The sequence below is a fragment of the Lacihabitans sp. CCS-44 genome, from assembly GCF_024343735.1.
Lineage (GTDB): Bacteria > Bacteroidota > Bacteroidia > Cytophagales > Spirosomataceae > Leadbetterella.
Map to the genome: position 1 here is coordinate 1 of NZ_RJUE01000008.1, position 89,473 is coordinate 89,473.

At 38.5% G+C, this 89,473-nt stretch carries 53 protein-coding genes; 37 read left to right on the forward strand and 16 right to left on the reverse strand.

All coding sequences use genetic code 11. The features are described 5' to 3' along the window. Positions 1-11,889: Ig-like domain-containing protein (locus EGI26_RS05700; protein ID WP_255076929.1), on the reverse strand; the 11,889-nt coding region annotated here is incomplete at its 3' end. A 181-nt stretch (positions 11,890-12,070) separates the two neighbouring features. On the opposite strand from EGI26_RS05700, the gene rhaT reads away from it, so the two are divergent. The 7 genes from rhaT (at position 12,071) to EGI26_RS05735 (ending at position 19,571) form a co-directional block, all read left to right on the forward strand. Continuing rightward, the gene (gene rhaT, locus EGI26_RS05705) at positions 12,071-13,123 is read left to right on the forward strand and encodes an L-rhamnose/proton symporter RhaT (protein WP_255076931.1); all 1,053 of its coding nucleotides are present in this window, start codon (positions 12,071-12,073) and stop codon (positions 13,121-13,123) included. A gap of 215 nt (positions 13,124-13,338) precedes the next feature. Further along, positions 13,339-14,631, forward strand: a complete 1,293-nt coding sequence (locus EGI26_RS05710) for a sialidase family protein (protein WP_255076932.1) — start codon at positions 13,339-13,341, stop codon at positions 14,629-14,631. Positions 14,632-14,729: 98 nt separating this feature from the next. Continuing rightward, positions 14,730-15,302 (forward strand): YceI family protein, encoded by a 573-nt coding sequence (locus tag EGI26_RS05715; RefSeq protein WP_255076934.1) that lies wholly within the window; start codon positions 14,730-14,732, stop codon positions 15,300-15,302. 106 nt (positions 15,303-15,408) lie between these two features. Next, a complete protein-coding gene (locus EGI26_RS05720; RefSeq protein ID WP_255076936.1) occupies positions 15,409-15,915 on the forward strand; it encodes a heme-binding domain-containing protein in 507 nt (168 codons plus the stop codon). A gap of 249 nt (positions 15,916-16,164) precedes the next feature. Beyond that, positions 16,165-17,025 (forward strand): dienelactone hydrolase family protein, encoded by an 861-nt coding sequence (locus tag EGI26_RS05725; RefSeq protein ID WP_255076937.1) that lies wholly within the window; start codon positions 16,165-16,167, stop codon positions 17,023-17,025. A 272-nt stretch (positions 17,026-17,297) separates the two neighbouring features. Beyond that, on the forward strand, positions 17,298-17,828 hold the full coding sequence (locus tag EGI26_RS05730; protein WP_255076938.1) for a gluconate 2-dehydrogenase subunit 3 family protein: 531 nt from the start codon (positions 17,298-17,300) through the stop codon (positions 17,826-17,828). Positions 17,829-17,858: 30 nt separating this feature from the next. Then, entirely contained in the window at positions 17,859-19,571 is a 1,713-nt protein-coding gene (locus EGI26_RS05735) for a GMC oxidoreductase (protein WP_255076940.1), read from the forward strand. 78 nt (positions 19,572-19,649) lie between these two features. Here the strand turns inward: EGI26_RS05735 and EGI26_RS05740 are convergent, their stop codons facing one another. Beyond that, positions 19,650-22,241, reverse strand: a complete 2,592-nt coding sequence (locus tag EGI26_RS05740; RefSeq protein WP_255076941.1) for a carbohydrate-binding domain-containing protein — start codon at positions 22,239-22,241, stop codon at positions 19,650-19,652. Between the two features lie 306 nt (positions 22,242-22,547). On the opposite strand from EGI26_RS05740, the gene EGI26_RS05745 reads away from it, so the two are divergent. The 15 genes from EGI26_RS05745 (at position 22,548) to EGI26_RS05815 (ending at position 37,756) form a co-directional block, all read left to right on the forward strand. Continuing rightward, positions 22,548-24,269 carry a GMC oxidoreductase gene (locus tag EGI26_RS05745; protein WP_255076943.1) on the forward strand — a complete coding sequence of 574 codons (1,722 nt, stop codon included), beginning with the start codon at positions 22,548-22,550 and terminating at the stop codon, positions 24,267-24,269. Between the two features lie 191 nt (positions 24,270-24,460). After that, positions 24,461-25,054 (forward strand): gluconate 2-dehydrogenase subunit 3 family protein, encoded by a 594-nt coding sequence (locus tag EGI26_RS05750; protein WP_255076944.1) that lies wholly within the window; start codon positions 24,461-24,463, stop codon positions 25,052-25,054. Between the two features lie 85 nt (positions 25,055-25,139). Continuing rightward, positions 25,140-27,251: a bifunctional aldolase/short-chain dehydrogenase gene (locus tag EGI26_RS05755; RefSeq protein WP_255076945.1), complete on the forward strand. Its 2,112-nt coding sequence runs from the start codon at positions 25,140-25,142 to the stop codon at positions 27,249-27,251. 140 nt (positions 27,252-27,391) lie between these two features. Beyond that, a complete protein-coding gene (locus EGI26_RS05760) occupies positions 27,392-27,778 on the forward strand; it encodes a GxxExxY protein (protein WP_255076946.1) in 387 nt (128 codons plus the stop codon). An 87-nt stretch (positions 27,779-27,865) separates the two neighbouring features. Continuing rightward, the gene (locus EGI26_RS05765; protein ID WP_255076947.1) at positions 27,866-29,146 is read left to right on the forward strand and encodes a sugar isomerase; all 1,281 of its coding nucleotides are present in this window, start codon (positions 27,866-27,868) and stop codon (positions 29,144-29,146) included. Positions 29,147-29,187: 41 nt separating this feature from the next. After that, positions 29,188-29,370: a hypothetical protein gene (locus EGI26_RS05770; RefSeq protein WP_255076949.1), complete on the forward strand. Its 183-nt coding sequence runs from the start codon at positions 29,188-29,190 to the stop codon at positions 29,368-29,370. Next, a complete protein-coding gene (locus EGI26_RS05775) occupies positions 29,348-29,854 on the forward strand; it encodes a DUF6169 family protein (RefSeq protein ID WP_255076950.1) in 507 nt (168 codons plus the stop codon). The genes EGI26_RS05770 and EGI26_RS05775 overlap by 23 nt, the downstream gene beginning before the upstream one ends. Continuing rightward, the gene (locus tag EGI26_RS05780; protein ID WP_255076951.1) at positions 29,851-30,579 is read left to right on the forward strand and encodes a (Fe-S)-binding protein; all 729 of its coding nucleotides are present in this window, start codon (positions 29,851-29,853) and stop codon (positions 30,577-30,579) included. Before EGI26_RS05775 ends, EGI26_RS05780 begins: the two co-directional genes overlap by 4 nt. An 80-nt stretch (positions 30,580-30,659) precedes the next feature. Next, a complete protein-coding gene (locus EGI26_RS05785) occupies positions 30,660-32,087 on the forward strand; it encodes a lactate utilization protein B (protein ID WP_255076952.1) in 1,428 nt (475 codons plus the stop codon). Then, complete coding sequence (locus tag EGI26_RS05790) at positions 32,084-32,659, forward strand: LUD domain-containing protein (RefSeq protein WP_255076955.1); 576 nt, start codon at positions 32,084-32,086, stop codon at positions 32,657-32,659. Before EGI26_RS05785 ends, EGI26_RS05790 begins: the two co-directional genes overlap by 4 nt. 76 nt (positions 32,660-32,735) lie before the next feature. Next, a complete protein-coding gene (locus tag EGI26_RS05795; RefSeq protein WP_255076956.1) occupies positions 32,736-32,963 on the forward strand; it encodes a hypothetical protein in 228 nt (75 codons plus the stop codon). Next, positions 32,944-33,342, forward strand: coding sequence for a putative toxin-antitoxin system toxin component, PIN family (locus tag EGI26_RS05800; RefSeq protein WP_255076958.1), 399 nt, complete (start codon positions 32,944-32,946; stop codon positions 33,340-33,342). The genes EGI26_RS05795 and EGI26_RS05800 overlap by 20 nt, the downstream gene beginning before the upstream one ends. A gap of 15 nt (positions 33,343-33,357) precedes the next feature. Then, positions 33,358-33,984: a TIGR04282 family arsenosugar biosynthesis glycosyltransferase gene (locus EGI26_RS05805; protein WP_255076960.1), complete on the forward strand. Its 627-nt coding sequence runs from the start codon at positions 33,358-33,360 to the stop codon at positions 33,982-33,984. A 173-nt stretch (positions 33,985-34,157) separates the two neighbouring features. Then, positions 34,158-36,995 (forward strand): outer membrane beta-barrel protein, encoded by a 2,838-nt coding sequence (locus EGI26_RS05810; protein ID WP_255076963.1) that lies wholly within the window; start codon positions 34,158-34,160, stop codon positions 36,993-36,995. A 14-nt stretch (positions 36,996-37,009) separates the two neighbouring features. Continuing rightward, entirely contained in the window at positions 37,010-37,756 is a 747-nt protein-coding gene (locus EGI26_RS05815; protein WP_255076964.1) for a GLPGLI family protein, read from the forward strand. A gap of 211 nt (positions 37,757-37,967) precedes the next feature. On the opposite strand, the gene EGI26_RS05820 is transcribed toward EGI26_RS05815, so the two are convergent. The 5 genes from EGI26_RS05820 to EGI26_RS05840 all read right to left on the reverse strand — a co-directional run bounded on the left by EGI26_RS05820 (position 37,968) and on the right by EGI26_RS05840 (position 41,830). After that, positions 37,968-38,270, reverse strand: a complete 303-nt coding sequence (locus tag EGI26_RS05820) for a nucleotidyltransferase domain-containing protein (RefSeq protein ID WP_255076965.1) — start codon at positions 38,268-38,270, stop codon at positions 37,968-37,970. After that, positions 38,267-38,665, reverse strand: coding sequence for a nucleotidyltransferase substrate binding protein (locus tag EGI26_RS05825; protein WP_255076966.1), 399 nt, complete (start codon positions 38,663-38,665; stop codon positions 38,267-38,269). Before EGI26_RS05825 ends, EGI26_RS05820 begins: the two co-directional genes overlap by 4 nt. 64 nt (positions 38,666-38,729) lie before the next feature. Beyond that, entirely contained in the window at positions 38,730-40,277 is a 1,548-nt protein-coding gene (locus EGI26_RS05830; RefSeq protein ID WP_255076967.1) for a hypothetical protein, read from the reverse strand. Then, positions 40,274-41,020 carry an isoprenylcysteine carboxylmethyltransferase family protein gene (locus EGI26_RS05835; RefSeq protein ID WP_255076968.1) on the reverse strand — a complete coding sequence of 249 codons (747 nt, stop codon included), beginning with the start codon at positions 41,018-41,020 and terminating at the stop codon, positions 40,274-40,276. Before EGI26_RS05835 ends, EGI26_RS05830 begins: the two co-directional genes overlap by 4 nt. A gap of 150 nt (positions 41,021-41,170) precedes the next feature. Beyond that, positions 41,171-41,830 carry a DUF4230 domain-containing protein gene (locus EGI26_RS05840; protein ID WP_255076970.1) on the reverse strand — a complete coding sequence of 220 codons (660 nt, stop codon included), beginning with the start codon at positions 41,828-41,830 and terminating at the stop codon, positions 41,171-41,173. A gap of 93 nt (positions 41,831-41,923) precedes the next feature. On the opposite strand from EGI26_RS05840, the gene miaA reads away from it, so the two are divergent. From miaA to EGI26_RS05905, 13 genes are all read left to right on the forward strand, one after another. Further along, positions 41,924-42,814: a tRNA (adenosine(37)-N6)-dimethylallyltransferase MiaA gene (gene miaA, locus EGI26_RS05845; RefSeq protein ID WP_255076971.1), complete on the forward strand. Its 891-nt coding sequence runs from the start codon at positions 41,924-41,926 to the stop codon at positions 42,812-42,814. Between the two features lie 86 nt (positions 42,815-42,900). Continuing rightward, positions 42,901-43,590 (forward strand): (d)CMP kinase, encoded by a 690-nt coding sequence (gene cmk, locus EGI26_RS05850; RefSeq protein ID WP_255076975.1) that lies wholly within the window; start codon positions 42,901-42,903, stop codon positions 43,588-43,590. Beyond that, the gene (locus EGI26_RS05855; RefSeq protein ID WP_255076977.1) at positions 43,578-44,648 is read left to right on the forward strand and encodes an FAD-binding oxidoreductase; all 1,071 of its coding nucleotides are present in this window, start codon (positions 43,578-43,580) and stop codon (positions 44,646-44,648) included. The genes cmk and EGI26_RS05855 overlap by 13 nt, the downstream gene beginning before the upstream one ends. Before the next feature lie 44 nt (positions 44,649-44,692). After that, on the forward strand, positions 44,693-46,990 hold the full coding sequence (locus tag EGI26_RS05860; RefSeq protein WP_255076979.1) for a hypothetical protein: 2,298 nt from the start codon (positions 44,693-44,695) through the stop codon (positions 46,988-46,990). A 368-nt stretch (positions 46,991-47,358) separates the two neighbouring features. Next, positions 47,359-57,123 (forward strand): SdrD B-like domain-containing protein, encoded by a 9,765-nt coding sequence (locus EGI26_RS05865; RefSeq protein WP_255076982.1) that lies wholly within the window; start codon positions 47,359-47,361, stop codon positions 57,121-57,123. 146 nt (positions 57,124-57,269) lie between these two features. Beyond that, the gene (locus EGI26_RS05870) at positions 57,270-58,271 is read left to right on the forward strand and encodes a type IX secretion system membrane protein PorP/SprF (RefSeq protein ID WP_255076983.1); all 1,002 of its coding nucleotides are present in this window, start codon (positions 57,270-57,272) and stop codon (positions 58,269-58,271) included. Between the two features lie 31 nt (positions 58,272-58,302). After that, a complete protein-coding gene (locus tag EGI26_RS05875; RefSeq protein ID WP_255076985.1) occupies positions 58,303-60,840 on the forward strand; it encodes an OmpA family protein in 2,538 nt (845 codons plus the stop codon). Positions 60,841-60,986: 146 nt separating this feature from the next. Next, positions 60,987-61,877, forward strand: coding sequence for a type IX secretion system membrane protein PorP/SprF (locus EGI26_RS05880; RefSeq protein ID WP_255076986.1), 891 nt, complete (start codon positions 60,987-60,989; stop codon positions 61,875-61,877). A 253-nt stretch (positions 61,878-62,130) separates the two neighbouring features. Next, positions 62,131-64,902: a 2-oxoglutarate dehydrogenase E1 component gene (locus EGI26_RS05885; protein ID WP_255076989.1), complete on the forward strand. Its 2,772-nt coding sequence runs from the start codon at positions 62,131-62,133 to the stop codon at positions 64,900-64,902. Positions 64,903-64,904: 2 nt separating this feature from the next. Further along, positions 64,905-66,431 carry a 2-oxoglutarate dehydrogenase complex dihydrolipoyllysine-residue succinyltransferase gene (gene odhB / locus EGI26_RS05890; RefSeq protein ID WP_255076992.1) on the forward strand — a complete coding sequence of 509 codons (1,527 nt, stop codon included), beginning with the start codon at positions 64,905-64,907 and terminating at the stop codon, positions 66,429-66,431. Between the two features lie 401 nt (positions 66,432-66,832). Next, entirely contained in the window at positions 66,833-68,233 is a 1,401-nt protein-coding gene (gene lpdA / locus EGI26_RS05895) for a dihydrolipoyl dehydrogenase (RefSeq protein ID WP_255076996.1), read from the forward strand. A gap of 167 nt (positions 68,234-68,400) precedes the next feature. Further along, positions 68,401-68,997, forward strand: coding sequence for a DUF559 domain-containing protein (locus EGI26_RS05900; protein WP_255076997.1), 597 nt, complete (start codon positions 68,401-68,403; stop codon positions 68,995-68,997). Between the two features lie 168 nt (positions 68,998-69,165). Then, complete coding sequence (locus tag EGI26_RS05905) at positions 69,166-69,888, forward strand: DUF3667 domain-containing protein (protein WP_255076999.1); 723 nt, start codon at positions 69,166-69,168, stop codon at positions 69,886-69,888. Between the two features lie 155 nt (positions 69,889-70,043). Here the strand turns inward: EGI26_RS05905 and EGI26_RS05910 are convergent, their stop codons facing one another. The 3 genes from EGI26_RS05910 to EGI26_RS05920 form a co-directional block, all read right to left on the reverse strand. Then, the gene (locus tag EGI26_RS05910; protein WP_255077000.1) at positions 70,044-70,445 is read right to left on the reverse strand and encodes a Dabb family protein; all 402 of its coding nucleotides are present in this window, start codon (positions 70,443-70,445) and stop codon (positions 70,044-70,046) included. Between the two features lie 452 nt (positions 70,446-70,897). Further along, positions 70,898-71,200 carry a thioredoxin gene (gene trxA / locus EGI26_RS05915; RefSeq protein WP_255036607.1) on the reverse strand — a complete coding sequence of 101 codons (303 nt, stop codon included), beginning with the start codon at positions 71,198-71,200 and terminating at the stop codon, positions 70,898-70,900. Positions 71,201-71,208: 8 nt separating this feature from the next. Further along, complete coding sequence (locus EGI26_RS05920) at positions 71,209-71,592, reverse strand: DUF983 domain-containing protein (RefSeq protein ID WP_255077001.1); 384 nt, start codon at positions 71,590-71,592, stop codon at positions 71,209-71,211. A gap of 466 nt (positions 71,593-72,058) precedes the next feature. On the opposite strand from EGI26_RS05920, the gene EGI26_RS05925 reads away from it, so the two are divergent. Then, entirely contained in the window at positions 72,059-72,745 is a 687-nt protein-coding gene (locus tag EGI26_RS05925) for a molybdopterin-dependent oxidoreductase (RefSeq protein ID WP_255077002.1), read from the forward strand. Here EGI26_RS05925 and EGI26_RS05930 read toward each other — a convergent pair. Beyond that, a complete protein-coding gene (locus EGI26_RS05930) occupies positions 72,736-73,623 on the reverse strand; it encodes an N-acetylglucosamine kinase (RefSeq protein WP_255077004.1) in 888 nt (295 codons plus the stop codon). The two genes, EGI26_RS05925 and EGI26_RS05930, sit on opposite strands and share 10 nt — an antisense overlap. 62 nt (positions 73,624-73,685) lie before the next feature. Between EGI26_RS05930 and EGI26_RS05935 the strand changes: the two genes are divergently transcribed. Next, complete coding sequence (locus tag EGI26_RS05935; RefSeq protein WP_255077005.1) at positions 73,686-74,912, forward strand: pitrilysin family protein; 1,227 nt, start codon at positions 73,686-73,688, stop codon at positions 74,910-74,912. A gap of 391 nt (positions 74,913-75,303) precedes the next feature. Here the strand turns inward: EGI26_RS05935 and EGI26_RS05940 are convergent, their stop codons facing one another. The 5 genes from EGI26_RS05940 to EGI26_RS05960 form a co-directional block, all read right to left on the reverse strand. Beyond that, positions 75,304-76,410: a trypsin-like serine protease gene (locus EGI26_RS05940; protein WP_255077006.1), complete on the reverse strand. Its 1,107-nt coding sequence runs from the start codon at positions 76,408-76,410 to the stop codon at positions 75,304-75,306. Between the two features lie 15 nt (positions 76,411-76,425). Beyond that, the gene (locus tag EGI26_RS05945; RefSeq protein WP_255077008.1) at positions 76,426-78,582 is read right to left on the reverse strand and encodes a fibronectin type III domain-containing protein; all 2,157 of its coding nucleotides are present in this window, start codon (positions 78,580-78,582) and stop codon (positions 76,426-76,428) included. Positions 78,583-78,595: 13 nt separating this feature from the next. Next, entirely contained in the window at positions 78,596-85,555 is a 6,960-nt protein-coding gene (locus tag EGI26_RS05950; protein ID WP_255077009.1) for a fibronectin type III domain-containing protein, read from the reverse strand. Positions 85,556-85,579: 24 nt separating this feature from the next. Beyond that, positions 85,580-87,310 carry a hypothetical protein gene (locus EGI26_RS05955; protein ID WP_255077010.1) on the reverse strand — a complete coding sequence of 577 codons (1,731 nt, stop codon included), beginning with the start codon at positions 87,308-87,310 and terminating at the stop codon, positions 85,580-85,582. A 16-nt stretch (positions 87,311-87,326) separates the two neighbouring features. Next, on the reverse strand, positions 87,327-89,473 hold a 2,147-nt coding region (locus tag EGI26_RS05960; RefSeq protein WP_255077011.1), incomplete at its 5' end, for a hypothetical protein.

The window sequence follows — 89,473 nt, forward strand, 5'->3', positions numbered from 1 at the left end:
TGGAGCCAACACAGTAGCTTGATAAGTAAGTACTTGAGAAGCGGCAGAAGCGATATTAGCGATGCTCCATGTCAAGGTATCGTTCAGCAGACTGCCAGCATTACTGATGTTTCTGATATTGGCATATCCGTTCGGAATGGCGTCTTCAATAACAACAGCAGTAGCAGCATCAGGTCCAGCATTATTCACCGTGATAGTAAAAGTGACGGTATCGCCTACATTAGGAGTAGGATTATTGATGATTTTGGTCAAACTCAAATTGGCCACTTGTGGCACTGCAGTTATCTGACTTTGATCATCTTCAACAGGGTTATCATTACTTGGGGTACTATTTGGGTCATATTGATCCGAATTGGTCACCTGAGCAATGTTTGTAAAGTTTCTACCAAGAATTGGAGCGGAAATTCTTGCTTGATATGTTAGCAATAAGTCTGAGCCATTTGCCAATGAAATGTTTGTCCAATTAATGATAGAGCCATTTAGAATGCCAGAGTTACTAATGTTTGTAATTCCATAATATCCGTTAGGCATAATATCTTCAACACTTACGTTTGTAGCCATATTTGGCCCCGAATTGTGAAGTGTCAGCGTAAAAGTCACCAAGTCACCTACATTTGGTGAAATATCGTTGATAGATTTAACCAAGCTCAGATTTGCTGTGTTTGGTGTTACAGTTACTTCCGACTGGTCATTTTCTCCATTGGTATTATTACCCGGCGTACTATTCGGGTCAAATTGATCAACAGAAAAGACCTGGGCTATATTTGTGAAATTGATACCCGGAGCTGGTGATTCTACAACAGCTTGGTAAGTTAAGACCACTGAAGAGCCACTTGCTAAGCTTAATATTGTCCATTCTAGATTGCTTCCAACAAATGTACCTGAATTGCTAACATTGCTGATGTTGGTGTATCCATTTGGAATTATATCTTGAAGTAGAATATTTGTTGCTAAGTTAGGCCCAGCGTTATGCAATGTGATCGTAAAAGTAACTACCTCACCTGGATTTGGATTAAGGTTATTTACTTGCTTTGTCAAACTTAAATCAGCTTGCTGAGGCACTGCGGTTATCTCGGCTTGATCGTCTTCTGTACCAACATTGTTGTTTGGAATACTATTTGGGTCAAATTGATCCGCACCAACTATTTCTACGATGTTTCGATGACTGATTCCTATTCCTGATTGCTCAACACGAACTTGATAAGTGAAAACGGTATCAGCACCATTGGCTAAACTATCGATAGTCCAACTTATTTCGTTTCCAGTAAGTATTCCACTACCCGAAATGCTCCCAATGTTAGAATATCCATTCGGAATTATGTCTTTCACAGAAATATCTGTTGCTGCATCAGGGCCGGCATTGCTTACTGTTATAGTGAAAGTAACAAGATCACCATTTTGAGGATATAAATCACTTATTTGTTTACTAATACTTAGGTTTGAAATTTGAGGAATGGTAGTAACCTGAGACTGATCATCTTCAAAAGTATTGTTATTGTTTGGGCTACTATTTGGGTCAAATTCCTCTACATCAGAAATCTGTGCAATATTAGTGAAATAGGTACCTAAAAGAGGGGCTTGGACAGTTACATCATAGCTCAAAATCAAATTACTGCCATTTGCTAAAGTAGAGATATTCCACGTAAGAATATTTCCAACCAATACACCAGAATTACTAATATTTGTGATACTTGAATATCCGTTAGGTATCGTGTCTTTAATTATGATGTTGTTAGCTATATCTGGTCCAATATTATTCAAATCTATCGTGAAAGTTATTATTTCACCTACTTGTGGGGTAAGGTTATTAACTTGTTTTAATAGACTCAAATTTGCAACTCTTGGAACTGCCGTGATTTCAGCTTGATCGTTCTCAGTTGCTACATCGTTATTGGGTACGCTATTAGGGTCAAACTGATCTGAAGCAACGATTTGTGCTACATTTTTAAAGTTTATGCCTAAAGCAGGGGCATTTACAGTGGCTTGGTATGTAATAATTAAATTCGCACCATTTGCTATACTAATGCCTGTCCAGTTTATTGTATTTCCAGTAAGACTTCCAGAATTGGTAATATTTATAATATTTCCATATCCATTTGGAACAATATCTTCAATGGCTACATTAGTAGCTTGGTCAGGACCAGCATTGTGCAGAGTAATAGTGAAAGTAACAACGTCTCCCACATTTGGAGTTGCGTCGCTAATTTGCTTGGTTAGACTTAAGTCAGCCCCTTGCAACGTTGCTGTTACCGAAGCTTGATCATCCTCTGTGCTAATGCTATTGTTAGGACTACTGTCTGGGTCAAACTGGTTCGATGCTGAAACTTGGGCTACATTTGTAAAGCTTACGCCTGAGCCTGGAGACAAAACAGAAGCCTGATAGGTAAATGTTTGATTTGTTCCAAAAGCTAAATTGGCTAAATTCCAAGTTATTGTATTTCCCAATAAAACTCCGCCATTGCTTATATTCGTAATCGTTCCAAATCCATTTGCCACAACGTTTGCTACGGCCACATTTGTGGCAGTGTTTGGTCCGTCATTGTTCAAAGTAACGGTAAAAGTAACAACATCACCAACAGTAGGTAATACATTACTTATTTGATTTGCCAAACTCAAATCTGCAATTAATGGAACAGCGGTAGTGCTAGACTGATCGTCTTCAGTAGAAATTCCGTTATTCGGCGTACTATCAACGTCTTGCTCATTTGCTGCTGTAACTTGGGCCACCGTGGCATAATTTGTTCCTACCAATGGTGGTGCTACTGTAGCTTGGTAACTAAGTGTTTGGCTGCTGTTGTTAGTAACATTAGCAAGATTCCAGGTAATAGTATTTCCTGATAAAATTCCACCATTGCTGATATTAATAATATTAGTGAAACCATTTGGTACAATGTTTTTTATTTCAACATTGGTGGCTGAACTGAGGTCTGCATTAGATAAATCTACTGTAAAAGTGACGATTTCACCAACATTAGGACTACTATTGCTTATTTGATTTACAAGTGATAAATCGATAATTGGAACTGGCACTGGGGCAGCACTACTTTCATTATTTGCTAAATTCTGCTCAGGTTGGTCTCCAGAAATTGAGGCTGTGTTTAGATATCCACCGGGTGCTATTACTTTGGCAGTTATGAATAAATCTTCGGAATCACCATTTAACATATTCCCAACATTCCAACTTGCCCCAACCCACGTTCCTTTTGATGTACTCACAGCTACAAGTTCATATCCAGTAGGTAATACATCAGTAACAACCACATTTGTGGCGTTGGTTGGGCCAAAGTTAGTTGCTTTTACATTGAATATTACAGTGTCACCCACAAAAGGATTAGCTATATTCACAGTTTTTAAAACCTCCAAATCGGTCACTGCTAACCCGAAATTGTTTCCACAAGTACCTTGGCCCGCAGCTGTAAAAGAAGCAATGTAATAGCCGGTAGGAGATGGACTTGGATTTGTTAAGGAATATCCAGCCGGTATTGGTTGGGTAAGTTGCACAATATATTGACTTGCAATAGGTTGAGAATAATTTACTCTGATGTTATCAAAGTATACAAGGTCTCCAGGAACCATCAGTGAGCTTCCCGAGCTCACAAATCTGATAGTAGTGGTTGGAGATCTATAATTGGTGATATCAAAGGTCATCGAACCTGTCTGATTACCATCAGCACCCGTGAATCTTTTAAGTAAAGTCCAGCTAGAAGGAGTTGCGGAGGTTGCAATCTGTAAATCAACATAGTCATTAACCTGAAGATCAAGGTTTTGTTCGTTGAAGTCCAAAGATAAACTTGCAGAAACAGCATCGGTAATATTTAATGATCTGTAAGCCCCGCTAACCACATTTGCGTCAGATTGAATCCTTAGACCATTGCTGCTTAATATTTGTACGTTATTTTGACCAAAAGTTCCAAGATCACCAATTTTTGTCCAGCTAGTAGTCCAATTGGTTGTTCCATTACTTTGATTTGGCGTAATACTTGCATTAAATTGGTCAAGATAATACAAACTATTAGTAAGAGGGTTAATGACAAAATTGAAATAACCACTACTATCAGACAATTTAGAATCAATAGTTGGTTCACCAAGGTCAATGATGCCGTTTTTGTTTAAATCTGAAATCAGATTTACAGAAGTGTTTTCAAGTCCAATTTCTCCTACGCTGAAAGAACCATTGTTGTTATTATCGATATAAACAGTTCCGCTAATTTCATTGATCAATGGAGAAGAAGCACACGAAACAGTAATATTTACTAAGGCCACATCACAAATTTGGGGGTCTTCTAAGCTACAAACTCTATATTCGAACTGGTCAGCTCCTGTGAAACCTTGATTTGGCGTATAATTTATTGTTCCGTTTGAGTTTACACTTACTGTTCCATTTGAAGGTAAAATAGTAACACCAGTAAATGATACCTTAGAAGTATCAGGTTTTCCGATTATATCATTTTGAAGAACATTTATCACAACATTTTTGTCAACCGACGTAAATGCGTTGTCATCACTACTAATAAGTTTTGGCAAAACCCCAAGATAGTTGTCTTTGTCACAAACTCCCAATACTACAAAACTTGCGGTTTGAGTATTTAAAGTAGCAGGTATATATGCTCCATTGGTATTGCTGGTGTTTACTTTAGCTACATAACATACGGGCGGATTTTTGTAAAAAGATAACTCTATATTATCAATCCAAAAGTAGTCGTCTGTAGACACTGATCCGTTGGTTATGAACTGCAAAGTATTTACACCGTTAGGATCGTAGGCCGTTATGGGCAAATATACATTTGTGTAATTAACATCAGTACCTACTGCTAATCCATCATTTAAAGTAAAAACTGTAGTACCGTTTATTAATACATTTACACCTTCGCCTTGTCGATCCAAGCTTTGTCTTCGATAGCTGAATTTTAAAACAGCACTTATGGTATTGTTGAACGTAAGTGCTCTGTTTATTCCATTTACTGGTCCAGAAAGTCTAATGGCGTTTCCAAACCCAGATCCGTCTGTCATTATTCTTACATCGCCTGTATTTACCACTCCATCATCGCTTGACTCTGTCCAATTATTGTTCCAATTTAGGCCACCGTCGTTGCCAGAGTAGCTAACAGAAGGGTCAAAATCGTCTCTAGCGTTGTTGCCATCTCTTGTACTGAATGTGTAGTTTCCAGAAATATCTGAAACAGTGGATTCTGTTATCCCTTCTCCAATGTCTACAACACCGTTGCAGTTTGCATCAAGGTACAAATCAACTTTTACACCCACTGCTGGGGCTTCTCCATTATATATACCATCGTCTGGCAATGATTCAACAAACACTTTACCTCGGAAAAGATTCTCATTAGAATTTGCGATACAAGTAGATATTCTTATTTTCACTAAAGCCACGTCACAGATACCAGGATATTCAACAGAACAAAGTCTGTATTCAAACTCATCGGTTCCTTGAAATCCATTATTTGGCGTATATGTTAAAGTTCCATCGGGGTTTATAGTTACAGTTCCATTACTTGGTTGCAACAATCCAAGCGTAGTTATAGAGTTTGGATTAGGGGTACATAAAAACCCATAATCGTTGGTTTGAACATCTATTATTACTGGAATGTTGGGTTCTGTGTCACTAATGTCATCATTAGCAATAATCAATTGTTGTAAACAACGAGGCTCCATAACGTAACCCACATCCATACCTGGAGACCCTGCCGGTGCTCCATTGGGATCTTGTCCCCAAATGGCTGCTATCTTTGTTCCATCACAAGTAAAAACCGAAAGGCCAGTTTGGTCATTGTCTGGATCTAAGATTTTATAAGATTGAAGAGCGGTGATTGGAACAGCGATATCGTAAGGCATACCACATGGACTTGTAGTTGCCGTTTGGGATGCTAAATTACCATCATATTTTATGTAAAGCGTAGTAGCTGTAGGTGCCGTTACCCAAACTGGGTTAAAGTTTCCTGATAAGTTACTACTTCCTGGTGCCCAGGCCACACTAGCAAATGTTGAAAGTCTAGATTCGGGTATCATGTTGAAAGACCAGTCAAAAGATCTTCCATCAGCATCTGCGTCGAAAACTGCAACAGCCGTAAATGCTTCACCATTTCTACTAGCAAACTTATAAGCCGCCGCTTGATTTAGGTCCAGATATCCATAAGATTTTCCTGCTAAAGCAAAAGAACCAGAGGCTCCAGTACCTGAAGACCAATCAATGGTAATTGAGGTAGCCAAGTTATTGGTAAAAAATGCGTAAACTGGTGCTGTACTTAAGGTGGTGTGAGCAGGAGAATAATAGACATCGCCATAAAAATTACCCGGAAGTAAGGCAATGTTTCTTGTTCCATAATTATCTATACTTCCAAAAACCACATCGACACCAAAATTATTAGTTGAGGTAATAATTGCTCCAGATTTAATATCATTCGCATTGTTAATATCCGTGGCTGTGCCTGGTGTAGAGGAAGTGCCATCATAAAACCAAACCTCACCTTCATTTAAGGTTGGAGAAGAAATGTCTACTGTGCCATCAGCATCATAATCTAGGTTTATGATAGTATTGTTTTCAGAAGCTCTTGCAAAAATACCTGTATATTTGAAGGCTGCTGTAGAACCAAGGGTATTATCCTCTCCAAAAGGAATTACGAAAAATTTTCCAAATCTGGTTAAGTCGAAAACGTTAGTCTTAAGGTTTTGGACATCAAAATTGTTGCTTCCTGTAGCAGAACCCGCGTCGCCAGATATCTTTGAAATGGCTATATCATTTGAACTTAAAATTTTGTCCTTACCATCAAAATGAAAGTCACTTGCACTTCTAGGATTATATCTAAAATGATCATCTATTAGGATATATCCACCTGCAGGAATAATATCGGTTGGGTAGCCAGGGGCTCTTCCATTGTTTAATATCCCATCTCCCCATACTTCTGTGGTAACTTGCGATGGTATTGTTATATCGCTTTCATAGCCATCTTCCCAATGGTCAAATGTTATGGTGTTTCCAGGATAAGGGATTTTTATACTGATTACTGTTCTAACAGAGTCTGTCAAAAAGCTTCCACCACCTGCACTCCACAGAGCTTTTCGAAGAAAGCTTGTGCTTTCAGGGAAAGGGAGATAGTAGGTTTTACTTTTTGTAGCTTCAGAACATGGATCATTTAGAGATTCTTCTATTTGAACATTCACCGTAGCTTCAGAACAACATGCTGCCGAACTACTAGAACAAACGCTATAGGTAAATTGGTCAGTTCCATAAAAATTTCCGTTCGGTAGGTAGGTTATTTCTCCATTTGATCCAATCTGAATAAAACCATTACTTGGCTGATTTACAATTGTTATTCTTGAAGGGTCAGTATCACCCAAATCATTGTTTAAAACCTCAATTATCACTGGAGAACCCTGTGAACCAGTAGCGTTGTCGTTGGCTGCAGAGATATAAGTGGTACTGATTGTATGAGAACTAGACCTTGGGCCATTACAGCCATATGCGGTAGCTGTTATAGTAGAGGTTCCAGTCCAGCCAGCCAAGAATGTAACTGCACCTGTCGAAGTATTGATTGTATTGCCAAAGGTCAAACTTGCTCCATCAAGAGCATAAGATATACTTGTTGAATTTGTAGAAGTGGCAGTATATAATATTGTAGATGCTACCTGACATCTTATTGATGCTGTGCCAAGTGAGAATATTGGCAAACCAACTGTAGGCGTAACTGTTACTGTATGAATGGTGCTTTTTGGTCCACTGCATCCTGTGGCAACAGCAGTAATCCTTGTAGTACCACTCCATCCTGCAGAATAAGTTACAACACCTGTATTGGCATCAATGGTATTTCCTCCAGCCAAACTCAAACCATCAAGATTGTACGTAAGGGATGTTTCATTAGTTGAAGTAGCCGTATATTGAACACTTCCGACACCTTGACACCTTATAGATGTGGAACCCATTCCAAAAACAGGATTTGTAACTGAAGGAGTAGTTGTAATTGTGTGGGTTTGCTGAGTTGGGCCATAACAACCAGAGGCAGTTACCGTTACTGTAGAGGTGCCAGTCCAAGATGCCGAAAATGTAACTGCACCAGTACTTGCGTTAATGGTATTGCCACCATTCAAACTTGTAGCGTCTAAACTATAAACTCTGCTTGTAGAATTTGCGGCAGTTGCAGTGTACATTATTGTTCCCAAACCTTGACAACGTATAGAGCTAAGTCCAAGAGCAAAAACTGGAACTTGAACAGCTTGAGCTGTTGTAACAGTATGAGTAGTTGATTTTGGTCCGTTACAGCCAGAAGCAGTTACCGTAATTGTAGATGTACCAAACCAAGCAGGAGCAAATACTACTTCTCCAGTAGCTGTATTTATGGTATTTCCACCAGACAAACTTGTATTGTCTAATGCATAACTTATGCCCGAATTGTTGGTAGCATTGGCCGCATATACAACACTTCCCCCACCTATACATCTGTTTGAACTACTTCCCAATACGAAAACAGGATTACCAACTGTGGGTGTAGTAGTTATAACATGGGTTGAAGTTAAGGGCCCAAAACATCCATAAGCAGTTGCAGTAACTGTAGAATTTCCAGACCAAGTGTTGCTAAATGTTACTGTTCCTGTCGAAGCATTAATTGTATTTCCTGCCCCTATACTGGTGGCATCTAAAGAATAAGAAATGCTGGTAGAATTCAGAGCTGTAGCTGAATAATTAACGCTTCCTGCATTTTGACATCGAACCGAACCACTTCCCAACGAGAAAATCGGAGCTTGTAAAGGTTGAGCTGTGGTAACTGTGTGTGTGGTGCTTTTTGGTCCATTACAACCCGTTGCAGTGGCTGTTACTTGTGAGACTCCAAACCAGGTACTCACAAAAGTTACTTCTCCAGTAGTCGCGTTTATTGTATTTCCAGCATTGACACTGTTAATGTCTAATGTAAAGGCAATTCCAGTATTGTTGGTTGCTGTCGCAGAGTAAACTATACTTGCTGCACTTTGGCATCGTGTAGAGTTCAATCCTAAACTAAATGTTGGTGAACCAACAGTAGGTGTAATCGTTACTGTATGAATGGCAGTTTTAGGTCCATTACAACCGTAAGCTGTAGCTGTAATGGTAGAGGTTCCTGTCCAGCCAGCAACGAAAGTTACTACGCCTGTTGAGGAGTTAATAGTGTTTCCACCAGATAAACTTGCGGCATTTAATGAATAAACTACACTGGTTGAATTTGTGGCGGTTGCTGAATAAGATATTGACTCAGCCCCTTGGCATCTTGTTGAACTAGCTCCAGAGTCAAATATTGGTGTTTCTACACTTGCAGTGCTAGAAGCTGTATGTGATGCTGAAGCGGAACTATTACATCCAGATGCGGTGGCTGTGATAATTGCATCACCGATCCAACCTGATAAATAATTTACTCTTCCGTTAGAGGCATTTATTGTATTCCCAGCCAATAGGCTTGCAGCATCTAGTGAATAGGTTATGCTGGTACTATTCGAAGCTGTTGCGGTGTATATAATGTTTCCATTTGCTTGGCATCTAAAAGAATTGCTTCCCAACGCAAAAGTAGGTGTTCCGACACTTGCAGTAGTGGTTACTGTATGTGTTGCGGTTTTAGGGCCATTACAGCCAGTAGCAGTAGCGGTTATTGTTGAAGTTCCACTCCAAGTGGAGGTAAAATTAACCTCTCCAGTAGCTGCATTTATCGTGTTTCCGGCTAATGTACTTGTGGCATCCAGCGTATAAGTCAAACTTGTTGCGTTTGATGCAGTTGCAGTATAGCTTGTATTTCCTGCTGCTTGACAGCGAGTAGAGGAGCTACCCAAGGCAAAAACAGGAGTAGTAACTGATGGGGTAACTGTAACAGTATGACTGGCACTAGTTGGGCCATTACAACCAGTGGCTGTAGCAGTTATTGTTGAAGTTCCAGCCCAAGTGGATACATATGTCACTGCTCCAGTACTTGCGTTTATGGTGTTACCTGCTAGTGTACTAACCAAATTTAATGCGTATGTAATGCCTGTTGAATTGCTTGCAGATGCATTATAAACAACAGTTGCCGCTCCTTGACATCTTGTTGAACTAACCCCAGAAGTGAAGGTTGGTGTGCCTACGCTTGGTGTAATAGTTACTGTATGACTAGCACTACTTGGTCCATTACAACCATTTGCTGTCGCAGTAATAATTGCAGATCCATTATATCCATTTAAAAAAGTAACTGCACCGGTACTTGCATTAATAGTATTGCCCGCTGTGCTGCTTGTAGCATCCAATGTGTATGTAATACTCGTAGAATTACTGGCTGTTGCCGAATACGTTACCGTTCCTGCACCTTGGCACCTGGTAGAACTTGAACCTGTACCAAAAATCGGAGTGCCAACAGTCGGAGTTATGGTCACCGTATGGTTAGCCGTCTTTGGTCCATTACAACCTGTAGCAGTTGCAGTTATAGTAGAAGTTCCAGACCATCCAGCTACGTAGTTTACCTCTCCAGTGAGGTTATTAATAGTATTGCCAGCGGTTAAACTTGCAGTATTTAAGGAATAAGAAATGCCCGTTGCGTTGATAGCTGTGGCGGTATAAGTAATATTGCCTAGGCCTTGACATCTAATAGAACTAGCCCCTATACCAAATATAGGAGTCTCAACAGATGGCGTTATGGTGACAGTATGGGTTGAACTTGTAGGTCCATTACAGCCTTGTGCTGTGGCAGTAATAATGGCCGTTCCAGTATATCCAGCAGTAAATGTCACCGCTCCTGTTGCGGAGTTTATACTGTTTCCGGCAGATAAGCTAGTTGCGTCTAAGCTGAAGGTAATACTAGTAGAGTTTGATGCAGTTGCTCCAAAATTCACAACAGCTGCATTTTGGCATCGGGTAGAGCTTGCTCCTAATCCAAATGTCGGAACTCCTACTGATGGAGTCGTAGTTACTGTATGTGTAGCATTGGTAGGCCCATTACACCCAATAGCTGTGGCAGTAATTACGGTAGTTCCACTCCAGTTAGCCGCATAGCTAACCTCACCAGTCAAAGTATTTATGGTATTTCCTGCATTCTGACTTGTTATGTCGATAGAATAAGTTACGCTTGTAGAATTAGAGGCAGCGGCTGAATAAGTCACACTTCCTGCAGCTTGACATCTGATAGAACTATTTCCCATTCCAAAAGACGGTGTTCCTACTGATGCCACAATAGTAACATTAGTAGTTGCTGTGGCACTACATGCTGTGCCGTCAGTTACAGTTAGGGTATAGATTCCTCCATTCGAAGTGCCTACATTATTCAATGATGGATTTTGTAAGCTTGAAGAAAACCCATTGGGTCCAGACCATGAAAATATTGTGCCCCCTGAAGAACTTCCCGTCAGATTAAGGATGCCATTCACACATACTGGGGAATCACTAGCAGCGATGGCTGTGATTGGGGTATAGCATGGGTGATGAAAACCTTGATCTAGAAAATATTCCAGAGTGGTACTGCTTACATGAAAAATATTGGTAATGCCAACTTTTTCGGCTCCAATTAGACCATCATTTCCATCAGAATCTAACTGGTTGGATGAAAGAGGATTGCTTTTTGGTGAGACAAGAAAATCTCCACCTGGGTTTCTGAAAACCAAGTAATAGTCTGATTCTGAAAGATTTGAAAATTCAAAAAAACCAGGATTTCCCAGCGAATCGTCAATGGTAACAACAAACGATGACATTACATCGGTTGATGGGTCAGGAGAAGAGCCGGATGGAATATATAACTCCACACGTACATTGTTTATTCCAGATAAAACAGATTCATCTTGAATACCGTTTGCATTGATATCCTCCCAGACATAATTGCCAACTTTGTTTTGAGAAAAAACACTCGAACTTATAATTATTAGGTAGCACGTAATAAGAATGAAATAAATCTTTTTCATAATCCTATTATTTATAGTGCTTGTAGTAGTGGAATTCGTACAAAAATGATGCCACCTAATAACTTATTTCAGGTAAAAAAAACTGTGATTTTAAAAAAAAAGCTAAAAGGTGAGTAAAGGAGAGTGAATTTCAAAAAGTCATTTATATTTGTAAATTAATAAAAAACAACCCTAAAATACAATGGAATCAATACTAGGAATCATTTTTCACTCTATAGGAGGCTTCTCTTCAGGCAGTTTCTACATGCCATTCAAAAAAGTTAAAGGCTGGGCTTGGGAAAGTTATTGGATAGTGGGTGGATTATTTTCTTGGTTGATTGTTCCTCCCATTGCTGCCTACTTAACTATTCCAAATTTTGGAGAAATAATTTCTGGCATGGACTCTTCTGTACTAAATTTTACATTTTTAATGGGATTGTTGTGGGGAATCGGTGGACTTACCTATGGTTTGGGTGTACGATATTTGGGTATGTCGCTCGGCAACTCTGTAGTTTTGGGTTTTTGTTCAGCCTTTGGTGCCTTGGTTCCAGCTATTTATTACGATTTTAACCCTACTGACGGCAAAACTACCTTTACTGACATGCTTCATAGCAGTGGAGGCCAAATGGTTCTTACAGGCGTGTTGGTTTGTATTGTCGGTATTGCAGTTTTAGGAAGAGCCGGCCTTTTGAAGGAAAAAAGTCTTACAAAAGAACAAAAAGTAGCCAGTGTAAAAGAATTTAGTTTGGTAAAAGGACTCATAATAGCCATCATTTCAGGTATTTTAAGCTCGTTTTTTAACTTTGGAATTGAAGCAGGAAAACCAATGGCTGATGCCGCTGTGGCTTCGGGTAACAATCCTCTATTTCAGAACAACGTTACTTATATTATCATTATGTGGGGTGGGCTCACTACCAATTTTTTGTGGTGTATGTATCTTAATTTCAAGAACAAAACCTTTGGCGACTATACAAATGCCAAAACACCAATAGTGAGTAACGTGCTTTTTTCAGGTATAGCAGGCACCATGTGGTTTTTGCAGTTTTTCTTCTATGGCATGGGCGAAAGCAAACTCGGCAACGGTGCCAGTTCATGGATACTTCACATGGCTACCATCATACTTACGGCCAATCTTTGGGGGCTTTGGCTTAAAGAGTGGAAAGGCGTATCGGCCAAAGCCTTCCGCACTTTTGTGATTGGAATAGCCATCATGATGTTGTCAATTTTCTTGGTGGGTATTGGCAATTCGATGTAAGATTCTATTTTTTGTAAAAAAAATATTTAACCAAGCTGCTCTATTATTGAGTGGCTTGGTTTTTTGTTTTATTAAGTATTAATTTATACCTCATTTGTTCCAATCTGTCGAATATTTCTCCCGCTTTATATATTTAATAAAACTCTAATTTTAGCGTTTGCTATATTTGATTTGCATTTTTATTAATCGATTTTTTTTATAACAAAACACAAAATATGATACGTTTGATTTTCACTATTCCTCTGGTTTTTCTTGGCCTTTTGGTTTCAATGTTTTCTACTGATACCAATCAAGATTCGGAAATGACCATTTGTGCTTATATGCCTCAAAATAAGTCTAGTATAAATTCTGCAACGGAAAATAATGCGTCCATAAAAACAACAGATATTCCCTTTGAAAACGATCCAAATAAAGCCTACAGCATGCCATTGTTGGCTAAAACTGCCTCTGGCGATGTGATGCTTTCTTGGACCGAGAAAGACGACCAAGGTTTGGTATCGTTTTGTGTGGCTTTTTCTAAAGACCAAGGCAAGACATTTTCTGACAAAAAGGTGATTTTTTCTGGAAATGGCATCGGTAATAGCCGTATGATGAGAGCTAAAGTGTTGAGCAAGAAAAACGGAACTTTGGTGGCCATATTTACCAATCGTGGTGAAAGTGTTCCCAATGCTTCTGGCCGAGGAGGTCGTTCGGGCAACATCGTTTTTTGTGAATCAAAAGACGGTGGAAATACTTGGACAAAACCAGCAAATGTAGATTCTGACCCCAAGCAAGGAATAGTAAGAGGTTTTTTTGATGCCATTGTGATGAGCAACGACGAAATTGCAGTTGCTTACCTGAAAGACGTGGCCAATAGCACCAAACACGAAGAAAGAGACTTGAGATTGGTAACTTCAAAAGATGGTGTTTTTCAACCTGAGCGATTGATTGATCCTGTTGTTTGTGACTGTTGTCCTATTAATTTTTTGATTGATGCAGATGGAGCTTTAAATGTTTTTTACAGAGATAATAATGACAACATCAGAGATATAGCCCGCATGACTTCTAAAGACAATGGCCAAACTTTCTCTAAACCCGAAATAGTTTTCAACGACAAATGGGAAATAAATGGTTGCCCTCACAGCGGTGCGGTTTCTAGCATCAATGGCAAGGGAGGCTTGGTTTCGTGGTTTTCAGGTACTGACAAAGAAATGGGTATCAGAGTAGCTACTACCGAAGGTAAAAGGCTTTTTGTATTGGACGATGCTTCTGCCAAAAATCAATATTTGGTAAAAATACCTTCGGCTTCAGTACTTTTTTGGGAGCAAAACAAAGATGAAAACAACCCATCTCAAATTGCTTTCAGGAAAATCGCAGACAACAAAGTATCGGAGATTACATGGATAGAAGGCTCAGCAAACTCAACCAACGTAACTGGCTTAACAGTCGGAAATACCGTCATTGTCGCCAACGAAATTATTCAATCTAATAAAAAGAATAAGCTAAAAATAAGCACAGTAAGTATTTGATATTTTGTGTAAGATTAAGATATCACTTTGTGAACCTTCGTGGCTCCTTAGTGTACCTTTGTGTAATAGTCTCAGATAGTATAATTAAACCTAAAGCAATGAAAAAATCAGTTTTGTCAATCGCATTTTTGCTAGTTTCTACCTTTACTTTTGCCCAATGGAGCATAGACAAAGGTCATACCAAATTTACTTTTATAGCCGAGCACCACGGTTTGTCTGAAGTGGATGGTTACTTTAAGAAATTTGATGGAAAAATTACTGCCGCCAAAGATGATTTGTCCGATGCAGTTTTTGAGATTTCGATAGAGTCGGCCAGTATCAACACCGACTTAGAAATGCGTGACAATCACCTCAAAAGCGAGGATATGTTTAATGTCGAGAAGTTTCCTGCGATAACTTTTAAAAGTACCAAACTCACCAAAGTATCAGGCAATAAATATAAAATGGCTGGAAATATAACTATTAAAGGTATCACAAAACCAATCACATTAGATGTTACTATGAACGGACCAATGGCTCATCCAAATCCAAACAACAAAATACCACAGTTGGGCATAAAAGCTACTGGAACAATTAAAAGAAGCGAATTCGGCATTGGAGGAAAACTGGAAAACGTGATGGTGGGTGACGAAATCGCTATCAGAGCAACAGGTGAGTTTCAGAAAAAATAAGAAATTAGCGATTAAGGATTACGATAATCTTAAATATGTTTTGTAAATTAAGATTTCAATTATTCCAAACGCAAATTTTTATACATCACCTAAAATAAACAGTACAATGCTTAAAAAAATCTTTATCGGTCTGGCAGTCGTTTTGATTGCTATCCAGTTTGTAAAACCAGAAAAAAACATTTCTGACGACAATACTTACGCCATTACCACCAAATATGATATGCCAGACGATGTCAAAAAGACGTTTGAAGTGGCTTGTAACGATTGCCACTCAAATAAGACTGTCTACCCGTGGTACTCTAATATTCAGCCCATTGCGTGGTTTTTAGATCATCATGTGGTAGATGGAAAGAAACATTTCAATATCTCTACTTTTACAAAATTACCTATAGCTGTTCAAAACCACAAGCTGGAAGAGACAATAGAAATGGTCAAAGAAAAAGAGATGCCATTGGAGTCATACACCTATTTTGGTTTGCACAAAGAAGCCAATCTTACAGACACTCAAAGAGAAGCAATAGTAAGCTGGGCCAGTGCTCAAATGGATTCTTTGAAAGCACATTATCCTGCTGATAGCCTGAAAATGAAGCCAAGACCCAAACCAGCAAAGTAAAGAACATTCACCTACCAAATAAGCCGTCGAAACATATTGACGGTTTTTTTGTTAGAAAATTTACGGAGTCTTGAATATCTAAGATATTACAAAACTTGAAATGGTTAAAATTGTGCAATATAAAAACTTTGTGAAACTCAAAAACGCCCAGCGAATACTTTGAAGTACTCTGTGGTAAAAAAATTGCGTTAGTTCTAACCTTTTGAATTAAATATCCGTAGTAAATAAAATTAAAACCTTAACAAAACTATGTTTAAACTAAGCTTTATCCTTCCTATTATTTTTTCGTTTGTCCTGTTTGTTCCGAGTTTTGATAATTTAGACACAAAATCAGAACCTATGACCATTTGTCATACTTTTCCGAGTGATGACATGCGTCAGTTTGCACTTGATCCTGAGTTTCAGGCCTTGCATTTTGCACCAGCTCCACTTCAATATACTGGAGTAGGAACCAATGTAACTTTCAAAACAACGGATGGAACAGATAGCAAAGGTTATTTGGTAAAAGCCAAAAAGAAATCAAATAAGTGGCTATTTGTGTATCAAGAATGGTGGGGATTGAACGATTATATCAGACGTGAATCAGATACATTCTACAAAGATTTGGGTGAAAATGTAAACGTTTTGGCGGTAGATATGTACGATGGACAATCCACTTCTAATCCTCAAGAAGCGGGTAAATTGATGTCAGGTACAAAGGAGGCTCGTTTGGTAGCTATAGTAAATGGTGCCACTACTTTCGCAGGCAAAAAAGCAAAAATAGCCAATGTTGGCTGGTGTTTTGGTGGTGCTTGGTCGCTTCGTTCGGCTATTTTGGGAGGTAAGCAAACTGTTGGTTCGGTTATGTATTATGGCATGCCAGTAAGTGATGTAAATGAACTCAAAAAACTCAATTCTGACGTACTCGGTCTTTTCGCTACAGAAACGAGAATTTCGAAAGAAGTAATTGAGAAATTTGCTGAAAACATGAAAGCCGCAGGCAAAAAGCTGGACTACAAAATATTTGATGGTGTCCACGGATTTGCCAATCCAAGCAATACTAAACATGACCCAGCCCTTACCAAAGAAGCCTACGATATGGCTTTGGGCTATTTGAAGGGTAAGTTTTGAGGTGAATTTATTTTTACATTTAAGCCACATTGAATTTTATTCTTTGTGGCTTTTTGTTTTATAGATTATTCGATTCATCGGCACATATCTTCATTTTGACTCGTTAATTTTTAAATATATTTATTGTGGTTTTATATTCTATATTTCCCCTTTTAGTCCAATCCTTATTTTCAGTAGATGAAAAAACATTTCTATGGTTATTTTTTGAAAAAATATAAAATATCTTTGTTGTGATTCTTGGGCTTATATAATTATCTTAAAATCTATCTAAAATGAACAGAAGAGAACTCATACAGAGGGTTACGTTTATGCTTGGGGGCGTTATGGCCGCACCTTTGATGGCCGGTGCCATGGGAGAGGTGCTGAATTCCGAGCCAGGTTTGGTGGCCGACGATTTGCAGGAAAAACTATTGGCTGAAGTAGCTGATATTATTATTCCTGCTACATCTACACCAGGTGCCAAAGAGGCTGGAGCCCATAATTTTATCATCAGAGTGGTGCGTGATTGTTTCACAAAAGACGAACAAAAGAAGTTTTATGATGGTCTGGCTAAGCTGAACGACGACAGCAAATCAAAATTTGGAAAAGGTTTTGTGGATTTGACACTCCCACAAAAAAACGAAATGATAGAAGACGCTACGGTGTACAACAAAGACTTTTTCAGAGAAATGAAAAATCTAACCATTACCGGATATTTTACTTCTGAAATCGGTGCTACGCAGGCTTTGGCTTATGATCCAATTCCGGGTAAATTTGATGGCTGTACAACTTTGGAAAAAGGCCAAAAAGCCTGGGCTTTATAATTTCAACCTCTTAAATACAAAAGAACAATCATGAATTTAAATATAGATGCAGTAAAAGCTCAGACTTTCGATGCCATCGTCATTGGCTCTGGTATTTCAGGAGGATGGGCCTCTAAAGAACTCACTGAAAAGGGCTTAAAAGTTTTAATGCTCGACAAAGGCAAGCAGTTGGAACACGTAAGTGGCTACGAAAACGCCATGAAGAATCCTTGGGACACGATGTATAATGGACGTTTAACAGTAGCCCAGAAAGAATCACATCCGAAGTTAGCAAGAGATTATCCTTACAACGAAAACACGGAAAAATATTGGATGAACGACTCGCATTCGATGTATCAGGAAGAAAAGCGTTTCGACTGGTTCAGACCTGATATAGTGGGCGGAAAATCAATTATGTGGGGTCGTCAGTCCTATAGATTAAGTGATATCGATTTCGAAGCCAACCTAAAAGAAGGTATAGCTGTGGACTGGCCGATCAGATACAAAGACGTGGCTCCATGGTATTCTTATGTTGAGAAATTTGCAGGTATTTCGGGCGAGAAATTGGGATTACCTCAATTGCCCGATTCTGATTTCTTACCAGCCATGGATATGTATTGTGTAGAAAAAGAAGTTAAGAAAAAAATTGCTGAGCATTTTCCTGGGAGAATAATGACGATTGGGCGTGTGGCAAACCTTTCTGAGGCTCAAAAAGCACAAACAGGTGTGGGGCGTTCAGGGTGTCAATATCGCAACAAATGCTCTCTGGGTTGTCCTTATGGTGCATATTTTAGTACGCAGTCGGCCACATTGCCTGCTGCTATGAAAACGGGTAGATTGACAGTAAGGCCTGATTCTGTTGTAAAAGAAATTATGTACGATGAAAATAAAAATCGTGCAACTGGGGTAAGAGTAATCGACACAAACACTTTAGAGGTAGTAGAATTTTATGCCAAAATAGTATTTGTAAATGGCAGTACGCTGGGTTCAACATCAGTATTATTGAATTCAACTTCCAACAGATTTCCGAATGGAATGGGGAATGACTCTGGCGAATTGGGACACAATTTGATGGATCACCACTTTAAAATAGGAGCTAGTGGCGAGTGGGAAGGTGGCAAAGATAATTATTATTTGGGTAGAAGAGCCAATGGTATTTATGTGCCTCGTTATAGAAATATTGGTAACGACAAACGCGATTATGTGCGTGGTTTCGGTTATCAAGGTGGAGGCTCAAGAGCGGGCTTTAACCAAGGCTCGGAACCAAAGGCCTTCGGGGCTGAGATGAAAGAGGCTCTAACCAAACCAGGTCCATGGAGAATGGGCTTGAGTGGTTTTGGAGAATGCTTACCTTATCACGAAAACCGTATGTATCTTCACAAAACCGAAAAAGACAAATGGGGATTACCGATAGCCGTTTTTGATGCTGAATTTAAAGAAAATGAAGCCAAAATGCGTATAGATATGCAGAACGATGCTCAGGAAATGCTTGAGAAAGCAGGAATGAAAAACGTGCGTTCGTACGACAATAAATCTTACCCAGGCATGGCCATCCATGAAATGGGAACTGCTCGTATGGGTCGAGATCCTAAAACATCAGTTTTGAATGGCAATAACCAACTTCACGCAGTACCAAATGTTTTCGTAACTGATGGTGCGGCCATGACCTCAGCGTCGTGTGTGAATCCATCTTTGACTTACATGGCACTTACAGCTCGTGCAGCCGATTTTGTGGTGAAAGAAATGAAGAAAAGGAATATTTGATTCAAGTCCTTGTAAAACAAAAAAGACTCTTTAGGTTATCCTGAAGAGCCTTTTTTTTGATATATATAATAATGACTATTAGAAAGTTAAAGCATTAACGGCAGCTGAGTTTGATGTAGTAGGAGAAGATTTTAAGGTTGCTCCTGTGTTTGAATACGTACCCCCCGAGTACAATCCCCATCCCGAAGAATTTCCTGTGAAGTTTCCTCCAGTGTAAGTACCGCCATAATATATTTTGTAGGCAGCATTTTTTGCAAGATTTGGACTAGAAAAATGGAAAATCGCAGCAGCACTTTTAGGCTTGTAGGTTACTAAATCTTTTCCAGCGGCATCTTCAATATGGATCATAGATGTAGCGGCCAATGAAGCACTTGACTTAATGAACATACTTACTTGCGTAGATGAGGTGCTCATCGACTTGGTCATGTTGGAGTTTGGCCCTGAGGCTATAATTGTTCCACCACTTATGATGAAGTTACCGTTAATATCAATGCCTTCGTTTCCACTGACTATGGTCGTGCCACCCTTGATAAAGAAATTGCCGTTGACATCAACACCATCTGAGCCTGTCACTATCAATACTCCTCCGCTCACCGTCAGGCTACTTCCATCGTTTGACTCTGTTCCGCCAGAAACCGTTCCGTAAGAGGTATTTATGCCATCATTTGAGGCTGTAAGGTTGGTTACTCCACCGTTTATGTTGATGAAAATTGACTCCATGCCTTCATAAGATTTTGTTACGTTTATAGTTCCGTTGTTTACCGTTATGGAGGCTGCCGATTTTAAACCGTCGTCAGTTGCAGATATATTTAGCTCTCCGTTGTTCATCACAAATGCTCCATCGCTTTTGAAACCTTTGGCCTCGCTGGTGAGCGAGCTGCTGTAGGTGAATTTAGCTCCAGAGGCGGTAATGTTTGTGGTACCTCCTCCTACGGTAGCCGTGCCGTCCACATTTATTCCTTTGCCACCTTGGCCAGTACAGGTGATGGTTAAATCTCCGCCGTTTATTTTCAGGTTTTTATCACAATTTATTCCGGCTGGGGCGGCTATGTCAGCATCTGTGGTATTGTAGTAAGCCGCACCCGTATTTGTGATTTTTACTGTGCCTGCATTAATTGTAAAATCTCCACCTGTTTTTATTCCTTTTGACCCTTTGCCCGACACGGCCAAGGTAATGGCGTCTATGGTACTGATGGTGGTATAGCTTTGGCTTTTTAGAGCATTTCCTTTTTCGCCAGAAGTGTTCACGGTTATTTTCCCACCTTTTATCAAAACGTAAGGTGTTATGGTTGCATCTGTTCCAGAATAGGGAGCCGAAATACCATCATCCACACTATTAACTGTTATTGTGCCACCATTCAGGGCCACATAGCCTTCTTCGGCCACTATGCCGTCGCCAGATGATGTAACGGTCACCGTTCCATTGTCCATCAAGAAGTAATCGTTGGCATGAATTCCGTCTTTTACGGCAGATTTTATGTTGATGTTTGACTCGCTTATGGCTATATAATCATCGGCTACAATACCGTGCTTGTTGTTTCCAGTCACATTTAAGGTTCCTGTTCCCATAAAACTCAATTGACCTTCGCTAAAAAACGCACCTTTTTGGTCTTCGATATTGGTGGCATAAGTGACGCCGTCTACAAGGTTGTTAGTTGTTCCAGCCAAAATGTTGATTGTTCCTTTTTTTGCTGATTGAATGTTGATTGCTGGCCCAATGCTATTGGTAATACTGGCACCTTTTAAAGTAATATTATAACGATATTCGCTGTATATTTTAAAACTTCCCTTCGTCGCATTTCCTGACAATAGATAAACAATTTCTTTGGAAACATTAGTCGATTTTACGGTCACATCGGCTCCACTTAAAGTTATGGCTACACCATCGTTTTGGTAAGGATTACTAATGGCGGCACTTGTGCCAGCGTAGTTTATTACCACAGTGTCTTTAGCAGGAGTGGCTGTTCCAGAAGTTCCAGCGGCTATAACAAGCGAAACTGTACAACTTTGCCCACCTAAACTTAAATTAAAAATTGCGTTTCCGGCTGAGCTGGGTGTTCCCGAAATACTATAAACCAAGCTACCGGCTCCGCTGCTTAATGTTCCGGCTGCTACGGTGGCGGTCAGTCCTTCAACACCAATTGATGATGCCGTCGATACATCGTAAGCACCGCCATTTCCACCCGTATAATTCATGGTTACTGTGCCCGTGTAGGCAGTTCCACTTGTTCCATTCGCCGGAGCGGCTACACAAACTAGGGTAGAAATACTAGATTTTGAGACGGCCACTGGTAAAGCCAAAGTGCAAGTTTGGCCACCTAAAGAAATGGTAAAATTTGCAGTGCCAGATGAAGCAGGCGTACCTGTGATTAGGAAATTGGCGGTGCCACTTCCTTCAGCCAAAGTACCTGCTTGTAAAGTTCCTGTAAGACCAGTAACGCCTGAAGAAGCCACTCCATCTCCGGCAGTATAAGCAACTCCGTTGCCACCTGTATAAGGAACACTCGCAGTGGCTGTGTATGATGCTCCACTCGTGGCAGCGACTGAAAATGTGGCGTTTGAGCAGGTAAGTGCGGTGATTGTGGCTCCTTCGGCGTCAATGGAGGCATTTTCATTACAAGAGATTGTTCCTAGCAAAGCTAAAAGAAAGAGTACTTTAGAGAATTTCATTGTTAAATGCGTTGTAATTATTTTTCTGAATTGCTAAAACGGTCATTTTAAATACCGCTGGGCTTTGGTCAGATTTTTTTAAACTTTTGTATTTTAGAACTTTAAAATCTATTACGCTTTATTTTTTTGGTTTGTTATTCTAAATCTCAATTTGGCACATAAAAATACATTTTGTCTAAAATATTATAGGCAGAATACAATATTGAAGCTTAAAATCAGATTTTTGTTGATTAATTATTTCTAAGTTTTGTCGGTTTTATATAAACAAAAGCATAATTTCGCAGTCGTTCAACCAAAAAATATTTAATGGCCAATCTGAATACAAAACTCAATAAAACAAACACCTATGACGCCATAGTGGTGGGCTCAGGGATGAGTGGGAGCTGGGCAGCAAAAGAACTTTCAGAAAAAGGTCTAAAGACACTTGTTTTAGAAAAAGGACGGATGGTTAACCATTTGGAAGATTATCCGACCATGAACCAAGACCCATGGGATAAGGAACACAGAGGTGCCCTCACTGCTGAAGACAGAAAAAAACATCATATTCAGATCAGAAGCGGTTTTGTGGGTGAAGATACCAAACATTTCTGGACCAATGACTTAGATAATCCTTATCAAGAAATTCAACCTTTCGACTGGATTCGTGGTCATCACACGGGAGGTAGAAGTTTGCTTTGGGGCAAACATACCTATCGTTGGAGCGAGCATGACTTTGAAGCCAATGCCCGCGAAGGAATAGCCATAGATTGGCCTATTCGATATAAAGATATAGCTCCATGGTATAGTTATGTAGAGAAATTCGTTGGCATAAGTGGCGAAAAACTTGGCTTAAGCCATTTTCCTGATGGAGAGTTTCAGCCACCGTTTCCTCTAAATTGCCTGGAGGATTATTTTAAGTCTCAAATTCAAAGCAAATTTAAAGGTAGATACGTTACCTCTGGTCGTGTAGCTCACTTGACAGAACCCACTGAGGAGCAGCTTAAATTGGGCCGAGGGAAATGCCAGAACAGAAACCGCTGCTCTCGAGGTTGTCCTTTTGGGGCTTACTTTAGTGCGAATTCTTCAACTTTACCTGCTGCAAACAATACGGGTAATTTTGTTATTAGACCGCATTCAGTGGTGAAAGAGGTGTTATTTGATAACCAAACACAAAAAGCAACTGGCGTGGTAGTGATAGACGCCGAAACCATGGAGGAGCACACTTTCAAAGCAAAAATTATATTTTTGAATGCCTCGGCTATGTCCACAGCTCAGATTTTGCTGAACTCCAAATCCGACCGTTTTCCGAATGGAATGGGAAATGATTCGGGCGAATTGGGGCACAATATTATGGATCATCATTATCATGTGGGAGCCATGGGCGATTTTGACGGTATGGAGGAAGATTATTACAAAGGGCGTAAGCCTGTGGGTATTTTTATTCCAAAATATGTAAACATTGATGCTCAAACACAGAATAAGAGCTTTTTGCGTGGTTATGATTTTCAAGGAGCTTCGGGAAGGAGCAGTTGGGGTAGAGGAGGTGATGCAGTAGGTATTGGTGCTGATTTCAAAGAATCCCTGTACAAACCTGGCGGCTGGAGCATGTCATTGATGGGATTTGGCGAGGTTTTGCCTTATCATGAAAATAAAATGCACTTAGACTTTTCGAAAACTGATAAATGGGGAATTCCACAGATAGTTTTCGATGCCGGATTTAAGAAAAATGAGTTGGAGATGCGGAAGCAAATAAAAGCGGATGCTGTTGAAATGTTGGAAGCATCAGGGTTTAAAAATATAAAATCTTTTGATAATTCGGGTGGAATGGGTGTAGGTGTGCATGAAATGGGAACTGCCCGAATGGGCCACGATCCCAAGACATCGGTGTTGAATGGAAATAATCAGTTGCACGCTGTAAAAAATGTGTTCATTACTGACGGAGCGTGTATGACAAGCTCAAACTGCGTGAATCCATCGATAACCTACATGGCCTTATCAGCTCGTGCAGCCAACTATGCAGTAGAACAACTCAATAAGCATAACCTATGAGTCTGGAGTGGGTAAAGACGCAATGCATTGCGTCTCAAGGAGTGGGTAAAGACGCAATGCATTGCGTCTAGGCAGAATAAGACGTATTGCGTCTAGGCAGAATAAGACGCATTGCGTCTAGGTAGAATAAGACGCAATGCGTCTAAGCAAAGCAAGACGCATTGCGTCTCAATAAGTAAAAGAAACAAACAATGAACAGAAGAGATTATATAAAAAATACAGCCGCAGCACTTGGATTAACCTTGACAGGCATTTCAATGTCTGAAATGCTACTTTCGTGTCAGACTCAGGCCAACCTAGATTGGAAGCCAGCCTTTTTTACAAACAATCAAGCGGCATTGATAGCAGATATAGCTGAATCCATTCTTCCAAAAACCAAAACTCCTGGAGCAAAAGAAATGGCAGTTCCGCAGTTTATTGACAAAATGGTAAAAGAAACAATGGATGAGGCCTCTCAGAAAAGTTTGGTAGAAGGATTGGAATCCTTTGAAGATGAGGTAAAAGCAAAGTATGATACCAATTTTATATTATTGAAAGCAGACCAAAAGAAAGAGTTTTTGGAAAAGCTCGACAAAGAAAAACCTCGCTCGGGATTAAGTATGTGGGGCATAGCTCTTGAAAAAGATGCTCCCCAGCCTACTTTCTTCAAGATAATCAAGGGCTTAACATTATTTGGATTTTATACTTCCGAAGAAATCGGTCGAAACGTTTTGGTTTACGACCCAGTTCCAGGAGAATATATTGGCTGTATGCCTCTAAAAGGTCAAAATTCTTGGACAGAATAGTGATTTATCAGTACAGTAAAGGACAGTTATAGTAAACCTTTACCATTCTTTTGTGTTAGATTTTATAAAAAAAATACATTTAAATATGTCATTTAACAAAGACAGTTTCAAACACGCAAGTTACCTATGGGACGACGCCAAAGCTGCAGAAATGGCTGGCGACGAAGTTGCGTTATTTATATATCGTTCAAATCTTCTTGGGGCCGATTTGCGGTTGACCAATTATGGCGGTGGAAACACCTCAGTAAAAATCACTGATAAAGACCCACTTACAGGTCAAGAAACAGAAGTGATGTGGATCAAAGGCTCGGGCGGCGACATAGGCACTTTGAAAAAGTCGGGTTGTGCGGCCTTGTATATGGACAGGCTACTAAACCTTGAAAATGTATATAAAGGCATCGACCATGAAGACGAAATGGTGGAGCTTTTCAATCATTGTATTTTTGACTTGGCTTCAAAAGCCCCTTCTATAGATACTCCGCTTCATGGATTTTTACCGTTCAAGCACATAGACCACCTTCATCCAGATGCGGCTATTGCAATTGCAGCTGCAAAAGACGGAAAGAAAATAACTGATGAGTTATTCAACGGCGAAATCGGTTGGGTGGGCTGGCAAAGGCCAGGCTTTGATTTGGGATTAAAACTCAGAGCTTGCTTAAATGAGGCCGCAGCCAAAGGCATCACACTAAAAGGAATAATGTTGGGCTCTCACGGTTTGTTTACTTGGGGCGATACCGCATATTCTAGCTATATCAATACCCTCGAAGTTATCGAAAAATGTGCTCAATATTTGGAGGATAATTTCGGAAAAACGAGACCAGTTTTTGGTGGAAAGAAAATTGATAGCCTTTCAGAAACTGATAGAAAGGCCAAAGCATCGGCCTTGGCTCCAACATTGAGAGGTTATTGCTCTTCAGAACGTAAAATGGTGGGTCATTTTACAGATGACAGCCGTGTCTTAGAATTTATCAACTCTAATGATTTGGCAAAGTTGGCTCCTTTGGGCACTTCATGTCCTGACCACTTCTTGCGAACTAAAATCGCTCCATTGGTTTTAGAACCAGCCAAAATAGAAGACAAAACCTATTTGGATACAGTTTTTGAAGAATACAGAACAGGTTACAAAGCCTATTATGATGCTTGTAAACATCCCAATTCACCAGCCATGCGTGACCCAAATCCTGTGGTAATTCTTTATCCGGGTGTAGGAATGTTCACATTTGCTAAAGACAAAACCATGGCTCGTTTGGCTTCAGAATACTATACCAACGCCATAAATGTAATGAAAGGTGCGGAGGCAGTTTCGGAATATACTGCCCTTCCACATCAGGAAGCCTTTGATATTGAATATTGGTTGTTAGAAGAAGCTAAGCTACAAAGGATGCCAAAACCCAAGGCTCTTTCTGGCCGTATAGCTCTGATAACAGGCAGTGCAGGCGGAATAGGAAAAGCAATTGCCAAAAAATTTGCAGAAGAAGGTGCTTGTGTGATTTTGAACGATATTAATCAGGAAAGATTAGATACTGCAACTGAAGAGTTTTTAAAGCTTTACGGTAAAGACGCCGTTGCATCTACCTTATTAAATGTAACCGACAAGGATTCTACATTTACAGCCTTTGAAAACGCGGCTTTGGCATTTGGAGGCGTAGATATTGTTGTAAATAACGCAGGAATCAGTATTTCTAAATCAATAGCCGAGCATAGCCTTGAAGAGTGGGATAGACTGTATGATATTTTAGTAAAAGGCCAATTTATAGTATCTCAAGCGGGCGTAGCTATTATGCGTAAGCAAGGAATTGGAGGAGATATCGTAAATATTGTCTCTAAAAATGCTGTGGTAGCAGGACCAAATAATCCGGGATATGGATCTGCCAAAGCAGCTCAAGCTCACATGACCAGATTGATGGCGGCAGAGTTGGGTGCTGACAAGATCAGAGTAAATACAGTGAACCCTGATGCCGTAATTTCTGACTCAAATATTTGGGCGGGAGGATGGGCCGAAGGCCGTGCCAAAGCCTACGGAATTACGGTTGCAGAATTGCCCGCTTATTATGCCAAAAGAACGCTTCTGAATGAAATTATCTTGCCAGATGATATTGCCAACGCATGTTTCGCATTTGTGGGTGGATTGCTAAATAAGTCAACAGGAAACGCTATAAATGTTGATGGCGGAGTAGCTATGGGCTTTTATAGGTGATTTTAGGGCACACGGATTTTATGGATTTGACACGGATAAAAATTTATAATCATTTATTTTTTTTAAGAAATTAATGATAAAGTAGGTTCTTAATCTGCATTAATGCACATATTGATAAGAAATCTAAATCTAATCTAAAAATGAAGCACGATGAACTAACAAAAAGAATCATAAAAGTCTATTATCAAGTATATAATGAACTGGGTTATGGTTTTTTAGAAAGAGTATATCAAAATGCTATGTTTGTGGCTTTAAAGCAAGAAGAACTAGAAGTAGTTGCCCAAAAGAAAATTGATGTCTGGTTTAGAGGCTATAAAGTGGGAGAGTATTTTGCTGATTTAGTGGTTGAGGGTTTAGTGATTATTGAATTAAAAGCCGCTGACTATTTAGTTGAAGAGAATGAAGCCCAATTACTTAATTATCTTAGAGGAACGAATATCGAAGTAGGCTTACTTTTCAATTTTGGGAAAAAAGCAGATTTTAAAAGAAAAGTGTATGATAATAATTTGAAATTTATACCCATTTAAATAATATTTTAGCAGGTTTGTACATAATCTATCAAAAAAATATCCGTGTCTAATCTGTGTTAACCCGTGTTCAATAAACAACAAAAGATGATAATTTCTCAAAATATAATTGACGACCATAACGCCAAGCAATTGGCTAAACATAAGGTACTTTTTGATTTCGCCAAAAACGAAACAGAAGGTGTTGAAAAAATAATTCAACGATTAATAGACTTCCAAGTCGCCATTCCATCTTGGGCATTGGGTACTGGTGGTACTCGTTTTGGACGTTTTCCAGGTGGCGGTGAACCAAGAAGTTTGGAAGAAAAAATTGAAGACGTAGGACTTTTGCATAAGTTAAACAAAACTTCTGGAGCCATTTCATTGCACATTCCTTGGGATATTCCAACATCTCCAAAAGACATTCAGACACTTGCTGCACAGCACGGTCTCGCTTTTGATGCAGTAAACTCGAACACTTTTCAAGATCAAGCAGGCCAAGCATTAAGCTACAAGTTTGGTTCTTTGCAAAATGTTAATAAGGCCATTCGCAAGCAAGCAATTGACCATAACATTGAGGTTATTAAACATGGTGTTGATTTAGGTTCTAAATCTTTAACGGTTTGGTTATCAGATGGTTCGTGTTTTCCTGGTCAATTAAATTTCAGAAAAGCTTTCGAAAATACACTTGAAAGTTTGCAAGAAATATATGCAGCACTACCAGCTGATTGGAAAATGTTTGTAGAGTACAAAGCCTTCGAACCGAACTTTTATTCGATGACAGTTGGGGATTGGGGACAATCACATTTGTATGCTTCAAAATTGGGAGAAAAGGCATTCACTTTGGTGGATTTGGGTCATCATTTGCCAAACGCCAACATTGAGCAAATAGTAAGTCTCTTAATGATGGAAGGTAAATTGGGTGGTTTTCACTTCAACGATTCAAAATATGGCGACGACGACCTAACTGTTGGAAGTATCAATCCTTATCAGTTGTTTTTGATATTCAATGAATTGACTCAAGGTGATCAGCCAAATAATTCCCCTTTTGAGTTGGGCTCTGGTTTTGGATGGATGATAGATGCTTCGCATAACATCAAAGATCCATTGGAGGATTTATTGCAATCGGTAGAAGCCATTATGGTTGCTTATGCTCAGTCTCTTTTAGTTGATGCAAAAGCATTAGAAGCCGCTCGTGATTCCAACGATGTGGTAAAAGCTCAAGAAATAATCCAAGCTGCCTATCGCACAGACGTAAGACCAATCGTGGCCGAAGCAAGGTTGAGAGCAGGAGCGGCTATTTCACCTATCGGTATTTTCCGTGATTTACAAGTTCGTAAGGCTTTGATAGGTGAACGCGGACTGAAAACCGTTGCAACTGGATTGTGATATTAATTGTTAGTATATTTGAAACATAATATTAAATCGAAATGATTACGATAACAATAAAAAGTAACGGGCCGAGTAACCCTAGAGCTATAGAAATTGCAAAGAAATTATTAGAGTCCAAAAAGCAAATGCAAGAAGAGTCCAAGGCTTTTGCCAAAACTAGTGAATTTCAAGAAATCAAGAAGAGACTCCAAGAGAAAAATGGAAGGAAGCAACCAGTTTGAAAATTATTATGATTTTGAATTTGCCGGAGGAGTCAGCCATTCCTATATATTCAAAACAATAAATGAAGTTGTTTTTGAAATCAAGTTTAAACCTTCAGATTATATTTTCGGTTACTCTGAGGTTATAAGTAATAATGCTTTTGAGTTAGGTATTGTTATTTTGGAAGGGAAAATAGGTGTTGGAAAGGATGATAAAATCCCTTCTACAATTGCTGAAATAGTTTTTGATTTTTTCTCAAAAAAATCCGATGATGTTATAATTTATATTTGTGATTCATCGGACTCAAGACAGCTTGCAAGAAAAAGAAAATTTGATTCTTGGGCAGAATATTTTAAAGGTTCCGATTATTTTAAAGTGGATGCTGAAATTATTGATATAGAAAAAAATAAAATTTATAGCTCGCTAATACTCAAGTCTGATAATCCCAACTTTAGAGAAATAATAAAATATTTTGGCTCCTTATCTTCAAAATATTCCAAATGAAAGTAGCCCTATTTATACCCTGTTACATAGACCAATTCTACCCTAAAGTTGGCATTGCCACACTGCAATTATTGGAGAAATTGGGTTGTGAAGTGCATTTTCCAGCAAATCAAACTTGTTGCGGGCAGCCCATGGCCAATTCTGGCTATGAGCATATTACAGGTGATTGCACAAAACTTTTTCAAGATAATTTTAACGAATACGACTACGTAGTTTCTCCCTCAGGAAGTTGTACTTTACACGTAAAAGAACACATTCCTCTGAAAGGCAGAATTTATGAATTAATAGAGTTTATTACGGACATATTAAAAATCGAAAGCCTCGAAGGTGAGTTTAAACATAAAGTAGGGCTTCACCAAAGTTGCCACGGGCAACGAGGTTTACATTTGAGCCAAATGTCAGAACTTAATGCTCCTTTTTTCTCAAAACCAGAGCAATTTCTCAAAAACCTTAAAGGCTTGGAATTAGTTACTTTGGATAGAAAAGACGAGTGTTGTGGCTTTGGCGGTACCTTTTGCGTGGCCGAGGAGGCCGTTTCTGTAAGAATGGGTCAAGATCGTCTTTCGGATCACCTAAAAAACGGAACCGAAATATTGACAGGAGGCGATACTTCTTGCCTAATGCATATGGAAGGTATAATTCGTAGAGAAAAACACGATATCAAAGTCATGCATATTGCAGAAATTCTTAATCAAGCAATGATAGTTCCGGGTTTAGAGAGCTGAGTATGAGTATTGTAATTAAGTAAACTAATATTTAGGTTAAAATAATTAGCAATTGAGAGTTGGTAAATCATTTGAAAATCATGTTAAAAAGTAGTTCTTCACTCACCGCTCACAACTCACAACTCGGAACACACAGTGAACGAGCCGAAATATTCAACAAAGACTTTGATCGTACCACTTGGCACGATGAAACTCTCTATTTCGTTCGTCAAAAACGAGACAAAGCGGCTTTTCAAATAAATGATTGGGAACTTTTGAGGGAAACGGCATCTCAAATCAAGAATAACGTACTCTCCAATATGCACGATTATTTGGTGCAATTTGAGGAAAATGCCATTAAAAACAACATAAAAGTACATTGGGCAGCTGATGCCAAAGAACATAACGCGATAGTTTACGGAATAATTTCTGAATATTACAAAGGAGACATTCCTGCTGATACTTTTAAAGGTATGGTAAAGTCTAAGTCGATGCTGACGGAGGAATGCCATATGAACGAGTTTTTGGCAGAAAAAGGCATTGAAGTTATCGATACCGATTTGGGTGAGCGGATAGTGCAATTGGCAGAGGAGCCACCCTCGCATATTGTGATGCCTTGTATTCATTGGAAAAAAGAAGAAATAGGAGAGTTGTTTCATAAACATTTGGGCACTGAAAAAGGCAACAAAGACCCTCAATATCTAACAGAAGCCGCACGTCAGCACCTGAGAGACAAGTTTTTGACTCGTCCGATTGCTCTTACGGGAGTCAATTTTGCAGTAGCCGAAACGGGCGAATTTGTAGTTTGTACCAATGAAGGCAATGCCGACATGGGAGCTCATTTGGCTGATGTTCATATAGCCAGTATGGGATTTGAGAAAATTATTCCTCAAAAAAAGCATTTAGGGGTATTTTTGAGATTGTTGGCTAGGAGTGCTACTGGTCAGCCTATTACCACATATTCGAGTCATTTCAAAAAGCCACGTGAAGGCCAACAAATGCACATCGTGATTGTGGACAACGGTCGTTCAACGCAGTTGGGCCGTGAAGATTTTCGAAATTCTTTGAAATGTATAAGATGTGCGGCATGTTTCAACACTTGTCCGGTTTACCGTAGAAGTGGAGGCCATAGTTATCACAATGCCGTAGCTGGGCCTATTGGGTCTATTTTAGCTCCGAATCTAGATATGCGAGCCAACGCCGATTTGCCATTTGCAAGTACACTTTGTGGTTCTTGTACCAATGTTTGTCCAGTTAAAATCGACATTCACCTACAGTTGTACAAATGGCGACAAGTTTTAGTGCAAGAAGGTTATACACCAGCGTCTAAAACCTTGGCCATGAAAGGCATGTCAACAGTTTTATCAAACCCGAGTATATTTAAATTTTCAGGAAAAGTGGGTAGAATGTTGATGGATAAATTGCCTTTTTTGGTGAATAACAGCATGAATCCTTGGTACAAGCAACGTGAAATGCCTGAGCCACCAGAGGAGAGTTTTAGAGAATGGTATAAAAAAAATAGGAAATGAGTAGTAGAGAAAACATACTTTCCAGAATAAAGCAGAATCAGCCAGAGCTGTTGCCTTTGCCAGATTTGTTGGTTTTGGGTACTGAACAGTATGATTTGGTGCAAAAATTCACCGAAATTTTGGAAGGCATAGGAGGGAAGGTTTTGCAAGTTTCGGATTACGAAGAAATTAAAAAATACATTATAGCGAATTATCCCGTCAATGCAAGAGTGATTTCTACTTTGACAGAATTTTCAGAAAACAAAGACTGGCAAACGGCAGATCCCCATTCGCTCAAGGATGCTGACTTTTTAATAATTAAAGGGCAATTTGCGGTGGCAGAAAATGGAGCAATATGGCTGACAGAGTCGGAAATGGGACAACGTGTAGCTCCATTTATTACTCAATATTTAGCCATAGTTATCGATAAATCCACTATTCTGCCCACCATGCATCAGGCTTATGGACAAATAGGTATGGCGGATTATGGCTTTGGAGTATTTTTGGCTGGCCCATCCAAAACTGCGGATATTGAACAATCATTGGTTCTTGGGGCTCATGGAGCTCGTGGCTTGGTGGTGTTTTTGGTTTAAAGTTCTAATTCTTTGATAAAATCTTTTATTTTCTAAAATCCGTTTATAATTCTATATTTGTTGAAAATATTTGGTTATGAATGCATTTAGAGAATATTATGAGGGTACAGACGATACATTAGTTATCAAAATTCCAAAAGAATATCAAAAAAAACGACTTGAGGTGATTATTCTTCCAGCTGAGGATACAGATTATAAGTTGCAATTATTGGCCATTATGGATAAAATCTCAACAGATGCCCAAAAAAGTGGCCTTACTGAAGAGAAACTTCAAGAATTACTTGATGAAAAAGATAGTATTTGACACCAATGTATTGGTAAGTGCTTTACTTTTTAAAACATCAACCTCAAGATTAGCGTACGAGAAAGCTCTACTAAACCACCAAATAATTAGTTCTTTAGAATGTTATATAGAACTTGTAGAAGTTTTGAGTCGATCCAAATTTTCTAAATATTTTTCTGAAATAGACAAATCGATTTTTTTAATTAATTATTATCGCTCCACCGAATTTGTAAAAGTAAATATTATAGTTGAAGATTGTAGAGACAAAAAAGATAATAAATTTCTGGCTTTAGCACTTGAGCATTCTTCTGATTTTATAGTTTCTGGAGATAGTGATTTGCTTGTCCTAAATCCTTATAAAAATATCCCCATCATTACCCCAAATCAATTTTTGAAATAAAATCCTCCAACAAGAATGAACCATGCTCTCATAATTTTCATCAAAAACCCCGAACTCGGCAAGGTAAAAACCCGATTGGCAGCCACTATTGGTAATGAAAAAGCACTTGAGGTGTTTAAAAAACTGCTTGTCAATATTCATGACAAATCTTTGGATGTCAGGGCTGATAAGCTCTTGTTTTATTCATTCTTTGTGGATAAAAATGACATTTGGGAAAATGATGTTTTCAAGAAGTATGTTCAGAATCAATCCCCAGATTTGGGTCAAAGAATGCTTTCGGCATTTGAGGAGGCCAAAGACTTGGGTTACGTTAAAGTATTAATTGTTGGTAGCGATATCTACGAAGTTTCTACCGAAATTCTTCAAAAAGGTTTTGAACTTTTGGAAGACGCTGAAACTGTCTTAGGACCATCTCATGACGGCGGTTATTATGCTATTGGCTTTAATTTCGAAAAAATAAATTCAGATACTTTTCTACAAGATATTTTCCTCAATAAAACATGGAGCCATGAACACGTGGCTCAGGAAGCTTTAGACGTCATAAATTCATTTTCTTATACTTGCAACTTACTCCCCTCCCTCAGCGACATTGATACAGAAGAAGATTTAAAAAATTTTCCTGACTTATACAATATTCTATAAAAACTAATGTTTTAGTTTTGTAACTATTTTTTATTTATAAGTATAAAGCCCTGGTTTTCAATAATTAGTTTGGTAACTATTTGTTAAAAAATGTAAAATAGGTGCTTTACATTTTTTTTGTAAAAGAACCCAGCCCAAATTGCAATCCAATATTCACTAATAAACTATTAATTATGAAATTAAGACTATTACTCTTGATCTTTTTCATGTCCGCACTCAAGATATTTTCACAAAGTGGCTACAGTATCAAAGGTTCACTTATCGACAATGAAAACGCTCCGCTCTCCTTTACCTCTGTGTTTCTACTAATTCCATCCGATTCATCTTTGGTCACATTTGTAAGAGCAGATGCCGACGGGAATTTCATTTTTAAAAATGTAAAAAAGCAAGATTATCTGATAAAAGCCACGTTTTTGGGCTATGTGCCCATGCAAGAGCTTATCAAGTTTGACGCTGCGAATCTTAGCAAGGATTTAGGTAAAATCACTTTGAAACCTATCCAAAAAGAACTTTTTGAAGTGGTTGTAAGAACTGCAAAAGCACCCATCAACATCAAAGGCGACACAGTAGAATACGACGCCAGTAAGTTTAAAGTACCGCCAGGCTCTACTGTGGAGGATTTACTTAGAAAATTGCCGGGTGTACAAATCGATGCCGACGGTAATATAAAAGCCCAGGGCGAGGAAGTAAAAAAAGTTACGGTAGATGGTAAGAGGTTTTTTGGAGATGACCCAAAGCTTGCCACTAAGAATTTACCGGCAGAGGCTATAACCAAAGTACAGGTTTTTAATGATAAATCTGAGCAGTCAAAACTGACTGGTATAGATGACGGTAAGAAAGAAAAAACTGTCAATCTTGAACTGAAAGAAGAGTTTAAGAAGGGTGGTTTTGGTAAAGGCACAGTTGGAGCTGGAACAGACGAACGTGTAATGGCTAAGGCCAACTATAACAAATTTGACTCTAAAAATCAGTTTAATGTGGTGGGTTTTGGTAATAATATTAATCAATCGGGTTTGTCGAATAATGATTATCAGGATTTCCGTGGTAGCCAATCTTATAACTGGAACGATAACGCCGACTTTGGGTTTTCGCAAGGTGGCATGCGGTTTATTTATTGGGACGACAACCAAGAAGAGGGCTTAGAATTGCCGCGTTCTTGGGGGCCAGGCCAAGGTTTGTCTAAAAACTTTGCGGGTGGAATAAACTATAATTATGATACCAAAAAAACGAAAGTGAGCTCAAATTACTTTTTTAACCAAACTACCCAAAACCTTGATCAAACTATAAATTCGCAGACTTTTCTGCCTACTTCCAATTATTTCAACAATGAGATAAGCCAAAATCGCAATTTTTCAGAAAACCATCGACTGAGTTTTAGGTTTGAAAAACAAATTGATTCCTTGAATACATTGGTTTTGAATGTAAATGGAAAATTGGGCACACGTTCACAACAATCCAACAGTTCCAGAGAATTCTTGAACACGAGCAGTGAAAAATTCAGAAACCAAGTTTCAGAAAATGGTTTTGAAGGAGATAACTTTATACTTTCGAGTGCTTTGATTTACCGTCACAAATTCAAGAAAAAAGGCCGTAATTTTGCATTATCAGGTACTTATAATATCAATAACAACGACCAAGAGGGTATTCAAAAATCAAATATTGAGGAGTTTAAAGTTACGGGCGAAAGCTTCCCACTTTTTGGAAGAATACCAAATATCAATCAGAATGTTGGGGCATTTACAAACACGGAGGAAATCAAATCGAGTGTTTTGTTTATTGAACCACTGAGCAAGAAATTTTTCCTAGAGACCTTCTATAACTTTGGCAATACCAATCAGTTGGTGGATAGAGACGTTTTTGATTTGTTCAGCGATACAAAGCCGAGGGTGGATTCTCTAAGTAGATATTTCGACAACACCATCAACAATAACAGATTGGGTTCGTCGCTCCGATACTCAAACAAAGGCTTCAATATTGCCTTTGGAATGGCTGCCCAACGTATATCTTTGGATGGGATTCTTGCTAATGACCAAGGAAAACCAACAATTGGCCAGATTTCAAATTCATATGATGCTCTATTGCCCAATATTAGTGTGAATTTTGATCTAAAAAACAACAAGTATCTTTACGGAAGTTACGAAGTAGGTATGGAAGCACCGAAAATTCGTGATTTACAGCCGTTTACAGATAATTCTAATCCACTATTCATAAGAGTGGGTAATCCAGGGCTCAAACCTACTACCAATCAAGGAGGTTCATTGGGTTTTGGAATGTACAATCCGGTTTCCTTTATCAATATCTGGACAAACGTAGGTTATAACTATTACAAAAATCAAGTTATTTATAATCAGCAAATTAACAGCAGTTTAATTACTACGCTGACACCTGAGAATATAACTGGTGGAGACAACTTCAATTATTCGGTAAACTTTGGTTTTCCGATAAAGAAAACAAAAGCTTCGGCGTCTGTAGGGACTTACAGCAACATCGGTAAAAACTTGATATACATAAACAATCAGCTCAACGAAAACACCAATAACAACATGAACTTTAACGCCAGGCTAGATCTAACGCCTGTAGATTGGTTCTCTTTGTTTTTGTCTGGCTCTACCGGAATAAACAATGCGAAGTATTCTTTGAGTAGTACACAAAATCAGAAATTCTTTAATAATACTGCAAGAGCTAACATGGTATTGCAAATGCCTAAATCTGTGTTTTTAACTGCAGATTTCAATTATAATCAATACAAAAATGCAAAATTGGGTTTTGATCAAAAACTCCCTATATTGAACCTCAGTACTTATAAAGTTGTAGGAAAAGCCAAAAAGTCGGAGATAAGGTTGAGCATGTACGATGTGTTTAAGAAGAACGTGGGCGTTAGACAAAGTGCCTTCCAAAACATTATTCAAAGTACAGTTTCACAAACATTGTCTCGCTATTTTATGGTGTCTTATACCTACAATATGCGTGGTGTAGCAGCAAGTGTTAAAAAATCAAGATGGGAAAACTAAACAACAACAATCAAATGAGAATAATATTATTAGCGATACTTCTACTAAATACTATACAGCTTTCTTTCGGACAAAATTCTGCTGGGAAGATTACTTTTGAAAAGAAGAGAGATTGGGTGAAAATACAGAGTAAAGCCACGTATCTATCTAAAGAACAGAAAGATAGGATGGCTCAAACTTGGAAAAATGAAACAGAGTATAAGCAAAAAATGGTTTTGAGTTTTAACGAAAAACAAAGTCATTATACGTTTGAAAATCAAGAGGAGCAGTCAGAAGATGGCACGTATTCTTGGAGAAATGACCTGATGGTGATTACGAGAGATTTTGAAAATGGAAAGATTTTGGAATTGTACGAGACTTTGGGAAAATCCTATGTGGTGGAGGATTCATTGAAGTTTAGTAAATGGAAAATCTTGAATGAGATAAAAGAAGTGAGTGGGTATATTTGTATGAAAGCATCTACTTATGAACCCGTAAAGAGGCAAAATGTAGTAGCGTGGTTTACAACGGATATCCCTGTTTCATCTGGTCCAGAGCGGTTTGGAGGATTGCCTGGCATGATTCTCGAAATCAACATCGACGATGACGCCATAGTGTACACATCGAGTGTAATAGCATTAGCTCCAATCCAAGAAATTCCGAAATTACCCAAGAAATTGAAGGGGAAAAAAGTAACCATTGATTTTCTAAATAAAGAGACTGAGGAATACATCAAGCAACAAGAGGCCATGCACAATTTTCCTTGGGCTATTCGGTATTAAAAGCGATTATTTTTGATTCTGAAACCTCGTTTGTGATGGCATGAACGAGGTTTTTTGTTGGCCCAAGTTTGTGTCCGCAAAAACTTTCTGAATTGAACACGGATTCTATGGATGTGACACGGATAAAATTCTTATTCCGTCGAAGTTCCTTTGGTTAGATTAGAGAATTTTTTCTAGATAAGTTTATTAAACGTACGTTTATACTCAGTTTTCAAAGCAAAGATTTTCCTACTCTATTAATGTGAGATATTAAATCCGAATTTTCCAAATCATAATAACTTAAAACATCCACATGGTAAGGAATTGGGAGCCTTTCATTCAATATGCCTGCTATATCCATCGCCATTTTTAGGCAGTTTCCAGAGCCTTTAATGGCCAAATCTATGTCTGAACCATTTCTGAAAGTACCCTTAGCTCTACTTCCAAATACGATAACCTCTTTTATTTCTGGATAACTCTCAAAAGTTTGCTTGATGTATTCAAAAGATTTATCACTTATTCCAAAGTCGTTCATAGTTTTTTAGAAAGGTACGCTTCTAATGTTTTTAGCTTTTCGAAATATTCGTTTTTTATCAGGGAGTAAGCCAGTTCAGCATTTTTTTTGTCATAAGTATGGCTCATGAGATTTCTCTTTTCGAGCATATCAATCCATGTATCACCATCTTCTATTAATTCATAAGAAAAAGCAGTTTTTATAACCTCTCTAGGATAATTTACTTCAACTTCCATTTCTTTGAGATAGTCTTTCATGGTTTTCCACGCCAACTCAAAAGTGTATTCAAAAATCTGTATTATTCCTGATTTTTCAAGATCTGACGGCTTCGATATTTCAATGCCTTCAGTAAGATTTGCCAAAGCAAGCCTATAATTCGCAAATCGCTGTTTCCACCTAATATCTTGATTGTCCATAGACTTCAATTTTTAAAATCTAAAAATAGTAAATTTTGGCTATAATCTAAATTTTCACAAACATTCACCTCTTCTTCGCAAACCACCTGTAAAACCTCGACTCTTCAATATCCGCCATATAGTTCCAGATGACGTTATTGTTGGGGTTTACTATGGTTTTGTGGTCTTGAATGAGAATATCTTTGCCTTCTAGGTTTTTAAGTATTTTACCTATTTTTTGAAGTTTTGGATTCTCAGCGGCCATGAGTTTATCATCCCAGTCGGTTTTGTGGCTGATGTTTTCGGCACTTGTCCAGATAATGGGCTTGCCTACTTCAAAACCTATATGCCATACGGCACTTACGGCCATGTAAGCCAACACTGCCCATTTTCTCCAATCCGATTTTTCTTCAATCAAAAACTGCCCAACCAATAGCATTAGGAAAAACAACGCAGGTATAGAAAGCCTTCCAGGGAAATCAATGCCAAAACCCTGCTGAAAGAAGGGTAGGGGAACAAGGACAATTAGAATTAGCCAGAAAAGTGCATTTTTTTTGAATTTTGAACTAATTAGAAAAGCAATAATAGCCCAAGAAAGCAGATAAAAAACAATTAGAATTTTTGGTCTGTGGTGTAGCACTTGGAAGAACTTACCAGCTTTGTTGGAGTCGATATAGATGAAGTTGAGACCTACCACTAGAGCAGCTCCAATAATATTTTGAAAGCTAAGATAATGTTTGATGTTTTTCCATAAATCATCTTTAAGTGTGCCCTCATAGTTTTTCCAAATACTAAAAATGACAAATGGGAACATACCCACAAATGCGAAAGGACTCAAAAAAAATGTAAGGCTATAGAGGTAGAAAATGTTCTCTTTCGGACCTTTGTTGAATATCAAAAGTAGAATCAGCCAAGCTGTAAGTGATTGATTAAAAGTCCAATATATTAATCCAAGGTTACTGTCGGCGTAGAGTATCATTCCTGCCCAAAGCGGATTGGCTGTTTCGGTATAAATATCAATGAAGGAGTTTTTGTACAAAGCTCCAATAAAAAAGAGCGTTCCCCAGCCAAAGAAAAGTAAAAGCAGTTTATAATTGAATTTTCTGAGATATTTACCCGTTTGAAAAACCACCAGAACTGTTCCGACGAATGTCCAGAAAAATAGAGCAAATCTGCCAAATTCTAAACCAAAAGCTTTGCCGATAGCTGCCGTGGGAAGATAAAAGCCAAGATAATACGTCATCATGGTAGTTTTTCCTTCAAGAAAATGCCCCGGGAAACCAGAAACTTTGTACATCACGGGCCAGTCGTATTTTACCAAATCGGCAAAAAGGGCTCCGCGGTATAAGTGATCATTGTTTTGGTAAGTATAGTGCCCAATTCCTGAAAAAAAAATGATGAGTAAAATAATGACTAACGAGACCCAAATGGTTCTAGGATTTTTACTTACTAAATAGTTTACAGAGAAATCGGGATGGACGTTTTTCAGGCATAAAAAAATAGAAATCAATGTAACACTCGAAAAAACTATAGTGGAAGCTAAATTGAGCCATCCCAGGCAAAAAATCAAGAATGGAAGGCTCAAATATAAGTATCCTGCCTTTGTCAATATGCCGTCCCAGTTTGGTTTCATCGGCCTTCTTCTTCAAGTATGTTGGTTGAACGCTTAATAACTTTGAGTATTAAATATACGACAGTGCTGACTGCAAAGCCCCAAAACCAGAAAGTTGGTTTAAAACTGTATTCGCCCCATTTGATGTATTCACCGACTACTTCGAAGATATAAAACAAACCAAACATGGCTGCAACACCGTTTTTCTCTTTTTTCAATATTTTTTTTATCGAGAAAGGGTATTTTGGGGTAATCGGAGATTTTAGTTTTGGTATAAATGCCGGTTTGTCCTCTGCCCATTTGAGGTAAGGCTCGCCGAATTTTCTCCTTAAAAATGCTTCTTCGGCAAACATAATACGTTCATAATAAACCCAGTATGTAAATGTGAATGCAACGAGATACCACAAGTCAGCAGTTAGCATAGCCACTCCCAACCACATCAAGAAATTTCCCAAATAAAGAGGATGACGCACAATAGAATAGATGCCTGTTTGGTTAAGTTCGGCAGCTACTTGCCCCTCGGCTGTGTTTCTTCCAGAGGTATTTGCGGGTGTGTGGCCAACGGCGTAAATTCTAACCAAAAGCCCCAAAAGACCAACTGTCAAGCATATTAGCCAATAGTTAAAACCAAGATCTGGGTAGCTCATATCGTATATTTTGTAGGCATAGACGCCCAAGCCTGAAGCCAGAAAGACAATGGGGATATAACTTCTGTACCTAAACAACAGATTTCCTTGATCTTCCAGTTCTTCTATTAATGCCATAAATGTTTTTGGTTATTCGTCGCAAAGGTAATCATAAAAGATTTTTTGACCGAAAAATCTTTAGTATTGACTCATATTTGAACTTTAAGTAATAAGTCTATATTTTAAATATATTTTTTTAAATAGAAAGTCTGAGATGCAATCTTATTTTCAGACATCTTTAAAAGTTGCTTTTTCGAGTATTTTTGGCAGAATCTCATGGTCTTCGAGCAATATGGCTGTTTTATTTCCTTTTTCTTTTATCTCCAGCTCCCAGTTCATAGACGCCGCCAGCTGCTTCATCATTACTTTTACCTGATTGGCGGCTATCAGCGGCAAATCGCTCTCCTGGGCCTTTTCTTGCATCATTTTTTTTGCTTCTGCCAGTATCGAGGTGTAGTCTTCATTGTTGAATTTACTCAAAAGCCCTTGGTTGAGGTCATAGAACTTATAATCTGTATCTACAGAAAGTATTTCGGCTGGGGCAAATTCTTCTATAACCAGTTTGCGTTCGGAATTTTCTTTACTAAACTTCATTTTGCTAAAATCATACCCTACTGAAACCTTGGCCTTGGCCACCACCAAAGCTTTATTGCTAGATTTGAACAGTCCCCAAAACTCCTTCTTGGAGTTGTGGTCGTATATTTCGGTAAAATAGCCTTCGGCCAACACCACCTTAAAAACCTTCTCTATTCTTTCCAAAAGGACGTTGGATTCTACCCGAATACTCTCTGAGTTGTCCTTGATTTTTTTGCCATATATCCAGTTGAATATTTGCCAAGAAGCCAAGCTTCCAACCGCCAAGGCTATAATAAACAGTAGAAATTCCATGTTGTATTTTCTGATTTGAATTCGAATTTAGGAACATTATCATAAATTTGTTCAAAATTTATCGAATTCCTTATCGAAGCACCGTATCCTACCTTGATAATTATAGTTGGCCCCACGGCAGTTGGCAAAACAGACCTTTGCGTAAAACTTGCTCAGTGGCTAGGCTGTGATATAATTTCGTGCGATTCGCGGCAGTTTTACCGAGAGCTAAACATTGGTACAGCCAAACCAAGGCCTGAAGAAATGCAAGACGTAAAGCATCATTTTATAGATTCTCACAGCGTGGAGGTGCTTTACAGTGCCGGTGATTTTGAACGAGAGGTGGAGGTGTTTTTGAAATCTTATTTCTTGCAAAAAAATGTTGTAATCATGACCGGTGGCTCAGGGTTATTTGTAGATGCCGTTGTTAATGGTCTCGACGACATGCCCGAGGCACCGATCCAACTACGTGCCGAACTGATGCAAAGGCTCGAAAACGGCGAAAAAGAGAAAATGCAAAGTGAGCTTAAAGAATTGGATCCCTCGGCTTATGAGAGCATAGATATCCAGAACAGCCAGCGGCTGGTACGGGCTTTGGAGGTGTGTTTGAGTACGGGAGGCTTGTTTTCTTCATTTCAGAAAAAAACAGAAAAGGAGCATTTCTATAAAATAATAAAAATTGGGATCGAAAGGCCAAGAGAGGAGTTGTACCAAAGAATAAACACACGTGTAGATTTGATGCTTCAACAAGGACTGCTTGATGAAGTGAAAGATCTGGAGGCTTTTAAAGATAAAAACGCTTTGAAAACTGTCGGATACAAAGAAGTATTTGGGCATTTGTCAGGAGAAACAGACTACCAAACCATGGTGGATTTGATCAAACGAAATACCAGAAGATATGCCAAACGGCAGCTGACTTGGTTTAAAAACAAAGATACTTTTGAATGGTTTGATGCTCAGGCTTTTGAGGATATTAAAAGCTTTGTTGCCAATCAAATGGCATAAAAAACGCAGATTTTTCTATCAGAATTGGGTAGTTTCATTTATTTTTAAAAAAGCATCTTACAACAGGCTTTCAAAAGAACAGAATTATGTCAAAAATTATAATAGCTATAGACGGACACTCGTCGTGTGGAAAAAGCTCTACCGCCAAAAAAGCCGCAGCTAATATTGCCTACAGTTACATAGATACAGGAGCCATGTACAGGGCCGTTACACTCTATTTTCTTCAAAATCACATTTCGATTTCTAATCAAAAGGAAATAGAAACTGCTCTGGAGAACATATCTATAGAGTTTAGAATTAATGCTGCCGGACAAAACCAGACCTATCTCAACGGCCTAAACGTAGAGGACGAAATACGTAAACTCTATGTGGCCAACAAAGTGAGTGAGGTGAGTGCCATAGCTGCCGTAAGACACGCCATGGTAGACCAGCAACGCAAAATGGGCAAAAAGAAAGGTTTGGTAATGGATGGCAGAGACATTGGCACGGTGGTGTTTCCAGAAGCCGAACTCAAGATTTTTATGACAGCCGACCCGCTTGTGAGAGCCCAAAGACGGCAAATAGAACTCATGACCAAAGGCGATGTGCTGGACATTGAGGAGATTTTGGAAAATATCAAAAAACGTGATATCATAGACAGCACTCGTGCCGAAAGCCCACTTAAACAGGCCGATGATGCAGTGGTGATTGATACCACTTACATGACTCTTGACGAGCAGGTTGACCAAGTGATTCTTTTGGCCGACATGGTGGTGCTTAAAAAATGGAAAGCTTGAAAAAATACGACTTCATAATAGTAGGAAACGGACTAGCGGGGTCTTTATTGGCTAATGAACTAGTGGATAAAGCACTTAAAGTATTGGTTTTTGGAGATTCAAGCATGAAATCCTCCAGTATGGTGGCTGGAGGCATGGTGAACCCTGTCACGGGCAAGTATCTGGCAAAAACTTGGTTGATCGACGAGCTTTTTGGCTTGTTGTTTGATTATTACCGAGGTCTAGAGGCCGATTTTAAGGCTAGTTTTTTTCACCAAACTGGTCTGTTTAGGCCCTTTGTAAACCAAGAAAGTAAGACTAATTTTCTTAATCAAATAGAAAAACATCAACTACAGGATTATCTCGAAGTGCTGGAAAACGTAGAAGACTATGCTCCAGATTTTAATGTCCCATTAGGCGGCATGTACACCAGCAAGGCAGGTTGGTTAGATGTGCCAACAATGCTTTCAAAAATCAAAGAAAAGCTTTTAGAAAAGGGGGCTTTTGTGGAGTCAAAATTCGTTTATGAAGATTTGATTGTTGAGAAGGCAGGTTTTAGATACAAAGATATTTTTACCGAAAAAATCATTTTTTGTGAAGGTTTTTATGCCACCCAGAACCCGTTCTTCCATTGGTTACCGTTTAATCCTGTAAAAGGAGAGAGTATTTTGGCCAAAATAAAGGATTATAAAATAAAGTCGATAGTGAATCAGGGCAAATGGATAATGCCTTTGGGTAGCGACAAAATACGCATTGGAGCTACATATAGCTGGCATGAACTCGACTTTGAAACCACCGAACGCGGTAAAGAAGAGTTGATATCAGCAGCAAATAAGATTCTGAACACTGAGTTTGAGATACTCGGCCAACAGGCAGGCGTAAGGCCTTCTACCAAAGACCGCCGACCTATTTTGGGAGTTCATCCTGAGCATAAAAGCATGTTTGTGTTTAATGGGCTAGGCACAAAAGGAGTTTCATTGGCTCCATATTTTGTAAAACAACTGTTGGATTTCATATTTCTTCAGAAAGATATTAATCCCGAAGCAAACATTGAACGCCATTATGCGTTATATTCGTAATTATTAACAGGTTTTGTACGATTTTTTGACCTTTTCTTAAACTAATGAAGTCTATAAAAACATTACTTTTTACTGGAGTATTATCTGTTTTTCTTTGCTCGGAGGCCTTTTCGCAGCGTTATTATGGCGTTACAGGGGAAGATTTTGGAAAAAGTAAGATTCAAAAGAAAAGATTCGATTGGAAAACAATCAAAAGCAATAACTTCGAATTTAATTTCTACAGAGGTGGCCAGGATTTAGCTAGGAAAGCCGCAAAAAAAGCGGAAGAAGAATATGAAAAAGTGACCGAAACGCTGGGTTACACGCCTTTTTCTGTGATGAAAGTATTTATCTACAACTCCCCGGAAGATCAAAAACAAAGCAACATAGGCAATACTGCTCCGCTAGATTTGGATGGCGGCATTTTAAACCTTTCTAAAGCTAGAGTACAACTTCCGTACAATAAAAGTGATTCTTTATTTTATAACCAATTGATAAAAGAGATAGCCAATTTATTCGTTTACGACATGCTTTACGGAGGTAGTTTGAAGGAAGCTGTTCAGAGTCAGTTGTTACTAATGGTGCCAGATTGGTATATAAGCGGTATTTCGGCCTATATAGCGGAATCCGACAATTCCTCAAAGTATGAGCAGTTTAAAGCCGTAATTGCCGAAAATAAAGACAATAAATTATCACAGCTGCGAGGAAAAGAAGCCGAATTAATAGGTCAATCTATATGGCATTATATAGCCATAAAATATGGGAAAGACAACATATCAAATATTCTTAATCTAACACGAATTATTAGAAATGAACAGTCGAGTATAACCAGTACTTTGGGATTGTCTTTCGCCAAGTTTCAAAGAGAGTGGCGGGCGTTTTATTTGGAAGGTAGTTTAACAAAAGAACCACAAAAAGAACGTGTAAAGCCTGAAGAAACTCTTCCTGTGTTGGGAACAACTATTTCGGATTTAAAAAATGGTGAAATTGATACAGATAATTATGTTTTTGATGAAATAAATGTTCAAAAATATAAGCTCTTGAAGAAGTCAGAAGATACTCCAAATATTTTGATTGGAGAAAGTAAAAGCGACGGATTAAAGAAATCAAACGATGAGTTTAGATTGAGTCAAGTGAAATCTTACAATAATTTGTTGGTTTCTGGTGGAAACAATATTGATATCCTTATTGATCCTGCACGTAGGTTTGGTGTTGGTTATAAATTGATGTTTAATGATTTGCTCGAGAACAATGTTTTTATTTTGAAAACCTTTGTGCGTCCTTCCGCACCATTCTTTAAAAACTATGACTACACACTTTCCTACGGAAATTTTTCAAAAAAGATAGATTACATATTCAAATTTGAGAAGCGGTCCATAAACTTTGAAGGAATTGACGAGGACAATAATTATTTGTTTAGACCATTAAAAATATACCCTCAATCTGACAAAACAATATTGCTATCTCGTAGAATTATTTCTCAGAAATTTTCCACGAGTATTATATATCCCTTTTCTGAAAACTTAAAGTTTGAGTTTGTACCGTCATTTTTAAAAGCCACAGACATAGATTATGAGTTACCTGGAAGAGAAAGTCTAAATAATCTGTACATTTCTGGGGGGCTGCATTTGGTGTATGACAATACCAAAACTAACTCTAATGGGATTGATTTAGGAACGAAGGGAAGGTTCTCATTAGAAAAAAATATTAACTTTAAAGAGAATAAGCAAAACTTTGAAAGCTTGAACCTTGACGTTAGACACTATCAGAAGGTGGTGAAGGGTTTGGTGATTGCAGGAAGATTTAATTTGGGTAAGTCTATGGGTAATTCTCCTAAATTCTCGTATTTGGGAGGAGCTGAAAATACCGTTAACAGAACCATATACGACGCTCAAGGTCTTTTGCCTGGCCCGGCAGGAGACTTTAGAGATATATTATTTTATAATTTCCCCGGTCAATTGAGAGGTTTTGACTTTGCTCGATTGTTTGGCAATAATTTTATCCTATCCAATTTTGAACTTAGAGGGCACTTAGCTGAATATTTTCCAAGAAGTTCTATGTCAAGTACTTTTTTGAGGAGCCTCCAGATGGTAGCTTTTTATGATATAGGCACAGCTTGGAATGGAAACAAAGGGCCTTTTAGTAGGCAAAATAGCCTCAACACAATATTGATCGGAACAGACGGCATTAGCCCGTTTTTTGCGGAAGTCACAAATTTTAAAAATCCATTTTTGATGGGAACTGGTTTTGGTTTAAGGACAACTATTTTAGGGCTTTTTGTGAAGGCTGACTACGCAGTAGGAAAAGAGGACAAAGAGTTTTCAAAACCTAAATTTTATATCTCCATCGGCAAGGATTTTTGATTTTTTTTGGAAAGAATCTCCACTGTTTTTAACTCTTCAAAATCTTTTTGGCATCGCTTACTAAATTTTATTGGATGGCTTTGGCATAGTTTTAGCAGCTATGCTATGTAGTATTTTATCCTTTCATTTCTCAAAAATATTATTAAAAGGTGTTATTCATTAGATAAAACATCATTTCTGCAAGATTCACATTATCAGCGTATTGCGTATAAATTCTTCGACGCCGCTAAATAAGTAATTATTTTTTTTCGATTGGCATAGTTTTGGATACACTAAAGTTACGAATAGGGCTTATTGGCTCTAATCGGTTCTTGGATTATTATTTTTTATAAGGATTTTAGTTTTCTTGAATGAAAAAAATATACGTAATGAAGACATCATTTTACACCAACGCAAGCCATCCGCAGAACGCTGCAGATGGAGATAATTCAATATTGAATATCCCCTTGCTTCAAGGGTTATTTTGTAAAGGTGAGGATTCTTTATTGGTAGAACAGGGGCTAAATTATTCTGTTGGAATCTCTAAGCATGAATGCATGATTAACATTGACTCACAAGGCAAAATACCAAAAAGTAAAAATTACAATTTTATTTATCCGAAATTAATGAAACACCTCTTCACACTTAATAAATCTATGAGTTTCTTACTTCACTGGTTAATAAACTTTTTCAAACAACCATCCGACGTAAAGCGGATCTCTATATTTAGTTCATTGAAAAACGGGTATAAAGTTAGCTTAGCTGCGTTAGTGATTTTAGTTATTTCGATGAGTTCTGCATTTGCTGCGGAGGTTGATTTAGCTATTCGACAGTCCGTGAATAATTCTACACCGACCATTGGTGCTCCTGTGCGATACACCATTTTTTTGGTAAATGAGGGAAATACCACAGCAACCAATATAGTTGTTGAGGATATAGTTCCAATTGGAGGGATGGGCTCAATTTCGGCTACGCAAACAAGCGGTTCTTGGTCTTACGTTACTTCCACGGGAGTAGGTACTTGGACTGTTCCTAGCTTGGCAGGTGGAGATTCGGTAAGATTAGAAATAAATGGTTTAACATTAAGCCCGGGCGTGTTTTTTAATTTGGCTGAGGTTAAGACAAGTCCTGATTCTGACGTTGACTCAGTTCCTGGTGATACTGATTTGACAGAAGACGACATTGCCACCTCGTGCTTTTCAGTGCCTATCCAGTGGTACGCTGGAGACGAATATACAGTGGAAGTCCCTGCTCCCTTTTCCTATGGAACTGGGATTACTTGGTTTAGAAACAATCTTCCAATTGGGCCAAGTACCCCTGAAGCTACTGTTAATCTTGACAATTCATTGACAATTAGAGGAGTAGGTAGTTATACTTTTACAACTTCGCTTACGCAATGTTCAGCTACTGGATGTTGTCCTATCATTTTGCAACAAGGACCCATATTTGACTTGGCTTTTCGCAAGACACCGAGTTCGAGCTCAATAACTGCCGGTGGCCAGGTTACGTATACATTTAAGGCTTACAACCAAGGCAATATTGGTGCTACTACAATTCAGATTTCAGATTATATTCCCACTGGTTTAACACTTGCAGATGCAAACTGGACACAAGCAGGAAATGTAGCAACTCTTAATACTCCTATTGCAGCTATTGCAGCCGGTGATTCGGCCACAAGAACTATTACCTTTAACGTTTCTCCAGCTTACACGGGTTCGTTGAGCAATTCTGCTGAACTTTCTTCAGCGAGAGGGCCTGTAGGGGAAGTTGTTGCTGATATTGACTCAGATTTAGACAACAATCCCAATAATAATGGTATCGCTGTTGATAATGCTATAAATGAAAATGGTAAAACTGGAGGAGATAATGATAACTCAGATGTTGGTGTAATCAACGTTACCCCCCCTCCTGTTTTTGATTTAGCTTTGAGAAAAACCTCTATAGCCTCTAGCGTAGTCGCTGGTGGACAAGTAACTTATGATTTTGAGATAATAAATCAAGGAAACCAAAATGCAACTAACATACAGATATCTGATTATATACCATCAGGTTTAACGTTGGCAGATGCCAACTGGATTCAAGCGGGTTCTGTAGCCACTTTGGTAACTCCGTTTAGTTTATTAACGGCTGGAAGTACTTCTAATTTGAGTATCACATTCAATGTGTCACCATCAGCTACGGGTTCATTAACAAACTCTGCAGAGATTTCATCAGCAAGAGGGCCAGTAGGAGAGGTTGTAACGGATTTCGACTCTACTCCTGATGCCAATAGCACAAATGACGGTGTTTCACAAGATGATGTGATAACTGGCAACGGCAAAACTGGCGGCGACGAAGATGATTTTGACATAAGTACGATAAACATTAGTTCAATACCTGTTTATGACTTAGCCTTGCAAAAAACACTACTAAACCCTGGTCCTTATTATCCCGGTTCGACAGTAACATATAAAATAGATGTTTATAACCAAGGTACTGTAATGGCTACCGAAGTTGAGATTACAGACTATATTCCTACAGGATTGGTATTAGCTGATCCGGATTGGACACAGGTTGGGTCAAGAGCCATATATAACAATCCTAACTTGGTTATTCTTGCTGGCCAAATGGTGCCGTTGACAATAGATTTTGTAGTTAGTCCAAGTTTTTCTGGAGGTACTATAAGAAACTCGGCTGAAATAAGTAGGTCGAGAGGTCCTGTTGGTGAAGCGATAGTTGATGTAGACTCTAGCCCAGACAACAACCAAAGTAACGACGGTACATCGGTAGATGATGTCATAAATCAAAACGGAAAAACTGGAGGAGACGAAGATGACTTTGACTTTGGCGACATGTCTGTTACCCCGTTTGCTTCAATTGGTAATTTTGTTTGGCAAGATACTAATCAAAACGGTGTCCAAGATCTTGGTGAGCCGGGTATATCAGGAGTTACAGTTACTCTAGAAAGTCCAAGCGGAACATTTATATCGAACACCACCACGGCATCAAATGGCCAATACTCATTCACAGGGATAATTCCTGGAGATTATGTAGTAGCATTCGATAGACCTTCTGGTTATATTTCTAGTTCATCAAATTCTGGAGCAAACGACAGTATTGATAGTGACGCAAATGCCACGACAGGTAAAACAGGGACATATTCACTTGTTGCTGGACAATCAAATCAAACAATTGATGCTGGCTTTTATGTTCAAAGTTGTGCTGATATAAGCACTATTGCAGTATTGGATGGCGATATTTGTTCTGGAGATTCAACATATTTAACGGCAACTTCGTCAAACGGTATTGCAATTAATTGGTATTTAGTTCCTTCTGGTGGGACGCCTTTGTTTACATCAAACAGTGGTCAAAATCAATTGGTTTATCCAACCACTACCACAGTTTATTATGCCCAGTTGAGCACCGTTTCTCCTGGATGTCCAACTGACCGTACGCCTATTGCATTGGTAGTGAATCAAAGACCTTTGAGTCCAGTTGCCACTCCATCGGTAGAAATATGTATTGGTGAAACATCTGATTTGAATACACATATAATAAATGGAACTACCTCGTCAGGTGGAGTTTTTGAATGGCATGTTGGTAATTTATCAACATCAGCATTAGTTGCAAATCCTTCAGCGGTAGGAGCAGGAACTTATTATTTGTTTGAAAAATCTCTTGTTGGTTGTTACAGTAATCCTGCTATAATTGTTGTTACTGAAAAGAATTGTGCTCAAGTAATAGACTTGTCACTGCTTAAAACTGCAGATAAACGTACAGTAAATCAGAACGATAACATCATATTTACTTTGCAAATAAACAATGCAGGCCCTGATCCAGCTACAAATGTAAGAATTGAAGATAGATTACCATCTGGTTTACAGTTTGTTTCGAGCTCAGGTTTGACAAATTCGAGTGGTTTGTTATCAACTGTGATACCAACTATAGCTTCTGGTCAAACAGTTTATTTGACCTACACAGCAAGAGCAATAAATGGCGGAACGATTATTAACGTCGCCGAGGTTGCTTCAGCAGATCAGTTGGATAGCGACTCAACTCCAGGAAATGGAGCCACTGTAAATGAAGATGATGATGACGATGAGGTTTTAAATGTAATCGTTCCAAATCCAATTGCTGACTTAAGTCTACAAAAATTGGCAAATAACTCAACCCCATCTGTAGGAGATAATGTAATCTACACGATTAGAATATCTAACCTAGGGCCAAATAATGCTACAAATGTAGAAATTACAGATATACTACCAGCTGGTCTTACATTGGTTTCTGCCACGGGAGCTGATCAGAACCTAGTAGTGGGAAGCACGGTGACTGCTAGCTTTGCAACAATACTTGCAAATTCTTCTGAGGAATTCTATGTAACAGCTACTGTTACTGGTTCTGGAAGTATTATGAACAGAGCCGAGGTGACAAAATCAGACCAACAAGATCCTGACTCAACTCCAAACAATGGAGGAAACGAGGATGATGATGATACAAATACTATTACAGTTCAAGAGCCATGTAACCCAACAACCCCATTGATTTCTTGTGCAAATCCTTATATATGTCCAGGAGAGAATGTGTCTATATCGGCTATTGGATGCAACGGAACAGTGGTTTGGTCAAATGGAATGACGGGTAATATAATTACAGTAAACCCAACTATTACGACTACTTACAATGCACGTTGTCAGGTAGGAAGCTGTTTTAGTCCAAATTCGAATAATGTTCAAATAATTGTGAGTTCTATAGTGCCTCCAGTTGTTGCTACTTCTTCTACTACTGTTTGTGCGGGAGGTTCAGTAACATTGACGGCATCCGGCTGTACCGGAACAGTAACCTGGTCTAACGGCATGTTAGGGTCTTCTATAGTGGTTAATCCTACGGGTTCTGTAACAAACTATTCAGCTACTTGTAGTGTCCTTACTTGTATAAGTAACACATCAAATATAGTTTCTGTTACTATTACTGGAAGTCCTGTAGCCCCTCAATTGGCGGCTACGAATTCTAATATTTGTTCAGGACAGAGTACTACTTTGTCAGCAACACTATGTTCAGGAACTGTAACTTGGTCTAATGGCCAAACAGGGGCTAGCATCACTGTGTCTCCTCTAGTTACAACTAATTACACCGCTACTTGTTCTTTAGGCTCATGTATTAGTCCGGTCTCAACACCATTAGTGATTAATGTAGGTACTTCTCAAACACCATCGATTTTAGCTTCAAAAGATAACACTTGTGGAGGAGAGCCAGTTACGTTAACAGTAAGTAATTGTACAGGCGGAACACTTTGGTCAAATGGTGAAACAACGCTTTCTATTTCGGTTACTCCTTCTGCTACAACTGTATACTCTGTAACATGCGGTACTGGAACATGTGCTGCAACTGTACAAAAAACTATCAATGTTGGTGGTTTGGGTATGACACCAACTATTACCGCTTCGGCAAATAATGTTTGTGCCAACACCCCAGTAATCTTAACAGCCACAAGTTGTACTGGTACAATAACTTGGTCACTAACCTCAAATACAGCTATTACACTAGGAACTGGTAGTACGCTAGAAGTTAGCCCAATTACTTCAGTATCCTATACTGCTACTTGTGCAACAGGTACAGGGTGTAGTGGATATGCTTCTTTAAATATTAATGTCGTTTCTAATTCTACTCCACCAATCGTTACATGTGGAGCAGAAAGGATATGTGCTGGAGACAGTCTAGTATTTACTGCTCATAATTGTTCTGGAACTGTTAACTGGTCAAATGGAGCTACTGGAAACATAATGGTAGTAAGGCCTGTGGTAAATACTACATATTCAGCTACTTGTACTCTTAATAGTTGTGTTAGTCCAGCCTCAACACCAGTCTTGATTACTGTTTTGACACAAACTCCAACAATTACAGCTTCTTCAGAAACTGTTTGTTCAGGTGGAAATACAACTCTTACAGCATCTGGCTGTACTGGTACGCTTAGATGGAATACAGGAGACTCAACAGTTTCTATAACTGTTTCTCCAACAGTACAGACAACATACTCTGCAACTTGTACAGTAGAAGGATGCGTTGGAGTAGCGTCTAAAATTATCACCATAGGAACGATTCAAACACCTACGCTTACAGCATCGTCAAATTCTGTATGTGCAGGGACTTCGGTGGTACTTACAGCCACAAACTGCTCATCAACACTTACATGGAATACGGGCCAAGTAGGAAATACAATTACGGTAACTCCTGCTAACTCAACAAGCTACTCAGCATCGTGCGGGTCGGCATCTTGTTCGGGTTTTGCAAGTATAAATATTACGGTTTCTCCAGCTGAAGTACCAGTTATTACTACCACTAACGCATTTATATGTGTAGGCCAAAGCACAACACTAACAGCCTCGGGATGTTTAGGAGCTTTGACTTGGAGTACTGGAGCCACAACATCATCGATTACTGTTAACCCAATAGCAAATACAACATATACAGCTACCTGTGGTACGGGCAGCTGCTTGAGATCTGTGAGTCAGGAAATTACAGTTGGTACTAAAACAGTTCCAGTTGTGTCAGCTTCTCAAGGTACTGTTTGTGCAAATACTCCTGTGGTTTTAACAGCTACCAATTGCTCTAATGGATTGATATGGAATACCGGTGCTACTACTGGCAGCATTACAGTTACCCCGGCAATCACAACAATTTATTCAGCTACTTGTGGAACGGGTACTTGTGCTGCTGCTGATAGCGTTACAGTTACGGTTTCAGGAACTTCTATAACAGAAATGCCTACAATAACCACTAACAAAGCACCTACTATTTGCCTTGGCGATTCTGTAATTCTTACCGCTAGTACAAGTGGAAGCTACACCCATATATGGAGCAATGGAGCTACAACAAGAAGCATAACAGTTAAGGCCTCCGGTTCATACAGTGTTCAGTACATTAACGCTGGCGGATGTCGCTCTGCTAACTCTGCTGCGGTGGCAGTTATAGCAAACAATTGTGATACAACTCAGGCAGTTGCAGACATTGGAGTAACTATATCAGGAAATAAGACAAGTGTTGTAATTGGTGATACTGTTATTTACACCATTCAAGTTAAAAACAATGGACCTTCTAATGCAACTAATGTAGTAGTACTGAACGAGGTTCCAGAAGGTTTGACGATTCTTGGAGGTACTCCAGGGTTATTAACAGAAGGTTCTAATCTAAAGGTTACAATATCTGCTTTGGCTGTTGGAGAATCTAAAACATACACTTATTCTACTAAACTTACAAAAGCTGGTAGTATCACAAATGTTGTTAAAAAGATTTCTGCTGATCAAACAGATCCAGTTGTAATCAACAATATGGACGAGTTTACGATTGAGTGTGTCACTTGTCAGGAAAGTTGTGTTTCTACTGCTTTCAAAGCAGATACAATCAGACAAACCAACGGAAGCTATAATATTAAGTTTACGGCATTGATTAAAAACTGTGGCAATGTGGCTCTGGATTCACTAGAGTTAGTGGAAAATCTAAGTGCTATGTTCCCAAGCCCTACTCAGTTTACTATAGTTCAAAAACCTACTCCAAACACAGGAAGTACACTTGCTGGAAATGATAGCTTTAATGGGTCTACTAATACAGCTGTATTGAACAGACTAACAAGTAAGCTGCCAGTTGGAAAAACTGACACTGTAGTGTTTATTATAAACTTGTTGCCAATGGGTACTGAAGGTCCTTATTCTACCAATACGATAGTCAAGGCAGTGGGCAAAACCGTATTTGCTGGTATTAATGTCAATCAAGAGGTTTCAGATGTTTCAAATGATGGAGGTGTAATAGTAAAGGCTTTATCTGATCCTACTGTTGTGAGATTGTTCAAATCTCCAAGCATAGCTATAGTATTGTCAGTGAAGGACACTGTGAAACAAGGTAATGGAAGCTACAATGTTACTTTCCAAGCAATTGTTAAAAATAATGGATCAGTTGATTTGAATAATGTCTTAGTGACTGATACATTATCGAAATATTTTGGTGACCCAGCCTCTTACACTATGGTAGGAACCCCTGGTTTAAATTTAACAAGTACTTTGGTTTCAAATCCTGCCTACAATGGTAGCTCGGATCCAAGACTAACCTTGCCAAGCAGCAATTTGCCAATTGGAAAACAGGACACTATAATATTCGTGATGAACTTAGTGACTGGAGATAAAAAAGAATTCCAAGATCAGGCAATAGCCACAGGAATTGGCAATTTGTCAAATGGAACCACCTCAACAGTTGTAGATGTTTCAAATTCAGGTGTTAATCCAGATACACCAGGAAGCGTACCTACTCAATTGATTTTCAATACAGAAAATCAAGGGTCTGAGATAACAGCTTGTGTAGGCTTGGCCCTTACTACAATAAATAAAACAAAACTAGACGACGGCACATATAATGTTACTTTTCAAGCCATTGTTCAAAATTGTGGTAATTTAACACTTACAAATGTCTCGATTTGTGATACATTAAGTAACACATTCTCGTCTCCAACCGAAGTAAGAGTTATTGTCAAGCCATTTACAAGTGCAGGAAGTAGCTTGGCAGTAGATACTAGCTTTAACGGAGTAACGAATACTTGTTTGTTGAAATCTGCTAGCAGTAGTTTGATTCCTGGAAAAATAGATACATTGAAATGGACCATAAATATAAAGTTGAATAGCAACAATGGGCCTTTCAGAAACAATGTTACTGTAAACTCAACAAGTCCTAGTGGTCAAATTGTATCAGACATATCAAATGATGGAATTAACCCTGCTCCAGCTGGATCAAATCCTACAATATTGAACTTCAACGACAATATTCCTGATGAATTAATAGGCTTGGCTAAAAATCTAGTTGGAATTACAAAAGTTCCAAACAGAACTAAAGTCTTCGATGTTGAGTTTAGTTTCGTGATGAAAAATTATGGTATTGTTCCATTCTCGAAAGTTCAATTACAAGATAATTTAGCATATACTTTCGGAGATAAAGTAATCATAGATTCGGTTTATGTTAAAGACCCAGAGACTGGATTAGTTGCAAATACTAACTATACAGGAAAAGGCGAACTAACCAATGTGTTGGCAGATTCGTTGAGTTCATTGCCTCTTAATACAACCAAAACCATTGGAATGGTAGTGAGAGTGGACATGAGCCAAGCGGATACATTAAGATATGAAAATATAGCACTTGGAATCGGTTACTTTACGGGAGGTTCTACGTCTGATCCTTCGGCTGATGGCACAAATCCTGATGCAAACTTATCGGGCGACCCATCTGATGATTCCGACCCAACAGTTATTGACTTTACAGGACTTTTAGACCTTACGCCTATAACGCCACTCGGAATTGCAAAATCGGTGGATACCCTAGGAAGTGCGGACGGTAGCTATTTGTTGACTTATAAAGTTATTGTCAAAAACTACGGAACCACTAGGTTAGATAGTGTTCAGCTTACTGATGATCTGGCAGATGTGTTTAGTAACAAAACTCAATTTGTATTAATGGGTACGCCTACACTTAGCGATAGTAGCACATTGAAAATCAATGCAAGCTTTGATGGTGATACCGTTAAGACTTTGCTAGTAGCAGCTCAAAGTACATTACCAGCTGGTGCATCAGATACCATTACATTCAAAGTGAAGGTTATAAATAATGACCTAGAGGCACAGACCTACTTGAATACTATAAATGGCACTGCACTTTCTGATACAGTTCTTGTTTCTGATAAGTCTTCTGTGGGCTTAGTTCCTGATAAGAATAACGACGGAAACCCTGGGAATGATAATGAGCCAACAGGTATAACTATTGAGCCGGCAAGTGAAGATACATCAGCAGTAAATGTGATAGTTTATGGAGGGGTTTCGCCAAACGGAGACGGTCTGAATGATGTCTTAGTAATTAAAGATAAAGACAATACTGTAAACTTGACAGAAGACGATAATATCTCTATATACATCTATAATAGATGGGGACATCTAGTGTACAAGTCAGAGAATTACTTCAAAGATTTCCCTCAAGATGTAGATTCTAGTGAACCAAATGGATGGGATGGAAGCTCAAATACTGGAATTAGGGTTGAAAAAGATAAATACGTTCCTGATGGCACCTACTATTACGTAGTAGCTAGTACTAATCCTAGGCTATTCGGAGGAAAACCTTTTGTGAACTTTATAACAGTTAAACGATAAATTAAATGAATGGGGAAATATTTTTTTCTCCATTCAATACAAAAACTAAAATATTTTATATTTTTGCTAATCTGTTGAGTGTCAATCTCTTTGGGTTGCATCAAAAGAAAACAAAAATCAGGAAAAAAACTATAAATAATCAGACAATGAAACATTTACACTTTGTAAGGAATAAGGCTGTAATATTTGCCACGTTATGCCTTATTGTATCCACAAAAATTTATGCTCAACAAGAGGTCATGTATTCGCAATACATGTTCAATACGTTGGCCATTAATCCTGCTTATGCTGGTAGTAGGGATGTATTGAGTCTTACAGCCCTTGGCAGATACCAGTGGCTAGAAAGGAACATTCCAGGCTCGCCAACTACACATTCATTCTCATTAGATATGCCCATCAAAAACGAAAAAATGGGTATCGGACTAGTGGCTTATAATGATGCTTTGGGAGTGGCCAACAACACAGGCTTAAATCTCGCTTATGCCTACAGATTTAAAATTGGGGCTAAGACTACCATGTCTTTGGGACTCCAGCCCACCGTTACTAACGTGAGTTTGGCGTTGTCTCAAGTTCCTGTAGGAGTTACAGACTATATTTTTGAGGATGACAGAAGTCGTTTTATGTTTAATGCAGGCCTTGGCTTATTTGTGAGTAACGATAAATCGTATTTTGGGTTTTCTGTTCCACAAATGATAGAGCAAAAAATTACTCCAGATGTAGCCAGCAGCATCGGAAAAATCAAAAGGCATTATTTTGCAATGATGGGTTTTGTGATAGGCAAAGGCAATTTTAAAATCAAGCCGTCTACGATGCTTAGATATGCTTTTGGTTCACCGCTAGGGATAGATGGGAATGTCAATTTCTGGTATAAAGACAAAATATCTTTTGGAGTTTCTGGAAGAAAATCTCAAACTGTTCTCTCAGGTCAGGACAACATAGATGCCGTAGTAGGTATGTTTGAACTTCAACTTACCCCACAGCTGAGATTAGGATATGCTTATGACTATAACAACAACAGACTGAATACTAAAGACACTGGAAATTCTCCTTTGTACAATAAGCTCATTGGAACTCCCACGCACGAATGGTTGCTAAGATATGAGTTTGGTTATGGAAAATCTAAGATTCTCACTCCAAGGTATTTCTGATAAGAAGTCCCCCATATAAAATAATAAAATTATGTTTGTCAGGATTAAAAGAAAAATTACATTATTGGCTTGTGCTGGATTGATGTCTTATATGGCTATTGGTCAGAACGCACTTATTAAAACAGGTGATCACCACTTTGAGAACCTAAGTTATATCAAAGCCATCGATGCGTACGAGCAAGCTCTAAAGAAAAAGGGCATTTCAGAAGGTGAGAAGTTTTCAGCAATGAGAAACCTTGCAGAAAGTTATCTTAAAGTAAAAGATGCTGTAAATGCTGAGAGAGTTTTGCGTGATCTTGTGGGTTCGTCAAGTGATTTCACTGGTGACAAGGCAAAAATACTAATGGATTATGCCCAGGCTTTGGCTAGTAATGCAAAATACAAAGAATCTCAAGAGCAATACCAAAAGTACCTTTCTATTGTAGATAACGACACTAGGGCTAAAGGTTTCTCTAAACTTTATAATGATGTAAGTGTATTATCTAAGAACGCAGCTTGCTACAAGGTGGATTATCTGTCTATAAATACAAATGCCGCGGATTTTAGCCCGACCAATTATCAAAACGGCCTCATTTTTGTTTCAAATAGAAGAAATACATCAGGTGTAAGGAGAGTGTTTACTTGGAACAACACCCCATTCTTAGATCTGTATCACCTAGAGGATATAGCCTATCTCTCTGCTGCTGAAGCGGGCTTAGGTGGAGGTGGTACTAACTCAAAAAAGGCGAAAGCGGCTCCAACTGGAAGTGTAGGCTCAGATGAGTATACCATGCCAACTGCCAACGACTCCCGCACTATTGGTAGCTATGGAGGTAAAAACATCTCTCAAGGATATGGTTATGCAGACAAACCTATTACTGAAAGTGATAGAATGGGCGGCTCAATTAACTCTAAATACCATGAAGGCCCTGCAGCTTTTTTCAAAGACGGCTCAAAAGTAATATTTACTAGAAATAATATTTCCTCAGGTGGAGTAGCCAAGAAAAGCTCAGACGGCATCATAAAGTTAAAACTCTATATAGGTGAAGCCAAAAAAGATAGTTGGGGTAATATCGCCGAGTTACCATTCAATTCAAATGAATACTCTACAGGTCATCCAGCTCTCTCTCCAGATGAAAAACTGTTGTTTTTTGCTTCAGATATGCCTGGTGGTTTTGGTGGAACAGATATATATGTAACACGTTATGATGGTGTTAACTGGTCTGCTCCTGTAAACTTGGGTGCAAATATAAATACAAAAGGAAATGAAATGTTCCCTTATGTTGACGAGAAAGGAAATCTTTACTTCTCATCTGAAGGCCTACCTGGTTTAGGAGAATTGGACATTTTCTTTACACAATTAGACGGAGTTGCTCAAAAAGGCAGAGTCATAAATTTGGGAGCTCCAATAAACTCAAGTAAAGATGATTTTGGAATAATAACTGACGGACTAAGACAAAGCGGGTATTTTAGCTCTAACCGCAAAAGAGGAGGAAACGATGACGATATTTATAAATTCGATAGAGAATGCGAAATCAAAGAAGGTTGCGAACTGTTAATAGCGGTTTATGATGCCGACACCAAAATGCCTCTTGACAACACTGCAATAAACTACACAGACGAGTCCGGTAACAATATAGAGTTAGTGACGAATGCAGAAGGATTAATAGCAATAGATAATATTGCTGTAGAGCACGAGTATTCTTTTAAAACTAAGCGAGAAGGCTATAGCAATAATACCGTTAGTTACAGTACTGACGAATGCGACAATGAGCCCTCAAGATTGGAGATTCCATTGGAGAGGCCTAAACTTGCAGATTCAACAGAAAATATAACCGCTATAACGCCTGAGACTACTAAATTGGCAGAAGATGGGAGAGATGTGGTTTCAGATCCATCTGGAACAAATAGTAAAAATCCAAACGGGAGTTTACCCAATGGTGGAGGGAAAGCCAGTAAAACTTGCATAATTAAAGGTAAAGTTTCATTACAATCTAGCAAACAGACCATAGAAGGAGTGTTAGTAACTTTGAAGAATGGTTGTGACGGTTCCACGGTGACAGCATATTCTGACAAAAACGGTAATTTCCAGTTTACCGCAGTTGAAGGCTGTGATTATACCATTGAAGGTAAAAAAGAAACCATGGCTTCAAAGTCAAAAACTTTGAGAAAGCTTAATTGCAAAACCAACGAAAATGTAAGCTCGGATATCTTTATGTTTACCAAAGGCGATGTTGTAGAAATAGACAATATCTACTTTGATTATGGAAAATGTAATATCCGTTCAGATGCAAGAGTAGAATTAGATAAATTGGTGAAGCTGATGCGTGAATATCCAAAAATGAAAATTGAGTTGGGTTCTCATACAGATAGCAGAAGCCCGTCTGATTTTAATCAGAAACTCTCAGAAGGTAGAGCTAAAGCATCAGCAGATTATTTGTTTAAAAGAGGCATAAGCCGCTCAAGAGTAGAGTACAAAGGTTATGGAGAGACTCAGCTCGTAAACAATTGTGCAGACGGTGTACAATGTTCAGAAGCCGAACATCAGCGAAATAGACGTACAGAAATAAAAATCCTTCAAATGGATTAAGTTTATAACAAGATTTTATAATTTGACCGTTTAGAAATAGACGGTCATTTTTTTTGGATAGAAAGTGCTAAAACCAATATCCGCAATCAAGTCTTTGGAGGTTAGAATTAGAACTTCTGAGAGGCCTAACAGTAAAATATAAAAATATGAAGAAAGCTTTCTTAATTTCTCTATTCTTGTTTTCAAAAATTGGATTTGCTCAAATAGGCCTCTTGAAACAATACCACCTAAACTACCTGGCCATTAACCCTGCCTTAGCTGGTGAAAATAGCCCATTCACTTTAAAGGGTATTTTGGGAAATCAGTTCAATGGCTCCATCAGGTTTAACCAAGTCAATCAAGTGTTGGTTCTCGACGGCCAATTGTACAACAAAAGCGGCTTGGCTTTTCAAGGCTACAGAAACAATTCAGGCAATATCATAAGCACTGGCCTGGGTTTTAGTTATGCCAAAGGCTATGAAATCGGTGAATTGAAACTTAAAATGGGTGCAAATGGAGGTATATTTATTCAACCCAATAATGCCTCGGTGAATTTATCCCAAAGCGTGTTGCCACACGGCGGACTTGGTGTTTTTAGTAGTTACAAGGGTGTGTTTTTAGGTGTTTCTAATCCCATGCTTTTAGCCTCAAAGCAGATCGGCGAGCAAAAGGCGATTTTAGTCAATGCGGGTTATATTTTTGACAATGAATCTATCTTTGGTTTCAATGCCAATGTACTCTATTATTATGATATTCACAGTAAAAGAAAGAGCTATGATTTTAACTTAAAAGCTTCTGTAAACAACCGTTTGGGAATTGGTGCATCCTACAGGTCCAATAACCTCATGGCCTATGGTGAATCCAAGGCTACACTCATACCTTTTGCAGAATACAAAGCAACCAAAACCATGAGTTTTGCTCTTTCTTATGATTCCAAACCTACCATGGAGAGTAACCCTAACACTCCAAATTTGCCCGTAGGAGGAGTATTTCAATTTATGTTAAAATACAATAGCGATGATTCTGGAGGGGATAGTTGGTTTTTTGGAAAGTTTTAATATGATAATTTGTATATTTAGTTAATTATCAAAATAAATTTTCAAAAAAAGCTCAAAATCTCTACTGTTTTTCTTTAAATAGTTCAATAAATTGAAATATTTAGTACATTTTTTATAAAAAAAACACAAATTTTTGCTTATTAAAAATAAAAATATTTAGTTCGCATAAAAATATTTTTATTATCGTTTAAGTATTAAGAAATCATAGGTTTTTTTCGAATTAAACAACGCTTTAAGAGTACAAAAAATAATAATGGATCAGTTTTCATATATAGCCAATGGTGATGTAGCCGCCATAGAATCACTTTACCAGCAGTATCTTCAGAATCCTGAGTCAGTAGATGCCAGTTGGCAATATTTTTTCAAGGGTTTTGAGTTTTCTAAATCATGGAACGCCGAGACCCCTGTAGCTTCGCATGTATCCACGGACTCTGAAAAAGAGAGAATTTCCAAAGAGCGTGAAGTTGTGCATTTGATACGTGGCTACAGGTCTCGTGGGCACATGATGTCAAAAATAGACCCACTATATTCCATCAGAAAATATAACGCCAACCTCGATCTGTCTTTTTTTCACCTTTCGGAAAAAGATTTAGATACGGTTTTTGAAGCTGGGGTCGAGGTTTTTGGAAGACCAGCTACTTTGAGAGAAATCGAATCTTCACTTAAAACCATTTATGGGGGTAAAATTGGTTTCGAATATCTTTTTATAAGAGATAGCAATATAAAAAATTGGTTCAGAAAAAAAATCGAGAAAGATTATTTGACTTACAACCCGTCATTTGACCAAAAGAAAAGAATACTTAAGAAAATAAATCAGGCCGTAGCTTTTGAGAACTTTTTGCATACCAAATTTTTGGGTAAAAAGAGATTTTCATTAGAAGGTGGTGAGTCGGCTATAGCTGGTCTTGACGCAGCTATATTGAAAGGAGCTGAGTTAGGAGTAGAAGAGGTAGTGATAGGAATGGCACACAGAGGCAGGTTGAATGTGTTGACGAATATCATGCAGAAGCCTTACGATCAAGTTTTTAACGAGTTTGAAGAAAATGTTCCTACGCTTGAGTTTAGCGACGGCGATGTGAAATATCACATGGGTTACTCTAGCCAAATAGAAGCTCCGGGCGGCAAGAGAGTTTCAATGAAACTGATGGCCAACCCTTCACATTTAGAAACCGTCGATCCTGTGGTTTTGGGATATGCTAGAGCCAGAGCTGATGCTCACTTTGAAAGCCAAGGTCTAAAGCCAAACGAATTTGCCGATATTTATGACAAAATCCTTCCGATAATTATACACGGCGATGCTTCTTTGGCTGGCCAAGGTATAGTATATGAAATAGCCCAGATGTCTAATCTGCCAGGATATTATGTGGGTGGGGCTATTCATTTTATCATAAATAACCAAATAGGTTTTACAACCGATAATGCAGACGCCCGCTCAACTCTATATTGCTCAGATGTAGCCAAAATGTTGGACACGCCAATCTTTCACGTGAATGGCGATGATCCTGAGGCTGTAGTTTATGCCATGGAGTTGGCCATAGAATTCAGAAAGGAATTCAATAAGGACGTTTTTGTGGATATGATTTGTTATCGTAAGCATGGCCACAACGAGGCAGATGAGCCGCGTTTTACCCAGCCGGGCATGTACGAGCTCATCAGTAAGCACCAAACACCGCGTGAAATTTACATAGAAAAACTCAAAGCCGACGGAACCATAAACGAGGAAGATGCAAAGAAAATCAAAGCTCAATTTGATGACAACTTGCAAGATATTCTTTCTAAAGTAAAACAAAACCAGCTGCCTTATCAACTTCCGAAGTTGGAGAGAGATTGGGCTGCCTTGAGGAGATCGACAGTAGAAGACTTTGAAGAATCTCCCAAAACAGGTATTTCTAAAGAATTATTGGCAAAGGTAGGATCGGTGCTTTCAAATGTACCTGATGGTTTTACGCCTATCAAGCAGATAGAGAAAGTTTTAGAAGAAAGAAAAGAGATTTTTGCTGGTAAAAAGCCTTTTAATTGGGCTGCGGCAGAGTTGCTTGCATTTGGGTCATTGCTACAGCAAGGCAACTGGGTGCGTATGACGGGCCAGGATGTGCAAAGGGGTACGTTTTCGCACAGACATGCCATTCTTCACGACATTAAAAACTACAACAGGTACAATAATCTTGCTCATATAAGTGCCGAGCAAGGGAAATTCGAAATTTATAACTCGTTCCTTTCTGAGTACGCAGTCATGGGTTTTGAATATGGCTACGCCATGGCAAATCCAAACGCCTTGGTTATTTGGGAAGCACAATTTGGGGACTTTGCCAACGGAGCCCAGATTATGATAGATCAATTTTTGGTGGCTGCTGAATCAAAATGGAATTCGATGAATGGTTTGGTTCTACTTCTGCCTCATGGCTATGAAGGTCAAGGCCCAGAACACTCCAATGCCCGTCCAGAGAGATTCCTTCAGTTAGCAGCCGAATACAATATTTATGTTTGTAATTGTACTTCACCAGCCAACTTCTTCCATATGTTAAGGAGGCAAGTTTCGCTTCCTTTTCGTAAGCCTTGTGTACACATGTCTCCAAAGTCTATGTTGAGACATCCAATGGCCGTATCAGAAATGAGCGAGTTTCTTGAAAATACGAGTTTCAGAGAAGTTATTTCTGACGAAACCAAGGATCCTAAAAAAGTGAGAAGAGTGCTGCTATGCAGCGGAAAGGTTTTCTATGATTTGCAAAAGAGAAAACTAGACGAAAATAGAGAAGACATAGCTATTCTAAGAGTTGAGCAGCTCTACCCATTCCCGAAAACACAAATCGAGAATGAGCTTGCGAAATATCCAAATGCTGAAAAAGTGTGGGTTCAAGAAGAACCATTAAATATGGGATATTGGTCATTTATTATCAGAGAATTCCCTGGTGGTATAGACGACGTGATTTCAAGGAAATTAAGTGCTTCTCCAGCAACAGGGTATACTAAAAATCACAACGATATTCAAAGTAAAATTTTAGATAAAGCATTTCAATTGAATTAATTATGGCTATTGACATGAAGGTGCCTTCAGTGGGCGAATCGGTAACTGAGGTTACAATTGCTGCTTGGGTAAAAAAAGATGGTGATTTTGTGAAAATGGATGAGGTAATCTGTGAGTTGGAGTCTGACAAGGCGACTTTCGAGCTCCCAGCCGAAGCAGACGGTATCCTCAGAATTATAGGTAAAGAAGGAGAAACTCTCCAAATAGGTGCAGCAATTTGCTCTATCGAACCGCAAGGTGCAACAACCCCCAAAGTTGAGACTAAAGTTGTTGAAGCAGCTCCAGTTATTGAAACTGTTTCAGCTCCAGTATCTGACCAGAAGGTGGAGACATTGGATATAAAAGTGCCAACAGTTGGAGAATCTATCACAGAAGTGACCATCGCAAGTTGGTTGAAAAAGACGGGCGATACCGTTGGTTTGGATGAGATTATATGTGAGCTAGAGTCTGACAAAGCTACCTTCGAGCTACCATCACCTTTTGCTGGAGTGTTAACCATAAAAGCAGAGGAAGGAAGCGTGGTTCCGATCGGAGGTGTTTTAGCAGCTGTTACGATAGGAGGTGCGGCGGCGAGTTCCGCTCCTGCACCAGCAGCCGTTGTAAATAGTGCTCCTGAGGCAGTAGCTTCGGTTGGAGGTACTTATGCCGACGGGCATCCTTCGCCAGCAGCGGCAAAAGTAATGTCTGAAAAAGGCTTAACTGCTGAGCAAATACAAGGTTCGGGAGTTGGTGGTAGAATAACAAAAGACGATGCATTAAAGGCTACATCAGTACCAGTAGCGGCTGCACCAGTAATTAAAGCAGAGGTTGTGAGTTCAGTTAAAGCTGAAAGAGGCATCAGAAGAGAGAAAATGAGTTCGCTTCGCAAAACCATTGCCAGAAGATTGGTAGCGGTGAAAAACGAAACGGCTATGCTGACTACTTTTAACGAGGTAGATATGAAGCCAATCATGGATCTCAGAAAACAATACAAAGATAAATTCAAAGATACGCACGGAGTAGGACTTGGTTTTATGTCATTCTTTACAAAAGCTTGCTCTATCGCCTTGCTAGAATTTCCTAATGTAAATGCTTTCATAGATGGCGAAGAAATAGTTTTCAATGAATTTACAGATATATCGATAGCGGTTTCTGCACCGAGAGGTTTGGTGGTACCAGTTATTAGAAATGCAGAGAAAATGTCTTTTGCTCAAATAGAAAGTGAGGTTATGAGATTGGCCTTGAAAGCCAGAGATAATAAGTTGACAGTAGACGAGATGACCGGCGGAACTTTCACTATCACCAATGGTGGTATCTTCGGTTCTATGCTTTCTACACCTATTATCAATGCTCCGCAGTCGGCTATATTGGGTATGCACAACATCGTTGAGCGTCCCGTAGCTATCAATGGTGCGGTTGAAATCAGGCCAATTATGTACGTGGCTCTTTCTTACGATCACCGTACGATTGATGGCAAAGATTCAGTAGGATTTTTGGTTAGAGTAAAACAACTTCTAGAAGATCCAATGAGAATGCTTCTTCAGGTTTAGAATAATGAATAGGCATCTTAGTGATGCCTTTTTTTTAATTTTACTGAGTTTTTGGACTTGGTTTAAAGATTTTACTGTCAGTTATTTATAGTTAATAGAAACACTAACCGTATTGAGTTTTAGTGAATGGCGAAATGAAATTTAAATAGTATTTGTTCCTTATAATTTCTGTGCAGTCCGTTGTAAAATTTCGAACCTCCGTTTTTTTTACAGCTAAAATGCCAAATCGAAATTTTTCAGAGGACTTTGCTCAAAAAATGTTTTTTTTGGTTCTTTTTTGAACGGGCGGCGAGCCGCAAAAAAAAGAATGCCCGCCTGGCAAGGCACACAAAGTTCGTTTTTAAGCAAGTTTTTAAACTGAAACTTCAGTAATTTTATTAAGATTTTAAAGAAAGAAAGATATGCAATACGACGTAGTAGTAATCGGATCTGGCCCTGGAGGTTATGTGGCCGCCATTAGATGTTCCCAGTTGGGGTTCAAAACTGCCATTATTGAAAAATACAACGCCATGGGCGGAACCTGTCTCAACGTAGGCTGTATTCCTTCCAAAGCACTTCTTGACTCTTCGGAGCATTATTACAACGCAGTTCATCATTTTGAGGAGCACGGTATCACCATAGGAAAAGTAAAAGCCGATCTTTCGAAAATGATTGAAAGAAAGGGTGGCGTGGTGAAGAAAATGAACGACGGCATCACGTATTTGATGAAAAAAAACAAGATTGATGTTAAAAACGGTTTTGGTTCTTTTATAGACAAAAACACCATAAAAATTACCAAAGAAGATGGTTCTGAAGAACAAATCACTGGAAAAAATATCATCATTGCGACGGGTTCCAAGCCTACTATTTTACCTTTCATGAATTATGACAAGACAAGAATTATCACTTCTACTGAGGCTCTTACACTCAAAGAGTTGCCGAAGCATTTGGTAGTAATTGGTGCTGGGGTAATTGGTGCTGAGTTGGGTTCTGTATATGCAAGATTGGGTTCTAAAGTTACTTTTGTGGAGTTTGCTGACGGCATGATACCTACCATGGACAAAACCATGGGCAAAGAATTGCAGAAGTCTATCAAGAAACTAGGAGCAGATTTTTATTTCAACACCAAAGTAAGTTTGATAGAGAATTTGGGCAAAGAGGTAAAGATTACGGCTGAAGACAAAGACGGCAAAAAAGTTGAGATATTGGGCGATTATTGTTTGGTAAGTATTGGCAGAAGACCTTACATAGACAATCTAAACTTAGAAGCCGTTGGAGTTGCAACAGACAGAGGCAAGGTATTGGTGGACGATCACACTTTGCAAACCAATGTTCCAAACATTTACGCGATTGGTGATGTCATCAGAGGTGCTATGTTAGCCCATAAAGCCGAAGAAGAAGGCGTTTTTGTAGCTGAAACCATAGCAGGACAAAAGCCTCACGTTAACTATAACCTAATTCCTGGCGTGGTGTACACTTGGCCAGAAGTAGCGGCGGTGGGTAAAACCGAGGAGGAATTGAAACAGGCAGGAGTTGTGTTCAAATCTGGTTCTTTCCCCTTCAAAGCACTTGGAAGAGCTACTGCAAGTGGTGATGTGGATGGCTTAGTAAAAGTTTTGGCTGATAAAAACACTGACGAAATCTTGGGTGTTCACATGATAGGAGCCAGAGCAGCTGATATGATAGGCGAAGCCGTAACCGCAATGGAATTTAGAGCCTCTGCCGAAGACATCTCCAGAATATCTCACGCTCATCCAACCTACCTAGAAGCAATGAAAGAGGCTTGCTTGGCAGCTACAGAGAATAGGGCTATTCATTCGTAAACTTATTTTTTGTTTTATATTTGGAAAATCCAGCTTTGGCTGGATTTTTTTGGTTTTGCGATGCTTTCTTGTCTATTTGCAGGTAAAATCGTTTAAGACATCTTCTAAGGCAATAGTCAATGCAGAGCGGGTTATTAAATTGAAAACGTATTAAAAATAGAAAGTAGATGAACAAAAAATGGGGTTTTTTGAGAGAGACAAATGCATTAGCAGAAATTGCAGGCATTGATAAAGATACTGGACTTCATAGGACTGGACTTGAAGATTATCTGAAAATTATTTATCCAAATACAAATGATTGGATCCATGATAAGGCATTCGGAAAGATAGATGAAGTATCATATAGAAGTCGTCCTGACTACAGAAGTGATGACTTGAAAATTATTGTTGAATTTGATGGACTTCCACATTATACGAATCCAGATATTATTGAAAAGGATAAAAAAAATACAGATTTATACAACAGTTTTGGGTTTAAGGTAGTCAGAATTCCATATTTTATTCAAATGACTAAAGAAGCTGTTAAAACCTTATTCGGAATTGAGGTGTCAGAGGACTTGTTTGATGGAACAATTCCATCTTTGGGTATTAAAGGGCGAAATACACCTGCATATTTATGTCCCGCTGGAATTAAACGAATGGCTGAAGAATTTAAGAAGTTTCCAGAACAATATAGTACGAATATAGCTTTTTTGAAAGTGCAAAATGACGCATTTAAAAGCGGAATTGATTTTTTAGAATATGAATACAGTAAATTAAACTAAATAATATCAATTTTGACTAGCTTTTCGTCGGTTCAGAGTCCACCGCACTTCACCCCGTTCCGAAAGGCATGTCCAAGCTAGATAAGGTATTAAGCCGAACTGATGGAATCTAAGTTGGTAAAATACTCACTAAGAAAGTTTTAAATTGATGATAAATTGAATAAATAAATGGATTGTAAGAATTGTAGTAGAGAAGTAAGTTCAAAATTTTGTCCGGATTGTGGACAAGTAACAAGCCTGAAGCGAATTGATGGGCATTACATTATTCATGAAATCGAACACGTTTTACATTTTGAACGTGGAATTTTATATACCATTAAAGAACTTTGTATTAGACCAGGTCTGAAGATTAGGGAGTACCTGACAGAGAATAGAAGTCGGCTCGTCAAGCCAATTATCTTTATTATCATCACATCGTTGATATATACTATTATCATCAATGTTTTTCATATTGAAGAGCAATATGTGAAATTTGAAGGCGAAGGGGCTAAATTGTCGACACCTATTAAAATTTTCACTTGGATTCAGGGCCATTACGGCTATGCGAATATCATTATGGGTGTTTTTATTGCATTTTGGTCAAAACTGTTCTTTAAAAAATATCAATTTAACTTCTTCGAAATCTTAATAATGCTCTGCTTTGTTATGGGTATTGGAATGTTAATTTTTTCCGTATTTGCCATGCTTGAAGGAGTGGCTAAGCTTAAAGTATCTGAATTAGGGGGTATTGTGGGTGTTGCGTATTGTTCTTGGGCAATCGGACAATTCTTTGCAAAAGAAAAAATTTTCAATTACATAAAGGCCTTGTTTGCATATCTCCTAGGCATGCTAACTTTTGTAATTTTGGCCTTTCTTCTCGGAATATTGATTGACTTCATTATAAAGCACTAGAATTTTGAGTATTATATAGGTACCGGCCGGTTCAGACCATTCGCTCTCTGGTTCAGAAAAGACCTTCTTGAATTCGACTACTATAGAAATGGCATAAAAAAAGCAGAGCCTAGGCTCTGCTTTTTTGATTTATATTTGTTGTACTACTATAAAGATTACTTTATATCTGCATTTATAACAAACTCCGCTTTCCACTCGCTTTTGTGCGTGTTTATGAATTTCTGATAAGACTCACTCTGCGTAAATTTGGCAATGTCCTCTTCTGTTTTGAAAGTTAGATAATGCATCACGTCAAAATCAGGTTTTTTGTCGCCATTGCCCACCGTATATCCAGCAGTATAGTTCACAATCTGCTTGTTACTTTTTTTCAAGTCTAAAAAATCCCCGATGTGTTTTTCAACTTGCTCTTTGGGTGTATTTTCATTGAATTTATAACAAACCACCATTTGTTTCTTCACTTTTGCAGGACCAAACGCTACACTCCATATAAACATAGTACCCAAGAAAGTGCCGAAGAATGCGGCTGGTACCAAATATTTTATTAATCTCTTGCTCATCTCTATTCCGAATTTTATTTTGTTAACGATACAAAGATAACAAATATTCTACCAAAATGTTGCATTATTTTTATACAAAAAATAACGATTATAAGAGTTGTGGTGTTATTGCAGAATAATATTTTGTTTTTATGGTTTTTGTTAAAATAATTCTTGGGTGATTCTGCATCTCGATTTTTAGGGATTTTCTGATTAATCTATTCGGTTTTGATTAATTTATTCTAAAAAAAGCTTTTTTTAGAAATTGTAGGTTTAGCTTTTTAGGTTAGTTGTTTGAAAAAAGCTTTTTTTTGGTATTTTATGTTTAAAAGTCGTGCTTATGATTCTCCAAATATAATTTTGAAAAAAAATATACAAAATATTGTCAATCAGGGCTTAAAAACTGAGTTTTGAAAACTTGGCACAAAAAAAAGCAGATGTTACCACCTGCTTATTCAGTATTTTTGGCCCTCTCAATTCAAGAAACCATTCATAACTTGTTTCAATTGAGACAATTGTAACACGCCGGATTGTCTCCATTTTTGCTGTCCATCTTTAAAAACCATCATGGTAGGTACACCAGATATATTGTATTTTCTTTGTAAAGCTGGGTTTTTGTCAATGTCGATTTTTATGATTCTTATTTTATCTCCCATTTCGCCCGCCAATTGTTTCAGAATCGGAGCCAAGGCCTTACATGGTCCGCACCATTCTGCAGAAAAATCTATCAATACAGGTTTTTCTGATTTTATCAATTCATCAAAACTTCCAGTCATTTTTATATTTATTTAATTGTATCTTTTTTATCAGGGTCATAACTTATCATAATCATCAGCCAAAGCGACCGCGACATTCTGTAGATCCATCTCACGAGTGTAAAAGTGATGAGCAGGTAAACCATTATATAAAACCTCCAATCGTATTTTTCTTCAAAGAACATGTAATAGCCTACGGTTGCCGTTACAAAGAGTGCGATGTTGAGCATATAAGAAATGTACATAGCACCATAAAAGAATCCTACCTCTTTTTCGTACTTCAGTCCGCAGTTTGAGCAGTTTTTGTGCATGCTAAAGATACCTTTTAGCGAAAATAAATGTGTTCTATCATATAATTCACCTTCGCCACATCTTGGACATTTCATTTTTATCGCCGAACCTATTTTACCCATTTTATTGTTTATTTTACCGCAAATTTACCTAATTCAGAGGAGAATTTAGTATTATTAGCTCATTGATATATGAACATATATTCATATTAAAAAATTCATTTGAATAAAAAAAACTTTTTGCATTTGGTTTGTATTTATATTTACTAAAGTTTTAGAAATAAAATTATTTTGAACTAAAATCATTACGTGCCTTGCCAGGCGGGCATACTTTTTTTTCGAAAAAAAAGTATCAAAAAAAACACCTTCTGAACAATGATCCTCTGTAAAATTTTGGATTTAGCATTTCGAGAAGAAGTAAAATTTTGAGTTCCAAAATTTTCCAACGGACTGTTCAGAAGAATTAGGACAATTAGGATTTATACTTTATATCTAATTCGTTGATTGTAAGTTGTATTTAATGTTATATTGGTTTTAATAACTCACCACAATCTGATTCTAAAACTAAAATTTAGACAAATACCCGAATATGCAGGACAAATTAGATAGGATTATTGAGGCAAGAATGAAGTTGAAGGTCAGATTTGAGGAGAAAATCAAGCTTTCGCCATCAATTTCTGATGATAGACCATTGGGAAAAGGACCTATAAATCGCCACGGAATGCCACAAACACCTGTTGGGCAAACTTTGACAGAGAAATGGCCGGTTTTGGATTTGGGATATCACCCAACTGTGGAGCTAAAAAACTGGAGGCTGAAGATTGACGGAGCTGTAGAAAATCCAGTTACTCTAAACTGGGAAGATTTTATGGCTTTGCCTCAAACGGATGATGTTAGTGATTTTCACTGTGTCACTACTTGGTCAAAGTTGGATATGCCTTGGCGAGGTGTGAGTTTCCTGGACTTGGCCGCTTTGGTAACACCAAAGTCTAACGCCACACACGTAATGTGTTATGGGTATGACACTTATACGACCAATTTGTCAATTGAAGAAGCCCTAAAGTCAGATGTTTTATTGGTTCATACGGTTTATGATGAACCTTTAGCAAAGGAACACGGTGGTCCTGTAAGGATGATTACGCCGCAACTTTACGCTTGGAAAGGCTCGAAATGGATAAAAAGAATAGAGTTTATGGATAAAAATCAAAAAGGCTTTTGGGAAGAGCGAGGTTATTCCAACACGGCCTATCCTTGGAGAAATGACCGCTATTCTTGATGATAACGCACAAGGTTATCAATCGGTTTTTCTATAATTGTCGTGATTTGCAAATTGTATTCTGAGCATACTTTTTCTAGAAAATTTGAATAATAGAAGGCCACAGATCCAACAAACCCAATTTTTGTAGATTTTATATTTGGGTATTTTAAGAGATATTTTTCAAACCCAATTTTTGTAGATTTTATATTTGGGTATTTTAAGAGATATTTTTTTAAGAAATCTCTGAATGAATTTTCTATTAAATTTTGACAGTAAATTTCGTGGTCATTTTCGTAAAGAAAATAGGAAAACGAAGAAAAGTATTTATTGGGTTTATCTTGTTTGTAGGCTTTATTGAGTATTTCTATTCTATCCATTGGGCCATATTTTTCCTCAAATAAATATCTGATATTTTCGGGCATTTCTTTGTGAAGATAATCAAGCATAAGTTGTTTGCCCAAATGCCCCCCAGAACCTTCGTCGCCCAACCAAAATCCGAGTGGAGGAATCTGAAATTCAATACTTTGGCCATTCCAGAAGCATGAATTAGAGCCAGTGCCTAGAATACAAGCAATGCCTTGGGTGTTTCCGAAAAGAGCTCTTGCCGCTGCAATGACATCAGAATAGGTGAAAATTTGTGTGTTATAACCAAGTGCTTTTAAAATTCCCTCTTTTATGACAGCGGACTTTGAGTCGTCCGTAATTCCAGTTCCATAAAAATGAATTTCGTCTATTCTAACATTCTTTAATGCACCAAAAATAGGTGATATTTCGTCATAAACTTGGTCGGCATCCACAAAATAAGGATTGAGTCCGATTGTTTCGAAACTTGCAATGGTTCCACCTAGAAGCCTCCAGTCAGTTTTTGTTGAGCCACTTTCTGCTATTAATATCATCTGCTTTCTTATGTTTTTCTTTGTACCTTTGTGGTTATTTTTAGTGAAATCGAATACGAATAATGTCTGAATATCAATTGTATACCTTGCCAAATGGCATCCGAATTGCCCACAAGCAAGTGTCAAATACCAAGATTGTCCACTGTGGCATTATGCTTGACATTGGTAGTCGTGACGAAAAACCGCATCAGGCAGGATTGGCCCACTTTTGGGAACACATGGCTTTCAAAGGTACAAAAAAACGCAAAGCATATCACATTATCAATAGTTTGGAGGCAGTAGGAGGGGAGCTCAATGCCTACACCACTAAAGAAAAAATCTGTTTTTATGCGTCTATACTAGACCATCACTTTGAGAAAGCTATAGATTTGCTTACCGATATTACGTTCAACAGTGTTTTCCCAGAGAAACAGCTGGAAGTCGAAAGAGGCGTGATATTGGAAGAAATGTCAATGTATTTGGATTCGCCCGAAGATGCTATCCAAGACGAGTTTGATACGGTGGTTTTTCCAAATCATCAACTTGGTGTAAATATATTGGGCACGACAGAAAGTGTGAAGGCATTCACAAGAGAAGATTTCCAGACCTTTATAGACGAAAACTTGGATACAGAGAAAATCATAGTTTCGGTAGTGGGAAATCTTGACTTTAAGAAAGTTGTAAAAGTGGCAGAAAAGTTTTTGAGTGAAATACCTGCCAAAAGAACCACGAGGGTAAGGACTTCGCCCATCGAATATTTTGTAAAAGAGGAAGTCATAGAAAAAAACAACAACCAAGCACATGTGGCTATAGGTCGTCCATCTTTTGCACTGAATCATCCGAGCCGATTGCCGTTTTTTGCATTGGTGAATTTGCTCGGTGGGCCTGGAATGAACAGTAGGTTTAATTTAAGTCTTAGAGAAAAACATGGCTTGGTGTATCAGATAGAGGCCGGATATACCTCCTACTATGACACAGGCATGTTTGCTATTTTCTTTGGTACAGACCCGCAGAATCTCAACAAATCGCTGAAATTAATCGATAAAGAATTGTTTAATTTGAAGAATAAATCTTTGGGTCAGATACAGTTAAAAACATTGAAGGAACAGCTCAAGGGCCAGCTGGCCATGTCTGAGGAAAGCAAGCAGGGCTATATGTTGATGATGGCCAAGAGTCTGTTGGACTTAGACAAAGTAGAGCCTATCTCTAAGATCTTTGATGATATTGATAAAGTAACCAATCCAGTTTTGTTGGATTTGGCCAATGAAATGTTTGACGAGAAACAACTTTCTAAGTTGATTTTTAAATAAAAAAGACGACCATATAGGTCGCCTCTTGGTTTTACTTTTGGGTTCTTTAGATTTTTTATCCTATAAAAATATTCTTTTTCACAAGAAACGGACTAACGAACTTAAATGTGCCAAATTCATAATTAGTATCTTTGCGAATATTCGTAAATCTACTACTTTTTGGCTTTTTAGGTAAGAATTGTTTGGAAAAGGTGGCTATAGGAAAGGCGATAAAAATAACAAATGCTATTGTAAATGTTTTCATAAATGCTTTCATTGTTAACTTAAGACGTTAGTGTAAATAATAGTCACTAATTCAGGCTATCTTTTTATTTTTGAAAAAAAACCTTCAGCAGAACCAAAGGATTTTTGACTATTAAATTATACTTTCCAGTAATCTTAATTCAAGATATTATTTAATGTTGGACTGTATCCAAGCCGATGCTGAGGCGGTTCTACAATAGATGCTTATGTCGCCATAAGAGCTGTCTTTGTGGCCAGGTCTGACATCATCTACGCCACCATGTAGTAACCCGCAGACTTTCCAAACGCCATCAATTTTGATGAAAATAGGCCCGCCGCTATCGCCTTGCACGGTACCACCCTCCATCTCCAGAGCTTCAGCTGCACTTTTTCCTGAACCCAAAACCTTTTCTTGCTCGTTGGCAATATTGTCGCCCAGCGTATTGTATTTGCCATCTGGTGCATCAAAATCGTATGCCAGAATACCTCCATTGTAAGTTACTCCAGAAACTGTGGTGCTCAGACCGTTTACAATTCTATCCAAAACATTTACCATGGCATGTTTTTTAGAATAATCGTCGCGGTTTTGACCAGCCTGCTGCGAATAATCTCCAAAACCGCAAGACCAAGTGTAGGATTTGTCTTTTTCGCCGTTGATGTTCAAATTTATTTGAGCAGGAGTTATGTCTGTGACAGGTGTTGATAATTTAACCAAAGCGAGATCTGTTCCTTTTTCGAAACCACCATCAGAGTTTACCCAATGTGGATGCACGATGATTTGAGAAACTTTTAGGGTTTTGGTTGGTTTATTGGGGTCGTTGCCAACCAAGATCATGACATTGCTAAGTTTGGGTAAGTTTTTGGTTTCTTCAGGCAAAATAAAATTATGAGCCGCTGTAAGAATCCATTGAGAATTAATAAGTACACCCGAGCCAATGCCCACATTGTCGCCGTCAGCCACATGGATAGAAACCACCGACCTGAAGTCTGGAAACTCATCGGTATTGTAAGGAGCTGCATTGGTAGCTATGGCCTCGTAGTCACTCAGTTTTTTGTCATTTCTGATACCAAAAGTCTGGGGTGAACTGCTGACTTTTCCCAGGGCTGTTGGGGCATAAACTATCGAGCCACTTGTATTTGGCTGAGTGGGGTTCGCTGGGTTTGTCTCAGTGGTATTGTCAGGGTCAACGGGGTCAATATTTTCTACACTGCAGGAGTAGAAAAAAAGTGATAAACAGAATACTTTTAAATACAAACTGAACTTCTGGATGAACATCTTTTGCTTAATTGATTATTTTGTTTCTCTGTAAATTGATTTTTTCTGAACTATTTTTGACTCCTTACCTTTGGCATTAATAGCAGTTACCGAAAATACGTATATTTCGTCGTTTTCTACCCTTTCGTCTTCAAATTCAAAAATTCCCTTGGCTACCATTCCAATTCTCTCAAAGTTAGTTTCTGTCGGTAATTTTTTGTAAATAATGTACGAAATAATATCATCGGTCTCAACTGAAGGCCAGGATATTCTGATGCTTTTTGATAAATTAGTGGCCTTGATGTCGGTTATTGGCATAACGTCCGCATCTGAAGTTGGCATATTTACTTTTGATATTTTAGAATATTTACCAAGAAATCCGTTGGTGGAAACCGAGGTGACACGATAATTATAATCAATACCTGGCAAAGCGGTGGTATCGTTGAAAATAGCATTTTGTAACATGCCGTTGTGGAGTTTTATGAAAAGCGATTCCCCCACTTTTTGCCTTTCCAGCTGATAACCTTCTACGAAGTCATCATTTAGTTTTACATCAGCCCATTTTAGCCATATTTGATTATTAATAGCACTGGCCTCAATCAAATCCGGTGAATACATGTCGCTGGCTGCAAACTCTGGTGTGTACGGAACCGTAACGGAGTAATCGCTTGTATCTTGGGTGAGGTTCATGGCCACAATTTTATAAAAATACGTAAGACGAGGACTTATATTGCTGGTAGAGTCTATGAAGTCTGTTTTATAAACGCTATTGCTAATGAGGTCAAACTGGGTGCTAGAGGTACCTCTGTAAACATGGTAACTGTGAATACTTTTATCTTCTGCCGCTTCCCACGAAATTTTTGGTTTGCCGTTTGAGGTTTCTACTTTCACATTGAATGGTGGAAGTGGTTTGCTAAACTTGGAGCAAGATTGAGCAGCACTTGCAGGTATTTCTTGTCTTAAATCTTGTTTTTCTATGAATAAGGGTTTCACATAGTATGTAAAAATTCTTCCGGCTGGATAAATATCTAAATCAGTGAAAGTATTTGCACTGGCTGGCAAAATAGCTAATGTTTTAATAGGCTCATCTTCGTAACTTCGTGAAATCTCTATGCCTGAATAATAGGCTTTTTCGGGTAATTTTGCCCAATCTAAAATGATTGCATTGGTTGAGTCCTTTGAGTTTAGGCCATAAATAAGAGTGACCTGATTGTTGGAAACCGCGATTCCTCGGGCTATTGCAGATTCTGTACCCTGGTTTAAAACGTTATCTTCGGGAACAACTTTCATTTCTACAAGATCTTCTGGGTTACAGCTGATATCTGCGGTGATAAAAGTGTTGCCAAGGCTATCTGTACCTGCTATTCTTTTCGAATGAAACGTCCAATTCACCTCCTTGTTGATTCGGTAGTAGACATTGAAGTGGGTATTGAACTGAGAGATAGGGAACGAGGAGAATATTTTACCCTCGGTTCTGAGGAAGTTTCTGATTTCCTCGTAATATTTCTTCGAAACCTTTAATGTTTTTTCATTGATACTATTAAAGAGACTGGCCTGTTTTGCTTCTACTGCCTCTGGAATTTCTAGGCTTGGGATGGTTATTTTCCAATTAAATCTGACCGAACTATCCATTCCTGAAATAGACGATAATTCGGCTTTTACGTCTTTGAGTATTTCATTGGTTCTGTTGTGAAATACTCCCGACTCGGCGTAGAGCATTTCTGAATTTCCTTGGATTTCAAAAACTCTGTAGATGTAAAAATGTCCTTTATCGACGCTGGCGTCTTGCATGCCCAAACCCCAGATTTGTAGAAAACCTGGGTTTAATTCCCCAAATAGTGATACACTTTGATAACTGGGTTTGGACTTGATGAAATCTAGCATTTTAGTTTCTTGTCCTGTCTCAAATTCTTTCAAATCCTCTGCCGAAAGTATAGAGTTTATTTTGGCCTCCGAGTTGGCGGCCTCCATGCTTCCGATAGTCTTGAAATTGGCTTCGTCTAATCTTTTGCGTTTTACCGCAAACTTCTTTTCGCCAATTTTTAATTTGCTGAGTTCCTCTGTTCCGTCAAGTCTTAAAAATATACCTTTTGGCCCAGAGATTAACGATATTTTAACTTCATTTTCTTGGCCATAAACGTTTACAGCCAAGATGATTAGTGAAATGCTTATTATGAACTTAAATACTTTCATTTGATAATTTTTATTAATTCTTTATTCTTCTCCAACCACTTTCGTTTCCTTTTTGGCGATAACTCACACCAAATCTTCCTTCAAGACAAACTTTTGCGTAAGCATTAGAGTATCTCGAGCATCTTGGAACTGGATTCCACCTCCATCTACTATTGCAGGTTAGACAGGTTACGCAGTAATCATTACAATTTTTGTTTTTATGGTCGCCAGTGGCAATTTCAAGCTTACCGTATGCGGCTGCCATGAAATTCCAACCTAGGTCAGAGGTTTTTCCTCCTTCAGCTTTAATACCGAGGTTTAGCTTTCCGTCTAATTTGAAAGCCAAGAATGATACGAAGCCTTCCATGTCCATTTTAGAGTCAGTGCCAATCATAAAATTACCATTGGTAAAGTTTACTCCAGCGTAAGCTTTTCCTCGGAATTCTGCCTTTATTTTGTAGGCCAGAATCTTCACACCCAAAGCACTCATTTTATCTTCAGAGTTGAACTCTTTGGCTACGTCGAAGCCGAGGAATATACCTGTGAATGTTACGTTATCGTTTTTGTAAACATATTTCGGCAACTGCATTTTGTAAGTCGAAATTTCAGCTGGCATTCTAGGCGAAGCCGTGTTGCACTCTACTCCTAAAGCAAAAATACCATTTACGTTCATGCCAAGAATTTCGGTTCTGACCGTAGCACCAGTAAAGAAACCGTCCTGAGAAATGGTTACCAGGGCGTTGATTTCGGCCATGGAACCTTCAATAATTTCTTTGAAACAGTTGGCTTTGGCAATAATTCTCATTTTGCAAAAATCCAACTCAATGCTCGTTTGGCAGAATTTTTCCTCTTTGGTCCAGAGTTCCATGCCACCTTTTATAACAGGCTTGGCACCACAGGTTTTGCCATCAAATTCTACTGCGACCGTAACGTTTTTATACTCGGCTATTTTTTTACTGGTACCTGTATTGATGGCACTTCCTATTAAGAACACCTTGTATTTGCTATTTTTAAAGTCGAGGTCAAGACCACCTCCTACGGATGTCCAGGTAATAGAACCCATCGGAATGGTGGCCGATGTTTGGAAAGCGGCACCAACTTCTATTTCTCCTGTAGAGTATTTGTAGTACTTCAGAGAGGCTGCAAATTTATAACCGGCCGTTTCGATATCTCCTGTTCCTTCCATACCTATTTTAGGTCCTGTTAGCGATACTTTTACTTTTGCAAAGCCTCTTACCGCTGGTGCGTCGAGTTTGAGCATGATTTCGTTTATCTGAAACTCAGTGCCTTTACCAAAATCGCCTACGATAAGAGATACGTCAGAATCAAATGAAATGGATTTGGGACCGCCTTCAATCTGTAAGCCACCGGCAAATCCAAATGCCCAGTTGACATTGGGATCTTCTTTGGCTACTTTATCCTCTACAGCCTTCACAGATAAATTTCCCGATCCAACACCTTCTCGGAGTTTTTGGCTTTCCGCACTTAAAGCTCCTGTTTGGCTTGTGGTGCCCGTAGAGTCTGTTTTAAAGGCTGTCTGTTTGTCGTTGAATTTGGTAGTACTTGACAATTTGGCTAAGTCATCGTCCGATAGCTTTAGCATGTCGTCAATTTCACTCTTTCTGAGTTTGCCACCTTTTGAGAACACCAATCGACGGATGTTTATACCGGCACCACCGACCATAAATTTACCAACCTTTGCGGCTACCGCAAATTTACCAGTGGTAGACCATGTAAATCTATGCACTTCAAGAGGGAAGATTTCAACTCCGGTTTTCTTGGCTGCCTCAGCTTTGGTTTTTGATTCTTCAACTTTAGCTTTTGCATCGGCTTCTTCCTTGGCTTTTTGCTCAGGTGTTTTTTTAGCTTCCTTCAGTGCGGCTTGCTCCTCAGCATTCAAACGATTTTGGGTTTTCATTTTTGTTTCCAACTCACTCAGTTTGTTTCCAAACTTGTCTGTAGAGTCAGTATCTGTCGCAGTAGGAGCACTGTCATCTTTAATGATTTGTAGAGAGCCATCAAATTCATAGCTTTTTTCGGCAACATTAGATTTTAGGCTAATGCTTCTCTTACCGAGAGTTTTGAACCTGAGAGATCTAACTCTGAAACCGTTCTCTGGTAAGTCCAGCTCGATGTTTGGAAATACTTGTCCATCTACTACCGAGAGAGCCAAGGACTTAACGTGTACAAAGTTTTCTTTGTCTGCGAATATCTTACCGCCAATTCCGTAGCCTTTGAAGTTATTGAATATCTGGAAATTGGTCCAGTTAAACATCCAACTGTCAGCTACGGCTTGCTGATAGATATATCCTCTATCCAGTGCAAAAGATACTTGTTTCAAGTCAAATTTTTTGTCGACTTCGATTTTTTCAACGATGAGCGGACGGTCTATTTTAAGTTTCCAAATTTCTGGGAAACTCATCACACCTTTTAACGAAACACCGCTCTTCTTCAGAACCGCACTGTTTTTCTCAACATTCATGAAAATGCCTGTCAGAGGGCCTACACTGACCGAACCCACCGAGAATTTGATGTAATTTTCGTCGGCTCCTACTTTGTTTTTTTGAAATTCAGTATTTTTTTGAGCCGACTCTGCCTTAGAAACTGCTTCTTTGGCCTTGTCCACAGACCCCACCACTCTGAAGTATGGGCTCGTGTTTTCAAGTTTGGTGAGTTTTTCTTTAGCCGTGTTTACATCATTTTTGGCATTGTCTATTTTCTCATCAACACCTTTTTTAGCCTTGTTTGCGGCTTTTTTGAATACTATTTTATACTCTTTGTTATCACGAAGTTCTTCTAAAAATGAAGTTGAAAAAGTCAAGAACATAGGCTCTTTTTCAGGTACTTCTATCATTTCGGTTATGGCCTTCTGAGCTTCCTTATTTTCTGTTTTGGCTTTTGTAACAGCCGCTGCGGCATCTTGTTTTTGTTTTTCAGAACCACCGTTTTGTGTATCTTTCTGTGCTTTTTTGGCCAAGTCTAAAGCCTTAGCGGCCAGTTCAGCTTTTTCTTTTTGGGCTACTGCTTCGGCTTTTTGAGCTTCCTCTTTTTTCTCGTTTTGCTCTTTTACTGCCTTTATATCTTTTTTGACCTCTGTTTTCTTATCATCAGAAATCTTGTCATTGAATTTGCCAAAGCTTTTGGCTTTCTCAGGGGTGATTTCCTCTAATTCCATTTCTCCGAAATTCACACCCATGATGTGGGTTTTGGTGAATTTGAGGGTTGAACCTCCGATTTTTCCTTCACCAACCTTGCCCAATAGTTTCTGCATTCTTATGAAAGGCTCACCAGTGGGGCTACCTTCAAGTGTGATAGGGGCGTAGTCGAACAGGGTAAGTTCGGCTTCATTCTCAACAAAGTTAATCTGAGATAATAGTGGTATGGCATTAATTTTATTAGCGGCATCAGGTGTAACTATAATATCCTTGAAGGTCAACTCAGCCGTTTTGTCTGCTTTGTATAGCATGTTTACCTTGGCATCACCAGCTTTTCCGGTTTTTAGTTTTAGTTTACCCGAGATGGAGAAAGTGGTAGCTGAGTTTTTAGATGCTGATTCAACAGTCACATCAAAACCCAGAAGTTTGGTAAAGTTTGGAACGTCTTTTTCTCTTTCTACGAGATAGAGGTCTTTTCTGTTGTCGGCCTTCAGATACTCTTCTATTTTTCCAGCAGGAATGGTAGTCACCGACTTATTGTATTTTTCAAGATTGCCTTCAAGTGCAAGCTCGGTATCTTTAGCTACTAAAATTTTGAAATTACCGTCGGCGTCAGAAGTGGCCTCCGAACCTCCCTCGAATGTAATTTTTACATCTTTTAAAGGGTTTAGTTTATCACCTCTCCTTGGTTTTTTGCTTGATTTGTCGTCAACGCCATCTATAAAAATGGTACTGTCTTTGACCACCCCGTAAAGATAGTCGGCTGGTTTAAGCTTAATTTTGAAAGTAAATATTGAATCCTTTTTAGGAGTGATTGCAGGAAGTTTGAGGGTATGTTCTTCTTCCAAATACAATACTTGAGCATTTTCTTTATTGGTTACTTTAACCTTGAATTCCGTCTCTTTGGTTTTTGTATTGTATCCACTTACTGGTATGGTCGTGTTTACTTCAGCTATTGAAAGCAGCGACTCTACATTGGTAAATGCAGTGCTGTCCTTCATGTTTCTCATTCCAAATTTCCGCTTGTCTTCAGCTGTGTAAGTAATTATCCTTACGTTTTTAAAAGGATTGTCGAGAACAATTTTTTGATTTTCAAAAATACCAGAAGCAACTCTGTTTAGCTCTTTGAATTCCTTATTGTAGACCGAGTTAAAATCATTTTTTTGATACTGAGCGTTCGATTTCAGCAGAGATTTATTCTTAGAAGCTTCAATCCACTCTTTCTGATTATTTTCTAAAACGCTCTCTGTTAAAGTGATTTTGACAAAGTCACTGGCTGAAAGTTTCTTGTTGGCAAATCCCTCTGCAACTACGGTAATTTCACCGGTAATAGCGTTGCCGTCCTCATAAATTTGGAAGATTCCATCGGCATTGGATGTACTCTCTTTGCCATTGTAGATTACTTTTGCTCCTTGAACAGGCTTATCGCCTGCGTCAACCAAAACACCTTGAATTGCGACTCCCTCGGCACGAAGAATAAGGTTTTGGCTGATGTCGTTGGCTTGATATTCTACGGTTTTGGTGTCTTCATTGTAGGTGTTTAATGGATCTTTTGCTGATACGCTAATTTTAGTACCTGGGGCTACATTGTTTGGTATTTCAAATTCATAGTATCCATTTTTATCGGTTTTCATGGAAGTACCAAAGGCTTGAACTGTGGCATTAGCAACGGGCGTCTTCAAGTCTTTCTTGGCGACATATCCTTTGAGGGTAGCGGCAGGCAATTTGTATTTGAAATAGTCGGTTACTTTGACAAGTTTTCCGTCCTCAAAATTCTCAATCGGATTGACTGGGTACAGCACTTCTTTCCTACCTTTTTGTTTTACTCTAAGCACAAACTTATCATTGTAAAATTTGTTGTAGAATATTTGTGCGGAGGTGGCTGTGTTGCTATACTGCGATACCAACGTATAGTCATCATTGTTGTACCTGATATTGGTTTTACTGCCACTATTTCCTTCGTTGCTCAGATAAGGATGCTTGTCAACAATACTTTTAAGTCTATAGAGCCCGATTTCTTCGATATTGTCAATGGTTAATCCTCCAGGAAGGTCTTGTTCTACATTCACATTGACCATTTTAGGTACTTTGATAAACATAAACCCGCTTCTGATAGTCTCCATTTGTAACACAGATTTTTGGGTTATCATTTTTTCAGGCTCTAAAACAGGCGAGTAGCGTATGGTATTGGCCAGGACTACAATAGGATTAATAGTCTGAGTACTGTTATTGTTCTCGTCAAGATTAATTTTAACCAAAGTAGAAGAAAAGGCTTCGTTCTTGTATTTTACAAAAACATACAGATTTTTCAGGTCCCTGATTAGTCTTAAGGTCTTGTTTTTGAAAACATACTTGCCATTTTCATCCGTAGAAACGGTCTCTATGAGTTTTAGAGAACTGGCATTCTCTTTGAAACTATTGACATCAAAATTGCTGTTTTCACCACTGTAAAGCGAAACAATCGCATCCTTTAAATTGAATTTTGTGTTTCCAATATTTGATTTTTTTAGTATTTCACTTGTCGTGTTTCTTTGTCTGTTTGTTGATGAAGTGCTGTTGCCTGTACTTTGCAGAATTAAATCTTTTTTATCCGTACTTACACCCTCTTCTGAGGCATAGTATGCCCACTGCACTTTTCCCTCAATTTTTACTTCGGGTTCGGTCTTTTTCAGGTAGATGTCTTTTGCGATTCCTTCAATGCTAATAGGTTCGGCCGAAGCCCTTTGATTCTGAGCGTCAATACCAGCAAGTTTAAACTCATAACTTCTGTACGCTTCTAGGCCAGCGATGTTTTGGGCATTCAGCAAGCCATTTTTAGGTGTTACATTCAGTTTTTTCCATTCACCGGTGCTTCCTTTTTCTCTGTACTCGACCTCGAAAGTTTTGTGCTCAGGCTGGCCTTTCCAGTTGAATGTCAAAGACTTGGCGTCGTCATTCCAGGTTAATTTTAGATTGGTAGGTGGCTTGAGTTTCTCTCCATACTGAAAATGCTGTATTTCGGTGTATCCATTGTTGCGGAATACGCCTACGTCCTCAAAACCACGTTTCGCTATAGCTTGAACCCTGTAGGCGTAGGTTCGGCCTGAAAGAAGCGGCAGTAAAGTGGCGTTATAATTTAAGGTGGTGGCTCTTGTTCTGACCTTGTAGTATGGTGGTTGTGATAGGAAAAGGTTTTGTATATTTCCTTTAAATCCTTCATTTATGAAAAGCTCGGTGATGGTGAATTCGTACTCTACATCACCCACGTTTTTATGGCGTGGAGCCCACTGAAAGTTTAGGTTTTGGGGTTGCTGTGGCGTTTGAGCAAGATTGTTTGCTGGATTTATCCATACAGGGGGCTCATTCACTGCAATCCAAACCGGCGTACTCCACTGAATACCAGAAAGTGCTCTATTGGTGGCAAAGTCTATTACCTCTACGCCAAAACGAAAGGTTCCTTCAGAAAATACTTTACTGTATTGCTCTGAAGAGATTTTGAGATTGTATTGTTTAAAGTAGTTGGCCACCTGAGTATTTGGCAAATCATAAATTTGCCCTAAAGCAAGTGTGATAGGAGACTCGCCTTGTACCAATTCGGTGCTTTCTATTCTGAATCCCTGCCCTTCAACATAAAGTTTGAGTCTAATCGGCCGTGAAGCAATCTGATTATCCTTCATCTGCATTTGAATAGACAGATTGGTCTGGTTGGGATTACTGAAATCGGACAGATAAATAGGGTAGGGAGGCAGCTGCGTAAATTTTGCCACCACCGGGAAATACTGCTGAGCTATGGCTGAATTTGCCAATAGTAAGGCCAAAAACAGTAGTCCAAGGTACTTAGATTGTATTAATTTTTTCATTTGAATTTTCATAGAATAATATTTTTAGAAAGCGTAAGAGTAGCCTATGTTTCCGTTTAAATATGGTTTAACGGCTCCGCTTTTCACTAAGCCTGAATTGAAATTGAAACTATGTCTTTGTTTGGGATTATAATTGGCTCCCAATTGTAGGTTAGCTACGCTATTTCCTGATGCTGGAATCTCCGTGCCTTCTGTTTCGGTTTTTAGCCATGTAAGATTCAAGTTGGTATTAAATTTATTTTTCAGGAATCCTTTTTGTAAACCCACCGATGGGCCAAAGCCAGACATTTTACTAGTAGCGAATTTATTGCTTATTAGGTTGGTGCCTATATTAAGGCTCAGTGCCTTTTTGATAAATTGGTGGCTGTATCCGAGCGTGGCGTTGGCTATTTTGGTTTTGCTCAATGGGTCTATTTTATTGTCACTTTTGTTTTGAGAATTCAATAAATTGAGGTTGAAAACTACGGCTGAATTCTGATTCTCATCTCTCTTGATAGTTTGGTTTATGTTGTAAGCAATGTTTTGTGAAATCATAGAAAAATCTAAACTATCAATTTCCAAGCCTGGAATTCGGGTGATTTTGGAGTATAAATCATTTACGAACATGTAAGATTGAAAATTGGAGAAGTTTAAACCCATGCTGAGTTTTTCGTTTAGTTGACCATTTGCATTCATAGACCCGACAAATCGCCTTCCATTAGTAGCTTTGGTTTTTTTGATATCGTCTGTTTGAACACCAATATTGGCCGCTAAACTTACTTTGTTTTTGAATAATTGCTGTGTAAGGTTGACGGTATAATTGCTGATGTCGTTTACGAAATAATAACCTCCATGCGTTTTATAGTTCGGGTCTATTTTTTCATAACCCCCACCAATCAGTGTATTAGAGGCCGCAATATTATAGTTAATGGTGGTCTTGAAAGCATTGTAAGATTCAGTGGTGGCGTTAGTCTTTGCGAATATGCCTGCCAAGGTTCTTAGTTTTACTTTCTCGTAAAATGTGCTCTGATCTTTTGTGAGTACACTGTTGCTGTACTCGGCATTAACTTGTAAGGCATGAAAAAGTGTAGTGCCAAAGTTGAGGGCAATGACCGTATTGTCCTCTGGAGTGATGATTCCAGACTCTGGGCCTTTTCTTTTTTCAACCGGAACAGTATTGGCAAAATCACTAGATTTGAAAACAGTGATACCCGCTACATAATTGCCAGGATTGTACTCAACTTTGGCACCATAGCCCATTCGTTTAAAAGTGGGTCCCGTGGTTAGCGTATCTACAAACTGACCTTTCCTGAGCCTTCCTGTCATCAGTTGGATATTCCAGTTGGTTGGCTTGAGCTCTAGACCTCCACCCAGAAACTGGTGACCGTTAAGCGTGTAAGGCGAAAAGTTCATATAATTGGTTCCGATGTGTGCGGTTGCCCATTTGTAAGTAGGGTTTATGCTCAGTTGGTTAAATGAATATCCCTGCGATAATGAAACTTTTCGATCGGTAAAGTTCATTGACACCGGCACATTTATAGTATTGAAAATATTGAAATTGAGATTTCCAGAAAGAAATAAATTCACTGGTCTGTTTACGTTTGGAAGTCCATACGAAAAAACCGAGTTTAAGCTAAGTACGCCATTGACTGTCAAGGGCTTCGCCTTTGTAATTGCTTCTAAATCGACATTCTGAGCTAAGCTGTAATTTGTACTTACAGCTAGGCCGAGATGTAGAATCATTGCAAATAGTAGTTTTGAAAAATATTTGTTCATTATATTGGTTTTAGGCTTAATTTAGGATTACCACTCTTTTTGCTTTTTTCGAAATTTCATTTTCAAGAGTCAGGATGTAACTGGTATTTGGATTGAGATTAGCAGGAATCTCAAAGAATACTGTATTGTCATTGTAGTTCTCAAGTTTCTTTGTAAAGATTTTTTGAGTTCCATTTACACTTAGTAATGAAATCGTGAAATCTTTAGGGTGATCTTCGTCTAGTTTAATTCCAACTAACCCGTTCGTAATTGGATTTGATAACATCGTAAAATCAAGAATATCATAGCCAAATGGTGGGGCAAATCCACCGTCATCGAGTTTATCGACTATATTGATGTTTTTGGCGAATGTGTAAATACAATCTGAGACCGTCACTTGAGAGGTGATTTTGTATGTACCCAAGGTAGCAAAGCTGAGTTTGAGCCTTGTAGGATCTTCTGAAATCATTTTAGCCGCACTTGGATATATCCATTTTACATTGGAGGCCAATGGATTGGTTAAATCTACAAATACAACCTCTTTGTTCACAGGGGCTTGTGTAGGCGAAGCAAAGAATGGCTTCACATTGGCATTCGGAATTATCGAAACGCTATCAAGTGCCACACAACCTAGAGAATTGGTAACAGCTAATTTGTAATTCCCAATACTGTCTCCAACGATTATAGCACCGAGTAATTTTTTACCCAATGGAGTGATCCATTCATATTTAGTTCCATCGGCCACAGTACCATTTACTTCAAAAGGTTTAGAAGGACAAACTTCTTTTTGCTTTGTAATATTCAATGAAATGGCAACTGGAGAAATTAGTTTTAGTATATCTGATTTTACCTCACAACCTAAAGCATCAGTTACAATTGCTTGTGCATTTTCATTATTTACAGCAAGATTTGTAATTTCAGAGGCCGTACCAGTGTAGTTGACACTATTCCAAGTGTATTTGTAAGCTCCTCTACCCGAAGTGGCCAAAACTGAAAGCTTAGCATCAGCTTTGCCAAAACATGATGGTTGAGTGTAGCTCAACTTCGCTGACATCTTTGAAGTTGAATCTTCAATGGTTGTTGCCAAAGTAGTCTCACAATTGTTTGCGTCTACAATTTTTAGGGTGTAAGTGCCGGCTTTAAGATTTTGTCTATCTAATTCCACAAAATTAGGAAGGTCACTCCATGAGGCCTTGTAAGGTTTAGTTCCACCAAATGCCGCTGTTTTAACACTCGCCTTTCCAGAAGTTTCGCAATAGTTAAGAGTTTTTGAAACTAAGTTTGCTGACAATTTTTCTGGTTGAGAGATTCTCATACTGTCTTTTTGAGAACAACCTCGACTGTCGGCTATAGTAAATTCATAAAGTCCCGCGGCTAAATTGGTCGCAGTTTCTCCTTTTGCTGAGGATGGATTTTGCCAAGTAATACTGTATGGTGATCCGAAACCTCCTGTGGTTTTAAGTTGGATGCTACCATCGCTCAAGCCAAAACAACTTACGTTTTTGGTAATTTTCTCTACGGCAATTTTACTACCAACCTCAAGGTTTGTAAATCTGCTGGAAGTAGTTCTGGTAGCACATGCTCCAACCCCAAACACATCGACTATGTATTGACCACTAGACAATTCATTTACTGATGGTATATTTAAATTTTGTGTAGTTATGTTTAGATTCGCTCCGTTTTTAAACCATCTAAACGAGCCGAAATCTGTACCTGCAATTTGGAAAGTTACTGATTCACCAATACATCTTTTTGCATCTATTGGTTGGGTGATGATTACAGGCAATGCTGTCACATTTAGGAATGAGGCCGTTGAAGTTATTGTTCCACAGGGTCCGTAAATTTCCACTGTGTAAGTTCCTTTATCTGAAGGTTTTAGGATATTGAATTCTATTTTGAAATTTGTACTGTTAGGTATTTTTTCTCCATTTTTAAACCATTGATAGCCAGTTACGACACCGTCATGTGTGGCTTCGATAATTGCACTTGAGCCCTCGCATTTGTCGGCGTTTGGAGAAATTTTCACATTGGTTATTGGAGCATTGATACTCAAAATGGCTTCGGCACTTATTGTAGTTGCGAAAGAACAAGCTCCAGAACCGTTTGCGATGGCTTTGTAAACACCGGTATCAAAACCTGCTCTAATGTTGCTTACTATTAGCGTAGCCGAATTGCTTCCCGATA

What these genes read in the sequence shown, in the direction of transcription:
- rhaT (WP_255076931.1), top strand. Translation starts at nt 12,071, where the DNA reads ATGGAATCAATACTAGGAATCATTTTTCACTCTATAGGAGGCTTCTCT.
- EGI26_RS05710 (WP_255076932.1), top strand. Translation starts at nt 13,339, where the DNA reads ATGATACGTTTGATTTTCACTATTCCTCTGGTTTTTCTTGGCCTTTTG.
- EGI26_RS05715 (WP_255076934.1), top strand. Translation starts at nt 14,730, where the DNA reads ATGAAAAAATCAGTTTTGTCAATCGCATTTTTGCTAGTTTCTACCTTT.
- EGI26_RS05720 (WP_255076936.1), top strand. Translation starts at nt 15,409, where the DNA reads ATGCTTAAAAAAATCTTTATCGGTCTGGCAGTCGTTTTGATTGCTATC.
- EGI26_RS05725 (WP_255076937.1), top strand. Translation starts at nt 16,165, where the DNA reads ATGTTTAAACTAAGCTTTATCCTTCCTATTATTTTTTCGTTTGTCCTG.
- EGI26_RS05730 (WP_255076938.1), top strand. Translation starts at nt 17,298, where the DNA reads ATGAACAGAAGAGAACTCATACAGAGGGTTACGTTTATGCTTGGGGGC.
- EGI26_RS05735 (WP_255076940.1), top strand. Translation starts at nt 17,859, where the DNA reads ATGAATTTAAATATAGATGCAGTAAAAGCTCAGACTTTCGATGCCATC.
- EGI26_RS05740 (WP_255076941.1), bottom strand. Translation starts at nt 22,241, where the DNA reads ATGAAATTCTCTAAAGTACTCTTTCTTTTAGCTTTGCTAGGAACAATC.
- EGI26_RS05745 (WP_255076943.1), top strand. Translation starts at nt 22,548, where the DNA reads ATGGCCAATCTGAATACAAAACTCAATAAAACAAACACCTATGACGCC.
- EGI26_RS05750 (WP_255076944.1), top strand. Translation starts at nt 24,461, where the DNA reads ATGAACAGAAGAGATTATATAAAAAATACAGCCGCAGCACTTGGATTA.
- EGI26_RS05755 (WP_255076945.1), top strand. Translation starts at nt 25,140, where the DNA reads ATGTCATTTAACAAAGACAGTTTCAAACACGCAAGTTACCTATGGGAC.
- EGI26_RS05760 (WP_255076946.1), top strand. Translation starts at nt 27,392, where the DNA reads ATGAAGCACGATGAACTAACAAAAAGAATCATAAAAGTCTATTATCAA.
- EGI26_RS05765 (WP_255076947.1), top strand. Translation starts at nt 27,866, where the DNA reads ATGATAATTTCTCAAAATATAATTGACGACCATAACGCCAAGCAATTG.
- EGI26_RS05770 (WP_255076949.1), top strand. Translation starts at nt 29,188, where the DNA reads ATGATTACGATAACAATAAAAAGTAACGGGCCGAGTAACCCTAGAGCT.
- EGI26_RS05775 (WP_255076950.1), top strand. Translation starts at nt 29,348, where the DNA reads ATGGAAGGAAGCAACCAGTTTGAAAATTATTATGATTTTGAATTTGCC.
- EGI26_RS05780 (WP_255076951.1), top strand. Translation starts at nt 29,851, where the DNA reads ATGAAAGTAGCCCTATTTATACCCTGTTACATAGACCAATTCTACCCT.
- EGI26_RS05785 (WP_255076952.1), top strand. Translation starts at nt 30,660, where the DNA reads ATGTTAAAAAGTAGTTCTTCACTCACCGCTCACAACTCACAACTCGGA.
- EGI26_RS05790 (WP_255076955.1), top strand. Translation starts at nt 32,084, where the DNA reads ATGAGTAGTAGAGAAAACATACTTTCCAGAATAAAGCAGAATCAGCCA.
- EGI26_RS05795 (WP_255076956.1), top strand. Translation starts at nt 32,736, where the DNA reads ATGAATGCATTTAGAGAATATTATGAGGGTACAGACGATACATTAGTT.
- EGI26_RS05800 (WP_255076958.1), top strand. Translation starts at nt 32,944, where the DNA reads ATGAAAAAGATAGTATTTGACACCAATGTATTGGTAAGTGCTTTACTT.
- EGI26_RS05805 (WP_255076960.1), top strand. Translation starts at nt 33,358, where the DNA reads ATGAACCATGCTCTCATAATTTTCATCAAAAACCCCGAACTCGGCAAG.
- EGI26_RS05810 (WP_255076963.1), top strand. Translation starts at nt 34,158, where the DNA reads ATGAAATTAAGACTATTACTCTTGATCTTTTTCATGTCCGCACTCAAG.
- EGI26_RS05815 (WP_255076964.1), top strand. Translation starts at nt 37,010, where the DNA reads ATGAGAATAATATTATTAGCGATACTTCTACTAAATACTATACAGCTT.
- EGI26_RS05820 (WP_255076965.1), bottom strand. Translation starts at nt 38,270, where the DNA reads ATGAACGACTTTGGAATAAGTGATAAATCTTTTGAATACATCAAGCAA.
- EGI26_RS05825 (WP_255076966.1), bottom strand. Translation starts at nt 38,665, where the DNA reads ATGGACAATCAAGATATTAGGTGGAAACAGCGATTTGCGAATTATAGG.
- EGI26_RS05830 (WP_255076967.1), bottom strand. Translation starts at nt 40,277, where the DNA reads ATGAAACCAAACTGGGACGGCATATTGACAAAGGCAGGATACTTATAT.
- EGI26_RS05835 (WP_255076968.1), bottom strand. Translation starts at nt 41,020, where the DNA reads ATGGCATTAATAGAAGAACTGGAAGATCAAGGAAATCTGTTGTTTAGG.
- EGI26_RS05840 (WP_255076970.1), bottom strand. Translation starts at nt 41,830, where the DNA reads ATGGAATTTCTACTGTTTATTATAGCCTTGGCGGTTGGAAGCTTGGCT.
- cmk (WP_255076975.1), top strand. Translation starts at nt 42,901, where the DNA reads ATGTCAAAAATTATAATAGCTATAGACGGACACTCGTCGTGTGGAAAA.
- EGI26_RS05855 (WP_255076977.1), top strand. Translation starts at nt 43,578, where the DNA reads ATGGAAAGCTTGAAAAAATACGACTTCATAATAGTAGGAAACGGACTA.
- EGI26_RS05860 (WP_255076979.1), top strand. Translation starts at nt 44,693, where the DNA reads ATGAAGTCTATAAAAACATTACTTTTTACTGGAGTATTATCTGTTTTT.
- EGI26_RS05865 (WP_255076982.1), top strand. Translation starts at nt 47,359, where the DNA reads ATGAAGACATCATTTTACACCAACGCAAGCCATCCGCAGAACGCTGCA.
- EGI26_RS05870 (WP_255076983.1), top strand. Translation starts at nt 57,270, where the DNA reads ATGAAACATTTACACTTTGTAAGGAATAAGGCTGTAATATTTGCCACG.
- EGI26_RS05875 (WP_255076985.1), top strand. Translation starts at nt 58,303, where the DNA reads ATGTTTGTCAGGATTAAAAGAAAAATTACATTATTGGCTTGTGCTGGA.
- EGI26_RS05880 (WP_255076986.1), top strand. Translation starts at nt 60,987, where the DNA reads ATGAAGAAAGCTTTCTTAATTTCTCTATTCTTGTTTTCAAAAATTGGA.
- EGI26_RS05885 (WP_255076989.1), top strand. Translation starts at nt 62,131, where the DNA reads ATGGATCAGTTTTCATATATAGCCAATGGTGATGTAGCCGCCATAGAA.
- odhB (WP_255076992.1), top strand. Translation starts at nt 64,905, where the DNA reads ATGGCTATTGACATGAAGGTGCCTTCAGTGGGCGAATCGGTAACTGAG.
- lpdA (WP_255076996.1), top strand. Translation starts at nt 66,833, where the DNA reads ATGCAATACGACGTAGTAGTAATCGGATCTGGCCCTGGAGGTTATGTG.
- EGI26_RS05900 (WP_255076997.1), top strand. Translation starts at nt 68,401, where the DNA reads ATGAACAAAAAATGGGGTTTTTTGAGAGAGACAAATGCATTAGCAGAA.
- EGI26_RS05905 (WP_255076999.1), top strand. Translation starts at nt 69,166, where the DNA reads ATGGATTGTAAGAATTGTAGTAGAGAAGTAAGTTCAAAATTTTGTCCG.
- EGI26_RS05910 (WP_255077000.1), bottom strand. Translation starts at nt 70,445, where the DNA reads ATGAGCAAGAGATTAATAAAATATTTGGTACCAGCCGCATTCTTCGGC.
- trxA (WP_255036607.1), bottom strand. Translation starts at nt 71,200, where the DNA reads ATGACTGGAAGTTTTGATGAATTGATAAAATCAGAAAAACCTGTATTG.
- EGI26_RS05920 (WP_255077001.1), bottom strand. Translation starts at nt 71,592, where the DNA reads ATGGGTAAAATAGGTTCGGCGATAAAAATGAAATGTCCAAGATGTGGC.
- EGI26_RS05925 (WP_255077002.1), top strand. Translation starts at nt 72,059, where the DNA reads ATGCAGGACAAATTAGATAGGATTATTGAGGCAAGAATGAAGTTGAAG.
- EGI26_RS05930 (WP_255077004.1), bottom strand. Translation starts at nt 73,623, where the DNA reads ATGATATTAATAGCAGAAAGTGGCTCAACAAAAACTGACTGGAGGCTT.
- EGI26_RS05935 (WP_255077005.1), top strand. Translation starts at nt 73,686, where the DNA reads ATGTCTGAATATCAATTGTATACCTTGCCAAATGGCATCCGAATTGCC.
- EGI26_RS05940 (WP_255077006.1), bottom strand. Translation starts at nt 76,410, where the DNA reads ATGTTCATCCAGAAGTTCAGTTTGTATTTAAAAGTATTCTGTTTATCA.
- EGI26_RS05945 (WP_255077008.1), bottom strand. Translation starts at nt 78,582, where the DNA reads ATGAAAGTATTTAAGTTCATAATAAGCATTTCACTAATCATCTTGGCT.
- EGI26_RS05950 (WP_255077009.1), bottom strand. Translation starts at nt 85,555, where the DNA reads ATGAAAAAATTAATACAATCTAAGTACCTTGGACTACTGTTTTTGGCC.
- EGI26_RS05955 (WP_255077010.1), bottom strand. Translation starts at nt 87,310, where the DNA reads ATGAACAAATATTTTTCAAAACTACTATTTGCAATGATTCTACATCTC.